The following is a 95,411-nucleotide window of genomic DNA, read 5'->3' on the forward strand; positions in this document are numbered from 1 at the left end:
TCAGGAACATTTGCCTGCTTGAGACAGCCGAATCGCTGGTCGCTAGATAACCGTGCTTGCGAGCTGCCTACGCCCTACTCCTTGGCTGCAATCGAGCCAGCTCGCGATTTGTTTTTTCAGGAGTCCCAACTTAGAAAACCTGCTCCAATGGGTAGGCTCCTACGAGAATCGCATGGACGAATATGGACTCTCAAGGCATCGGGAGCTCTACGAATCGTTTCATGGCAGGAAGCGTGAATTCAATGATCCAAGCGAGTATGGATCGGCATTACAAACAAGTCCTTCCAGTGGACCACAGGTCAGCACCAGTTCATTGCTCTCGCTCTACCCTGCCTGCATGCCACTCAGGTGCAATGGCCAGGCTTACGGCATCGCGGTCAATGCCGTAAGCCGAGCAGATCCGTGAGCCAGTTGCCCACCGCCCGCGAGGAGCTGGCAGCATCATGGCCGGCAATTGGCTACGGCCAGGAATGCAGCAGACATCCATCGATAGGAGTAGGACAGGATTGGTTCTCTTCCCTCTTCACCGTTCCCTGAGATCGACGAGCTGGCTTCTATCAGTGAGGTTGAGCCCACTCCATCGGCTAGGCGGAAGAAGACCCAAAAAGGCCATCCCGCAGCTGCGACTGCGGGATGGTCAAGGGACAACGTTAATGGACGAGAGATGCTCAAGGCTTGATCTCATCAGCCGATAAGTCCCGTCTGGGTTATACAGCCCAGTATTCGCACATCAATAACATCTAAGCAGCATATGGCTCATTCCTTCAGCTGAGGTGGCAACCGTGTGGTGCCACGTTGGGCCTGTTTCCAATCTCATCACCTCCATCTGCGCTGCCGGGCGACGTACCCGGATTGCGGTTGAGGAGAAAGCTCTTAAGGGGCCTCCCCTCAACTTCAATCTAAAGCTCCTGCGTTTTGATTGAGGCTCGAGGGGGTACCTGTTTCCGTACAGCTGAGTGCGCTCGCAACAGGGCCAGGACCTGTTCATCCCGAAGTTGCTCGAAGTGCTCATACCAGAGACCTACGGCCTGGAGATCGTTGACTTCAGCAAGGGCCACGAAACGATCCACCAGCAGGCTCAGTTCGGCGGTGATGTCGCGATCGACCACTGGCACTGCCAGGGCCAGCGAGGCCGGCTGAAACTTGCGCAGCGAGAGCAGGGCAGCCTTCACGGTCATGCCTGTAGCAATGCCGTCGTCCACCACGATCAGATGTCGGCCGAGAAGCTGCTCACCCGGTGGGTCCCCGAAGAGCAGTTGACGACGTCTCAGTTCCTGCTCCTGCGCCCGCAGCCAGCCATGCGCGGCGGCCGTGGTCGCCCTGCGGATGGCGCCCTCCCCGTTCCGCCAGACCACCACCCCACCGGCGGCCACTGCACCGATCGCCAGCTCCGGCCAGGCAGGATCGGCGACCTTGCGCACCGACCAGGTCGCCAGTGGCAGCCCCAGGCGGGAGGCCATCGCCGCCGCCACCGGCACTCCCCCCCTCGGCAGCGCCAGCAGAGTTGTGCTGTCGGCGAGGCCCCGGCAATCGGCGAAGGCTTCAGCAAGAGCGAGACCTGCCTGATGGCGGTCGCTCCAGAGAGGAGGTCGGTCAACCATGTCGTGAAGGGAGGAGTGAGGGATCAGGAATCATTCAGGGCCTGGCCCCTGAGAGATGCCTGAGAAACCAGTCGCGGGCAAGCTGGGCGGCCTGCTTCAGGGTGCCGGGCTCCTCAAACAGATGGGTGGCTCCCGGCACCACCTGCAGGGCGTGGGGGGCCATCAACCGCGCGGCGGCCTGCCGGTTGAGCTGGAGCACCTCGACGTCCTGAGCGCCGACGAGGAACAGCGTGGGACAGCGCACCAGCGGCAGGGCCTCCGCAGCGAGATCGGGACGGCCTCCACGGGACACCACGGCAACCACAGGATCGGGGCGTGCCGCAGCCGCCGCGATGGCCGCAGCCGCGCCGGTGCTGGCGCCGAACAGTCCGATCGGCAGACCGTTCAATTCCGGCTGGCTGCCCGCCCAGTCGATAGCGCCGATCAGGCGCCGTCTGAGCAGGGGGATATCGAAGCGCAGCGATCGGTCAAGTTCATCGATCCGCTCCTCCGCGGAGGTGAGCAGATCGAACAGGAGCGTGGCCAGCTGTGCCTCCACCAGCACGCTCGCCACGTAGCGGTTGCGGCGGCTGAAACGACTGCTGCCGCTGCCATGGGCGAACAGCACCAGCCCAGCTGCCGGATGCGGAAGCGTCAAACTGCCCGCCAGCTCCACACCAGCCGACTGGACGATCACCTCCCGTTCGGCGGTGGTGGAACGGCTCACAGCAACCCCTCGGGGCTTCCCTGTCATAGCCACAGAAGGCCAGGGGCGCCGCATCAGATCCGTACGAGGTCACGGCCTGGGAAGGCCAGCGTGGATACGGTTCAGATGGATCCCTCCGATCCCCCCTTCCTGCCGGTGCCTGCCATGAACTGGACGCCCACTCGACCCCTTGACGACGACCTGGACTCGCCTGATTCACCCGATCGCACACTCCAGGAGCTGAGTGAAGAACTCACCGGTGAACCTTCGCCGGCGGGGGATGCCGAGGAGGAGGAACTCTCCGAACTGACGGAGGCTGAACTCGAAGGGGCCTCCGGTGTCGAGTCCCCTCCCGGACGCATCGACTGACGGGGCCATGCAACTGGAAGGCCCCGGCTTTGGCGAAGAAGACAGCGAGCGCCCGCTGCTGTTTTGCAAGCGCAGGGGTTAGTCGTCGTCCAGCAGGCATGGGGATCCCCAGAGGCTGGCGGCTCTGGAGTCAGGATGAAGTGATGCCAGCAGGGGTTTGATCCGTGGCCGTCGCATCCCCATCCCTGCTCAGCACGCTCCTGATCCTGCTCATGGGCGTCCTACTGGCTCGTCTTTCAGCCGGATGGATGGCCCGATGGGCGGTGCCGGCGATTGTCCTTGAGCTGGCCATGGGTTTCATTCTCGGCAACACCGTGGTTCCGTTCCAGTCGATGGCGCCGCTGAGCGGTCTGACGGAACTGGGGGTGCTCACCCTCTTCTTCCAGGTGGGCCTGGAGGTGCGCGGCGATCTGATCTCCTCGCGTCGCGCCACGGTGCTGCGCATGGTGGCGCTGAGTTTCTTCACCCCCCTGCTGGCGTTCTGGCCCCTGAGGAGTTGGTTCGCGCTCTCCCTCCCCACCACCCTGCTCTGCCTGGCCGTGCTCAGCGCCACCGGCACCGGCGTCACGCTGCGGGTGCTGGCCCAACGCCGGGCCCTGCAGACCCCCTCCGCCAGGGTGCTGGTGGGGGTGTCGGTGCTCGACGATCTGCCGGCCATCGGTCTGCTGCTGATCGCTAGCGCCACCTCCGGCTTGCGGCTTGGGGGGCAGGGGGGCGGCTGGATCGGCCCGCTGGCGGGAGTGCTGATGGCGATCCTCAGCTGGGTGGCCGTGGATTACTGGGCCCGCAACCGTAGCGAGCGACCCACCAGTGCCCTGGCCATCCTGATGCTGCTGATCGGTTCGGCCTGGCTGGGGGAGTCGAGTGGTCTCACCAGCCTGCTCGGAGCCCTCTGGGGAGGGGTGCTGATGGCCCGGCTGGGGCCGGTGCACGGGGAGGTGCAGCGGGTGCTGACCGTGCTCTCGGAGGTGTTCCTGCCCCTCTACTTCATCAGCGTCGGCATGCGGGTCACTGCCGGCACGCTGCTGGAGCCACTGGCCTGGAGCCTGGGTGCGGTGTTGATCGTGATGGGTGTGCTCAGCAAACTCACCTGCGGCCTGGGCATCAGTCGCAGGGATCGTGAGGAGGGCGTCGACCGCTGGCTGGTGGTGACGGGTCTGATCCCCCGAGGCCTTCCCGGGCTGGTCTTTGCCACCACAGCCCTGAATCAGGGCCTGATCGACTCGGTCCAGTTCTCGGCACTGGTGCTGATGGTGACCGTCACCACGGTGCTGGGTCTGCTGCTGCTGGAGCGGCGACTGAGCCGCGTTGAACCCGCCCCAGCCTGAACTTGCGTGCGAACCGGAAGCAACGCCACAAATGACTAACGTTCGGGCCACCTGTGCTCCGTCGCGTTGAACCCTGCGGTTTCGGTGCATCCCTGGCACGCTCTGGCAGCTGCAGATTGCCTCCAGGCACTCGAGGCCAGCACAGACGGTCTGAGCACGGCCCAGTGCGCCCAGAGGCTGGCCCGTCTGGGCCCCAACCGGCTGGAGCTGAAGGCGGGGCGCAGCAATCTGCGCATCCTCTGGGACCAATTCAGCAACGTGATGCTGATCATGCTGCTGGCGGTGGCGGCGGTTTCGGCCGGAGTGGCCTACGCCGCCCAGCGCTTTCCCAAGGACGCGATCGCCATCGTGCTGATCGTCGGTCTCAACGCCCTGCTCGGCTACCTGCAGGAAAGCCGCGCCCAGCAGGCGCTGCAGGCCCTGCGCGACATGGCCCAACCCCTGGTGACCGTGCGCCGCGACGGGATCTGGGAGCGGCTCTCCAGCGAACAGCTGGTGCCCGGAGACCTGATCCGGGTGGAAGCCGGTGACCGGGTGCCAGCCGATGCCCGCCTGCTGGAGGTGGCCGAACTCGGACTGCGGGAGGCGGCCCTGACCGGCGAGGCGGAGGCGGTGACCAAGCAGGACGATCTGATGCTCGATCCAGCAACCCCCGTGCTCGAGCGCCTGAACTGTCTCTTTCAGGGCACTGAGGTGGTGCGTGGGCGGGGCACAGCGGTTGTCACGGCCACTGGGATGGAGACGGAGCTGGGCAAGATCGCCCAACTGATCAACACCGCTGGCGGCGAGACAACGCCGTTACAGGAACGGCTCGATGGCCTGGCCAATGTGCTGGTGGCCTCCTCCCTGGCCCTGGTGGCCGCAGTGGTGCTGTTGGGCTGGCTGATGGGCCAGAGATTGCTGGATCTGCTGGAGGTGGGCCTTTCGATGGCGGTGGCGATCGTGCCGGAGGGATTACCGGCGGTGATCACTGTCACCCTGGCGATCGGCACCCAGCGGATGGTGCAGCGTTCCGCCCTGATCCGCCGCCTGCCGGCGGTGGAGGCCCTCGGATCGGTCACGGTGATCTGCACCGACAAGACCGGCACCCTCACCCTCAATCGCCAGGTGGTGCAGGAACTGCGCAGTGGCACCGCCTCGGTGGCCGTCAGCGGCAACGGCTACACGCCCCATGGTGAATTCAGCTCCTGCGAACTCCCCCCACCCGCCGGCGCCAGAGCCGGCATGGCGCCAGGGGCCCGCAACCTGCTGCTCCAGGCCGGAGTGCTGTGCAGCGATGCCGAACTGAAGCAGGAGCCTGATGGACGCTGGGAAATCCTCGGAGATCCCACCGAAGGTGCCCTGGTGGTGGCCGCCGCCAAGGCCGATCTCGATGGCTTCCCCCTGCGCAGTCACTACAAGCGGGAGGCCGAGATTCCCTTCAGCTCGGAGCGTCAGCTGATGGCCGTCTGGGTTCAGGACCGGGACGGCAGCCTTCAGGCCCCCCTCGGCGAGTGCGCCGCCGGCTCCACCACTTTGATGATCAGTAAAGGAGCTCCTGAGGTGATCCTCGGCAGCTGTGATCGCTGGTTGGATGGCTCCGGTGTCGTCACGCTGAGCGAAGACCAGCGGCAGTGGTGGCTGGAGCAGGCACGCGAGCTGGCTGCCTCCGGCCTGCGGATGCTCGCCTTTGCCTGTGCCCCCCACCACGTCAGCCCTGAGCAGGAACTCGAGCACCAGGTGCTGCTGGGGTTGATGGCCCAGCTGGATCCCGCCCGCCCGGAGGTGGCGCTGGCGGTGTCCCGCTGCCGGGAGGCCGGCATCCGGCCGGTGATGATCTCCGGCGATCACCCCCTTACGGCCCGTGCCATCGGGGCGTCCATCAGCCTGGTGGAACCAGGCGCCGAAGTTGTGCTCGGCAGGCAGCTGGAAGAAGCCGACGACGCTGGCCTCGCCGCGATCGTCAGTCGCTGCAGCGTCTATGCCCGGGTACCACCCGAGCAGAAGCTGCGCATCGTCAAGGCTTTCCAGGGTCTGGGGCAGGTGGTGGCCATGACCGGTGATGGTGTCAACGATGCTCCGGCCCTCAAGCAGGCCCACATCGGTGTGGCCATGGGCATCACCGGCACGGAGGTCAGCAAGGAAGCCTCTGACATGGTGTTGCTAGACGACAACTTCGCCACGATTGTCAACGCGGTGGAGCAGGGCCGGCTGGTGTACGCCAACATCCGTCGCTTCATCAAGTACATCCTCGGCAGCAATGTGGGGGAACTGCTCACCATCGCCTCTGCGCCCCTGCTGGGCATGGTCGGTGTACCGATGACTCCCCTGCAGATCCTCTGGATGAATCTGGTCACCGACGGGGTGCCCGCCCTGGCCCTGGCCCTGGAGCCGGGAGAGGCCGGGCTGATGCAGCGCCCTCCGGCGGAACCGGGAGAATCGATCTTCGCCCGGGGCATCGGCAGCTACATCCTGCGCATTGGTGTGGTGTTCGCCGCCATCACAATCACGTTGATGCTGCTCGCTTCCCGCTCTGGCGCCCCCTGGAAGACGATGGTCTTCACCATGTTGTGTCTGGCCCAGATGGGCCATGCCCTGGCGGCCCGCAGCGACCGACCTCTGGTTCAGGTGGCTCCCTTCTCCAATCCCTGGTTGCTTGGAGCCGTCGTGTTCACCGCGCTCCTGCAGTTATCCCTGCTCTACGTTCCCGTGCTGGCGAAGTTCTTCGGAACCGTTCCTCTCACGGCCACCGATCTGGGGATCTGCGTGGGCTTCAGTTTGCTGTTCTTCCTTTACCTGGAACTGGAGAAGGTGTGGCGCCTCTGGCGCCGCAGCCTGCGTGCCGACACCTGAATGTTCTGAGCAAATTCTCCCCAACACTGCTGGCCTGGCCACGTAGCCACCCAATCATCAAGGAGTGATCGCCTCCAACCCAGGCGACGGGATCATCCATCGCCCAGCTCATATCAGCTCAGTCTTCTCCACCCTCACCACCCTGATCACCACCTTCCTCTCGGTCATCCCCTTCACCACCTTCACCGCCCTCTTTGTTCTTCTCGCTCTGGGCAGCGCCGGGAACGGTTTTCTCCATCTTTTCTCCATTGCCTTCCCCGCCCTCCTTGGTCTCGGGGGCACCTCCGCAACCCACGGTGCCGGCCACCAGTCCAGCAGTGGCCAGAAACAGGGCAATGCTGGAGCGGGCCATGGCAAAACTCAGAGGGTGTCTCGTTGTGAGGTCGCGGCTCCCGGCGGTCCGTGCTTTTGCCACAGCCTGTGGTGCCATTCGTCACAGTCCATGCGTTTCGCGCTTGAACCTCTGCTGGAGGCCCAGCAGGTGGCGGATCTGCGGATGGAACTGCTGGCTGAGGCCGATGCCTGGAGGCCTGGCGTGGAGACCGCCGGCTGGCATGCACGAACGGTCAAGAACAACCGCCAGCTGGATCGGAGTTCAGCTCTGCAGGGCCAGCTCACACCAAGCGTGGTGGAGCCCCTGTTGCGTCACCCCCTGGTGCAGTCGGCAGCTCTGCCTGTGAGGGTCCACGGGCTGCTGTTCAGCCGTTCCGGGCCCGGTGAAGGCTATGGCCGCCACGTGGACAACGCCTTCATGGCGGGGGGCCGTAGTGATCTCTCCTTCACCCTCTTCCTGAGCGATCCGTCCGAGTACGAGGGAGGCGCACTGGTGCTGGAATCGCCCTCCGTAGAGGAGGCGCTGCGGCTTCCGGCCGGACATGCGTTGGTGTATCCCAGCACCTTGTTGCATCGCGTCGAACCCGTGACCCAGGGGGAGCGTCTGGTGGCCGTGGGCTGGATTCAGAGCCGGGTTCGCGACGCCGAGCGGCGTGAACTGCTGTTCGAACTAGACACCGCCCGCCGCGCACTCTTCCGTCAGGAGGGCAAGAGCGAAGTGTTCGATCTGATCAGCCGCAGCTACACCAACCTGATGCGCCGCTGGGGGAAGTGATCCTGGCCGCAGCGAGATCCAGGCGTCCTTGGTGCCGCTGGATCTGTTGCGAGCTGGGTCTTGGCGGTGGCATCGCAGAGGCGATCAGTTCTGCTACTCGCCCGCTTCGTTATTGCCACCAGTGCCTTGGGTGTCGGTTGGCGCTTTGGGCTCCATCACCACCCCAAGGGCACGGCATTCAGCGATCGGATCCACTTCTGGCGCCAGACCCAGTGCCTTGCGCAGTGCATCGAGCTGGGCAACCGATTGCAGATCAATCGTGTTGACCGCCTTCTCGCAGGCCATCTTCTTGAGGGCCGGGAGATCGGGGCTGCCGCATCCAGCCAGCAGCCCAAGGGTGATGAAGGCACCGATCGGGACAACTCTGACCATGGTGGTGCAACCGAAGAAGTCGACAGATTAGAAGCGGCGAAGCGCCCCTCCCGCCGAGGGAATGCCATCGTCAGGACGGCCTCAGGAATCAATCTCTGGGACTGTTGCGGCTCAGTGTTCTCCTAACCGGAGCGGTGCTTCGTCGAGGCAGCACGCGGTGACCAGATCCTGATCAGCTCCTGCTCGGAGGCCAAAAGAACCAACCTGAACCTCGCTGCCCGCTTCCGTATCTGCCAGGAGGTCAGCCAGGCTCTGGGCTGCGACGGCCGGCCCGATCTCCGCCGGGATGGCCACACCAAAAAACCGATGCAGCTGCTCAACGCTGGTCGTCGCGTTGAAGGCCAGCACCAGTCCCGCCGGCAGCGACGCCTCGTCAGGGTCTGGGTCAAAAAGCCGATCTATCCAGGGCTGGAGCCGGCTGCGCAGGGCCACAAACACATGGTCGCCAGGCTCGAGAGTTGTACCACCGCGGGGCATCAGCACCTGTCTGCCGCGCAGGATCAGGGTCACCAGCACCCCGTCGGGCAGGGCCAGATCGCGCAGCTGCTGACCAGCCACCTGGGCCCTGGGTTTGACGGTGTAGTCGACGATCTCACCATCGACCCGGCGCAGGGCGTTGATCTCCACCGACAGCGCCGGCGTGGGATCAGCCGGGCGGCCAATGTGCAACCAGCGCGCCACCAGCGGCAGTGACCAGCCCTGCGTGATCGCCGAAATCAGCACCACGAAGAACACGGCGTTGAAAATCGTGTGGCTCTGGGGAACACCGGCCATCAGCGGAAAGGTGGCCAGGGTGATCGGCACCGCACCCTTGAGGCCCACCCAGGACAGAAACACGAGTTCACGGCGGCGGAAGCGGAACGGCAAGGCCGACACGGCCACGGCGATGGGCCGCGCCACCACGATCAGCACCAGGGCGATCAGCAGCCCCTCCCCGGCCACAGCCAGCAGGCGGCTGGGGAAGCTGAGCAGCCCGAGCATCACGAACAGCACGATCTGGCCCAGCCAGGCGGTGGCGTCGTGAAAGGAGAAGATCCCTCGGCGAAACACGATCGAACTGCTGCCGAGCACGATGCCGGCGATGTAGACCGCCAGAAAGCCGCTGCCGCCCAGCACGGCCGCCAGCCCGAAGGCCACCAGCCCAAAGGCCAGGGCCAGCAGAGGGTAGAGGCCCGGGTAGTCGAGGTTGATGCGATTCACGCCCCAGATCGCCAGGCGTCCCACCCCGAGGCCCACCAGGCTGCCGGCGCCGAACTGGGCCAGGAACAGCAGCAGCAGCGCCTGGGGTGAATCCGCACTGCCGCTGATCACGCCGATCAACCCCAGCGTGAGGAAGATCGCCATCGGATCGTTGGAGCCACTCTCCACTTCAAGGGTGGCCGTGAGCCGCTCGGGAAGCTTCAGGCCGCTGGTGCGCAGCACCGAGAACACGGCCGCCGCATCGGTGGAGCCGACGATGCTGCCCAGCAGCAACCCCTGCAGCAGCGGCATCTTCAACACCCAGGCCGCCGCCAGACCCGTGAGCAGCGAGGTGAGCAGAACGCCGATGGTCGAGAGCGACAGCGCCGGACGCCAGACCCGTTGCACGGAGGTCAAGGAGGTGCGCAGGCCACCGTCGAACAGGATCAGCGCCAGGGCGACACTGCCGACACTGTTGGCCAGGGAATAGTTCTCAAAGGGGATCCGCCCCAGACCTTCCGAGCCCGCCAGCATCCCGACCAGGAGAAACAGCACCAGAACGGGCATGCCCAGCCGGGCGGAGAACTTGCTGGAGGCAATGCCCAGCAGCAACAGCACGCCAGCCAGCAGCACGGCTGCGTTAATCGACACGATCCCCCCCCCGGACAGCCCCTACGAGGATGCCCCACAACATCAGGAATCCGGGCCACATGCATCACTCACCTGCCAAATCCGGCAGCTGTTTGTGGCCATGCCCGCCAGCTCAGTGAGGTCAGCCAGCCTGGCGGCTGTCCTGCAGGGGCGAGGAAGCGGATGTCAGGCTCCAATCGAGCCCGACCGCTGGGGGAAGGACACATCCAGCACCAGGCAGCCGACGTCGGTGCGGAACGGGCCATGCACCTCACCAGGCGGGCGGCTGGCGTAGTGGCCTGTTTCCAGCCACATCGCGAAGGCCCCATCCCAGAGGCGACCGCTCACGATCAGGATCTCCTCGGGATAAGCGTGCACCGTCGCCCCGAAGGCGGTGGTGTGGGCACCGGGTTGGAAGCGGGTGAGCCGGGTGAACTCGCCGCTGACCGGATCCGAACTAAGAAGAAGTTCCTCCACCTGCCCCTCGAGGCCCTCAAGCCAGTGCCAGCGGTGCTGCTGGTCCTGGGCCAGGGCATTCCAGTAGGTGCAGGTGGTTTTACTCACAGCGGTGCGCTCAGGTGCGATCGTTCAGTGGGGTAATGCATCGGGCCCAGACCGCAAGCGGCAGGTTGGGTGATCACTACACGCCGAATGATTCCCAGTTGCAGGGGATCCCCATAGTCTCTTCTTACAAGTCTTAAACCTTTGCTTGTTCATGGATGCCAACAATTCAGTTCCCCAGGCCATCAGCCACCGACAACTGATCACGCTGCTGCAAACTGCCACTCCCGATACCCCGATGGTCGAGAGTGGTGCCGAGGCGGACCGGAGTGATGAACTCGAGGGGCTGCTGCGCAGCTATGGACAGGTGAGCCAAAGGCTGCTTCAGGCCCTGCAGCAGAAGAATGGAGCCCTGGCCAAGGGACGCAACCCCAGGCAACTGATGGCGATCGGTGCTTTGCAGGCACATGTGACCATGGCTCTTCAGGCCCTGACTGCCAGCCAGGCCTGAGTTCGCCGGCTCCAGGATGGGCTACCAGGGCAACACCTCACCGTTGGCATGCCAGAAGGTGCCCGAATTCTCCAGGGTGAGGTCATCGATCCGATCCAGCAGACCTCGCACCGAAACCTCCGGCGCAATCCCCTGGGATGTGAACCCTGTCATCCCGGTACTCACCATGCCGGGATGGAGGATTCCAACCGCAATCTCGCGGGGCTTCAGGTCGATCGAGAGGGATTTACCGGCCATGCAGAGCGCCACCTTCGACATCCGGTAGCCATAGGAGTTGCCGGAGCTGTTGTCTTCGATCGACCCCATGCGACTGGTCATCATGATCACCTTGGAGCCCGGCTGGAGCTGGCCCAGAAATGCACGGGTGAAGCGCAACGGAGCGATCGCGTTCACCTCGAACTGACGGCGGAGGCTCTCGACATTGAGATCCTCCAGCGTGGTTCTCTCGAGGATCCCGGCATTATTGATCAGCACATCGATCGGCAGACCCTCCAACCGCTCCACCAGGGCAGTGATCGATGCCTCATCGGTGACATCCACTCCCGCCTCGATTCGCACGCCCAGATCCTGCAGATCAGAAGAAGGATGGCGGCAGACGGCCACCACAGAATCGCCACGGGAGGCGAACTGTTTGCAGTACTCGTAGCCGATGCCACGATTGGCGCCGGTGATCAGGACAGTGGCCATAAAAGGGTGAGTCTCCGCTCAGGTTGATCTTTACTCTGATCGTATGCCACGGGGTGCCCTCCAGCTAAGCAGGCATGAACGTACATGCAATCAGTCGTTCCATAAGCAATTGGATCGTTTATGGCATCATCACAAGCAATGTTGTAAACGATGCCGAAGCCATCGGATGACGGGTGAGCTGAAGCCGCCTGCCACATATCTGAATCTGGCATTCGTCCTGAACTCCCACTAATGTGCCGGCCAGGAGCAGAGTGATCAACCTGGATGACCTTGTTCTGAACTTAAACGGCAGCACTCATCACAACACAACTGAACTGGCCGCTCTTGAACAGTCATCGACAGGCATATGGAGGCAGGGCTGCATTCGTGCAGGAGATCGGACTCCGGACATCCGCCCATCATCACCACAGCAACCCCACCAAGAACGCCAGGCCTGCTCCCACCGGCCCATAGAAGAAGACACTCGTCATCGCCGCCTCCAGTTCCCGGTCATGTCTTGGCGAGTACTGCGCCACCAGCACGAGGCTGATCACCGTACTCAGTACAAACCCAACTAGCGCGCCCAGCAGCCCTCGTCCAAGTCGCTTCATGCTGGCTTCGGATCGACTTCGTCCCCATCCTCACTGAATTCTGCTTCAAAAGCCCTTCCCAGTGGTTCCGCCGCGATTCCCTCCACTTCCCGCAGATAGCGGGCCAGGCCGTCACTGTTGCCGTGGGTGACATACACCTGCCGGGCGCCGGTATCCCTCACGGTGCGCAGCAGTCCGTCCCAGTCGGCGTGATCGCTCATCACGAAGCCGCGCTCGAAGCCGCGCCGCCGCCTGGCGCCGCGCACCGCCATCCAGCCGCTCACGAAGGCGGTCTGAGGATCCTTGAACCGCTTCATCCACGCCGACCTGTATGCCGAGGGGGGCGCGATCACCAGCTTCCCCGCCAGGCTTTCACTGCGCGCCAGGTCACTCACCGGCCGGGTGGGCACCATGGCGACCCCCTGCTGCCGGTAGGCGGGCATCAACGCCTGTACGGCGCCGTGCAGCAGCACCTCCTGCTCCACTCCGATGGCGGCCAGTTCGGCGAGCAGGCGCTGGGCCTTGCCGAAGGCGTAGGCGAACAGCAGCGATGGCCTCTCCAGAGCCCCCTGCCACCAGTCGCGAATGGCGTTTGCAACCGCCGCGCCGCTCGACCAGCGATAGACAGGCAGGCCGAAGGTGGCCTCGGTGATGAACACATCGGCCTGCACTGGCTCGAAGGGGGCGCAGCTGGGGTCGGCGCAGCGCTTGTAGTCGCCACTCACCAGCCAGCTCTCGCCGCCGGCCTCCGAACGAATCTGGGCGCTGCCGAGCACATGGCCGGCGGAATGGAACGACACCCGGGCGCCGCCGAGGCGGTGCAGTTGCCCATAGTCGACGGGGATCAGGCTGATGCCCGCGCCGAGGCGCTGGCGCAGGATCGCCTCACTCGCGCCGATCGCCCAGTACTCACCGCAGCCCGACCGGGCGTGATCGGCGTGGGCATGGGTGATCAGAGCCCGCGCCACCGGCCGCCAGGGATCGATCCAGGCCTCGGCTGCAGGGCAGTACAGCCCCTGGGGAGTGAGCCGGAGCAGGCCGTCGGCGGGCAGGGACATGGTTGGGAGCGACCTACGCAAGCTTGTCGGTCCGCTGGCAGGTTGCGCGCCAGAACGGGCGGGGGCCGATCGATCTCTCGAGCCAGCGCAGCCGCTTCACGCCCGGGCTGTATGACCAGCTGAGCAAGGCCTGCCGGCTGGGGCATGCCGATGGCGGCTTAGTGGACTTCGATGTGTTCAGCGGCACCCAGGCAGCCATCTTCGGAGCCACGGTTGTGGGATGCGTCCCGGGGGAGCACGGGGGGGGCTGGGGTATCAGATGCGGCCAGGCCCGAGCACCGCGGCTTCCGCCTCTATTCCTTCCTGGCCGACCTGCTGGCCTCCCCCTACCGGCGGCGTTGACGGCAGCAGAGAACGCCCCTAGCCATGGGGTAGGCCCCGCACGTTTCATGACACTCGATACCCACCGCGAGGAGCTGGCAGCCACCGCCACCGCCCTGGCGCGGCCCGGCAGCGGACTGCTGGCAGCCGACGAATCCACCGGCACGATCGGCAAGCGCTTCGCGGCGATCGGGGTGGCGAACAGCGAGGAGCACCGCCGCGCCTACCGCACCCTGCTGGCCACCGCGCCCGGGCTGGGGGAGTCGATCAGCGGCGTGATCCTCTACGAGGAAACGCTCTTCCAGGACGCGGCTACTGCCAGCAGCGGTGGCCCACCGGCCGGATCGATCCTCGAGCACTTCCGCCAGCAGGGACTGGTGGTGGGCATCAAGGTGGATCAGGGCGTGGAGCACCTCGCCGGAGGCCTGCCGGGCGAGACCTGGTGCACCGGGCTCAAGGGGTTGCAGGAGCGGGCTGCCCGCTACTACGCGCGCGGTGCCCGTTTCGCCAAGTGGCGTGCGGTGCTGCGCATCACAGCCGATGGCTGCCCGTCGGAGCTGGCCGTGAGTGAGAACGCCTGGGGCCTGGCCCGTTACGCCCGCACTGTGCAGGAGGAGGGACTGGTTCCGATCGTTGAGCCGGAAATCCTGATGGACGGCGACCACGACATCCTCACCACCGCCGCGGTGCAGGAATGGGTGCTGCGCAGCGTCTACGACGCCCTCGGCCGCAACGGGGTGTTCCTGGAGGGCAGCCTGCTCAAGCCCTCGATGACCCTGCCTGGCGCCGAATGCCACCAGCGGCCCACACCCGAGCAGGCGGCGGCTTTCACGCTGCGCACCATGCGACGCTGCGTGCCCGCAGCCGTGCCGGCAATCCTGTTCCTCTCGGGCGGCCTGAGTGAGGAGGAGGCCAGCGTCTTCCTGAATGCCATCCACCAGACCACCGGCACTGCTCCCTGGCATCTGGGCTTCTCCTATGGACGCGCCATGCAGCAGTCGTGCCTGAAGCACTGGGCCGGCCACGACGTGTCCGCAGGGCAGCAGGCGCTGCTGGCGCGGGCCCGCGCCAATGGCCAGGCAGCCCGGGGGACCTATGCCGCCGGATCAGAGCCTTCGGATGGCAAGCCGTTGTATGAGGCCAACTACAGCTATTGAGACCTTCCACTTGAGGCCGTGATCACTTGCGAGCACGGCTTGTTGCTGGCCTTGAGAACTGGCAGCTGAGCAGGACTGATTCAGTCACCCTCAGTTGTCTTCATACACAGTCCCAAGAGAGGCACCGAAGGCCTTGAGGCTGAATGTCTGATCGTGCCTCAGGCTGCGCGCCAGTGGTGTGAGCTGAAAGGTTGTCGACTGGAAGGTTGTCGAAGTGAACCGCCTCGCATCCGGCATGCTTCCGGGTTTGCCGTCGCGGCCGACCCAGTCGAGAAGACCTTGGCGAACCAGGGCGCCGAACAACTCAGCGGTACGCCGATTGCCGAAGCCCAGCGCTGCGTCCACCTCGCTGGGTGTCGCGCCTGCGTCCTCGACCAAGGCGAGAACCTCAAGCGCGTCAAAGCTGAGGGTCTGGAAGAAGAGTCGGTCGGTCATCCAGATCGGCCAGCCCTGGGCTGGATGGAGTGCTGTGATCTCACCATCCAGCTGCTACATCGACGCGATGACAGTTAAGAACCTTGAGAAGGTGTTCAGCAACAGCGATCTTCCAGGCAACACCAGCCCAGCTGAAGTTGTGTAACAGAACGAACAGTCTTATGCGGATCCGCATAAGACTTCGGGGTTTGGAAGCGTCCATCTGAGAACCCTTGCCAGCACAGGTCTTCGCCAGTGCTGGTCTTAGGGCCCAGCGCTCTTATGCTGCTGATGGCAGAGGGAAGGGGATGTTATGCGGGTCCGCCCAATTAGCGTTCGAAGGATGTGTCGTCTTTGATGGGAGCCAGCAAGGCAGCGTAGCGTTGCCGTAGCCAAGCGGCTACAGTTGGCGTATGGTTGAAGTCCGCAAGACAGAGCGGTTCGTCAGATGGCTTGAGGGTCTGCGTGATCTGAAGGCTAGGGCAAAGGTTCAGGCCAGGATCGAACGCCTCATCGGCGGCAATCCTGGTGACGTCAAACCCGTTGGGGCCGGCGTGTCGGAGTTGCGGATCAACTACGGCCCTGGATACAGGGTCTACTACCTGCAGATAGGAGCCGCCCTGATCATCCTTGGCTGGCGGAGATAAAAGCTCACAAGCCAAGGACATTGATGAGGCCCTTCTGCTGGCAGACAACTTGACTGAGGAGATCTGATGAAAGTTACGACCAGCCCCTACGACGTTGCCGAGCATCTACGAACTACGGAGGAGATGGCGGCCTATCTGGAGGCCTGCATTGAGGAGGCTGATGGAGATGTGGCCTTCATTGCCAAGGCCCTAGGTGACATCGCACGCGCTCAAGGGATGACCAAGGTGGCCAGGGATTCAGGCCTTTCCAGAGAGAGTCTTTATAAGGCATTGTCGGGGGACCGAAGTCCGAGCTTTGACACCATCCTCAAGGTCGTGTCGGCCTTGGGGCTGAAGTTGAGCGCCAGTGTGAGAAGTGAAACTGAGGTGGCTTAAGCTCTGCGTGCGAGGCGAAGGTCCGCAGTCGCTGCCTGTTCAGACACGACACCTTCGAACAAGCCACTCGAGTGGCCAGGCCGCCGTCAAGCTGGTTTCGAAAGCGGTAGCGCCTTGCCTGCCACTCAGGGGCAGCGTTAGACATTCCAGAAGTGGCGAAGAAGCAGCCTGAAGCTGCTGGCTGATATCGCATTGGGCTCCTTCTGCAAGCCCAGACTGCTGATCATGCAGCTGAAGAATCTTCATCAACCAGCTCATTGGAATGGCCTCCCTGGCGAGCCAAGTCGTTATCGATTCCCTGATAAGAGCTGCGACGGCGATAAGCCCTCTCCCGCGATGGTTGATGACAAGCAGCCCAAGAATGTGGCGGATTTCCTGGCAGGCCTCGATCAGGTGATGATTCATTCCAACCTCCTCGACAGGTACTCAACAGAAATCCTGGATTCAGAACTAGACCATACAGCCGATCACTTCTTATTACTACTCTGCACAGATTCGCCTGGCAGAGCCATCATCTGCACTGCAAGAACTCTCGGCTTGCCAGGCTGAGACCAGCCCTGCTGAACGAGGGCCCAGAAGAAGTTCTCCTGCAAACAGTTAAAGTCGGAAACAGATGATTCACCCTCACGGTAGTCACTGCCATGGTCCAGGACAGCCCAGTTGCACAGAATCAAGCAAGGGGTCTTCAGGGAGAACAAGATCGCTGGTGGACCCTGGCGGCGGTCGAATGCGGCAACTTCGTGGTGTACATGGATGGCTTCATCGTCACCCTGGCCCTGCCGGCAATGGCGCGCCATTTTGGCGTCGGCCTCCCCGTCCTCAAGTGGGTGATCGTCGCCTACTTGCTCACCGTCACGGTCATCCTGTTGCCGGCGGGTCGGCTGGCCGACATCTGGGGACGACGGCGCATCGTCGTCACCGGCATGAGCGTTCTTGCGCTCAGTTCCGTCCTGTGCGCGTTGGCACCCACCGTCGGGAGCCTGATCGCCTTCCGAATCCTGCAAGGCATGGGCGGTGGCCTGGTGCTGGCCAACGTGATGGCCGAGATCACTTCCGTCTTCCCCAAGCAGGAGCGGCGAAAGGCCATGGCGGTCAATGCCTCGATCCTGGCGCTGGCCCAGGTCACGGGCCTGGTGCTCGGGGGGCTGCTGATCGGCCAGTTCGGCTGGCGCTCCCTCTTTCTCGTCATCCTGACGGTGAGCCTGGCCGGGCTGATCCTCAGCCTCCGTGATCTCAAGGCCCGCCCCCGCACCCAGGACCGTACCGCCATGGACTGGACGGGCGCGGTGCTCGCCATCGTGACCACCAGCGCTCCCTTCCTGGTGATCGAACGTCTTTCGATCGCTGGGCTGAACCTGGCCAACCTGGCGCTGCTCATCGGCGGCATAGCGGCGCTGGTGCTGTTCCTGATCGTGGAGCGGCGCCTGCCGAAACCGCTGCTGACCCTCAGCCTGTTCCGCTCGCGTGCCTTCCTGTGCGGCTCGGCGGCGGCCGCCTTCTACTTCATTGCCGCGGTGTCCTGCTATTTCCAGCTGCCCTTATACGCGCAGCTGGTGCTGGGACGCACGCCCGTGATGGCGGGTGTGCTGGTCGTGCCGCTCTCGCTGGTGCTCACGGCCACGAGTCTCACGGTCAGCAGCCTGGGCGACCGGGTAGGGGCGCGGACTCTCAGTACCGCCGGGATGCTCAGCATCAGCACCGGCCTGGTCGGCCTGTCCTGGCTAGGTCCCGACGCCTCCACCGCCACCATCGTGTGGCCCCTGGTGCTGCTGGGCATGGGCGGCGGGCTCTTTCATCCGCCCAACAACAGCGCCACCCTCAACACCATTCCTCCCGAGCACCTCAGTGTGGCCAACGGGTTCCTCTCGATGGCGCGCAACTTCGGTCAGGCGATCGGGGCGGCGTTGGCGGCCACGCTTCTCGCCCACGGCCTTGGAGCCGCAGGAGCTGATGGCGCCCTGGCCGGGGGAGTGGGCGCGCGCCTGAGCGGACAGCCCCTGGACGCCTTTCTGGGGGCCCAGCAGTTGGCCTATCGACTGGCGGCAGCCATGGGACTGGTGGGCGCGGTGGTGTCTGTTCTGCGCGGGGCGGAGCTGCCCGGGAGCGCGCCGATGGGACCCAAGCCTCTGGCAACGGTCAACGACGGCCGTCGGCGCTGAGGCCCCCACGCCTGCGGTGCGCCAACCTCCGCGGCGCCGCGTTGCTCAGCAATCTCCGGCTTACCAAGGGCACCGTCTTCAGCTGCGCGTAACGCCGGGCATTGGGCCTGGAGGCCATGCTGCCCTGAGAGATTATGCCCCAGATGCAAACCGCAGCCACTGCCTGGAATCTGGCCAATCATTTCATCATGAGTGAAGACATAGCTGCCGATTTAAAAGCTGCTCTAAAGGATGGAGATTCAAGGCTGGTAGCTGCTGCACGAGGTGATATCGCTCGTGCAAAAGGCATGACACAGATTGCACGGGAAGCTGGACTGGGTCGCGAACGTCTCTATAAGGCTCTCTCCTCTAGCGGTAATCCCGAACGTGGAACCGTCTTAAAGGTTATTTCTGCATTCGGGCTTCAACTGCATGCCAGTCCTGCTGTTGAAGCGGAGACGGCTGTCCAACAATGCCATTCACCTGGTCCGCCTCCACATGACTCTTTACCGACGCCCGAGATCACTGCGGCCAAGTGAAGGAAATCGTTCAGGTAAATGACGATTGGTTGTCATCTACCCTGATGGTGAGCTCATCATCAATGGGTACTCTGATGCTCTAGCCATCAAGCTTTCTGGCGTGCCTACGCCATCAATGAATCCATGCCAACTCACTCTGTGATTGTGGCTGCATCGATCGACGGCCTGGATACAAGGCAGCCATCACCCGTCTGCCATGCGTCAGCGCCTGCTGAATCAGAATGTCTGATCAATGAGTGCTGTCCCATGGCGGTGTCTTGACCTCATCAAGCCGACGTGGCTATGAAAGGTCAGCAGGGACTTTCCCAATGGCCAGAAAACTTGCGATCGTGATCAGCGGAGCGGTGTCACTGGGCAGTTATGAGGCCGGGGTGATGTATGAGCTGCTTGAAGCCATTGCCCTGCACAATGAGTCGCTCAAGGCGGACCATCCAGAACGCAAAGAGCAGGATCGGGTCATCATCGATGTGATCACAGGTGCCTCCGCTGGAGCGATGACAGCCGCGATCCTGAGCCAGCAGCTTTATTACGGTGGGGATCGACTGCGAGATCCGTACAACAATCCCTTGTTCAATGCCTGGGTAAAGAAGGTGAATATCGATGGTCTCCTGATGGTGGAGCGAAAGAATCACAAGTATTCCCTGCTCAGCTCCGCTGTCGTTGATGACATCGGGGCGGAGTACATTCCAGATGACCCCGGCGATACGCTGAGTTGCCATCCGGCAGCAGCGGATTCTCTGCGGATTGGCCTGGCCATGGCCAATCTCAATGGCTTCTCCCAGGAGATTGCCGGGGAAAGGGAATCGTTCGCCTATTCCAGCTACAAGGATCAGTTTGTCTGCCTGCTGCGGTGCGTGCTGCCTCAGGACGGGCAGTCAGCCAGTTCAGGGGAGGAGGTTGAGACGACCATTCAGCTCTCTGAGCTGGAACCTCGTCGGAAGGGACGACAGGTGGTGTGGCGTCCGATGCTGGGCACCTGTTCCTGGCCGATTCTGCGATTGATGGCCTTGTCCTCAGGAGCTTTTCCATTTGCGTTCCGCGCCCGTCGCATCGTCCGCACCGGAGGCTCTCCTGCCAGTCTGATGCGCACGAGAGACAGCAGTCGCAAGGCCACCGCCGGTGATCAGCTGTACGGCGGCAACTACCTATATACCGATGGCGGTGTCTTCGAGAACGAGCCGGTTGGTATGGCGGCCAGCCTGGCCAAGGAAATCGATGAGAAGGTAGGTTCTACGCAGCGCAACTATCTATTCGTTGCTCCCGGCAAACGCACGATTGATGCTGATCCCTTCTTCAATCGAGAAGACAACCTGTTGGCGATGGCGATTGGCCTTGCCAGTGCGGTCTTCGGACAGTCCCGCTTTCAGCAGTGGGTGACAGAGGGCCTGGAGGGCAAGCTGCTCACCGTCACCGCTTCCGATGCCTTGCTGATCGGGGATGTGTTCTCTGCCTTCGCAGGATTCCTGGAGTTTGAGTTCCGGGCCTATGACTACAACATCGGCAGGCGCAATGCACGTCAGCAGCTGAGGGAAGGACAATTCGCAGAACTGATCGGTGGTTTCCAGGACATCGATCAGAAGATGCCGTTGATCGACTGGTTGCCAGACTGGCCGACATCCGCGGACACCCAGGACGGCTCATCTGTGTCCGCTTCAGTCTGCGGTGCGAATCCCTTCGCCGATGAGCAGATCCGGGACGGTTATCTGGAGCATGAAACGGACTCCTGGAAACGGGTACGTGATCAACTTGTCAGCCTCGCTCAACCCTGCATGATCGAGGAGGACGGCGAGCGCAGGCGCGATCAGCTGCAGGAACTGCGTCAGCTCATGGGGAGGGTGGACCCCAGGCGTCGCCAGCTCATCGCTGAGCAGATCAGGGCTCGCGTCGACTCCCTGGTCGACTTCTTCAATGAGGATTATCTCGACAGGCTGGATGCGCGACGACGCTCCGGTCCATTTCGCTGGATGCTGCGTCAGATCATCGGCAAGCCCCTCACAAAGCTGATTCTGAGGCGACTGATCAAGCCCGTCCTCGACGTCAATGTCCTGCGGCCGGAGCCTTAGCGCCTCCTCTCCGGGCCCTGACGCTTGAGCAGGATTGACGCGCCGCGCGTCATCTTCGTGGTAGGCAATGTGGTGGGAGCGGTGGTCACCGCGATCCCCTACCGGCTCATCTCCAGCATCCGCTGGATCGGCGCCAGGGCTCTGAGCCTCAGATTCTCATCAAGTTCGATCGACGGGCTCATCGTGTCCAGGCACTGCCAGAGCTTTTCCAACGTGTTGAGACGCATGTAGGGGCAGGCGTTGCAGCTGCAGCCGTCCTGACCTGGCACCTCAACAAAGGTTTTGTGGGGCAGCTGACGGCGCATCTGGTGCAGGATGCCGGGCTCGGTGAGCACGATGAAGCTGGTGGCGTCGCTGCTGGCGGCGCGGGCCAGCAGTTTGCTGGTGGAGCCGATGAAGTCGGCCAGATCCAGCAGGTTGGGCAGACACTCCGGGTGGGCGATCACCTCGGCCTCTGGATGCTCCAGCTTCAGCCGGAGCAGGGCCTGCTCGCTGAAGGTTTCATGAACAATGCAGCCCCCTGGCCAGAGGGTGAGTTCCCTTCCGCTCTGGCGGGCCACCCAGCGGCCCAGGTTCTGATCCGGTGCGAACAGGATCGGCCGCTCGGGTGGCAGCTGCTGCACCAGACTTACGGCGTTGCTGCTGGTGCAGATCAGATCGCTCTGGGCCTTCACGGCCGCCGAGCAATTGATGTAACTCACCACCAGATGCTCCGGATGCTCGGCGCGGAAGGCGGCGAAGGCATCGGCAGGGCAGGCATCGGCCAGGGAGCAGCCAGCGGCGAGATCCGGCAGCAGAACGGTTTTGCCAGGGCTGAGAATCTTGGCAGTTTCGGCCATGAAATGAACGCCGCAGAAGACGATCACCTCGGCGTCGGTGGCGGCGGCCTTGCGGGAGAGCTCGAGCGAGTCGCCGATGAAATCGGCCACATCCTGGATTTCAGGACTCTGGTAGTAGTGAGCCAGGATCACGGCCTTGCGTTCCCGGCGAAGTAGGTCGATCGCGGCCGGGAGGTCGCGGGGAACGGCGGGGGCTTCAAGGGCGGCAAAAACCAACCTTGACCTCAACTGGGGCAGGATGAGCCCAGCCTAGGGAAGGGAGTCGTCGTCACGGCCCACATACGTCTTGCCATTGCCGGGGATCTGCACGGGCAATGGGACCGACGTGACGTGACCCTGCTCACCCAGCTCGCTCCCGATGCGCTGCTGGTTGTGGGCGATCTCAGCGATGGCCAGCAGCGCATCGCGGCCAGCCTTGCCGACCTGTCCCTGCCGGTGGCCTGCATCCTCGGCAACCACGACACCGGCAAGGATCACAGCGGCCGCAAGCTGCAGCGCCAGATCGACCGGCTCGGGGAGCGGCACTGTGGCTGGGCCCTGCGCCGGCTCGATCCCCCCGGCCTTTCCGTTGTGGGTGGACGGCCGGGCAGCGCCGGTGGCGGCCACCACCTCTCCAAAGCGGTACAGGCGCTCTGGGGTCCTGTCGAACTGGCTGAGTCGGCTGGGCGCATCGCTGCAGCGGCCCTTTCGGCCGACCCGCGTCTGCCCCTCGTTCTGCTTTCCCACTGCGGTCCGAGTGGCCTCGGCAGCGAGGCCAGCGATCCCTGCGGCCGCGACTGGAAATCGCCCGCCTGCGACTGGGGCGACCAGGACCTGGCCCAGGCGATCGAGCAGATCCGCACCGAGCGCCCCGTGCCGCTGGTGGTCTTCGGGCACATGCACCATGCCCTCAAGCGCGGCCGGGGGGAGCGCCGCAGCTTCCAGATCGATCGCCGCGGCACCGCCTATCTCAATGCCGCCTTCGTGCCGCGCCATGCCGTCGACGGAGAGGGGCGGCAGCTGTGCCACCTGTCCTGGGTGGAGATGGAGGAAGGCCGGCTGATCCATGCCAGCCATCGCTGGTACGACCCTGAAACCGGCAGGCTGCTCTATGAACAGCGTCTGCACCAGCAGCCCGTGGCACTGCCGTGCTGATCTACGCCGCCATCAGCGGTCATGGCTACGGCCACGGCTCCCGAAGCGGTGCCATCCTGCTGGCCCTGGCCCAGCTGCAGCCGGGCTGGCGGCTGGTGCTCTCCACTTCACTGCCCTCGGCGTTCCTGCGCACGGTTCTGGGAGCGGTGCCCTTTGAGCAGCGCCCCTGCTCCTGGGATGTGGGGGTGGTGCAGGCCGATGCCCTCGGCGCCGACCCCGCCGCCACCCTGGCGGCCCTCAACGATCTTGAGCGGCGCCTGCCTGATCAGATCGCCGCAGAGGCTTGCTGGCTCAGGGCCCAGGCCGGCCCCGTGCTGCTGCTGGGCGATGTGCCACCGGCACTGGCGCGACTGGCCCGCTCCGGAGCCTGGCCCCTGATCTGGGTTGGCAATTTCGGCTGGGATGCGATCTATGAGCCGATGGGCGGCTCTTTTCTGGTCTGGGCTGAGCGCTGCCGTGCGCTCTACCGAAAGGGCCAGGGGCTGATCCACTGCCCCTTCTCGATGTCAATGGACTGGGGACTGCCGGAGATTCGGGTGGGTCTCACCGTGGCGCCGCCCCGTGAGCGGGCGGAAGCCCTCAGGCAAAGGCTGGAGCTGCCTGAGCGCAGTCGCTGCGTGCTGGTGAGCTTCGGCGGGCTGGGGTTTGAGCTGGGGGAGGAGCCCTTCAACCGCTGGCCCGAGCTCACTTTCGTATGCACCGATGCTTCGGCCGCAGGGGCGCCCAATGTGAGGCTGTTGCCCCAGGGTCTGCGGCTGCTGGAGTTCATGCCGTTGGTGGAGCGCCTGATCACCAAGCCCGGCTACAGCAGCTTCTGTGAAGCCCTGGCCCACGACGTGGGCATTCACCTGGTGCACCGGGAGGGCTTTGCCGAGGCGCCGGTGCTGGAGGAGGCGCTGCGCCGCCATGGCCGCCACCGGTTGCTCAGCCAGGAGCAACTGCGCTCCGGTGAGTGGCAGCTGGATCAGCCCCTGCATCCAGCTGCGGTGGGCCCCCTGGCGCTGGACGGGGCCCAGCAGGCCGCCGCCTGGCTGGAGCAGCAGGCGCAGGCCTACAGCTGAAATCGCCGGGGAGCATTGCAGCGCAGCCGGACTGGTGTCCGTCGCTACCACGTCCAGGGCCACAATCAGCAGAACTGATGATCAACATGTCGAATGATTTCGCATCAATAAACCCTGTGCTGAACAGTGATGTGAACCTCTCGGCCAATTCTGATAGCGAGTGGACGGTTGTGTGACTGTCACTAATGCAATCCCTGCCCAACGGTTCGCTTGACACATTGGCCTGCAACCCAAGCCCGCCGAGATGTATTCTTCCATCGCTTCGACGGTTCCTTCCGAGTTGTCCTCTGATCACTAACCCTGACTGCGCTCATCAGCGTTCCTGATCATCATTAATCAGCATTCAGATTCCAGCAGTTCTTTTTCCGTTCAGAAGTCACGAACGGATTGCAACTGACTTCCAACTTTTTCTTCACTACTGCTGCGTTTCTCCAGGTCGATTCCTCTTGGGTCAACCAGTTCGAAACGATGCATCAATCATCCTTTCTCCCCCCAACTCTTTTGCTCTCCAACGCCTCCCGCTTCAGCCGCCTCTGCCTGCCGGCCTTGGTCGTCGCCATGGGCGCACCTGCCCACGCCACGGTCTGGCAGGAGATCCGTCTGCCCGGAGCGGCCCCGTCCAGCCAACCCCAGTCGCTGGCGATCGCAACTCCCCAGGAAATCCCTGGAATGCGCGCCGTCTTCGAGATCACCCCTGAGAGGCGGGCGCTCCTGAACACGATTCGTTATGCCGAGGGCACCTGGGCGAACGGCGAGGACGTGGGCTACCGGATCATGTTCGGCGGCAGCCTGATGGCGTCCCTGGATCGGCATCCCGATCGGGTAAACCGCACCGTGGGCTATGCCAGCGCGGCTGCTGGTGCTTACCAGTTCATGCCCTTCACCTGGTCAATGGCCACTCGTGCCCTGGGCATCACCGGCTTCGGACCCCAGGTCCAGGATCAGGCCGCCATCTTCCTGATCCAGCGTCGTGGGGCCCTGGCCCTGGCTGATCGCGGCACACTCACCCCTGAACTGGCTGCCAAGCTGGCGCCGGAGTGGGCCTCGTTCCCCACCCTGGCCGGTCGCAGTTTCTACGGCCAACCCGTGAAGCGCTACGCCCAACTGCGGGCCTTCTATGAGGCCAACCTGGCCACCCTGCGGGCCATCGACAATGTCCGGCCGGATATCGCCCAGGCAGCTCCTCCGGTGCAGCCCGCCTGCACCGGCGACAGCCTCGCCTGCGCTCTGCAGGAAACCAGCGCAGGGCGCTGACCCCCTGCTGAGCTGCATCAGCAGTCAGCCGCCGCTGCCTGAGTCATCCCTGACCGCGGGTGGTCCCATGGTTTTCTGGGCGATGAGATAGGCGGCAACAGCACCCCCCAGAAAGCCCAGTGCATTCCGCAGCACCGGCAGCAGGTCTGAGGTGCGGGTCACCACAGGGCCCAGACCGAAGACCACGAACAACATCACCCACAGCGGTGAGAGCAACAGCACCCAGCTCCAGGCCACCAGATCACCCTGTTTACGTGGGTAGCCGGCGAAGCCGACGATCAGGCCACCCAGCAGTGAGGTGCAGAAGGTGAGCAGCCACTGTTCCTGAGGCAGCCCCGGCACCACCTGGCAGCCGCCCCGCTCCAGGCAGGTCTCCACCGCGCTGAGCGCATCCACGATTGCGCCGTCCTCGCCGTGGTCGCGCACGTAGTACTGGTTGCCGAACCGGGTCTGCAGCTCCACCCAGAAGGTGCGCGGCATCAGGGCGAAGAGCGCGTCGCCAACGTTGAAATTGAGCAGGTTGCCGCCGCGGGGATCAGCCACCAGCAGCAGGCTGCGCTCATCCAGCCCCCAGAACTCCTTCACCGCCAGACCGGGCGTGCGCTCGTACTGGGTGAGAACCCGCAGTTTCCAGCCGCTGCTCTCTTCGAAGGCCTCCAGCTGCTCCTCCAGACTGGCCCGCTGGCCGTCGGTCAGGGCCCGGGCCAGATCGATCACGGGAGTTGGGTGATCCGGCAGGAGCGATGGATTGTCAGCGGCCTGAACCATCCCGCCTGGCGCTCCCCCGAGCGGCGCCAGCAACAGCACCAGGGCGGCCAGACAACCAAAGATTGAGCGGAGAAGAGATCTGGCGCCAGGGGCCATGCGGCTGCTTCAGTGGCCTTCCATTCTCTCCGAGGCGTACCCCGCCCGTGCCCCTGCCCGCCTGGCTGGACAAGCGCCTGCACCAGGCTGGGGGCAGCGTGCCCTTTCGCACCTATATGGAGTGGGTGCTCCACGACCCCGAGCACGGCGCCTACGGCGCCGGCCGCCTCAGCATCGGCCCACGGGGAGATTTCGTCACAGCCCCTTCGCTGGGCCCGGAGTTCGCGGCCCTGCTGGCCCCCCAGATCGCCCGTTGGCTGGAGGATCTCCCCAGCGGACGCCTGAGCCTGGTGGAGACCGGCCCCGGTGAAGGCAGCCTGGCGGCCCAGCTGGCCGAAGTGCTGGCAGCCGGCTGGCCCCAGCTGGCCAGGCGGCTGGAGCTGGTGCTGGTGGAGCCCAACGAAGGCATGGCGCCACGGCAGCGCCAGCGCCTGAAGGGCTGCCCTCTGCCGTTGCGCTGGAGCAGTTTTGCAGAGATGGCAGCCGCTCCGCTCACCGGTGTGGTGCTGGCCCACGAGGTGCTCGATGCCCTGGCGGTGGAGCGGATCGAGCGCAGCGGGGACCACTGGCGCCGGCAGCAGGTGACGCTCCAGGAGGGGACATTACGGCTTGTGCCCGGCGAACCCCTGGAGCCGGAAGATCAGGCGCGGCTGGAGCCCCTCGGGCTGCTGCCCCTTGATCCACGGCGTCCGCCGGGCTGGTGCAGCGAGCTCCACCCAGGGCTGGCCCCCTGGCTGGCTGCCTGCGCCGCCGCTCTTGCCCATGGCCGCCTGCTGGTGATCGACTACGCCCTCGAGGCCTGGCGCTATTACGCTCCCCAGCGCAGCAACGGCACTCTGATGGCCTATCGCGCCCAGCGAGCCAGCTCCGATCCCCTGCTGGAACCTGGCCAGTGGGACCTCACCGCCCACCTCTGCATCGAGAGCGTGCTGGAGGCAGCGGAGGCGGCCGGTTGGAGTTGCCTGGGCCAGCGGCGGCAGGGCGAAGCCCTGCTGGCCTTGGGACTGGCACAGTGCCTGCATGGGCTGCAACAGCCGCAGGCAGAGGCGGCCCAGGCCACCAGCCCACAGCGGAAGGAGGGATTGGCTGAGCTGCTGGCCCGGCGCGAGGCGCTGCTGCGTCTGGTGGATCCCACCGCCCTCGGCGACTTCCGCTGGCTGGCCTTCAGCCGCGGCGAGGTCTCGCCGGCGCCTGGCTCCAGCGCCGAGCTCTTCCTTCACGAGCCTGGCGATGGCACGTAGCTTGCCCTGATGGAGCCCACCATTCTCGATGTCGACCTGCTGGCCTTCGAGCGCGGTGATGGCAGACGCCGGCAGGCGGTGGTCGATGGGGTGAGACGCAGCCTGGCCACCGGCTTCATGTACACCAGCAGCGATCTGTCCAGCGATCTGCTCGACACCGCCTACGGCATGCTGGGCCGCTTCTTCGCCCTCGATGGGGCCAGCAAGGGTCGCTTCACAGCAGCCGGGGCCTCCGGTCAGACGGGCTACACCGGCCTGCTGGTGGAAACCGCTGCCGGCAGCGAGCGGGCCGACTGGAAGGAGATGCTCAACTGGTCGTCGCCGATCCCGGCCGCCCACCCGCTGCGCCGCCGCTATCCGCTGCTCTACCCGGAGCCGGTGCTGCCCGAAGCGGTGGTGCCCGGCATCACTGAGGTGCTGTTGCGCTTCCACGGGGCGCTCGCCGATCTGCAGCGGCGCGTCCTGCGGGTGATCGCCCTGGGCCTGGGCGCGGCCGAGTGCTTCTTCGAGGAGATGGTCAGCGAGGCCCCCACCCTCAGCCGCGCCATCCGCTACCCGCCCATGGCGGCCGCCCCCGCTCCAGGTCACCTCTGGGCCGCTGCCCACGGCGACATCAACCTGATCACCGCCCTGCCCCGGGCCAGCGGTGCCGGCCTGGAGGTGGAGGTGGCCGGCAGCTGGGTGCCGGCCTTGCCGCCCGAGGGGCAGGTGATCATCAACAGTGGTCTGATGCTGGAGCGGCTCAGCAACGGCCTGATCCCTGCCGGCCTGCACCGGGTGGTGGCGCCGCCAGATCCGAATCAGGAACGGCTCAGCGTGGTGCAGTTCTGCCACGCCCGGCCCTCCACCCTGCTGGCGCCCCTTGCCAGTTGCTGCACCCCGGACAATCCCCAGCGCCAGGCTGGAGTGCTGGCGGCCGATGCCCTCGAAGAGGTGCTCTACCGCATCAACCTCCTGTAGCGGCGGAGCGCCGCATCTGGGTGCGCCCGCGACTGTCGCTGAGGCGTGGCGGCAGCTGCCCCGGATCCAGAAGCTGGCGCGTGCGCATGTTGACGGTGCTGTCCCGGCGCAGGCCCCTGCTCCAGACGTAATCGAGCACGGTAAGGGTCTGGAACGGCGCCACGCTCTGACCCAGCAGCCTGCGGGGACCGCTGCCGAGGGCACCGAGCTGGATCAGGTCGAGCTGCCCAAGCCGGCCGGGATAGTAGGCGTGCTGATGACCGCTGATGTAGGCCTCCACTTGAGTGCGCTCCAGCAGCCGGCGCAGCTCCAGGCTCTGGGCAAGCACGTTTCCGGCCGTGTCCCGTCCCTGGGAAACCCCAAGCAGGGGCAGGTGCCCCATCACCAGGCGCCGCCTGGCCCCACGCGCCCCTGCACTCGTCAGGCTCCGCTCTGCCCAGCGCAGTTGTTCGGCAGGAATCTGGGCTGACGAGGCGTCAAGCACCAGCAGGAACAGCCCGCCCTGGAGCACTGAGTAGAAGAAAGGAAAGCCTGAGGCGTCTGCGTAGGTCAGACCGAGGTCCCCCTGCTGGCGGCGCCAGTAGCGGCTGGCCTCCTGGCGCTCCCGCTCGAAGACATAGCGGCCGCCCGCCAGGCTGCTGGAAGCATCGTGGTTGCCCATCGCCGGCACGAATGGCAGGCCTGCCCGGCGCAGGGGTCTGAGTACCTGGCGATCGAAGCCGGCCCACATCGCCTGCAGCTGGGTGGTGCCGAGACTCGCCTTCTGGCCGGCCACCATGTCGCCGGCGCACATCACCAGATCCGGGCGCAGGCTGGGGATGAGAGTGATGCCCTGGCCCACCTCGGGGATGTAGCTGGTGGAGCCGTAGCTGGCATTGAGATCACTGATCAGCACCAGCCGCCGGTCGCCGCGGGGAGGCAACCCAAGGCCAGCGGCGCCCGCCGCCAATGGGGCTGCCTGCGCCTGCCGCCAGGTGCTGAAGGCAGCCCCCCCCAGGGCCAGCCCCCCCAGGCCAAGAACCTGACGTCGGGTGAGGGATCGGGCCATGGTTGTCATTGTCACTGTCAGACCATGCTGCCGGGGCCGGCGCTTTCTGAGCCAGACCCCATAAGCTGCCCCGGACCGCAACCCTGGCGTGAACTCCCACCTTCAGGAAGCAACCGATGAGGCCCCAACGATGAGCAGCAACGACTTCCGCTACGAGCCGGTGGAGAAATTCGGCGAAGGGCTCACCACCAGCCGGCCATGGAACACCACCGCCCTGGCCGGGGTGGAGCTCCTCAATGGCCGGGTGGCCATGCTGGGCTTCAGCGCCGCCATCGTCGGCGAGTGGCTCACCGGCAAGGGCATCGTCGGCCAGCTGGGCGCCGTGCTGGCCTGGTACCTCGGCTGACTGACGGCTGCGGCAACTCGAGGTTCTTCAGCTGGAGGGCGCAGTCTGGCTCTCCTGTGGCTGGCCCTCAAGAAACCTGGCCATGGCTGGATCCCTGCCAATGAGTGCCTGGGCCTGCGCGCAGTCGGGTTGCAGAAGCTGAAAATCAGTGAATTCAAAGCCGGGAGCCACCGTGCAGCCCACAAGGACAGTCTCGCTGATCGGTTCAGCGGCCTGCCAGAAGCCCGCCGGAATCACCTGGCACCATGAGTTGGCCTCAGCTGAGAGCATCAGGCAGCTGGGGCAGTCACTGGTGCCATCCCAGCTGTAGAGCCGGAGTCCTCGGCCCTGATAAAGATTCCAGACCTCATCGGAGCCCACCCGGTGAAACAGGCTGCGCTCACCTGGTCTCAGCTGGAAATAGATGTGGGTGAGTGCGCAGCGTCTCTCACTGGTTGCGGTGATCACACGGCGCTTTGAACGGAACACCTCTCTGTAACGGCCGCCTTCAGGGTGATCCTTCAGCTGCAGAGGTTGCATGGGCAGAACGGCCATCGGGTTACTACAAGAGATGGATCACAGCAGAAAACTGGAGGCCATGTCTGGCCACAGCCAGGTTGCCTGATGATGGCGTACCAGCCTGGCGAGACGACACTGCGGTGTACGTCTGGTCGCTGGCGATGGCTCTGTTGGCAAACGTCAGCGCTCGTCGTTCGGCCTTCTCTGCTCTGCGCTGGCCGTGGTCATGGCCCTAGGGTTCAGGCCCCAGATACCTTTCTTGATGCAGAGCTCGATGCGGCCGGCCGGTGGCGATGGACCAGGAACCGGCTTTCAGCTGATCGCGGCCGCGGCGGTGGCGCTGCTTATCCTGCTCACCCAGACCATCTTCATCGTCCCGGCCGGGAACGTGGCTGTCGTGACCACCTTGGGACGCGTCACGGGGGGACAGCGCAGCCCAGGACCCAACGTCAAGGTGCCGCTGATTCAGGCCACATCCTTTTTCGATGTGCGCACTCAGGTGCGTCCGGAGCAGTTCTCCACCCTCACCAAGGATCTGCAGGTGATCGAGGCCACCGCCACGGTGAAGTACGCCATCAAACCGAAGGAAGCAGGACGGATCTACGAAACGATCGCCACAGACAACCAGCAGATCTATCCGCGCATCATTCAGCCATCATTGCTGAAGGCACTCAAGTCGGTGTTCTCCCAATATGAACTGGTGACAATCGCCACCGAATGGAACAGTATTTCGGAGCTCGTGCAAGACAAAGTGGCTCAGGAACTGATCAAGTTCGACTATGTGCAGGTTCAGGGACTTGATCTCACCGGACTGCAGATCGCCGAGGAATACCGCGCCGCGATCGAGCAGAAGCAGATCGCCGATCAGCGCCTGCTGCGGGCCCAGACGGAAGTGAAGATCGCCGAGCAGGAGGCCAAGCGCTACGAGATCCTCAACTCGAGCCTCGATGACCAGGTGCTCTACAAGCTGTTCCTCGACAAGTGGGATGGGCAGACATCAGTCGTCCCGGCCCTGCCCGGCACAGCCGGCGGTGGCACCCCAGTGATCGTGAACGGGCGCCGTTGATGCTCAGTCGTAGCGGCAGTCTGGGGTGAGGCCGGGCAAGGTGAACTCCTGGAACCAGAGAAAATCCCGACTTCTCCAGCCCAGATCGAAGGGGGCTGTGGAGTTCCATTCCCCTTCTTCCAGCTGGAACCGTGTCTTCAGATAGTCGGGCACCAGAGCTGCAACCTCCTGCTGCCCTTCGCTCTCTTCATTGGCAAAAAGCCGATCCAGGTAGAGCACTGCGAAGATCGCCGCTTCCTCATCCACCACCACCACCTCGAACGGTCCGTCCTCGGCAGGCAGGGGGGTGACCTCGAAGAACTCATCCCGCTCCAGAGGATCGGCCGGTGCCTTTTCCATCAGGGCCGCGAGGGCCTGCTTGAAGCGATCGAGGGTCATTGCGACGGCAGCGGCTGTTCCTGCATCCTCGCCCTGCCCCCCAGGCCCCAGAGCCAAAGCGTTACAGCCAGCCCATGCAGCAGCACCGGCGGCCAGAGGGAGCCCGTGACCCCGTAGATCAGCACGCAGGCGCCCCCCAGCAGGGCACACTGCGCCAGGAAGCGCCCGTCGCGGAACACACCTCGCCCCGGCGGGTACCAGCAGCGCGCCGCCACAGGGTGATACAGCACGAACAGACCCAGGCTCAGAGCCCCCCAGGCGGCAGAACTGGCAAGGGGTTCACCTTCAAGGGGATGGGGCAGCAGGGCCACGCGGAAGATCAACTCCTCCCCCAGGGCCGGCATCAGCAGCAGAGCCGGAATGGCCCGCAGCGCCGGACCAATCGCCTTCAGCCTCCAGGGGCTGAGAAAACCTGATCGCCAGCCGAGAGGCAGGGCAAGTGCCGCATAGGCCACCAGGATCGTCAGAGCACGGCCCAGGGCAGCTGGGCCCAGGGGCGCGAACAGGGCATCGCTGAAACGCCGCAGCAGGGTGGAGAGAATCGGGATCTGACCCAGCAGCAGGGTCGGTGCCAGGGGTTCGATTGAGCTGTCACCTCCCGCCAGTTGGTTGCTGCGCAGGAACCAGAGGCTGGCTCCATGCTGAAGGAACACCCGGGCCATATCGTCGTGGGCGCGGCGGGGAAGCATCGAGCGCCAGCTCATCAGAGCATCGATCCCCGTTTCGCCGCGCACGAACACATCACCAGAAACCACTGCTGCGTTGTGGCGCCAGTCGGACCGTGCCGTGCCGAAGGGGGTCAGAAGCTCGTCGAGGGAGGAGGTGAGCCGTGCCAATTGACGGAAGGCCTGGCTGGACTTTTCCTGCGGGTGGTCCTTGAGCCAACGCCGCAGCCTCGGTTCGTCCGCCACCCGGCGGCGCAGGCGATCGATGGCGATGTACAGAGCCTGGCTCGAATCCTGCACGCAGGAGGTGGACGGGGTCACCGTCGACACGCCGCTGCCGTCTCCGCTGCGGTAGCGGGCCATCAGCACCTCCGCCTGGATCGCCAGCTCCCGCAACAGCGAGAACCGTTGCCCATCCACTGTCAGGTCGTCGAAAGGCTGCAGCTTGATCAGCACATCAGAGATGGGCCTGGAGCCCAGCCAGCCCCGTTGCATATCTCCGCTGAAGGCGGTCCAGTCCTGGGTTCCCGAGACGATGCCATTGGGGTTGTTGGCATAGATCTGGTGGTAGCGCAGATCGAAGCGCGGCTCGCCGGTGATGGCATCGCTCACCACACGCGCTTCCCCGAAGGCGAAATGGCCAGTCACGGTGGCGCCGCTGATCTGCTCACCCCCCGACCCGCCGATGCCCCCGAAGCTGTGGATCAGCAGGGCCCTGTCTCCCGGCCGCCAGCTCTGGCCAACAGGCCCCGTTGGGGTACCAGCATTGGCGATGGCGGGATCAAGCATCACCCGCTTGATCCGGCCCCGTTGCCGGGGGGTATCGGCCCAGTTGCCACGCAGGATGTAGGGGATCCCCTGACGGGCCGCGGGCAGCACGGCATCTGGTTGGAGCAGGTGCAGGGCCCTTGGCTTGATGGCCTGCACGGTGAACAGCCCCTCGGCGTCAGGGGCGCCGTAGATGTACCACCCCTTGCCACCCACGGGATTGGAGCTGAGTCCCCGGGGAGTGGAGATCCAGCGGCCGAAACGATCCAGCGGCTGCTGGGGCACACGCACCACATCACGCGGGCCGCTGAAGTCGTCCCGGCCTGGGTTCCAGTGGCGCACCCGCAGGTGCTCCGGATCCCCGGCGACAGGGCCGAGGATTCGCACCAGGCCCACATAGCGGCCGCTGATCTGCAGCGGTGGCCGAGCGATGGTCAGCCGGGTGGATCCATCAGCTCCAGGCTCGAGCTCCACCTCCTCCAGCTGCACGATCAGATCGTCGTTGGGGCGGGCTCCTGCCAACGACTGCAGGGGGCCCACCCGCCTGCGCCCGTCCAGGCGCCGCGGCAGCAGATTTCCCTGGGACTCGATTTCCTGCGCCGCCGGAGCGAAGCGCACATCGGTGCTCACCCGCTCCACCAGCTCCCGCAGAGCCGGTCGCTCAGCCCAGGCCAGGCGCAGCACCTGTCCCACGAGCCCGGCCGAGGCCGGCGGGGCATGCTCGATTTCTACCCAGACCCAGTCGCCAGGCTCCCGGCTGGTCTCTTCTTCGCCCGGCAGGATCAGGCGCCCGATCCAGTCGGCATGGGGACGGTACAGCTGCGGATCGGGACGCTGGCTGAGCGGGTAGTGGCTGGGCCGGTTGAAGGGCGCGGCCTGGGCCAGGACATAGCTGCTGGTGGGGGCCGGCTCGCTCGCCTGCACCGGAGCCAGCAGGAGCGACACGAGGAGCGACACGGCGAGGGCCAGCAGCAGCAGGAGAGCCTGCAGGGGCCGGGGCCCCGCGCCTGAGCGCCGTTGTGGCGACTTGGGGGGTGCAGATGGGAATCCTGGCGGCATCGGCACTGCTCTAAGGCCAGAGGAGCAGGGTCGCAGGCACCGCGTCCAGACGCCAGAGCTGGGCCCGGTGGCGCAACAGCTCCTGGCCCACGATCGCCTCCACCCGCAGGCTCTCGAAGATCGGGTTGGCGGTGACGATGGCATCGACCGGATGGCTCGGATCGCCCCCGGGCAGCGCCAGGCCGGAGAAGGCCTGGCGGCGGGCACTCTGCTCGCCGCAGAACCCAGTGACTCGCAGAGCGCTGGCCGGTGCCAGCGGCCGCAGCCGCGCCGCCAGGCCCGCCGTGATGAACAGCCCTTCTGCGCCGGTGTCTGCCAGCGCGAGAGCCAGACCCATCGGTGTGCTGAGGGGGAGCAGCGGGACCCCTTCCCTCCAGACCAGATTCAGGCTGGTGGAAGCCCCGGCCTGGTCTCCCTGGGGAAAACGATCGGCGTCAGCGAGGGCCAGCGGTCCGAGGCTCAAGCGCTGGGCATGGGGATCGATCCAGAGCGGCTGCTGCCGCAGTTGCGGGGCTCCCAGGACACCGTCCACCCCCGGGGGCAGTCCCGCCACCGGCAGCACCAGCGCCTCCATGCCGCTGAGCTGGAGCCGTTCGCCAGCAGCGGCGAGCACGAGTTCGGGCAGCTTCACTCGCCGGGGCTTCAGGTCTGGGCAGGCCTCTCCGGCACCGGCAAGCGCGAAGGTCTTCGGATCCACAACGCGGCTCTCAAGGCCCAGCCGGCGCACCAGCTCGGGGGTCACCAGGGTGGTGGAGGCGCCGGTGTCGAGCAGCAACCGCACCGGCTCGCCGCCACTCTGCAGGCTGAGCACGGGGGTGTCCCCGCCAGTGGCCCGCTCCAAGGGGATGCTCACCTGGCCCCTGATCCGGCCAGGGGCGAGGGGCGGCCCCCCCAGCTGGATCAAAGCCGCCGTCGTGGTGGCTGGAGTGGTGACTGACGTGGAGCTGAGGACGGGGCCGGCGAACTGCAGGCCCGTCAGCACTAACCCATGCACCAGCGCCAGCGCGGCCGCATGTCTGCTCATCTGCCGTCTGCGCGGCGCAGGGTGACTGCCAGAGCCCCATCGGATCGCCGCAGCTCCAGCCGATTCGCTTCGATCTGCCATTGGCTGGCGGATTCAAGGGCGCGCAGAAACTGGATTTCCTGCTCCATCACTCCCTCGGGCCGTACGCAGATCCTGCGGGTCGCCGCCGGCGGCCCCACCTGAATCGTTCCCTGGCCAAGGACTGCCGCGGCGTTGTAGCGGTTGCATCCAGCCGTTCCCACCAGGCGGCCCCTGGCGCGAAGTTCCAGGCTCAGCGTGGTGCCGGTCAGGGTGCTGACGACCGCCTCCTTGCCGTTGTTGAGCCCGGTGACGATCCAGAGGGCGCCGGCGATCTCCTGGGGCTGGGGCCGGAAGCGGGCCAACGCCTTGCCATTGGAGGCCATCAGCTCCAGCTGGCCGTTGCGAAGGCTGTATCCCCTCGTCGCCGAAAGTGCCGCCCTGAACGACTGAGCCTGACGCATCTGGTCTTCGGGGCAAGCCATCTGGGTGGAGGGGCCCTGGTCGGTCACGCGGAACATGGAGTCCCTGACCAGCACGGCAGCGGAATAGCGGTTGCATCCGTCGCTGCCGCTGATACGGCCTTGTTCAAGACGCAGGGTCGGAGCTGGGGGCACCAACGTTTGTTGCCCCGGAATCGACTCCAGCAGCCAGGCACTCCCCTCAAGACTCTGGGTCTGCGCCTGCAGCGGACTGACCGTGATCGCCATCAGGGCCCCGAGGGCCAGGCTGAGCGAAGCCTTTGCCCCTGCTCTGCTTGTGATCACGTTGAGCTCCACCAACGGTGGCACCCATCCTGGTACCCAGCAGCACGAAAGACGTTATGGGCTCCGCTCAGCGGCGGCCGGCTCAAACTGGGTAACGGCCGATGACTTCCAGGTAGCGGTCCTCCACGGCTCCCACCAGCAGCTGCTCAAGTCCGGCCTGACGCAGCTGGTCCTCCACCTCATGAACCGTGAAGGCTGCCCGGAGAGAGTGGCGGTAGTCGTGCTGGAGCACGGGTGGGGCCCCGGCTGCATAGGTGGCCACCAGCCGATCAAGAGCTGCCTGATCGGCGGGCCGCCGTAGGTCCCTGATGTAGATCGCGGCCCCAGGGGCCGCCAGCTGCCGCACCGTGCTCCAGAGAACCTGTGGATCGTGCAGGTGATGCAGAAGGCTGTTGCTCACCACGGCGTCGTAACCCCCCTTCAACTGAAGAGAGGGGAGCAGGGCCTGCTCGAAGCTCACGACTCCGGAGAGAATGGAACCCTGCGGAGGCTGTTGCTGTTGCTGCTTTTGCTGCTCCTTGCGGGCGATGGCGATGGCCAGCATCGCGCCGGAGCCATCCACCCCCACCACCTGGCTGGAGGGGTAGCGGCTCGCCAGTCGGAAGGTGATGTTGCCGGGGCCACAGCCCAGATCGATGATTCGCTCCCCCAAATGGGAACCGAAACAGACGGCGATGCGCTCGACCATGGCCTGGTCGGTGGCACTGAAATCGGCATCGGCGTAGGCCTGGGCCTGCTCGGCGCCATCCATCAATTCAGGCTCACAGACGCGTTCGATCGAGCTGCTCCTGGAGTTATGTCGATTCTCCCATTGGTGCAACCCAGCCAATGGCTGTTTCAGGGGCTGGAGCTGCTCCTGGAGGTCTGACGTTCACCGCTACTGGTGAACTGATGCCAGCTGATCTGCTCGATCGTGCCCAGGGTCTGGGACTGTCCTGAGGCTGTGGTCACGGTGATCAGATCCGGGCGGCCCGCCAGCACCTCCAACCCTGCCCCCAGGGAAAAGGTTCCGGTGCCGGTGAACAGGCCGCGGAACAGCTCCTTGCCTTCGCCGTTTCGCACCTCAAGCCAGCTGGGTTCTCGGCTGCTGAGCAGAAGGCTCCCCAGGCTGGGCTTGACGGGGTCGGCAGGCTTGGCGGGCTTGGCAGGCTCGCTTGTTGTGCTCGCTGGCCTGGTTAGGTTGCTGGAGACGGTTTGGCTCTGCTTCGTGCCGATGGCCAGGGCCGCCACCAGGGCCAGCACGCCGGCACCCCCTGCCAGCAGCCAGGTCAGCCCAATCCGTCGTCGGGGCATGTGAGTTGACGGAAGATGGGCTTCACTGCTGGGATCCCTGGGTGCCATGGCGGGAGCCGCCAGGCTCACCCTGGCCACGGAGCCCGAAGGCTGACCCGCACTGGTTGGTCCTGGGGAGGGTGCGGAACGGCGGCTGACCCCTGGCAGGTGGATGTCCAGCAGAGACTCAGTCAGCTGATCGGCGTCGAGGCCAAGACTGGTGGCCACCCGCCTGGCCTGGGCGATCAGGTAGATCCGCTCCGGCAGCCGTGTGTGATCACCTGATTCAAGGGCGCTGAGCCTGTCAGCCGAGAGGTAGTTCTGCTCCGCCAGCACCGCCAGGGGGATGCCCTGAGCTTCACGGGCCTCGGCAAGTGTCTTGCCCAGACTCACCAGGGCGGGTAGACGCTCGGAGTAGGCGGACTCGGTTGTGGCAACCGGTTCGCCGGGCTCCGCGGGGTGGGACGCGCGCTCGCTCACGCTGGAGTTGCGTTCAAAGGATCGATCCATCATGAAGGGAAGCGCCGATGCCATCAGACATCTCTGATGCAAGCCGCTCTCAATGCCCGTGCAGATGTTGCTTGAAGAACAGGGCTGAGTGATACGGCGAGGCCCAAGCCGTTACCAGCAGACTGCAGTTCGTTGCATCGTCGTTGATGAGGAGTTCCCGGCCCCAGCTGCGCCTCTCCCGTTCTGGTCAACGCTCCCAGACCACGCTCTGGATTGGGGGGTTGGCCCGTGTACTCCTCGCCCTTGTGTTCGTTAATGCCCTGGTGGGCAAGCTCACGACCTTCACTGCGGTGGCCGACAAAATTTCTGCCAAGGGGCTACCCCTGGCCCCCCTGCTGCTTGTGCTGGCCATGGCGCTGTTGGCTGTGGGATCAGCCCTGCTGATCCTTGGCTGGCGTCAGCGCCTGGGCGCGGTGCTGCTGCTGATTTTCCTCGTGCCTACCAGCCTGATCTTCCACAGCGACCTGGGTGACAGTTCGGAGCGCATCCAACTGCTGAAGAACCTGGCGATCATGGCCGGTCTGCTGCTGGTAGCCAATCAGCCCAGTGAGCGGCGACCGAGACTTCGCCGTCAGTAGAGACGGCTGAGCACAAACTCGGGCAGGCTGAGCAGGGCTGTGCGCGAGTCGGAAGGACTGAGCCATTGCAGGGCATCACCGGCTTCCCGCGCGAACCCTTCGGCCAGGGCCCTTGAGCGGGGGATCGCCTCGCAGCCCCGTACCAGTGCCAGGGCCTGGGCGAGATCATCGGGCTCACAGAGTTCCCGCTCAATCAGTCCCGCCAGGGCCGGTCGTTCCTCGAGGGCATAGAGGACCGGGGCCGTGAGGTAGCCGGTGGCCAGATCACTGGCGGCAGGCTTGCCCAGCTGCTGGTCGCTGCCGGTGAAATCGAGGATGTCGTCTACAACCTGAAAAGCGAGACCGAGCTGACGTCCGAAGCGGTAAAGGTCTTCGAGGCGGTCGTTGCCGAGTCCGCTCAGCACGCCGGAGGCCTTGGCACTGTTTGCAATCAGGGAGGCAGTCTTGCAGTAGCTCTTATCGAGGTAGGTCTCGAAGCTCTGGCCCGTGTCGTATCGGTAGAGGCCCTGCCGCACCTCGCCATCGGCCAGGTCCATGATCACGCGGGAGAGCAGCTTGACCACCGCGAGGTCGTCGAGATTGGCCAGATGCCAGCTGGCCTGGGCAAACAGGAAATCGCCCGCCAGGACCGCCAGTCGGTTGTTGAAGCGGCTGTGCACCGTGTCCACCCCGCGCCGGGTGGAGGCCTCATCCACCACATCGTCATGAACAAGCGAAGCGGTGTGGATCATCTCGGTGATCTCCGCCAGTCGCCTGTGGCGACTGGACAGTTCGCCGTCGGCCGAGAGGGCACGAGAGAGGAGCAGCACGATGCCGGGGCGAATCCGCTTGCCTCCAGCGCTGAACAGGTGCTCGGCAGCTGCCTGAAGAATCGGGTGCCCCGCTCCGATCAGACTGCGCAGATCGCTCAGCAGGGTTTCCAGGTCGTTCTCGACCGGCTGGAGCAGCTCTGCAACGGTGGCCATGTCTCCCGCCAGGTGAGCTGATCCTAGAAGGCTCCCACCGATGACCGGAGGCAGACCTGCTCCACCTGGGGATGCCAGCCCAGCCAGGGGGCCGCAGCCAGGGCAAAGGCCTCGGCATCGCCCGTGACGCAGAACCGCCCCCGCTCCACCGGCACTTCACGGGGGTGCAGGCCGCAGGCGCGGGCCTGGAGCAGGGGTGTCTTGCCTAACAGTTGGCCCAGCTGAACCACCGCCGCCTGGGCCGGGTCCACCAGCACCACCTCGGGAGGAAGCAACTCACGCAGCAGCTCCTCCAGCAAGGGGTAGTGGGTGCAGCCCAGCACGATGGCTTCCACCCTCTCCTCCAGCAGCGGCTTGAGGTAGGCGATCGCCGCAGCGCGCAGGCGTGGATCGGCGAAATTTCCATCCTCGATCAGAGGCACGAAGGCCGGACAGCCGATTTCGACCACATGGCAGGAGGGATCGGCCTGACGCAGAGCCCGTCCGTAGGCACCGCTTGAGGCCGTGGCCGGGGTGGCGAGCACCCCAACCCGTCTGCAGTTCAGCTGGCTGGCCACACTGTCGATCAGTCCGAGCACCGGCAGATCGCATCCGGCCTCAGCCTCGGCGATGTCGAAGGCCAGGGCATTGGTGGTGTTGCAGGCCATCAACACCGCATCCACCTGTTGCCGCCGCAGCCAGCCCACCACCTCCGCTGCGATGTGGCGGATTTCGTTGGGGGAGCGCTGGCCGTAAGGAACCCGGGCGGTGTCGCCGAGATATACGAAGGGAAGGTCAGGATGATGCTCAAGCAGCCGCCGCAAGACCGTCAACCCGCCCAGTCCGCTGTCCAGCAGGCCGATCCGCTGATCCATCAGCCCCCTGCCAGAAAATTGAGAATACCGCTCGTGATCGCCTGAGCCAGACGCTGCCGGTGCGAGGCGGTGGCCAGGCGGCGGGAGTCGATGTCGCCGGTGACGAATCCTGTTTCCACCAGGGCGGCGGGCATCACGGTGCGACGGATCACAAAGAACCGCCCCGTGCGTACCCCTCGATCTGGACTGCCCGGTGACACCGCGACCACTTCCGACTGGATGGCCGCCGCCAGAGCCCTCGACAGAGAGCTCTGGAAATAGAAGGTTTCAATGCCGTTGACATCGGGCCTGGCCATGCTGAGGGCATTGGCGTGGATGCTCACGAAGGCATTGGCGCGACTGCTGTTGGCCAGGGACACCCGCGGCGGCAGGTCCACGTCGATTTCCGAGGTGCGGGTGAGCACCACCTGAACCCCCTTGGCCTGGAGAAGCCGTGCCACCTGGAGACTGATGTCGAGCACCACATCGGTTTCACGCAGCCCGCCGATACCGATCGCACCAGGATCGGGTCCACCGTGGCCCGGATCGATCACCACCCGGTAGCGCCCGCGGGGCACATCGGGAAGTCCGGCCGAGGAAAGGGGTGTCCGTCTGTAGCCGGGGGTGAAGCCTGGATTCGACCGCCATGGAACGGAGACGGCGGTCACATCCCCCTCGCCAATCGTGCGCAGGCTGCGATTGGGAAGGCCCTCGAATTCGAGCTTCCAGCGGTCCCGGGCCGTGCCCACCAACCTCAGCCGTCTGGGATCGAGCTGGGTGCCGGGCTGAAACTCGATCACCAGCCTGGTGGTTTCGGGATCGGGCTTGCCGATGCGCACCTCCCGCAGGACACCGTTGCCACGGATGCTGCGGGTGCGGATGGGGGCTCCCGGCAGATCCACCCACACCCTGGGCCCGGTATTGCCGCGTCCCGCCTCAAAGAAGGCCTGCAGGGAGATCGACGGGGAGGTGCGCAGCTCCAGCACCCCATCGCTGTTGATGCGCCAGGCCGCCAAAGCACTGGCAGCCCTTGCCGGCAAAGCTGCCAGCAGCAAGGCGGCCTGAAGAACTCCACCAAGGAGAACACCGCTCAGTGAGACGAAACGGAGTGGGCGTGGCTTCCTCAGGATCAGAACAGCGAAGGACGGCGGTGGTTGAGGCTCGGCATCTGGGCGCGGACCCGCTGGCCATGGTCGGGGTCGATGGGGGCCACGGCAAGCCCCACTCCGATGCCGGCATCGGCGAGCACCGTTCCCCAGGGATCGATGACCAGGGCATGGCCGTGGCTCTGGCGTCGCCCGTAGTGCAGGCCAGTTTGGGCCGGTGCCAGCACGTAAGCCGTGTTCTCGATCGCGCGGGCCTGCAGCAGCACTTGCCAGTGATCCTTGCCGGTGAAAGCGGTGAAGGCCGCCGGAATCATGATCAGCTCAGCTCCAGCGCCGGCCAGGTGGCGGTAGAGCTCGGGGAAGCGCACGTCGTAGCAGATCGAGAGTCCGATCCTGCATAGGCCTGGGGCATCTACAACGGGCGGCAGGGCGGTGCCGGATCGGACGGTTTCTGATTCCCGATAGGTGTTTCCATCAGGCAGATCCACATCGAAAAGGTGGATTTTGTCGTAGCGGGCCAACAGCTGGCCGTCGCGGCCCACCAGTTCCGCCCGGTTGTAGGTGGCTCGCTCGCCTGCGGGAACGGGGAAGCCACCACCTAGCAGGGTCACCTGATAGCGCCGCGCCATGGTTACCAGGAAGCGGCTGCACCGGTCCGCCAGGCTGGTGGCCAGCTCCAGCCGCCGCTCGTCGTCGCCCATGAATGCGAAGTTCTCGGGCAGGCCCACGAGCTCGGCGCCACGACGGGCAGCCAGGTCAATCTGCTCTTCGGCGGCGGCAAAGTTGGCGTCCGGATCGGGCGTGCTGGTGAGTTGCACAGCGGCAGCCAGAAAGCTCGTCACCAGGTGGAAGTGTCAGATCGGCCGAACTTTAGGGGGAGGTCCGTCAGGGCTCCGGTCTGTGCGGCCCACTCTTGGACTGGCCTCAGCTGGCCTTGAGCACGCCTGGTTCCGCCTGCATCGGCACGATCGTGAGGGTGTCGAGCGCGGCACAGCACTGGAAGTCGGCGTCGTGATTGCCCAGGCGGATCAAGCGCTGGCCGTGGCTGGCGGTGCGCAGGCAGCCCTCGGGGTTGTGTCGCCACTGCTGCCAGAGGGCCAGGGCAGCCACCATCTCATCGTTGCCGGCTGCCACGCTGATCCCCGCGGCAGGGGCCAGCTCGATCAAAGCGGCGCCCACGGCGCCCGCCGCCAGGCTGTCCTCCAGCGAATAGGCACCCTCCCAGCCGCTGCCTACGATCCAGACGTTCTCAACACCCCGCTCGATCAGCCGTTGGGCCACCGCTGTGCGGTTCGGCAGGCAGGCGGTGAGGAGCAGGGGCAGATCCCTCACCCGGTCGAGGGAGCGGGTGCCGTTGGTGGTGCTCATGAAGATGCGCTTGCCCGCGACCAGCTCCGGTGTCACTCCCAGGGGCGAGTTGCCCATGTCGAAGCCCTCCACCCGGGCACCGCCGCGCTCACCGGCGGTGAGACGGCGCTCGGCGGGCCAGGCGGCGGCACTGGTCTTGAGGTCTTCGAGATTGGCGAAGGCCTGGATCGCCTCGGCGCCGTTCTCCAGGGCCCAGGCCATCGTGGTGGTCGCCCGCAGCACATCGATCACCACTGCCGCGTCGGGGCTGCCGCCTTCGGCCGAACCCACAGCCGGTACGCACTCTGAGGTGTGGAAAGTGTGGATCAGCACGGCGCGGCGAGTGGTGAGGGTGCGTCACAGTAAGCAGCAACGGAACTGAACCGATGCAGGCAGTGTTGCCGCGAAGCACCACCCGAGACCTGCGGGGTTTTCTGGCGCTGCTGGAACAGCGCGGACAGTTGCGGCGGATCACCGCGCCGGTCGATGCCGATCTGGAGCTTGCCGCCATCGCCGACCGGGTGCTGGCCCGGGGTGGACCGGGCCTGTTGTTCGAGAACGTGATCGGCAGCCCCATGCCGGTGGCGGTCAACCTGCTGGGCACGGTGGAGCGGGTGGTCTGGAGCATGGGCCTGGAGCGAGCCGAGCAACTCGAAGACCTGGGAGAACGGCTGGCCCTGCTGCAGCAGCCCCGCCCCCCCAAGGGCCTGCGCGAGGCGGTTCGTTTCGGCGGCGTGCTCTGGGATGTGGTCAAGGCCCGCCCCGACCTGGATCTGCTTCCCCCCTGCCACCAACAGGTGTTCAAGGGCGATCAGGTGAATCTCGATGCCCTGCCGCTGCTGCGCCCCTGGCCAGGTGATGCCGGCGGTGTGGTCACCCTCGGTCTGGTGATCACAAAGGATCCGGAAACCGGCGTGCCCAACGTGGGCGTCTACCGCCTCCAGCGCCAGTCGATGAACACCATGACCGTGCACTGGCTGAGCGTGCGCGGGGGCGCCCGCCACCTGCGCAAGGCCATGGCCCTGGGCAAGCCCCTGGAGGTGGCCGTGGCGATCGGCGTGCACCCACTTCTGGTGATGGCCGCCGCCACCCCGATTCCGGTGCAACTCTCTGAGTGGCTGTTTGCCGGCATCTACGCCGGGGAAGGGGTGCGACTGGCGAAGTGCAAGACCCTCAATCTGGAGGTGCCGAGCCACAGCGAGGTGGTTCTGGAGGGCACGATCGCACCGGGGGAGGTGCTGCCCGATGGTCCGTTCGGCGATCACATGGGCTTTTACGGCGGGCTGGAGGATTCCCCCCTGGTGCGCTTCCATTGCGTCACCCAGCGACGCGATCCGGTCTTTCTCACCACCTTCAGCGGCCGTCCTCCCAAAGAGGAAGCGATGCTGGCGATCGCACTCAACCGGATGTACACGCCGATTCTTCGCCAGCAGGTGCCGGAGATCGTCGATTTCTTCCTGCCGATGGAAGGCCTCAGTTACAAACTGGCGGTGATAGCGATCGACAAGGCCTACCCAGGCCAGGCCAAGCGGGCAGCGATGGCTTTCTGGAGCGCTCTGCCCCAGTTCACATACACCAAGTTCGTGGTGGTGGTCGACAAGACGATCAGCATCCGTGATCCGCGCCAGGTGATCTGGGCAATCAGCGCCCAGGTGGATCCCCAGCGGGATCTGTTCGTGCTCGAGGACACCCCATTCGACAGCCTGGATTTCGCCAGCGAGCGGCTCGGGCTAGGCGGCCGTCTGGCCATCGATGCCACCACCAAGATCGGCCCGGAGAAACGCCACGACTGGGGCGAGCCGCTGCGTCGCACGGCTGAGCAGGAGGCCCGTGTGGATCAGCGCTGGGCCGAGCTGGGCCTCGCCGACATCGATGCCAGCGATCCCGATCCGGTGCTCTTCGGCTACACCCTCGAGCACGTGCTCGAGCGGCTCTCCGCCCGCGGCGTCTAGGCCGATGCCCTCTCCCAGGCGGTGATGCTCAAGCGCCGGGGCCTCCAAGCGATCCAGGCCTTGCTGGAGTTGGCACTGGAGCCAGAGCGCTGGCGCTCTGGGCCCGATCTCGCTGCCAGCCAGGCAATTCCCGAACCGATGTTGGAGCAGGTACTGCAGCAGTTGCGCCGCGCTGAGCTGGTGGAGGCCCGCAGAGGTCGCCATGGCGGCTACAGGCTTCAGCGTGCTGCCGCCGCCATTCCTCTGCTGGAGGTGCTGCGGGCGGTGGAAGCGGACCCGTCGCAGGAGCCGGCCACGTCGGCGGCCGCACAGCAGGCGGGGGAGCAGGTGGCCCTTGCCCTGGAGCGGCGCTTACAGCTGGCTCTGGAGCGGGAGCTGGCCCGGCTCAGCCTCGAGGAGCTGCTTTACGACCTGCGCAGTACCCAGGAGTGCCTGCGCCAGGAGGGAGGACTGATGCTGGGCTGAGCAGCCGCCCATGGATCAATTCAGCCATCACCGGGCTGCTCAGCTCCCAGATAGGTGGTCCTGAGATCCTCATGGGCCAGCAGCTCGGTGGCGCTGCCACTGAGGCTGACATTGCCGGACTGGAGCACCACCCCCCGGTCGGCGATGGCCAGGGCCGCCTGGGCGTTCTGCTCGACCAGCAGGATCGTGAGCCCTTCGCGATGAAGCTGCCGAAGAATCGCCATCACCTCGGCCACCAGCTTCGGCGCCAGCCCCAGACTGGGCTCGTCCAGCAGCAGCAGCCGCGGACGCCCCATCAGCGAGCGAGCGATCGCCAGCATCTGCTGCTCCCCGCCCGAGAGGCTGCCGGCCAGCTGCGAGCGGCGTTCGCGCAGGCGGGGGAAGCGCTCGTAGCAGCGCTGAAGATCCCGCTCGATTCCGCGCCGATCCCGGCGCAGATAGGCCCCGAGCTCCAGATTCACAGCCACGGTCTGGCGAGCCAGCACCCGCCGCCCCTCCGGGCAGTGACCGATCCCGAGCCGCACCGTTCCCTCGGTGGCGGTCCTGGCGAGGCAGCGGCCCTGCCATTCGATCCTGCCCGCCTGCGGCTTCACAAGCCGCGAAATCGCTCGCAGGGTGGTGCTCTTGCCAGCGCCATTGGAGCCCAGCAAGGCCACCAGTTCCCCCTCGTGGATGTGCAGGTCGACCGCGCTCAGAGCGTTGATCGCCCCGTAACGCACCGAGAGACCCCGGATGGCCAGCAACGGCGGGCCAGCGGCAGTGACGCTCATGCACTCACCCCCAGGTAGGCCTCGATCACTGCTGGGTCATGGCGCACGCTCTCAGGGGTGCCCAGGGCGATCCGCCGGCCGAAATTCAGCACCGCCAGGCGGTCGCAGAGGCTCATCATCAGCGGCACGTGGTGCTCAATCACGAGCACGGTGAGATCGAAGCGTGAGCGCAGGCGCCGGATCAGGGCCGAGAGCTCCTCCTTTTCGATCGGGTTCATGCCGGCGGCCGGTTCATCCAGCAGCAACAGGCGCGGGGCGGTGGCCAGGGCGCGGGCGATCTCCAGCCGCCGTTGTGACCCGTAGGGCAGGCTGCCCGCCGGCTGCCGGGCTGTGTCGGCCAGGTCCACCAGCTCCAGCAACTCCAATGCCCGTTGTCGCAACTCCCCCTGGCTCTGGCGGAAGGATCGCTGGCCCAGCAGGGCCGGGAGCAGGGGAGCGCGCGCACTGTGGTGCAGGCCGATCAGAACGTTCTCCAGGCAGCTCAACCGCTGGAACAGGCGCAGGTTCTGAAAAGTGCGGCCGATACCCAGGCGGTTGATCCGATCCGGGGGCAGGCCGTTGATCGCTCCATCACTCCAGCGGATCGACCCCGCCGTGGGGCGGCCTACGCCGGAAATCAGGTTGAACAGAGTGGTCTTGCCAGCTCCATTTGGGCCGATCAACCCGAAGATCTCCCCCGGCTGCACCTGCAGGGAGACGCGATCGAGAGCGAGCAGGCCACCGAAGCGGCAGCTCACCTCCTCCAGGGCCAACAGGGAGGCTGCAGCTGTTGCCTGGGCTGAGGGAACCTGCATCAGGGGCGTCGCAGGGTTTGCTGGAGCCTGGCCAGGCGCTCCGGGGTGATCAGGCCTTGGGGAAAGAGGATCGGCCCCAACAGGATCACCAGGCCGAAGAGAATCAGGCGCAGATCCCCCACCGGCCGCAGCAGTTCGGGCAGGGCCGTGATCACCAGCCCACCCAGCACAGGCCCCAGCCAGATCCGGGAGCCGCCGAAGACCACGAAGGCCAGGGTGGTGATGCTGGCGTCGAAGCCGCCCTGACGGGCATTCCAGGTGTTGAGGAAGTGAGCAGCCAGCACTCCGGTGAGAGCGGCAATCACGGCGCTGATCACGAAAGCGGTCAGCTTCACGTCAGCGCTGGGAATGCCCATGCAACGGGCGGCCAGCTCGTCATCGCGGATGGCCGCCATCGCCCGCCCCAGCCTCATGGCCTCCAGCCGGGCACACAACCAGCAGACCAGGGCCAGCAGCACCCAAGTGGCCAGGGCATAGCCACCGGGGCCGGCGAAAGGCTGGGGAATGCCGAAAATCCCCACTGCGCCACCGCTCCAGGCCAGGTTCAGGTTCAGCACTCTCAGGATCTCCACCAGGGCGATGGTGGCGATGGCCAGATAGATGCCGCGCAACTGCAGCACGGGTCTGCCGAGCACCAGGGCCACAGCTGCTGCCACCAGGGCCGCAACCACCAGCTCCAGGGCCAGGGAGGTCAGGGGGTAGCCGGTCCCAGCGCCCGAAAGGGCAGGCCAGCGGGTGGAGAGCAAGGCGGCCACATAGCCGCCGATCACATAGAAGCCCGGAGTGGCCAGTGAGAGCTGACCGCAGCGCAGGGGCAGGTAGACCGAGAGCGCCAGCAGGGCGCCGAAGCCCATCTGCACCAGCAGCGAGAGATCGCTCACACCTTGCTCGCCACGGGTTTGCCCAGCAGTCCCTGGGGACGCAACAGGAGGACCAGAAACAGGATCGCGAAGGCCACCCCGTCCTTGTAGCCGGAGAGCTCCGAGGGCACCAGCGCTTCTGCCAGTCCGACGATCAGGCCGCCAAGCACCGCTCCCGGCACGCTGCCCAGACCGCCCAGCACCAGCACCCCCAGCCCCTTGAGCCCGTAGCCGATGCCGAAGTAGGGCCCGGCAATGCTCACGCTCAGGCCCACCAGCCCGCCGGCCACCCCCGCAAGGAACCCGCTCAGCGCAAAGGCCAGGCGGATCATGGCGCCGGAGTCGATTCCGAGCAGACGGGCGGTGACCGGGTCCTCCGCCACCGCCTGCAGGGCCTTGCCGCCCCGGCTGCCCTCCAGCCAGAGCGTGAGCAGCGCCACCAGCAGGGCAGCCACCAGCAGCAGGAGCACCTGAACGGTGCGGATCTGGGCGCCGCCCAGGGCCAGTGCCGGCGGCAGGGCCGCCAGGGTGGAGGCGGGGATCGAGTAGCTCTCGGCTCCCATCAGCAGCTGCACCAGGTTCACCAGCACCACCCCTGCTCCCAGGCTGGAGATCAGGTAAAGCAAAGGCTCGGCGTTGCGTTGGCGAAGGGGGCGGAACGCCACCGCCTCCACCCCCAGGCCCACCAGGGCGGAGCCGACTCCAGCCAGGGCCAGGGCCAGCCAGAACGGCAGGGAAACAGGCAGTTGCCAACCAGCCAGCAACCCATTGGCGCCCACCGCACCACCGATCAGCAGATAAGTGAGGTAACCCCCAATCGTGAACATCGCTCCGTGGGCGAAGTTGATGACCCCCAGCACCGAAAACACCAGGGTGTAGCCGAGTGCGAAGAGGGCATAGACAGCCCCCGAAGCCAGGCCGTTGATCAGAATCTGCAGGAGATGAACCACGCCTGGCTCAGGGAAGCAGCAGGAAACGGCCGCTGCGGCCGTCTGGCTGCATCCGCACCTGGGCCACGTGGAAGCGTTGCTGCAAAACCTCACCATCGGGGCTGAAGCTGATCTCGCCCAGGGGAGTGTCGTATTGGCCGCCGAGCAGCTCGGCCAGCAGCGCCTTGCGCGCCTCCGCCAGGGACAACTGGGCCAGCGGTTGGCGTTGGTTCAGCCGCTGCAACGCTTCTGCCACAACCTGGTAGGCCGTGAAGGCCTGGGCCGTGAGCTGGGGTGGAATCGCACCACCTTTGGCCTCTTGATACAGAGCCACGAAGTCGCGGTTCACGGGCGTGTCGAGCTCGGGGCTGTATGCCTGGGCAATCAGAATGCCGTCGCAATAGCCCTGGCAGATCGGATAGATGTTCGGCGTGTTCATCCCGTTCCCCACCACGATTGCGCCCCTGTAGCCCAGCTCCCGCAACTGACGGATCAGGTTGCCCCCATCCACCGCCTGAGCCGAGATCACGATCAGATCAGGTGACTCGCGCAGGGCGGACGAGATCTGATTCTGGAAATCCTGGTCATTGAGCTGGGTGCGCTGCACCGTCACTGGTTTGAGCCCTTTGTCGGTGAGGGCCTTCTGGAAGATGACGGTCTCGGAGGTGCTGTAGGCGTCGTCCTGGGCGTAGAACACCGCCGCCCGACGGATCGAGGGTGTCAGCTGCAGGGCTTTGGCGATCGAAAGGGGCGCAATCTCGGTGCTGGGGGCCGACACCCGGCTGATGAAGCTGCCGATCTGGGGAATGCCGGTAGCGGTGTTGGAAGGCGCCACCACCGGCACACTGCGCCGCTGGGCGATCGGGTCGGCCGCGAAAGCCTGCTGGGAGAGGGTGGGACCGATCAGGGCTACCACCCCGGCATCGATCAACAGGTTGAAGGCCTGGCTGGCGGTGGCCTCATCGCCGCCTCCATCCTCCAGACGCAAGTTCAGTTCAAGCGCTTCCTGAGGGTTGGCATTCCGGCGTTGCTGGAACCAGGTCTGAGCCAGCTTGAGGCCGATCTGCTGATCCTGTCCGTAGGCATTGGCATTGCTGGTGAGCGAGAGCACCGCTCCGACGGGCACGCCGCCCTTGAGCTGCAGTGGCTGGTCTTCGGCGCGGGGGCCGCAGGCCGCCAGTCCGGCCGCCAGGGCCAGTGCAGCCCCCAGGGCGACAGCGATCCGGGAGAGTTGGCCCGCCTGCATCAGGCGATGGCGGCGAAGCTGTCGCGGAACGCCCGGAGGGTGGCTTCGATGTCGGCGTCGCTGTGGGCCAGGGAGGTGAAGCCGGCCTCGAAAGCGCTGGGGGCCAGGTAGACGCCGCGCTCGAGCATGGCCCGGTGCAGCCGGCCGAAGCGCTGACTGTCGGTGGCCTTGGCTTCCTCGAAATTACGCACGGGCCCCTCACAGAGAAAGAAGCCGAACATGGCGCTGATGGAGCCACCGCATATCGGCAGGCCGGCCTCGCGACCCGCCGCCAGGATGCCGTCACTGAGGCGCTTGGTGATCAGCTCCAGCCGCTCGTAACTGCCGGGCTGCTTCAACAGCTCCAAGGTCTTGATGCCAGCGGTCATGGCCAGGGGATTGCCGCTCAGGGTGCCTGCCTGATACATCGGCCCGGCGGGGGCCACCATCGACATGATCTCGGCCCTGCCGCCATAAGCCCCCACCGGCAGTCCACCTCCGATCACCTTGCCCAGGGTGGTGAGGTCGGGAGTGATGCCGAAGCGGGCCTGGGCGCCGCCGTAGCTGATGCGGAAGCCCGTCATCACCTCATCGAAGGTGAGCAGGGCGCCGTGCTCGGTGGTCAGTTCGCGCAGACCTTCAAGGAAGCCGGGCTCGGGAGTGATGAAGCCGGCATTACCCACCACGGGCTCGAGGATCACACCGGCGATTTCGCCGGGATTGTCTGCAAAGAGCTGCTTCACCGCTTCCAGATCGTTGTAGGGAGCGGTGAGGGTGTTGGTGGTGGTGCTGCGTGGCACACCGGGGGAATCCGGCAATCCGAGGGTGGCCACGCCCGAGCCGGCCTTCACCAGGAACATGTCGGCGTGGCCGTGATAACAGCCTTCGAACTTGATCAGCTTGTCGCGGCCGGTGAAGGCCCGCATCAGCCGCAGCACCGACATGCAGGCCTCGGTGCCGGAGTTCACGAAGCGGACCATCTCGACGCTGGGGACCGCTTCGATCACCATCTCCGCCAGGGTGTTCTCCAGGGCGCAGGGCGCGCCGAAGCTGGTGCCCTTGTCGAGGGCTTCATGCAGGGCGCCGATCACTTCGGGGCGGGCGTGACCGCAGATCGCCGGCCCCCAGCTACCGATGTAATCGATGTAGCGATTGCCGTCCACGTCCCAGGCGTAGGCCCCCTTGACCCGATCGAAGACGATCGGGTCACCGCCCACCGAGCGGAACGCCCGCACGGGCGAACTGACCCCACCGGGCATCAGGGTCTGGGCGGCACTGAAGAGTTCCTGGGAACGGGAGGTGTTCAGGGCAGGAACCGAAACAGGGGCCGAAGTCAAGGCGTGATCCGCGAACGTTGAAGAGGGTGGGGAGCATGAGCCGACCCTGAGGACTGCCCTGGCACCACCAGACCATGTTGCATTCTCGCCCAACGCGCTGCCGTTTCTGTAAGTGGGGCAGGAACCAAGGAACCAGCGGATCACCCCTCCAGACTCCAGCAGACCCCGCTTCTATATGACTTCGCGACGAGTTTTACCAGCCCTGGGCTCTGGGGGATTGACCACTCGCCATGCTCGCTATGGTCACAAGGCTGGAACCTGTTATTGGCTGACCCCTTGGCCGAGCCGCCTGCCCTGACCCTGCCCTGGAGGCGGATCGAGCGGCGCCTGCGCCAGCTGCTGCCCACCAGGGCGGTGGTTGCCCGTCGCGCGGAGCTGCTCACTTATGACAGTGATGGCCTGACCCTGCAGCGACATGAACCACCCCTGGTGGTGTTGCCCGAAACCACCGAGCAGGTGGCCGCGGTCCTGCGCCTCTGCCAGGAGGAGGGCGTGCCCTTTGTGGCCCGGGGCAGCGGCACTGGCCTCTCCGGTGGAGCCGTGGCGGAGCAGGAGTCGCTGTTGGTGGTGACCAGCCGTATGCGCTCGGTGCTGGCTCTGGATCTGGAAAACCAGCGCATCACCGTCCAGCCGGGGGTGATCAACAGCTGGGTAACCCGCGCCGTGGCCGGCGATGGCTTCTACTACGCACCCGACCCCTCCAGCCAGGTGGTCTGCAGCATCGGCGGAAACGTGGCCGAGAACGCCGGGGGGGTGCACTGCCTCAAGTACGGCGTCACCAGCAACCACGTCCTGGAGTTGGAGGTCGTGCTCCCCGATGGCCGCATCACCCGTCTGGGGGGAAGCCTGGCGGAAATGCCGGGCCTGGATCTGCGTGGCGTCTTCATCGGCAGTGAGGGCACCCTCGGCATTGCCACCGCCATCACCCTGCGGCTACTGCCTCAGCCCCAGACGGTGCAGGTGCTGCTGGCGGATTTCCCCTCGATGGAAGCGGCTGGTGAGGCCGTGCGCCTCGTCACCGAAGCGGGGGTGCTGCCGGCGGGGATGGAGATCATGGACAACTTCACGATCAACGCCGTCGACGACCTCTTCGGTTGCGATGAGTACCCCCGCGACGCCGCGGCGGTGCTGCTGATCGAGCTCGATGGCCGACTCGAGGAGGTGAGCGCCGCGGCGGAGCGGGCCATGGAGCTCTGCCGCCAGGCCGGAGCCCGCTCCCTGCGCCGGGCCGAATCAGAGACCGATCGAGCCATGCTCTGGAAGGGACGCAAATCGGCCTTCGCGGCCGTCGGCAGGATCACCCCCACCTATTACGTTCAGGACGGGGTCGTTCCCCGCAGCGCCCTGCCCCGAGTACTGGCGGCCATCGAGGTGCTCAGCCGCCGCTATGCCCTGCCGGTGGCCAACGTTTTCCATGCCGGCGACGGCAATCTGCACCCGCTGATCCTCTACGACGCCAACCAGAACAACGTGCAGGAAAGGGTTCAGGCCCTCGGCGCCGACATCCTGCGACTCTGCATCGATGCCGGCGGCAGCATCACCGGCGAACACGGGGTGGGAGCCGACAAGCGCTGCTACATGGATTGGATGTTCTCACCCGACGACCTGGGCACGATGCAACTGGTGCGCAACGCCTTCGATCCCGAGGGTCGAGCCAACCCCGGCAAGCTCTTCCCCACCCCCCGCAGCTGCGGTGAATCGGCTCGTCGTGCCCGCAGCGTGCGCGTTCAGGTGGACTCAGCTGAGCAGGCCGATCAGCCCCTGGCTGCCCCGATCGAGGTGTTCTGACGGCGCACCCTTTGCGGCCTAATCAGGTTGCTGCCCAATCTGCTTCAGGCGGCCACAGGCACCTGGTAACAAGCAATGCGCGCAAAGCCGGTGGGATCCAGTGAGGCTCCGCCCACCAGCACGCCATCGATGTCAGGTTGGGCCATCAGCAGGTCGATGTTCTCCGCCTTGACCGAGCCGCCGTACTGGATCACCACATCGTCGTAGCCAACCCAGCCACGGATAAGAGCGCAGAGGCGGTTGGCTTCTTCGGCACCGCAGGTCTTGCCGGTGCCGATCGCCCAGATCGGCTCGTAAGCCACCACCAGGCGAGTTGGGTCAAGGCCTTCGAGGCCCTGGTCCACCTGTCGGCGGATCACACGCTCGGCTTCGCCCGCCTCCCGCTGGGAATCGCTCTCGCCCACGCACAGAATCGGGATCATTCCGGACTTCTGGGCCGTGCGGGCCCGCAGATTGATCTGCTCGTCAGTTTCGCTGTAGTACTTGCGCGGCTCGCTGTGGCCGACGATCGCGTGGCTGACTCCATGCTCCAGCAGCATCGGGGCCGAGATCATGCCTGTGTAGGCCCCCACGTCATCCCAGTGCACATTCTGGGAGGCGATCTTCACAGGGCTGCCCTCGAGAGCTTCACTCAGGGCGGCAATGGCAGTGAAGGGAGGGGCCAGCACCACCTCCCGGTCACTGGGCAGGTCTCCCAGCAAAGGCAGGAAAGCGGCGGCATAGGCCCGCGCCTCGGCGCAGGTCATGTGCATCTTCCAGTTCCCTGCAATCACAGCCTTGCGCACAGGATTGTCCTCGCCCAGAAGTGCCCCACAACCTAGGTCTCGGCGGGGACCACCAGTTTCATGCGCGCGAGTTCCACCGTGTCCCCCGGCCGCAGCTGAAGGCCGCGTCGACGCTCCACCGCTCCGTTGACCCTGACCTCTCCGCCCTGCACCCGCAGCTTGGCTTCGCCACCGGTTGCCACCAGGGCATGAAACTTGAGGAATTGATCAAGCCGCAAAAGAATGGGGGCCGGATCGGCGCTGATAAGGTTCGCCGATGCTCGCACCCCCACCGGCCGGCTTTCGAGGGCTGCTGCCGCTGCTGAAGCCCCACCGCCGCAGGCTGGTGGCCGGTGGCCTGTGCATGCTCGTGTTCGTGGCCTGCTGGCCCTTGCTCGCCGCCCTGGCAGGCCAGCTGATTCCGGCTATCGGCGCGGGCGATTTCCCTCGGGTTCTGCGGGCGATCGCCCTGGCCCTGGCGGTGTTCCTGGTGCAGAAGCTGGCCCAGTTCGGTCAGGACACCCTGCTGGCCTCCCCGGCGCTGCAGGTGAGTCAGGCACTGCGCAGCCAGTTGTTCGCACGACTGCAACGGCTGGAGTTCTCGGCTCTGGAGAAACTCTCGGCCGGTGATCTCACCTACCGCCTCACCGAAGACGCCGACCGGGTCGGGGAGGTGATCTACAAAACGATCCAGGACACCACCCCGAGCCTGCTCCAGCTGGTGGTGGTCTTCGGCTACATGGTGTTTCTCGACTGGAAGCTGTCCCTGGCCACGCTGGTGCTGGCCCCGCTTGTGGCGGTGATGGTCAGCGGCTTTGGCGCTCGGGTGATGGGAGCCGCTGAGCGCAGCCAGAAACAGGTGAGCGAGCTGGCGGGCCTGCTGGCCGAAGCCATCGGTGGCCTGCCGCTGGTGCGGGCTTTCGCGGCCGAGGCCTGGCTGCAGAACCGCTTCGAGCAGGAAATCGATCTGCATCGGCGCGCTCGTTACCGCACCCTGCGCCTGCTGGCTCTGCAACATCCGGTGGTGGGCTTCATCGAAGCGGCAGGAATTCTCTCAGTGCTGCTGATCGGGGCGGCCCGCATCCAGGCCGGCGGGCTCGACAGTCAAGGGTTCAGCTCCTACGTGGCTGCCCTGCTGATGCTGATCGATCCGATCTCACACCTCACCACCAACTACAACGAGTTTCAGCAGGGTCAGGCATCCCTCAACCGTCTGCGCGAGATCGAGCGCGAGCCGATGGAGATCCCCGACCGCCCCGGCGCCAAGCCCCTGGGCCCGGTGCGCGGGGGCCTCAGGCTGGAGAACGTCTGGTTTGGCTACGACCCCGAGCAGCCCGTACTGCGGGATCTTGATCTGTGCGCCGAGCCCGGCCAGCTGGTGGCCCTCGTGGGTCCATCAGGTGCTGGCAAGAGCACCCTGTTTTCGTTGCTGTTGCGTTTCAACACCGCCCAGCGCGGGCGGGTGCTGCTTGACGGCCAGGACCTGGCGGGCCTGCGGGCCGCCGACCTGCGACGGGCTGTGGCCCTTGTGCCCCAGCAGAGCCGGGTGTTCTCCGGCAGCGTGGCCGAGGCGATCCGCTTCGGGCGCGCTGCCAGCGACGAGCAGGTGCAGAAGGCGGCCCACCTGGCCAACGCATCGGGTTTCATCGAGGCCCTTCCAGAGGGCTACCACTCCCGCATCGAAGAGCGGGGCAGCAATTTCTCCGGCGGCCAGCTCCAGCGCATCGCTATCGCCAGGGCAGTGCTCGGTGATCCCGCTGTGCTGTTGCTGGATGAGGCCACCAGCGCCCTCGACGCCGAGGCGGAGGAAGCGGTGCAGCAGGGTCTGAAGCAGGCGATGGCCGGTCGCACCGTTCTGGTGATTGCTCACCGCCTCTCCACAGTTCAGGGGGCCGACCAGATCCTGGTGCTCGAAGGAGGCGGCATCATCGAGCGCGGCAGCCATGATCAGCTCATGGCACGTCCCGGCCGCTACCGCGAGCTGTGCGACCGTCAGTTGATCCGGGTGGCGGCCTGAACCGCCACCATCGGTGATGCGCAGTCCAGTTCCACGCTCGAGCGACCATGGCTGAGATGCCCCAGTGGGAGTACCGGGTGATCCACATCAACGTGGAGAACAGCTCCCCACCCGCGCCCCCCGACCCCCAGGCCGCCAGCCAGAAGTTGCAGGGAATCCTCAGCCCGGAATTCATCGCCCGGGAGTTCCCCGAGTTCTATGGCGCCTCCCAGACGCCCCGCCACCCGGCCGAGCAACTGCAGTTCTTCATGAACCTGCTCGGCAAGGAGGGTTGGGAGATGGTGGAGGCGGCTCAGGTGGGCCCCCTGCTGATGTTCTTCTTCAAACGGATTCGCAGGCCAACCCCGGCCAAGCTGCCGCCCGCTGGCACCTCGCTTGCTGCCCCAGGCTTGGAAGGCCCGCCGGCAGCCGCTTAACCTGCCTCCGCGACGAAACAGTGGTGACCTTGACGGCCTCTTCCAACCAGCCACCCGTGCTCACCTTCGAGGGGAAGCGCTACGAGCTCAACGTCCTTCCTGACGACGTCAAGGAACTGGTGCGGGGCATGCAGGTGGCCGATGCCCAGCTTCGTCTCTACGAGGACACCCTCAAGGTGCTGGCAGTGGGCCGCCAGTCGATGGCATTTCAGCTGAACGAACGGCTCAAGAGCATCCCCGCCCTTCCGGACGGGGTCTGAACCTGAGCGAGTGGGTCAGCTAGTGATCTAGGCGGAGGGTTCAGCTGCAGCCTGGGGCAGCGGCTCAAGGGCCTCGAAGCGGAAGGTCTGCACGCTGCTTCCCCCCGGTGCTTCGGGATCGTCGCTGGTGATCACCCGCTCAGCGAGTACCCAGGGCCCGATGCCTGCCAGGGGAACGAAGGTGTCGCTGAACCGGCTCGTGCCACCGCGGGCTTCGCCCGTGGCCGGATCGCTGTAGCGGCTGCTGTAGGTGTGGCTGAGATAGCCGGCACCGGTGTCGGTGGTGCTGCCCGTGAAGATCGTCACCACGGTGCCGTGGATCTGGCGATGCACCATCGTGACCACAGAATCCTTGATGCGGTAGCGATCACCGGCGTTCTTGCCGCCCACGATCACCTCGAGGCCCACGGCATCGGTATCGCCGGCGCTGAAGGTGTTGGCGCCGTGGGTCTGCTCGAAGCTGCGGCGCACCCGGTGAATGCACACTTCCCAGAGCTGGGAGCCGATCGCCTTGGTGATCTCCTCGTCCTCGATGCCCTCAACGCTGGCCTTGAGGTCGGCGCCCACGCGGAACTGACCCTCCACCCGCTGCTCACCCTGCTCCCAGACGCAGCGGCCCCGGTAGCCGCCGAAGCCCGGTTCCCAGGTGTAGCGGTTCTCGTAGGCGGCACGGAACAGCTCGCGGATGTCGCTGCCAGGAGCGATCGTGGCACTGGCGGCTGGGTTGACGCTGGCGCTGATTGGAGTGGCGGTGCCGGTCAAGGATCCGAGGGCGAAGTTCCTCAACCCTAACGAGAGGGATCAGCGTGGATGTCCTGGAGCGCGGCCACGGTGAGCTCCTGGCTCTGCAGGGTGGCGATCGCCTCCACCGCCGCGCGGGCACCGGCCAGGGTGGTCACCGTGGGCACGGCGTAGTCGAGGGCTGCGCGGCGCAGATACTGGTCGTCGTGGGTGGCCTGGCGGCCGATAGGCGTGTTCACGATCAACTGGATGCGGCCGGAGCGGATCGCGTCCTCGATGTTGGGGCGGCCTTCATGCACCTTCAGGATCGACTCCACCTCCAGGCCCGCATCCCGCAGCACCGCTGCAGTGCCGGTGGTGGCGATCAGAGCGAGTCCTAACTCCGAGAGGCGCTTGGCGACGGGCACCAGCGAGGGTTTGTCGCGGTCGTGGGTGGAGAGGAAGACGGTGCCGCCCAGGGGCAGGGCTTCACCGGCGGCAATCTCGGCCTTGGCGTAGGCCATGCCGAAGCTGGCGCCGCTGCCCATCACTTCACCAGTGGAGCGCATTTCCGGCCCGAGCAGGGTGTCGGACCCGGGGAAGCGCTTGAAGGGCAACACCGCTTCCTTCACGTTCTGCAGAGGTGGTCTGGGCTCGCTGCTGAGGCCCAGCTCGCTGAGGCTGTGGCCCGCCATCAGCAGGCTGGCGATCTTTGCCAGGGGCACACCGGTGGCCTTGGCCACAAAAGGCACCGTGCGCGAGGCGCGGGGATTGGCCTCGATGATGAACACCCGCTCGGCCTGCACTGCAAACTGGAGATTGATCAGGCCACTCACATCGAGGGCCAGAGCCAGAGCTTCGGTCCACTGGTGGATCGTGGCCAGGGCCTGCTCCGAAAGCGACACCGCCGGCAGGGCGCAAGCCGAATCGCCCGAGTGGATGCCGGCTGGCTCGATGTGCTCCATCAGGCCGCCGATCACCACGGACCCCTGCCGATCGGCGAGGGCATCCACGTCCACCTCGATGGCGTTCTCGAGGTACTTGTCGATCAGGATGGGGTGATCGGGTTCCACCTGCACCGCCTCCACCATGTAGCGGTTGAGTTCCCCTTCATCGAAGACCACCTCCATTGCTCGTCCCCCGAGCACATAGCTGGGGCGCACCACCACCGGGTAGCCCACCCGATCGGCCACGGCGCGGGCCTCGACAGCGCTGCGGGCCAGTCCGTTACTGGGTTGGCGGATGTTCAGGCGGCGCAGAATCGCTTCGAACTGCTCCCGGTCTTCGGCCTGATCGATCGACTCCGGTGAGGTGCCCCAGAGGCGGGTGCCGGTGGCCTGGCCCTCCGGCCCTGCCAGCCAGCGCAGCAGGGGGAGCGCGAGCTTGAGCGGGGTCTGGCCACCGAACTGAACGATCACCCCCTCGGGTTTCTCAGCCTCGATCACGTTGAGCACATCTTCGAGGGTGAGCGGCTCGAAGTAGAGACGATCGCTGGTGTCGTAGTCGGTCGAGACCGTCTCCGGGTTGCTGTTCACCATCACGGTGGCGAAGCCATCGGCCCGCAGGGCGAAGGAGGCGTGGCAGCAGCAGTAGTCGAATTCGATGCCCTGGCCAATGCGGTTGGGACCGCCGCCGAGGATCATCACCTTGCGGCGTGACTCCGGTTGCACCTCATCCTGGGCTGCAAGGCGGATTGGAATGCCGACGTCGTCGAGGTGCTCGATTGGACGCTCGTAGGTGGAGTAGTGATATGGGGTGTTGGAGGCGAATTCCGCCGCGCAGGTGTCCACCGTCTTGAACAGGGCGTTCACACCGAGCCCCTGGCGTGTGCGGCGCACACTCAGCTCATCGCTGCCGCTGGCCCAGGCGATCTGGCGGTCGGAGAAGCCCAGCTGCTTCAGCTCCAGCAGATCCGCAGCCGAGAGCTGCTGGAGAGACCGTCCCCGCAACAGGCGGTCTTCGGCCTCGATCAGGCGCCGAAGCTTGGCGATGAACCAGGGATCGATGGCGCTGAGCTGATGGATCTCGGCGTCGCTGCGGCCGGCCACCATGGCGGCGCGCACCGCGAAGATGCGATCCGGCGAAGGGGTGCGCAGCATCCGCTCCAGGTCACTCGACTCCAGCGGCTGATCGGGGCGATCGCAGCCCCAGCCGGCATGGCCGGTTTCCAGGGAGCGCAGGGCCTTCTGGAACGACTCCTCGAAGCAGCGGCCGATCGCCATCGCCTCCCCCACCGATTTCATCGAGGTGGTGAGCACGGCCGGGCTGCCGCGAAACTTTTCGAAGGCGAAGCGGGGGATCTTGGTGACCACGTAATCGATCGTGGGCTCGAAGCAGGCCGGTGTGGCTCCGGTGATGTCGTTGAGGATCTCGTCGAGGGTGTACCCCACCGCCAGGCGGGCAGCGATCTTGGCGATCGGGAAGCCGGTGGCCTTCGAGGCCAGGGCCGAGGAGCGGCTCACCCGCGGGTTCATCTCGATCACCACCACGTCGCCGTTGGCGGGGTTGATGGCGAACTGGATGTTGCTGCCGCCGGTCTCCACGCCGATTTCACGGATGATCGCGATCGACTGGTCGCGCAGCCGCTGGTATTCGCGGTCGGTGAGTGTCTGGGCCGGCGCCACGGTGATCGAATCGCCCGTATGCACCCCCATCGGGTCGAGGTTCTCGATGCTGCAGATGATCACCACGTTGTCGGCCAGATCACGCATCACCTCCAGCTCAAATTCCTTCCAGCCGATCAGCGAACGCTCGATCAGGATCTGGGAGACCGGGCTGGCCACCAGTCCGCTCTTGCAGAAGGCCTGGAACTCCTCGGGGTTGTAGGCGATGCCGCCGCCGGAGCCGCCCAGGGTAAAAGCCGGCCGGATTATGAGTGGATAGGTGCCGATCTCTTCACCCACGCGCTCGGCTTCCTCCAGGGAGGAGGCGATGCCGGAGGGACACACCGCCACCCCGATCCGCTCCATGGCTTCCTTGAACAGGCGCCGGTCTTCGGCCTTCTGGATCGCTTCGAGGTTGGCCCCGATCAGCTCCACTCCGAACTGCTCGAGGGTGCCGTCCTCCGCCAGGGTGACGGCCAGGTTGAGAGCTGTCTGGCCGCCCATGGTGGGCAGCAGGGCATCGGGACGCTCCAGCTCGATCACCTGCCGCACCACGGCGGGGGTGAGCGGCTCGATGTACGTCCGATCCGCCATCTCCGGGTCGGTCATGATCGAGGCGGGGTTGGAGTTCACCAACACCACTTCGTAACCCTCGTCACGCAGGGCCTTGCAGGCCTGGGTGCCCGAGTAGTCAAATTCGCAGGCCTGGCCGATCACGATCGGTCCCGAGCCCAGCAGAAGGATGCGACGCAGATCCGACCGGCGGGGCATGGGCGGCGCTTGAACTGCCAAACGACGCCAGCCTCTCACGGCCCCACCACCAGGCTTGGCGGTTGGGCGCTGTGTCCTCGCTAACGTGAGCATCTTGTGATCAGCGAACGTGGCTCCATGAGCGAACTCCAGCGCCTGAAGGGGCTCCTCCCCCCGGAGATGCAGAGCTGGGTGTTCGTGGAAGCGGCCGCTTCCGCCGATCCCCCGCTGATCACGATTGAGGAGATCGGTCGCGACGAGGTGGAGGTTCAGGTGGATCTGCTCAAGTGGGAGCCTTTCGCCCTCGATCACCGCAACCTGCTCTTCTGGCATGAGGTGGGGCGCATCCAGAACGACGCCGTCCCCCGCGACGGCTGGGAGATGGCGGCCCTGGCCATCGGCCTGGGTGGCGCCATCGGCGAACTCTGGGTCCAGGACGGATTGCTGCTGATGATGGCTCTGGGGCTCTCCGGCTTCGCCGGCTACCGCCTCTATCTCAAGAACAACAACGAGAAGCGTCTGCAGGACGCCATCGCCGCCGACGAGCGAGCCATTTCCCTGGCCTGCCGTTTCGGCTACACCCTCCCCAACGCCTACAAGAGCCTGGGGGGAGCGCTAAAGGAACTGCTTGAGCAGACCCGCAAGAAACGCCGTCGCTCCTTTTACGAAGACCGCCTTGAGGCCCTGCGCAAGAGTGCTGGGCGAGCCCGCGCTGAAATGGCTCAACAGCAGGGAAGCCGCCAGTCCGTGACCAGCGAGAACGTATATGGCTGAATCATCTCCCAGCCCCACTGTGCTGGCATCCGGAGACAGCCGGGCGCTGGCCCTGCTTGCAGCCGAGGCCTGTGACGACCGCAAGGCCGTTGACATCTGTCTGATCCGGGTGGAGGAGGTCTCCTCCCTGGCCGACTGGTTCGTGATCTGCTCCGGCCTTTCAGAAGTGCAGGTGAGGGCCATTGCCCGCTCGGTGGAGGACCGGCTTGAGCTGGAGGCAGGTCGCCTGCCCCTGCGCAAGGAAGGTCAGAGCGAAGGCCGCTGGGTGCTGCTCGACTACGGCGAGCTGATCGTTCATGTGCTCACTCCAGCAGAGCGCCGCTACTACGACCTGGAATCCTTCTGGGGGCACGGTGAGCACGAGCCATTCCTAAGCTCCACTCAGCCCCTGTCCCAATGAATGGTCCCACTGGGCAGCTCGACAGCAGCCCAGAGACCTCCCGGTGACTTCCCTGTGACTGCCATGGATCAGGCCTGCTCGGAGAGTCCCTGCCCGGTACCGCCCGAGCAGCGTCCCCTCGAGGAATACCGCCAGCTTTGCGCCTCCTGGTTTTTCGCCTGGCCGTCTCTCACCAACGCAGGTCTGAGACGGCCCCTCCTGATCAGCTGGCTTCTGGCTCTGCCGCTCACCGCCTTGATCAGCTCAGGCAGCTGGCCCCTGCGCCATGCCCCCCTGCGGCTGGCGGCTGTGGCCGCCGTAGCGGCAGTGCTGCCTGCCCTGCTGCTGCTGACACGTCAGTGGCTGGGCTGGTCCTATGTCAACCGTCGCTTGCTCTCCGAGCGGGTGGAGTACGAGGAATCAGGGTGGTACGACGGCCAGGTGTGGGAGAAGCCCCTGGCCTGGCGCCAGCAGGATCTGCTGGTGGCCCGTCACCAGGTGCGGCCCGTGCTCTTGCGGCTGCGCCAGGCCCTCAGCCTCGCCATTCTGTTGCTCCTGGGGGGTTCAGGCCTCTGCCAGGCTCTCTGAGCGCTCCAACCGCGGTCCCTTTTCCTCCCCGATGACCCTGTCTTCCAGCTTCGGCAGCCCTCAGCGCCCCGGGGTTCCTCCCCTGGAGGTGCGTCTGCTGCGCAACGGCATCGCGGAGTCGCTCCATCGCGTCCACGCTGTGGTCTGCGACAAGCGCGGCCGGGTCCTGATGCGTGCCGGTGACCCCCAGCAGCTCAGCTTCGTGCGCTCGGCGCTGAAGCCGTTCCAGGCCATGGTCTTCGTGAGCAGCGGCGCCGCCGATCAGACCGGCAGTGGCGACCGCGGACTGGCCATTGCCTGTGCCTCCCATACCGGCACCGCCGCCCACGCCCGCGAGGCCTTCAAGATCCTCTGGAGCGCCGACATCGAAGCCGAACAGCTGCAGTGTCCGACCCCGGTGGGTGCCGACAGCCCGCTCCAGCACAACTGCTCCGGCAAACACGCGGCTTTCCTCACCACCTGCCGGCGTCTGCACTGGCCGCTGGAAAGCTATCTGCACGTGGACCATCCACTGCAGCAACAGATGCTGCGCCGGGTCGGGGAGCTGCTGGGGCTGCCAGGGGCCGAGCTGGTCACCGCTCGCGACGACTGCGGTGCACCGACACTGCAGCTGCCCCTGGCCCAGATGGCCCTGCTCTTCGCCCATCTCGGCTCCTCCGAGCATGCGGATCTGGAACGGCTCAGCAGGGCGATGCTCGCCTACCCGGAACTGGTGGCCGGTGAGGGCCGATTCGACACCGAGTTGATGGCCCGGGGTCACGGCATGGTGATCAGCAAGGGTGGTGCCGAGGGCATCCAATGCCTCAGCCGGGTGGGCGAGGGTCTTGGTCTGGCGATCAAGGTGGAAGACGGCGCCAGCCGGGCCAAGCACGCCGTGGCTCTGCACCTGCTTGAGCAGCTCGACTGGCTGACCCCGATCACCCTAGAAGACCTCAAGCGCCAGTTCCTGGTGCCAGGGGAGGGACTCGAACTGGCAGTGAGCGGAGAGTTGCGCTTCGACGCCGCTACCCCCTGAGGGCTTCGGTTTGCTGGCGGGCACCATGGGCTGGTACTCTCAATCCAGCGCCGCGGGGTAGAGCAGTCTGGTAGCTCGTCGGGCTCATAACCCGAAGGTCAGGAGTTCAAATCTCCTCCCCGCCACCAAATCACGGAGACCGGTCATCTTCAGATGGCCGGGCTTTTTGATGGCGGGTCGATGAAGCTCTGCCCTAACGTCGCCCCCTGCTGCCGGCTGAGAAGCCATCGGATGTCGTCTGGCCTTGCCACTTCCCCAAGCTTCGATCCATCCCTCACCTATGACGCCGTGGTGGTGGGCTCAGGAGCCACGGGCGGTGTGGCCGCGATGGTGCTGGCGGAGGCGGGCCTGGGGGTGCTGGTGCTGGAGGCTGGCCCCGATCTGAGCCCGGCAAGGGCCTTCGGTCGAGAGCCAGGCAACAGCCTTCGCCGGCTGGCCAACCTCAGCAGCGGACGCCAGAACCTGCAGAGTCAGCATCCGGGGTACTGGAAGACCAACCCCGATCTGTATGTCGATGAGATCGAGAACCCGTACACAACTCCCGAGCAGCGTCCATTCCTGTGGAGCCGCGGGCGGCAGGTGGGCGGCAGGAGTCTCACCTGGGGGGGCATCACGCTGCGCCTCTCCGACCACGAGTTCTGGGCGGCCGAACGTGATGGCCATGGCCTGTCCTGGCCGATTGCCGGGGAGGATCTCAACCCCTACTACGACCGGCTTGAGCGCATGCTCGGGGTGCACGGCCAGTGCGACGGGCTGCCCCAGCTTCCAGACGGCCAATACCTGCCTCCCCTGCCGTTCACTCCCGCCGAGGAGCACCTGGGTGGCGCGATCTCCCGCGAGCTGGGCCTGCCCCTGATCCACTCGCGCGGCTTCCGGCTGCAGCCACGTACGGCCAGCAGTCCATGGCCCCGTTCCTGCTCCCAGGGTGGTGCCCTGGCCCGTGCCCTGAAAATCGGCCGGGTCTGCCTGCGCAGCAATGCGGTGGTGAGCCATGTGGAGATCGGCAGCGGCGGGCTCGCAGATGGGGTCGTTTTTCTCGATCGGCTCAGCGGCGCTCGCCACCGCGCCCGGGCCCGACTGGTGGTGCTCTGTGCCTCCACTCTCGAGAGCGTGCGGATCCTGCTGCACTCCGGCGAACCGCACCAGAGCCGGGGCCTGCCTGATGGCTCGGGCTGCCTGGGGCGGTATCTGATGGATCACATCTCCAGCAGCCGCTTCTTTGCCCTGCCCGATCAGCCGCCACCAGCTGAGGTGGCGGAACTGTCAGGGGCTGGCAGCGCCTTCATTCCCAACACACTGAATCTCGATGGCCGCGGTGATCTGCCCTTCCTGCGCGGCTATGGCCTCTGGGTGGGGGTGCAGCGCTTTGATCCACCAGCGCCGTTCAAGCGCCACCCCCGCGAAGCGGTGGGTTTCCTGATCGGTCACGGCGAGGTGCTCCCCCAGGCCGGAAACCGGCTCACGCTCAGTACTTCCGTCAGCGACGCCTGGGGGCTGCCGGCCGCTCACATCGACTGCCACTGGGGGGAGAACGAGTTGAGCTTGGTGGCGCACATGCAGGAGCGGATGCAGCAGGTGGTGGCGGCCGGTGGCGGAGAGATCCACCCCCTCCAGGACCTGTTCCTGTTCCCCTTGGCTGAACCCCTGCTTTGCCGCAGCGTGGCCCTCGCCCCCACGGCCGCACCGCCCGGTTACTACGTCCACGAGCTGGGCGGCGCGCGCATGACTTCAAGCCGGGAGGACGGGGTGCTTGATCCGTGGAACCGCCACTGGCAAGCGCCGAACCTGCTGGTGACCGACGGGTCCTGTTGGCCCAGCGCCGGCTGGCAGAGCCCGACCCTGACGGAAATGGCGATCACCTGGCGAGCCTGCGAGAGAGCGGCGGCGGATCTGCGCCGCTCCGGGATGTGAGCGGCTGCACACCAGCGGGTGCAACTGGTGTCGATGACCACAACCCGGCTGGATCTCAGGCCGCACAATTCGCAGGCGACCTTTCAACGGGTCGGGCAAGGGAGAAACGGCGGGAGCGGCAGCTTCCGCTTTTTTTTGGCGTTTTTCCTCGCTGCCGGGCCTCAGCTGGAGCCGGCCTTCATGAACAGGCCATCTAGGTAGTGCTGGGTGACGCAGCGATCACTGCAGCCGTTCTGGAACAGGAAACCGGCCAGGGCGGAGGTGATCAGGCGGTACTGATCCCAATGGGGGTGGCTGCGCATGAACTCGTGCATGCCATTGAAGAGGTCTTCGGGGATCTCCGCTTCCAGGCTGATGTCAGCGCGGCCCCGGGGCTCTTGGCCATCGTGATGCATGGGCATGAATCCTCTTGGGTGCACCCAGAAAGCCACGGGGAGGGGGGTGACGTCAAAGCGGCCTGGCGGCGTCGAATCCACCTGGCCCAAGCCTGAGACAGCCAGCCCATGAGCGGCCTGGCGGGCCTTGGCGAGATCCCCGGCAGGGGGCGCAAAGGACTGGGGGCGGACTGTCAAGTTCTGGGCCTGGGGAAGGGCGGAATCCCCAGGCCCAACGCCGTGGCGGCCTGTTCGACCCCTCAACCTGTGGAAAAACCCCTCTTGACCTGGGGAAAACCCCCTTGACCTGGGGAAATCGTTGATGCATCAGCAGGGCTGATGCCTAACGTGTCTCCTGCGACTCGGCTGGGATCGAGACAGGTGAGCCAGCCACTCCCAGGCTGCGGGGGCCAAGCGGATGGTCCGCCTGGGGATAGGGCGCGTGGGTGTGGGCATGACCTGCTGGGCCATGGCTGTGGTCATGGCTGTGGTCATGGCTGTGGGCGTGGTCTTCGTGCCCGCTGCTGTGACTCAGGGGAATCGGCACCCCGTCGGGCTGGCAGGCGCCGGTGCACTCCCGCTCGCAGAGAGTGCAGCTCTCCACCAAGCCCTCCACGTGGTGGTGGTGGCTGCGCTGGGGAGCCCCCACCTCACTCTCGAAACCCAGCACCTGGGCCCGGTACTTGCACAGGGAACAGTTCATCTGCGTGTCCCCCCGGATCACCTCTTCCACCCGCTCACGGAAAGTGTCAAGCACCAGTGGGTGATCCCCCAGGTAACTGGCTGAAAGGAACTCGATCTCAGGGTGATCGGCCGCCACCCGTTGGCTGTGCTGCTGGATCCGGCTCACCAGCACCCCCGAGAAGAGGAAGTACGGAAAGACGACGATGCGTCGGAAGCCCAGCTTGATCGCATGGCGCAGGCCCGGCTCGACCAGCGGGAAGGTGACCCCGGAGTACAGCGTCTCCCCCCAGCCGAAGCCCATGCCCTCCACAAGCATCCGCGTCACCTTGCTGACGTTGGAGTTGGCATCGGGATCGGATGAACCGCGTCCAACCACCACCAGCAATGTGTCGTGCAGGGCTACGGAGGGGCCCGCCTGTTCCAGACAGGCGGAGATCCGGGCGGCCGCAGCCTGGATCATCTTGCGGTCGATCCCCAGCTCCCGTCCGTAATCGATGCGCAGGCCGGTTTCGGCCGCATAGGTGTTGAGCACCGAGGGGATGTCGTTCTTGGCATGACCGGCTGCGAACAGCATTCCCGGCACCGCCAGCACGTGCTCCACGCCTTGGGCCCGCAGATTGTCAAGGCCATCACGCAGGATCGGGCGGGCGAATTCCAGATAGCCGTAGTCGACTGGAACGCCCGGCAGAAGGGTGCGCAACCCCTCGGCCAGCTGAGCGAACTCGCCCACGGCAAGTCGATTGCGGCTGCCATGGCCGCAGACCATCACACCGAGTTTGCCGTGGGGGCCAAGGGCCGCCAGGGGTTGCGCTGGAGAAAAAACCATGGGCCGTCCTGCCTGGAGGGACCCTATCGCTCCCCCCGGGGCAGTTCAGGGGCCGCAGGCAGAGGGGAGAAATGCCTGGCGATATGGATTCCTGTTCGCCAGCTCAGGCGCTGTAGGCCTTGCGCGCCGGAATCGGGTAAGGAATGCGGCGGTGGCGCATACGCCGCCACACCTTCACGAAGGCGCGGATCACCAGCTCCAGTTCGCCACGGCTGATGCCGCTGTCTCGGAGCTGTCCATCGAGCCGCCGAGCATCGATCAGGCGCCGAACCATCGCCGCAGCCCCCTGCTCCGACGTGCCCGGAGGCAGAGAGCGCAGGGCGGCCTCGCAGCCGTCGGCAAGCATCAGGATCCCCGTTTCCCGGCTCTGGGGAGTGGGGCCGCGGTAGCGAAAAGCGGATTCCGGAGTGGAGGGATCGCGCTCGCGCGCCTGGTGAAAGAAATAGCCCATCCGCAGGGTGCCCTGGTGCTCGGGAATGAAGTCTTCGAGGGGGCGGGGCAGGCGGTACTTCCGCGCCAGCTTGAGGCCCTCATCCACGTGGGCCTGCAGAACCTTGGCACTGCCGAAGGGATCATCGAGCTGATCGTGGGGGTTGGGCCCCTCGGACTGGTTCTCGATGAACCACTGGGGCGCATGCAATTTGCCCACATCGTGATAGAGCGAACCTGTGCGGATCAGGTCCACGTCGGCACCGATAGCCCGGGCACCCTCCTCGGCCAGACCGCAGATCATCAGGGTGTGCTCGAAGGTACCCGGGGCCTCGGTGGAGAGGCGGCGCAACAGCGGACGTTCCAGATCGGCCATCTCCAGCAGGCAAGCCCGCGTCAGGAGCCCGAAGAAGCTCTCCACCAGAGGGCCAAGCAGCAGGACCCCCATCAGCAGCCCCCCCATCAGCAGGGCCTCGGCGGCCAGTTCAGTGCCGCTGGGGAGCACCTGGGTGCGTCCATGCCAGAGGGCCACGCTCTGCAGCACTAGCCACTGCAGCACAAGGGCACCGACCGGCAGCAGGGTTGCCAGCTGCACAAGCTGAGCCCGGCTGCGCTGGCGTCCGGCCAGCAGCGCTGCAGCCAGCGCCACCAGGGCCGCCACCAGCAGACGGATTTCGCTGAAATCATCCAGCGGCTGGGGCCAGAGCAGGCTGGCCACCGCCAGCCAGGCCAGGCCTGCCGGAGTTCCCATGGCCTGGGCCAACAGCAGAGTGGGGGGCACCAGCAGAGCCAGCGGGCTGGCGGCGTTTCCCAGCCAGAGCTTGAAACCCTGCACCACAGCCAGCATCGCCAGGGCCAGCAGGGCGTGGCGTGGCTCCAGGCTGCAGCGCCATCTCCGCATGATCAGCACCATCACGATGCAGCCGGCCAGGGCTTCGATCGAGTAGCCCATCCAGGCCCAGAGCAGCGGCCTGCGGTTCACCATCCCGAAATAATCGAGCACGTCGTAGGCCTGCGGACTGATCGGTTCCCCGCGGCGGGCAATCAGATCTCCCTTCTTGACCACGATCCTGGGAATGCCTTGCTGGCTGAGCAGCTCCTCGATCAGCTGCTGGCTCATCAGCGTGTCGGTGCGCAGATTGGTGCGCCCCTGCAGGTTCGTGGCCAACAGGCGCCCACCCAGGCTCAGTCCGGGTTCCTCCATCGGCGAAAGCTGAAGGCGGGCGGCCTGCTCCAGCTGGCGCTTGGCGAGGTTGCCCACGATCCCCTGGCTGAGCATGCGTTGCTGCGCCTTGCGCAGAGCCAGCTTCCAGCTGTTGAGATCCTTCGGGTCGCGGCCCACCAGCCAGGTCTGCTCCAGGGAGCTGAGGTTTAGGGGTCCAACACGGGTCTGGCTGCTGCGCGACACCTGATCCAGCTCCAGCAGCTGGCGCTCCAGCCGCTCCTGCAGCACCCTGTTTGCCTCCAGATCCACCACCTGCACTTGGGTCCGGGTCCCCAGCTGAGAGCGACGCTGCTCCAGGGCCTCGCTGTTGATGACGGTGGCGTCCTTGGGGGCACTGACGCTGATCGGTGCGGGAATGCCCGGCCGCAGGCTCGGCTCCACCAGCCAGGGCCAGCTGGAGATCAGGGCCACCAGCGCACAGGCCAGCAGGATCGCAGCCCAGTCGAGCCGACGCCAGGAGCAGAGGGCCTGGCAAGGGCTTTCCTGCCGCAACAGCTGCCGCCAGATGTTCTTGAGGCGACCCTGTCGCAGCACCTTCACCATTGCCTGAGACCAAACGCTAGCCAGGGCGCCTGCGCACGCTCCACTGCATGCTGGGACTGACTGCAAGCATGAACCGATGGCCCTTCGCCTCGATGGCCGCCAACTGGCGGCCGAGCTGGAGAATCGCCTGCGCGCAGTCATCTGCGACAGGCTTGAGCGGGCCAGCCGCGCACCCGGTCTGGCAGTGCTGCGGGTGGGAGATGATCCCGCCAGTGGCGTCTACGTGGCCAACAAGGTCAAGGCCTGTGCCCGGGTGGGCATCCACAGCGTGGTGGAGCACCTGGGCTCTGACATCGCTCCGGCAGAACTGCTGGCCGCGATCACGGCACTCAACAATGAACCGGCGGTGGATGGAATCCTGCTGCAACTGCCCCTGCCGGCAGGTATGGAGGAAGCACCCCTGCTGGCGGCGATCGATCCGGCCAAGGACGCCGATGGACTGCACACCCTCAACCTAGGCCGGCTGCTCAAGGGAGAGCCGGGCCCCCGGAGCTGCACACCGGCGGGTGTGATGGCCCTGCTGGCCCGCCATGGGATCGATCCCGCCGGCCGCCGGGCCGTGGTGGTGGGGCGCAGCATTCTGGTGGGTCAGCCGATGGCCCTGATGCTGCAGGCCGCTGATGCCACCGTGAGCGTGGCCCATTCCCGCACCACCGACCTGGCCGGTCTCACCCGCCAGGCAGAAATTCTGGTGGTAGCCGCCGGTCGGCCGCGCCTGGTGGGCGCCGAGCATGTGAGCCCCGGGGCGGTGGTGGTGGATGTGGGAATTCACCGCCTGGATGGGGGCCTCTGCGGTGATGTCCGTTTCGAGGAGGTGGAGCCGCTGGCCAGCGCCATCACACCCGTGCCGGGTGGTGTGGGGCCCATGACGGTGACGATGCTGCTGGTTAACACCGTGGTGAGCTGGTGGAGGCGGACGGAGGGGGGGGATCCGGGCCCAGGTTCTGCTGACAATCCTTTGGCGGATCTGCTGCCTTGAGCCACTGCCGGACCGGTGGCCTGAGAGAATCCCCGCCAGCGCGCTGGTATCCATGGCCGTGGCGGTGAGCACGGAATTTGATTTCGCCGCCTACCTGGAGTCGGCCCGGGGGCAGGTGGAACTGGCCCTTGAGGTGGCTCTGGGGCCGGAGCGGCCGGAGTCCCTCCGGGAAGCGATGCGCTATTCGCTGTTGGCCGGTGGCAAGCGCCTGCGTCCGATCCTTTGTCTGGCGGCCTGTGAGCTGGCCGGCGGCGAGGTGGCCCTGGCCCTGCCCACAGCTGTGGCGCTGGAGATGATCCACACCATGTCGTTGATCCACGACGATCTCCCCGCCATGGACAACGACGACCTGCGGCGGGGGCGTCCCACCAACCACAAGGTCTATGGCGAGGCCCAGGCGATCCTCGCCGGTGATGCCCTGCTGACCCGAGCCTTCGAGATGGTTGCCCTGCGCAGCCCAGGCGTGCCGGCGGAGCGTCTGCTGCAGGTGGTCGGTGAACTGTCCCTCTCCGCCGGAGCTCCGGGGCTGGTGGGCGGTCAGGTGGTCGACCTGGAATCGGAGGGCAAGGACGTGGACCTTGACACCCTGGAGTACATCCATCTGCACAAGACCGGCGCCCTGCTGCAGGCCTGCGTGCTCACCGGGGCCATGATCGCCGGGGCCTCAGAACCCCTGCTGCAGGGGCTGCGCACCTACTCCCGGGGCATTGGTCTGGCCTTTCAGATCATCGACGACATCCTTGATCTGACTGCCAGCAGCGAAGTGCTGGGCAAGACAGCAGGCAAGGACCTCACCGCCGATAAGACCACCTACCCCAAACTTCTTGGGCTGGAGGAATCGAGGCAACGGGCCGAAGCCCTGGTGGCAGAGGCAAAGGCTGCCCTCCAGCCCTGGCAGGCCAATGCCCAGCCTCTGCTCGCTCTGGCCGACTACATCACGAGCCGCGACCGATGATCGGTTCTCCCTTCTCGGCTGGTCCCCTGATTCAGTTGCTCGACAACGGAGTACTGGCCTGGGCTCTGATTGCCTGTGGTCTGGCCCAGCTCGGCAAGTTGCTGGTGGAACTGGTGGAGCATGGCCGTTGGCGGCCGGCTGTGCTGTTCGAAACCGGTGGCATGCCCTCCAGCCACTCGGCCCTGGTCACAGGAGCCTGCGCCGGCATCGGCTGGGAGCTGGGCTTCGCTGATCCTCTGTTCGCCTTCGCCTGCACCATCGCCTTCATCGTGATGTACGACGCCAGCGGCGTACGCCGGGCCGCGGGTCTGCAGGCCGCCCGCCTCAACTCCCTGCCAGCCTCCCTCTGGACGCCCGAGCCACGGCCACAGCCAGCGGCCGCCACGGCACCGCTCAACCGCCTCAAAGAAAGCCTCGGCCACACCCGCTTGGAGGTGCTGGCCGGCAGCCTGATCGGCCCGGCGATCGCCCTGACGGGGCTGGCCCTGGCCGGATCCCCGCTGCAGATCGCCCAGGGGTGGGGTTGGCTGCCCCTGGCCTGAACGACAGCGCACCCGCTGCCCCCCTGGAGCTCACCCTCTCCCAGAGCCGCGCCGTGGACACCTTCACGGCATGGCTGGCGCGACCAGCCCGGGATGAGCCCTTCGTGCTCAGCGGCTATGCCGGCACCGGCAAGACCTTCCTCTCAATGGTCTTCCTGGCCGCGGCAGAAGCCAGGGGTCTCTGCTGGACCGCGGTGGCCCCGACCCACAAGGCTGTCGGGGTGTTGCGGGGATATCTGGAGCGGGCGGGACTGCGCCCCACCTGGCACCCCTCCACCCTGCACCGGCTGCTGCGGTTGAAGCTGCGCCGCCAGGGGGGGCGCGAGGTCTGCGAGGAGACCGATCAGACCGCCCTGGCCCTGGAGCACCTGGGGCTGGTGCTGATCGATGAGGCCTCGATGGTGGACGGCAGCCTGCTGCGCTTCAGCCTGCAGGGGGCCCATCCCTACGGCACCCGCCTGGTGTTCGTGGGGGATCCGGCCCAGTTGCCGCCAGTGGGGGAAGCGAGCAGCCCGGTGTTCGCGCTGCAACGGGCCTGCCGCGCCGATCTCAGCGAGGTGGTGCGCCACCAGGGACCCGTGTTGCGCCTGGCCACCGCTCTGCGCCAGGAGCAGCTTCCTTGCCGATTACCGCCGGTGGGTCCCCGACGACAGACGGCCCAGGGGGATGTGGTGGTGCTGGAACGCAGCGCCTGGCTGGAGTCCGCCCAGGCGGCTCTGCGCAGGGCATCCGCAAGCGACGATCCCGACGAGGCACGTATCCTCTGCTACACAAATCGATCTCTGGAGCGGTTGGTGCCCCTGGCACGCCGCGCCATCCATGGCGCCATGGCCGACCAGCTGCCGGTGCTGCCCGGCGAAGTGCTGCTCAGCCGCATGGCGGTGATGGCGCCGGCCTGCCGCCAGGGGGCCGCAGAGGGAGAGGAGCCTGACATGGTGCTGGCCTCAAACCGGGAGCTGCTGGTGCGGGATGTGACCCCGGAGCGCTGCGACCTGGCCGAGTTCGGCGTGGCGGATGCCCCGGTGATCGACACCCAGCTGGTGGAAGTGGTCTTCGGGGAGAACCCCCTGAGTCTGCGCTTGCTGCCGCCGGTTGGAACCGCCGCCAGGCAGCAGCTGGAAACCGTGCTGGCGTCCTTGCGGCGGCAGGCCCGGGAGGCTGGCCAGGACCGGGGCCGCTCCCTCTGGCGCCGCTACTTCCTGGTGCGTGATGCCTTCGCCTCCCTTGGCCCTGCCGCTGTGCTCACCGTGCATCGCTCCCAGGGGAGTGGGTTCGGAGAGGTGTTCATCGATGGGGATGTCTTCTGGCCGTCCGACCTGCGCCTGCGTCGCCAGCTGGTTTATGTGGCCGTGACCAGGGCACGGCGCGGCGTATGGCTGGCAGGAGGACCCGGCGATGAGGCGGATCGCCGCCGCTGGCAGGAGGCTCTTGCTGAAGATCCCAGTGCTACCTAGGCCAGCTGGAGCCCCTCGATGCCCTGCCAGGCCAGATAGGCCGCCAGGGCCAGACTGATCGTGCCCATCACCAGCTCACCATTGGCGTAGAGGCTCTGCTTGCCCCGCTGCAGCAGTGGCAGCATCCGCTCACGGCCCAGGGCCACCCCAAGCAACGGCAACAGCAGCAGCAGACTGGCCGCCAGGCTGAAAAGGCCGGCCAAAAGCACCTCCTGGCCGCGACCCAGGCCGGCGGCCAGGAGGGCTGAGGCCCCCTTCGCCAGCAGGACCAGGTCGTCGGGGCTGACCACCTCGATCGCCACACTCACGCCGATCAGCAGCGGCAGTGGCAGGGCGCAGAAGCGATCAAGCTGGCGAATCCAACCAGCGGGTTCTTCTGCGCCGGCCTTGGTCGGCAGCAGATCCCTGATACCCAGGGCCAGCAGAGCCCCGGCGCCGATCAGATCCAGGCCGGTGCGGTGGTCGCTGCCCTGCTCCATGGTCAGCAGCAGGCCATGTCCAACCGACAGCAGCAAGGCCATCATCGTGGCGATGGTGAGGATCCAGCTCAGCAGAAACAGTCCGCCCCGGCGCAGGGGATCGGGCCCCAGCAGCAGCAACAGCAGCAGGCCGATGTGGATCGGACTGAGGCTGATGACGCTGCCGTAGGTCAGCAGCTCGGCCCAGAGTTTGGCATCGGTCATGGGGCTGGCGAGAGATCGGGGCTCAACGACGCACCTCAAACCAGTCGTGGCCATCGAGCGGAATCATGCACTCGCTGACGCTGCTCACCTGGGCACCGGCAGGGCCCGACTCACACCAGATCCTGAGCTGCTCAAGGTCGTGGCTGCATCCTTCCGCCTCCAGTTCCACCCGACCGTCGGAGCGGTTCCTCACCCAACCGCCCAGGCCAAGGGCCTGCGCACGTCTGCACAAGGCCTGCCGGTAGCCGACCCCCTGAACCCGGCCACTCACGATGAGGCGCCAGCGCTCAATGGAGGCACTGCCAGCGCTGCGTCCCCGGCTGCCACCGCTGCCTCGGGGAAAGGAGTCGCCTGGGCGGCCGCGTCGCGCAGGCGCCGGCAGATCTCCGGACATCCAGCCCAGTGGAGGTGCAGCCAGGTTGCGTGAATTGTTGGTGTCGTCCATCCTTCCAGCCGCGGTGCCCAACCCCAGCCTTCAAGCTGCCACAGCCGTTCGCTGCCGTCCATGACTGTGTCACTCAGTTCCCAGCGGTGAAATTCATGGCCAGCGAGCACCTCACCGCGGCGGGTCACCAGACCATCGCCGAGGGGAGTGGCCTGGCGATAGCCCAGTTGCAACGAACCGCGCCTGGCGCTGAACGGCAGCAGGCCGGCCATGGCGTGGGCCTCACCCAGGGGATCCTCCAGCATCTGGCCAAGCAGCAGCAGGCCGCCGCACTCGGCGTAGATCGGCAGGCCGGCGGCGGCGGCCCGCCTCAGGTCGCCCTGGCTGCGCTGGCTGGCGGCCAGCTCAGCGGCATGCAGCTCCGGGTACCCCCCCGGCAGGATCACCCCCCGACACCCCTGGGGCAGGGGCTGATCGGCCAGGGGTTGCCAGGGCAGAGCGTTCACACCCAGAGCCGTGAGCAGTTCCGTGGCTTCGGGATAGCGGAAGTGGAAGGCGGCGTCGCTGGCGATGGCGATCGGCAACTCCCCTCCGCGCTCGTTGCACTCCAGATCCGCTGGTGTCTGGGCTGAGCGCTCCAGGCACCAGCGGATCGGATCGCGGACGCTGCCCTCAGCGACCTTCAGGGGCGGCGGCGGCGCCAGAAGAGGCAGCAGGCGCTCCAGATCCAGGTGGCGCTCCGCCAGGGCGGCCCACTCCTCGCTTCTGGCCTGGAAATCCTGCAGCTCATCGGGAGGCAGCAGTCCCAGATGCCGGGAGGGCAGGCTCAGATCGGGGTGGCGTGGCAAGGCCCCCAGCAGGGGCATGGCGATTGAGGCGAGGGCCTCGCTCAACAGAGCCCGGTGGCGTTCGGTACTGACGCCGTTGAGCACCACTCCGGCCAGCTCAAGCCCCGGCTGGTGATCGCGAAAGCCCCGCACCATGGCCGCCAGGGAGCCCGCCTGCCGGCTGGCCTCAACCACCAGCACCACCGGCAGACCCAGCAGGCTGGCCACCTCGGCGGAGCTGCCATCGGCGCTGGCCCCCCGGCCATCGAAGAGGCCCATCACCCCCTCCACCAGGCAGTGGTCGGCCTGGCTGCCCCACCAATGGAAGGCCCGTTGCAGCCACTCCTGGCCGCAGAGCAGGCGGTCAAGGTTGCGGCAGGGCCGCCCGCTCACCCGCCCCAGCAGCTGGGGGTCGAGGTAATCAGGCCCCACCTTGAAGACCTGAACGCTGGCCCGGCTGCGGCGCAGCAGGGCGCTGAGGGCAAGGCTGAGCAGGGTCTTGCCGCTGCCGCTGCAGGGGGCGGCGATCAGGCAGGCCATGGCTTCGAACCCGCAGGCCGTCAGGCGTTGGGCAGGAGTTTGGCAGCCAGCGGCGCCGCGGCGGCCAGCAGGGGATTGGTGGAGTCGTGGCCACCCCCGAGCAGCCGGGCCATCTCCCACTCATCAGTGGCATGGGCCATCGGCACCACCTCCTCGGCCAGCTCCATCCGGGCCATGCCCCCGGCCTCGAGGCGCATGCAACCGCCCGATTCCGAACAGAGGATCACGCAGAGGGGCTGGCTGCCTGGCGGTTGGCAGATCAGGCGCAGACCGACCACGCTGCCCGGATGGCTGCTGGGCACACCCACAGGCACGGGTGTGAGATGGAATTGAACGGGTATCCCGTCGTTACGCTCGAATTCGGCGCGGATCTCCTCCTCGGCGGCGGCGTTGCTCTCCACCCAGTGCCAGCCCAGGCGATCAGCCAGCCAGGCGGCCAGTAACAGGCCCTGCACGGGATGGGTGCCTTCGACGTCGATGTCGAGCTGCACGACGTGATTGAGGGCGTCACGGCGGCTGGGGGGGTCAAAGACCATGGCCAGCGATTCCCGCCAGGCGCGCTGCCGCAGCCAGTTGAGGTCATTCACGGGCTGACCGCTGCCCACGCAGCTCTCCAGCAGGTCCAGGCAACGGCGCGGGGTGCCAAGGGCCGTGTCAATCACCAGGCGGCGACCAGGTTCAGCGAGAGCATCCAGCAATTCAGGCGCCTCGTCCAGGGATCCGTTCCACCAGACCCAGCAGGGCAGATCAGCGGGCACGAGAGGTTGCAGCAACTGCAGACCCTGCTGCAGTGCACCGAAGTCGCCCCGCAGCACCACCACATCGCCGCAGGCGGCGGTGGAGCCTTCGCCCGGCAGGGGGCAGTAGGCAGCAACCAGGGTTTCCAGTGGCTGGCCGTGGTTGAGGGTGGGCGCCAGAGTGATCAGCCGACGGGGCTGGAAGGCGCTGATCGCCGCGTCAATGTGCTGGCCGCGCAGATCTTCGATGGCATGGTCACCGCTCTGCTGACCCAGGGCCCAGGCGAGCTTGGGCGAGAGGGGGGAGATGCTCAGGGGCAGGTCAGAGGTGAGCACGGCCTCCCGCGCGGCCTCCAGAAGTTCAGTGCGGACCACACCGGTGACGGGGCCGTCGAGGCGGCCGGTACGCACCAGATGCTGCTCCACCCAGGCCGGTTGCCAGACCAGCAGGGTGAAGGTGGAGGCCCCGCTGGCGGATTCGAGGTCCTGGCTCCAGAGCTTCTCGAGGTAGTCGGTGAGCTCGGGCGGTGGCAGGGCCACGGGGGCCTGAAGGGTGAGCTGGGGGGACATGGGGTTGGCTCGTTAGGAGAGGGGCAATGCCGGGGGCAGCCATCGGAATTGGGCTCGGAGCGGGGCGCACCTCAGGGGCGGCGCCACATCAGGCCATCGCGGCCCAGAAGGTTGTCGGCAGCGGCGGGGCCCCAGGTGCGGGCTTCATAGGGGTGGACGGGCAGCTGCCAGGGGCTGTCCTCGATCAGCTCCAGCAATGGGGTATACAGCCGCCAGGCGGCCTCCACCTCATCGCCGCGGGTGAAGAGAGTGGGGTCTCCCAGCATGGCGTCAGCGAGCAAGCGAACGTAGCCCTCGTCGGAGGGTTCACCGAAGGATTCGTCGTAGGAGAAGTGCATGTCGACCGGACGGCTGCGCATCCCCGATCCCGGGGATTTCACCTCAAAGCGGAAACCGGCCCCTTCATCGGGCTGGATGCGCAGGATCAGCTGGTTGGCGGTGGGACTTCCGCCAGCAGCGTCGAACAGATGCACCGGTGCCTCCCGGAAGGTGAGCACGACCTCGCTCATGCGCTTGGGCAGGCGTTTGCCGGTGCGCAGGTAGAAGGGCACCCCCTGCCAGCGCCAGTTATCGATGAACAGCTTCATCGCCACATAGGTTTCCGTGGTGCTGTTGGGATTCACCCCAGGTTCCTGGCGGTAGCCGGTCAGGGGGCGCCTGGCGGTGCCACCGGGGCCGTACTGGCCGCGTACGCAGCAGTTCCAGGGTTCAAGCTCATCGGCCAGCCGCGCCGACTGAAGCACCTTGGCCTTCTCATTGCGGATCGCCTCCGCATCGAAGCGTCCCGGGGCCTCCATCGTTGTGAGCGCCAGCATCTGGGTGAGATGGTTCTGCACCATGTCCCTCAGGGCACCGGAACTTTCGTAGTAGCCCGCCCGCTCCTCCACACCCACGGTTTCAGCCGCGGTGATCTCGACACTGGCGATGTAGTTCCGGTTCCAGATCGGCTCGAAGATCGTGTTGGCGAAGCGGAGCACGAGGATGTTCTGGACCGTCTCCTTGCCGAGATAGTGGTCGATGCGGAAGACCTGGCTCTCCTTGGCGCTGGTCTGCACGATCCGGTTGAGCTCCTGCGCACTGCCGTAGTCGCGGCCGAATGGCTTCTCGATCACCACTCTGCTGCGCTCGGGGTCACTGAGCAGGCCAGCGGCGGCCAGGGCGCTGCAACCACTGCCGTAGAACTTCGGCGACACCGAGAGGTAGAAGGTGCGGTTATTGCGCGTCGCCCGGTGGCGGTCGATCACCTCGAGCCGCTGGGCCAGGCGCACCAGGTGCTCGGGTTGCTGCAGATCCACCGGCTCATAGAACAGACCGGCGGCGAACTGGTCCCAGGCTCCGCGGTGCTCATGGATCAGGTCGCCGAGGGCTTCGGCCATGTGGCTGCGGAACTCTTCGTCGCTCCAGGGGCGCCTGGCGCAGCCCAGCACGGCGAACTCGGTGGGGAGCCGCCGCTGGCGGAACAGCTCGAACAGGGCCGGCACCAGCTTGCGAGAGGTGAGGTCCCCGCTCGCCCCGAAAATCACCAGGCACTGGGGCGAGACCACACGCTCCTGGCGTAGCCCGACCCTCAGTGGATTGGTGAGCGTGACGGTCATGGAGTTGCAGCTGATGACACTGGTTTACCCACGAAAGCGGGGAACACCCAGCAAAGGGCATGGGCAGGCCCCCTCTGTGCTGATTTCGGCAAAAAAAAGCCCGCCGTGACGGCGGGCTGAAGCTGTACGGAAAGGGCTGTCCGCAGGGTGCCTGATCAGTAGGTTTCCACGTGCCAGCGATCGGCCTTCTTGAGCTGGGGACGAAGTTCTGACCAGTTGAGACCCTTGCTTTCGGCGGCCTTGCTCATCGCTTCATCGATGCCGGGTTCCATACCCCGCAGACCGCACATGTATACGTGGGTCTTGGGGTCTTCAATCATGGTGAAGATCTCATCGCCGTACTCAGCAACACGATCCTGGATGTACATCCGGCCACCGCTGGGATTCTGCTGTTCGCGGCTGATCGCCTTGGTGTAGCGGAAGTTGTCGGGGAATTCGGAAAGGTAGCTCTGCAGATCGTCTTCGTATAGCAGGTTCGGAGTAGTGGGAACACCCATGATCAGCCAGGCCTTGCCACGGAACTGATAGCCGGGGTTTTTAGCCCGCTCGCCCGGATCGAACATGCGGCGCAGGTAGGCCCGCATGGGGGCGATGCCGGTGCCGGTGGCCAGCATTATCACATTGGCGTCTTCGTCGGGGGGAAGCAGCATCTCCTTGCCCACTGGGCCGGTGATCTTGACCTTGGCGCCAGGTTCAATGTCACAGAGGAAGGTGGAGCAAACTCCATTTATCGTCTCGCCATCCTTTTCATACTGCAGTTGGCGGACGCAGAGAGAAACGGTCTTGCCTTCGAGGTTGTCACCGTGGCGGGTGCTGGCGATTGAGTAGAGGCGAAGCTTGTTGGGCTTGCCATTGCTGTCGACCCCATCGGGAATGATGCCGATACTCTGGCCCTCCACGTAGTGAAGGTTGCCCTCGGAGAGATCGAAGGTGATGTGATTGACCCTGCCGATCGCCCCTTCGGCCAGAAGCGAATAGTTTCCGAGAACGGTGCCGATGTATGGATCTTTCGGCTTGTAGAGATTGACGGGAACAGCTTCGTGCTTGACGGGGGTAGTCACGGGAGCAGGGGCAGCGTTGGCAACGGTCGAGGCGGGCTCGGGAGTGGCGGAGGCCTGATCAGCAGGGGTGACCGAGAGCAGGCGTCCGCCCTGCTGGTTGATCATGCGCAAAGTGGCCTGCATCTGAGAGAGAGGGATGGTGAAGCAGCGCTCGGCCGTGCGTGTGCCAGCCGCTTTGAGGCCCTCCACCACAAGGGTGAACATGCGGGCATCGGACTGACGAAGCGCTGCGGTCGAGATGCGCATGAACCCTCAAACTCCTGAAAATCGGCTCGATCATAGGCAACGCCAATGATCGCTCCCTCCCAGACCGTTGGCCTTTCCGCACCAGCTGCCGAGTGTTGCGGTTAGGTTTGGTGGCGGCTGGGTTGATCCGGCTTGCCACGAATCCGGCGTTCCCCTCACTTGGCGCAACTTTCGGTTCTGACAACTCCATCCATCCAGGGCCTGCTCAGCAGCCAGGAAGCCTGTTCACTGGACACGATCCAGCAGGACATGGAGAGACTGCCGCAGGGGGCCAGGCGTCTAGCGGTTCAGTTGCGCCTAGAGCTTCCTCCCCCGCAGATCTGGGCCGTTCTCACCGATTACGAGAACCTCAGCCGCTTCATCCCCAACCTCTCGACCTCCCGGTTGCTCTGGCGCCGGGGGAACACCGTCGGGCTGGAGCAGGTGGGCTGCCAGCAGTTCTGCGGCCTGCGGTTCAGCGCCCGCGTCGAGCTGGAACTGCAGGAGCATCACGACGACGGCCTGCTCAGTTTCAGCATGCGAGAGGGCGACTTCCGCCGCTTCGAGGGTGCTTGGCAGGTCAGCGGCGAACCCGGAGGATCACGGTTGCTCTACGAACTGACAGTGCAGGGTCGCCAAGGCATGCCGATAGGTCTGATCGAGCAGCGCCTGCGCGAAGACCTCGCTGCCAACCTGCGCGCCGTGCAACGGGAAGCCCTGAGCCGCGCCCGCAAATCCTGAGCGAATCACATCAAGCCGGGATCTTACTAGGGGCCTCCTGATTTCAGATGAGATCAATCTAAAGAATGCAGAACTGAGCTGTTACTCACTCACGTCTGCTCGCACTAAATCAAAGTTTCGTTTACAGCCTTTGACATTCTTATTCAGAAGATCTCTTCGGACAAGCATTGTCTGAATAAGATTAAAGTGAATGCTGCTGATTAACATGAATCAGAAGCGTTTCAGGAATCTCAGCAATCATCAGGGCCTCTGAAATGCCTGGCAGAGCAGACATGATCCAGAGTTTAAAACATTTGCGTGATCAACTGAGACTGCCCAAGTCTAAATACAAAGACGAGCGCAAGAAGAATGATCGTGATACCCCCAAGGGGATTCGAACCCCTGTCGCCTCCGTGAAAGGGAGGTGTCCTAGGCCTCTAGACGATGGGGGCGAGGCCACGGAGCAAGAGCGTTTTCAGGCGCCGTTTCCGTTATCTGGACGCTACGGGTCGGAGTGTCCCTTCGTCAAGGCAAGACCTGGCCGGGGGAGTTCTGCCCTGACCACACCGGAACGGTGAAATGGAAGCAGGCCCCTTCACCGGGCTCGGAAACCACCCAGATTCGCCCGCCATGCACTTCGACGATGCGGCGACAGACCGAGAGGCCCACCCCGAAGCCAGAGGTCGTTCCCGAGGTCTGCGGAAGCCGCACCCGCTCGAGGAAGATCCGCTCCTGCTCGCCGCGGGGAATTCCCGGACCGGTATCGCAGACACTCACCTGCACCCATTGGCTGGTGCGGTGCAGCAGCGAAAGGGTCACCTCGCCATCGTCGGGGGTGAATTTCAGCGCGTTCTCCAGCAAGTTCAGCAGCACCTGGCGCATGCGCCGCTGATCCGCGAACACATCCGGCAGGTCGGCGGGGATGTCGGTGGTCAGGCTCAGCGTCCTGCCCACCCACAATTTCTCCAGCTCCAGGATCGCCTCCGCGGCCACTGGCGCCAGGTCAAGCCGCTGGGGGTTGAACAGAGCCTCCCAGCGGGTGGTGCCTACCTCCAGCAGATCCTTGGAGAGATGCTCGATGTCATCGAGGCGGCGGTCGAGGACATCCCGGCAACGGGTGTTGTTGATGTGCCCGAGCTGCAGGCTTTGCAGAGCCAACTTGGCAACGGTGAGGGGGGTGCGCAGCTCATGGGCCACCATGCGCAGCAGCCGCTCCTGCACCCGCAGGCGTTCGATCAGGGTTTCGTTCTCCTGACGCAGCACCAGCACCTGATCCTCCAGCTGCAGCTCCCGCTGGGAGCGGCTGCCATCCATTTCGGCGGGCCGCAGACTCATGCCCAGATCGCTGACCACCTCCAGCTGCTGCCAGCGGGGCAGCCAGCCCTTCAGCTGCTCCAGAACCGCATTCCCGGCCAGCACCTGGCGAGGAGGCGGCTCCAGTTTCACCAGAGCCGGGGTGGCCACCAACCGATGCAGCTCCAGCAGCTCAGGACGCAGGGCCGGGTCGGCCAGCTCAAGGGCCACATCAAAACCACAGTCGCAGGTTTCGAGGTAATGCAGGACCCCGGTCAGATCGGCGGAAGCGAGATGGTGCGGGGCAGCCACCAACAGCAGCTTGAGCGGCCGCCGCTTCGCCGGGAGGCTGCCCTTGGCGTTGCCAGAGAGTGGGCCCGGGGCAGTCGTGCCGGAGTCAGCGTTTCCCGCTTCAGGCACCTTGGGGGCAGGCGAGATCGTGGAGATCACCTTATGGCTTCGAACGCTGGGCCGAGAGCTGGCTATGACGAACCTGTCAACCGTCCCTCTGAGATTCAGGCTCTTCATGACCCCATCCACGGAACGGGTGCCGCCGGACCCGTCCGGGCCTGCAAGGCGAACCCCCCAGGACAGCCGCATCCAGTTGGACAGCAGCCTGCGGCGGTGGTTTTCGCGCAACCTCGGCCTGTGGCGCTCCCGGCGCCTCTATTTCTTCCGTGACGAGGAGGAGCCCCTGCGCCTCGACCTCCTGCTGCGAATTGAAACGTTCGAGCAGCCGGTGGAGGGGGAGGCGGCTTACCGCTTCAGCTGGAAGCCGGAGCAGGATTTCGGCTTCTATGCCCGCAAGCCCCAGTATCAGCCAGAGGGGAGCCTTGACGCCTATCTCTGCGGACACCAGCTGCGGCGCAGCAGGGGGTATCTCGTGGAGCAGCCGATGCGCTCACAGATTCGCCAGGTGGATGAGCATCAACTGATCTTCGAGTCGCAGCATCAGAACTGGGACATCCAGCAGCACATCCGCCTGATCGATCAGGATCGCTTTCGGACCTGCTCGATTTTCTCCTGGCGGGACGGTGATCTCGATATCACCGAGACGCACCATGAGATCCGGCTGGAGGGTCCCGGAGATCCGCTCCCTGCCGATTGAAGTTCGCGCCCCTGTGCATCAGCATGGAGGTTGATGAACACGCTCTCCTTGCGCCTCACACGCCGCCTCCGCCGGTTCCTGTTGCTGGCTGCCGCCTTGATCATTCCAGCCGCTGCAGGAGCCGCCCCCGCCCAGGCGGCACCCGCCAGCGAAAGCGAGATGTCGCTGTACACCAGAATTGCGGCGGTCAATGTCTGCATTGCCCGTGGCGCCAAAGTCGAATTCGACAAGGCAGCCAGCATTGCCGGTGAAACCATCGCCCAGCTGATCATGGGCCAGCACAACGGTCAGATCCAGCAGGTAGGCACCAAAGCCCTCACGATTGAGGAGCTGCGGCGCGGCTCGGTGAACTCCGCGGTGATCGGTGCCGTTGAGCTCTGTCCCAAGGAGGTGCCGCCGGATGTGGTCAAGAAGGTGAACGATGCCCTCAAGCAGCAGGGCGGCAAGTAGTCCCAAGGGCCACCTGCGCTGACCCCTCAGCGGACGCATCCGGACACATCCGGCCCCAGCCAGAGTTGCAATTCAGACGGTCCTGTTGGCTTTGCTGATGGCATCCCCTCGGGGCTGTCCTCCAGCTTGATCACCATGACCGTCTTCATTCGCCGTCTTCCCATGCTGCTCGCTGCCGGGCTCTGTGGCCTCGGCGCTTCGCTGCCCACCTCAGTCTCAGCCCAGGAGTATGGATGGGGCTACCGGCTGCCTACGGATCGGTACCCGATCTCCCGCAACGCCGGTTATGGCGTGACTCCAGTCCGCAACTGGCCGCCGGCTCCCTACCAGGACTACGACAGCCGGGACTTCACCAGCCAGCTCCCCAACGGCAGCACCCCTTACAGACAGCCGGTGCCCACCACCTGGGAGGAAGCCCAGGCCCTGCAGCAGCGCTGCTCTATCGGCCGGCTGGTGGGTGGTGTCATCGGTGGTGGCCTCGGCTATGCCGCCTCCCGCGAAGACGGCCGCACCTGGGCGGTCCCCCTGGGAGCCCTGCTCGGATCCCAGGTGGGATGCAACGCCGGCCAGGGCCGTGGGCCTCTGCCCTGGTGAGCGGGGCGCCAGGATCAGGGGATCTTCTCCCCCTGGCCTGATGAGCGTCGTGCGGCTGGCCGACTATCGACCCTTCCCCTACCGGCTTGAGCGCACCGACCTGACGGTGCGCTTTCTCGGTGACGAGGCCCTGGTGGAATCCACCCTGTTGCTGGAGTCCCTTGCCGCAGATGGCGAAGCCAGAGATCCGCTGGTGCTGCGCGGTGAAGGGTTGGAGCTGCTCTCCATCAGCCTCGATGGCCGGCCCCTGCTGCTCGACGAGATCGGGCGCGACGGCGACGCCTACATCATCACGAGCACTCCTGCGGGGCCGTTTCGCCTGAGCAGCGAGGTGCGCCTGCACCCACGTGCCAACAGCAGCCTCGAGGGGCTCTACGCCAGCGGAGGCATGGTCACCACCCAGTGCGAAGCGGAGGGGTTCCGTCGCATCACCCTCCACCCCGATCGCCCCGATGTGCTCAGCCTGTTCCGGGTGCGCATCGAGGCCGAGCGCGGCACCTTTCCTGTTCTGCTCTCGAACGGCAACTGCATCGAACAGGGCAGCCTGCCGGCCCTGGCCGGAGAAGAGGAGCGTCACTATGTGGTCTGGGACGACCCGTTTCCCAAGCCCTCCTACCTGTTCGCCCTGGTGGCTGGGGTGCTGGAGGAGGTCCGCGACAGCTTCACCACCGCCAGTGGCCGCAAGGTGCAGCTGCGCCTGCACGTGGAGCCTGGCGATGAGCCCTACACAGGCCATGCCATGGCCTCCCTGAAGCGCTCGATGGCCTGGGATGAGCGCGTCTATGGGCTGGAATACGACCTCGACGAGTACAACATCGTGGCCGTCCGCCACTTCAACATGGGCGCGATGGAAAACAAGAGCCTCAACATTTTCAATTCCAAGCTGGTGCTCGCCGATGCAGCCACGGCCACCGATGCCGAACTGGAGAGGATCGAGAGCGTGATTGCCCATGAATATTTTCACAACTGGACGGGCAATCGCATAACTTGCCGCGACTGGTTCCAACTTTCACTCAAGGAGGGACTCACCGTCTTCAGAGATCAGTGCTTCACGGCGGATCTGCATGCCCCGTCGCTGAAACGGATCGAAGATGTGGCGATGCTGCGCAATACCCAGTTCCGCGAAGATGCAGGCCCCACTGCCCACCCGGTGCAACCGGATCATTACCAGGCGATCGACAACTTCTACACCACCACGATCTATGAAAAGGGTGCGGAGGTGATCCGCATGCTGCAGACCCTGCTCGGTCCGGACACCTTCATGCGCGGCATGGCCACCTATGTGCAGCGTCATGACGGCACCGCCGCCACCTGCGACGACTTCGTTCAGGCCATGCAGGATGCTGCCGAGACAGCAAGCGATGACACAAAGACCGCCGCCAGCAAGTTCTGCTTCGAACAGTTCCGCCGCTGGTACCACCAGGCGGGAACGCCGCGACTGGAGGTGCAGCGCCTCTGGGACGGGGATCAGGGCCGCCTGTCTCTGAGCATCCGCCAGTACACCCCGCCTTCCCCGGGCCAGCCCGAAAAGCTGCCACTGGTGATCCCGCTGGCGCTTGGGGCGGTGGACCAGGCCGGCGAACCCTTGCTGCTGCAACACCCAGGCGAAACCACCGCCACCGCTCAGGCCGTCAGCCTCGACCATGCCTGGGGGCCACTGACGCGGCTGCTCGTGATCGATCAAGCCGAGCAGACCGTGGTATTCGAGGGCTTCGAGCCCCACAGCCATCCGCCGGCCCTGTCCTTGTTGCGCTGCTTCTCCGCTCCGGTGCAGCTGGAGTTCGATCGCCCGCACGAGGAACTGCTGCATCTGCTCAGCAGTGATGGTGAACCGCTGGCCCGTTGGGATGCCGGCCAGATACTGCTGTCTCAGGCGCTGCTGCGCCGAGCGGCAGGAGCCTCAGATGAGGCCCTCGAAGATGGGCTGGTGGCGGCGTTCAAGCGGATACTGCTTGAGGGCACTCTCAGCGACGGCAACCGCTGTGCCCTGCTGACAATGCCGGGGCTGGCCGAACTGGAGGCAGCCACCGCTCAGCCGGATCCCCCAGCGCTGTACCTGGCGATCAGGGCACTGCAGACCCGCTTCGGCGAGGCCCTCGCCGATCCCCTCAGCGGTTGCCTCGAGCGCTGTCGCCCCCAGTGGCGGCTCCCCTGGCCCGAGGGTGTCGGCGATCGCCAGATCACAGGACTGGTCTGGTCCTGGCGTGCTGCCGCCGGCGATGGGGCGGTGATGGCCGAGGCCGCCGCTGCAGTGGAGGGTCCCTCGATGACCCTCGCGAGGGCCGGGCTGCGGGCGTTGCAACCCCTGCAAGGGCCCGAGCGGGAGCGGGCGATGGCGGCCTTCTACGAGCGCTGGCAGGCAAGACCGGTGATCCTTGATGCCTGGTTCAGCCTGGAGGCCTCCGCCCCCTTCCCTGATGGGCTCAAGCGGGTGGAGGCCCTGCTGGCGCATCCGCGCTACGACCCGGCAGCTCCGAACTCCGTGCGGGCCGTGCTTGGCGGCTTGGTGGCCAACACACCGGTGTTCCATGCCGCCGATGGCAGCGGTTACCGCTTCATGGCCGATCAGATCGCCCGGCTCGACCAGCGCAATCCGATCACCGCTTCGAGGATGACCAAGGTGTTCAGCCGCTGGCAGAGCTATGCGCCCGAGCGGGGGGAGCGGATGCGGGAGGCGATGGAGCAGCTCGCGGCCGTTGAGCTCTCGGCCAACACCCGGGAGGTGCTGGATCAGAGCCTGGGGCGGGAGCTGCGCGGGTAAGGATCCGGGTAGAGGGCCCCGTGCAGTCGCTGGAAGGAGGAACGACGCGCACTCGCCCCTTCCGGCCCCCCATAGGTTCCCCACAGCCCTTCCCAGTAGAAGTAGATCACTCCCAGGCCACGCCTGGCCACCTGCTCCACCTTCTTCTCCAGCACCGCTGAGGAGGTGGTACGGCCCCCAAAGCCCGCCAGCACGCCGATCTGCACAGGCATGCCCCAACGCCGGGCCTTAACCAGCGCGGCCTGGTCTAGGTCCTTGGTGAACCCGGCCACGGAGTGGGCGTAGTTCTGGACCACCAGTTCATCCACCAGCTCCCCCAGAGCCCAGATCTCCCAGTCCTGCAGCCAGTGGTTGTAGGCGAAACGGAAGGGTCCGGGGGAGTGGCTGATCACAGCGCTGCTGCGTTCCTTCTTCATCCTGGCGCGCAATTCGCGCAGCAATCCTGTGAGCTGCTGGCGCCGCCAGGTCATCCACTCCCGGTTGTTGTAGTCGCGGGGGGGTTCGCGACCCTTGTCCTGGCGGAACAGGGCGCGGGTATGGGCGTCGTAGCCGAGCTCCACCGGCCAGGCGAAGTGGTCATCGAGCTGGATCCCGTCGACACCGCAACGCTCGACGATCTCACCGATCAGCCCGATCACCCGCTCGCGCACGCCGGGATGGGCCGGATTCAGCCAGACCCGCAGATCCTTGAGCGGCGAAGTCTTGAGGTTGGCCCCATGCATGGCGTAGAGGGTGGAGCCGTCGCTGCGTTGCAGCACCCACTCGGGATGGCGGCGCACCACTTCGGCATCGGCCGGCTCCATCAGGCCGTACTCGAACCAGGGGATCACCTTCATGCCCCGTCTCTGACCGGCCTTTGTCAGACGGCAGATCGGATCAAGGGAGGCATTCACCTGCTTCAGTTTCGGCTCCATCGGCGCGTAGCGGCTGCGATGGAACGTGAACCCCCGGCTCCAGACGTTGGGGTAAAGGGTGTTGAAGCCGGCGGCATCGAGTTCGGCCACAGCCTTCTCGATCAGATTGGGGTCGTAATAGAGGGGGCTGGGGCTGTTGGTGAGCCAGACACCGACCCTCTGGCTGGCAGCCAGGGCCGGCAGGGCGCCCAGGGCCTGCAGGGAGGAGGTGAGCAGCACGGTGGCCAGGGCCGGCAGAGCCCTCTTCAGGCGGACCCTGCGGGGCATTGGCCCGCTCAGGCCAGGGGGAGTGGGGCGCGGCAACAGGTGTCGGAACAGGATGGGGGACGTGGGCGAAGGGACGGTGCCTGGCGGTGGGGCTGAGCGGAAAGGCCTCACGGAACGGCTTAACGGAACATCGAGCTAACGGAGCTCTCTTCGTGGATGCGCCAGATGGCCTCTCCGAGCATTTTGGCCACGGACAGCACCTTCAACTGGGGGAAGTTACGTTCGTCGCTGATCGGGATGCTGTTGGTGACCAGCACTTCCTCAAGCAGTCCCGACTCCGAGAGCCGCTCGATGGCAGGGGGTGAGAAGACCGCATGGGTGGCGCAGGCCAGCACGCGACGGGCCCCCTGGCGCCGCAGCAGACGGGCCCCCTGGCAGATCGTGCCGCCGGTGTCGATCATGTCGTCGATCAGAACCGCCGTCTTGCCGGCCACGTCGCCGATCACCGTGAGGCTTTCGGCCACGTTGTGGTCTGAGCGACGCTTGTCGATGATCGCCAGGGGCGCATCGTGCATCCGTTTGGCGAATGCCCGCGCCCGCGCCACACCACCGACATCGGGGGACACGACCACCATCTCGCCCAGGTCGCGGGCTGAGAGGTAGTCGACCAGAACCGGTGAGCCGTAGATGTGATCGCAGGGAATGTCGAAATATCCCTGGATCTGGGAGGAATGCAGGTCCATGGCCAGCACCCGGTCAACGCCGGACTGAGCCAGCAGGTTGGCCACCAGCTTGGCGGTGATCGATTCCCTACCCGCGGTCTTGCGGTCGGCACGGGCGTAGCCGTAGTAGGGGATGACGGCGGTGATCTGGCGGGCGGAAGCCCTGCGACAGGCGTCCACCATGATCAGCAGCTCCATCAGGTGATCGTTCACCGGGGCGCAGGTGGGCTGGATCAGGAAGACGTCGCAACCCCGGATTGATTCCTGGATCTGGATGTAGAGCTCACCGTCGGCAAAGCGCTTGATCACACGCGGACCATCCGGCACGCCCAGGTAGCTGGCGATCTCGTGGGCCAGGGCGGGGTTGGAGGTGCCGCTGAACAAGCGCAGACGGCGGGTGTCGTGGGGCTTGCTGTCCTGCTCCACCCGTTCAGCAGTCAAGAAACTGGTCACGGGGAGCGTGATCAAGCAGGGCTGGAGCCTGATGGTAGAAGCCTCCCGGCCCGGCGTAGGCAAACAATGATGAAGCCAGCGGGTTCGCCCCCCACCGCCACGGGCTCGATCCCCCCCCTGCGCGTGGTGCTGGCGGGTGCTGCGGCTGCAGGTGCCGCCGCTGGCATTGAGGAGGCCGCCGGCAGGTTGGCGGCCTTGGTCGGGGTGTGCTCCCTGCCGCCGCTGGTGGCGGCAAGCGATGAGGGCAGAGGAGGAACGACCTCAGACTGTCCGGACACGGATGTGAACGTGTTGATGACAGAGCTGAGCGGCCGCGGCGGCTCCTGGATCGTGCCGTTGCTCCAGGATCCAGGTCGCTTTCAGCCCTGGGGTGGGCGCTGGTCGGAGCTGCTGGGAGCCTGGCGCCAGCCGACCGTGCTGCTGATCGAGGCCCGCCAGGCGGATGGAGGCCTGCCCGCGGCCTGCATGGCCCTGATGCAGCGCTGTGGGGTCCCGCTCCTGGGCCTGATCCAGTGGGGCGGCCGCTTCGATCAGGAGGCCCGCCGTCGCGATGGACTCCCCTGGCTGGGGATGCTGGCTCAGGACGAAGCCGCTGACGATTGTGCGGTTCTGGTGTTGAACCTGAGTCGGCGCTGGAGCCAGATCGCCGCCGAGGCGATCTAGTCGGCTGCTCAGGGCTTCGCCGGCCAGAGAGGTGTGGGGGCCTTGGCGCTGATCTGGCGCAGGGTCTGACCTGGCTTCGACGGGGCTTCGAGCGGCACCTGGCTGTAGCGCACCGGCTTGTCCTGGCTCAGGCCGGCCGTGACCAGGCTCAGGGCTTCCTCCTGAGTGAGGTTGGTGTCGAGCTGGGAGGTGAGCCGCTGCCAGCGCTCCGGTAACTGGGCCCATTGGTCAGGGCGGGTGAGCTCGTTCACGAGCAGACCGACCACCTTCTCCTGCCGGTCCCGGCGGCCGGCCTCCCCCTGGTCCTTGTTGCGGTAGCGCACCAGTTGCTCCACCTGAGCACCCTTGAGCCGCTGCAACCCGCCCTGGAGATCAATGCTGAACGCCTGGCTTTTGTCTTTGTAACTGAGGGGCTGATCCAGGTTCGCTTCAAGTCCCCCCAGTCCGTCCACCAGCTCCCGCAGAGCCGAGCGCGGCAGCACCACGTAGCGCTCGGGCTGGCCGGAATCAAGTCCCACCAGCTCGGCCACCGCACCCGCACTCAGGGCAGCGCCCCCCTGCTTGTAGAGCGATCCCAGCGGCTGCACGTTCGTCTGCCCGGGCAGCTTCACGGCCAGCTCGGTGGGAATGGCGAGCACCTGCAGCGGGCCGGCGGGGTCCACCCGCAGCAGCATCAGGGTGTCGCTGTTGGCGGCCCCGGCCGGGGCTGCGCCGTTGCTGGCGGCCGCCAGGCGATCGGCGTCGCTGCCGATCAGCAGCACCGTGATCGGCCTGGAGGGGGGACTGGCCAGGGGGGCGGCCTCGCCGTTCTGCTCCTCACGACTCAGTCCCTGATCCTGCTGCGGCCAGAGCCGGTCGATCAGGCCAACCGAGGCCACCATCCCGAGGGCGCCCAGGCCCAGCCCCGCCAGCAGCTTCCATGGCCCGCCACGCCGTGGCCCCTCTGGAGATGCTGACTTGCCTGCCACGACTGAATTGACCTGAGGAATCCCCTCACTTTGACGCAGCTTGTTCAGGGTCGGTGCGGTGGCCGATAAGTTGAGGACCTCCACCATTCCCGTCGGGATTCAGCATTGAGCGCCGCTTCCCGTTCAGGTCCAGCCCAGGCCGCCGGTCCAGGTCGTGGCCAAGAGCTGGCTCCCCACGAGCGGGCCCGCCCCCTGGCCAAGGGCAGTATCAAACCGGCCCGGGATCTCTGCAGTGAGTGCGGGCTGTGCGACACGGGCTGGGTGGCCTACGTGCGCAGCGCCTGCGCCTTCCTCACCCAGGGCTTCGACCGGATGGAGGAGCGGGCCCACGGCCGCAGTCGCGATCTGGCCAACGAAGACGAGCTCTATTTCGGTGTGCATCAGCGCATGCTCACCGCTCGCCTGCAAGCTCCGATCGATGGCGCCCAATGGACCGGCATCGTCAGCCGAATCGGCGTACGTGCCCTGGAGAGCGGCCTGGTGGATGCGGTGCTGTGCGTGCAGCAAAGTCCCGACGATCGCTTCACGCCGGTGCCGGTGCTGGCGCGAACCCCCGAGGAGGTGTTGGCGGCACGGGTGAACAAGCCCACCCTCTCCCCCAATCTGGAGGTACTGCAGCAGCTGCCGGGCAGCGGCATCCGCCGCCTGCTGGCGATCGGGGTGGGCTGCCAGATCCAGGCTCTGCGGGCCGTGCAGGACACCCTGCCCCTGGAGCAGCTGTATGTGCTGGGCATGCCCTGCGTCGACAACGTCAGCCGCAGCGGTCTGCAGACCTTTCTGGAGAGCGCCAGCCGCTCACCGGACACGGTGGTGCACTACGAGTTCATGCAGGACTTCCGCATCCATTTCCGCCACAGCGACGGCAGCGAGGAAACCGTTCCGTTCTTCGGGCTCGACACCCCCAATCTCAAGGGCGTCTTTGCCCCCAGCTGCCTGAGCTGCTTCGATTACACCAACGCCGGCGCCGATCTGGTGGTGGGTTACATGGGATCGACCTTTGGCCGCCAGTGGCTGGTGGTGCGCAATCCGAAGGGTCAGCTGCTGCTCGATCTGGTGGAGGCCGAGCTCGACACCGCCCCGGTCACCAGCCAGGGGGACCGCCGCGCCGCGGTTCAGCAGGGGATCAAGGCCTATGACAAGGCCGTGAAGCTTCCCCTCTGGCTGGCGGAGCTGGTGGGCTTCTTCGTGAAGCGCTTCGGTCCGAAGGGATTGGAATACGGTCGCTTCTCGATCGATTCCCACTTCACGCGCAATGCCATCTGGGTGAGACGTAACCACCCGGACCAGGCGGACCGCCACATCCCTGCCTTCGCCAAGGCCATCATCAGCCGATATCGCCTGCCCGATTGATGCCCGTGCCCTCCGGCCCCGACCACGGGCCCTCCAGCCGGCTCTGCGGCGTGCTGCTCCATCCCACCGCCCTTCCAGGCACGCCTTGCTGTGGAACCTTCGGCATGGCGGCTCGCCAGTGGATCGACCAGCTGGCCGCGGCCGGCATCGCCGCCTGGCAGTTGTTGCCACTGGCCCCCACTGACGGCACCGGCTCCCCTTACAGCTCTCCCAGCGGTTTCGCTCTCAACCCCTGGTTCCTCGATGCCGACGAGCTGGTGGACGAGGGATTCCTTGAGCCCGTCGACCTCGAGACCCTGCCCAGCGGCAGCTTCGAGCGTCTTGACCTGGAGGCGTCACGGCTGCGGGCTGCTGCTCTGGGAGAGCGCTTGCTTAAACGCTGGTCTGCTCAGAGCCTGGAGCGCCAGCAGGCATTCGCCCGCTGGCGGCGCGAGGAGGATGGCTGGCTGCGCGACCATTGCCGCTTCATGGTCTTGCGAGAGCGCCAAGGCCAGCAGCCCTGGTGGACCTGGCCGAGGTCCCTGGCGCGGCGCGGGCGCCTGGCCCTCCGCCAGCTGGATCGGGAAGCCTGCGGCCTGCTGCTGCAGGAGGCCCTGATTCAGTGGCAGCTGCAGCGGCAGTGGCACCAGCTGCGCCAACACGCCAGCGCACGTGGCGTGCGCTTGATCGGTGATCTGCCCTTCTATGTCGCCCACGACAGCGCCGATGTCTGGGCAAACCGCCGCCTGTTCTCCGTGCGCGCCGATGGCTCACTCACTGAGCAAAGCGGCGTTCCCCCCGATTACTTCTCCGACACCGGCCAGCTGTGGGGCACGCCGGTCTACCGCTGGAACCTGCACAGGCTCACCGGGTTCCGTTGGTGGATGAGCCGGCTGGAGCGGCAGTTGCAGCTGCTCGACCTGCTGCGGCTCGACCACTTCCGCGCCCTGGAGTCGTACTGGAGCGTGGCCGGCCAGGCCGAGACGGCCCAGGAGGGCTGCTGGCGCCCGTCCCCTGGGGTGGCCCTGCTCGCCACTCTCAAGGCCCGCTGGCAGCGGCAGCAGGGCGGTGGCAGCAGCAGCTCAGCTTCAGGCTCTGCCTCAGCCCTGCCCCTGATCGCCGAAGACTTGGGTGTGATCACCCCGGAGGTGGAGGCCCTGCGAGATCGCTTCGCCCTGCCGGGTATGAAGATCCTGCAGTTCGCCTTCGATGGCAACGACGACAACCCTTACCTGCCGGCGAACTACCTGGGTGATCACTGGGTGGTCTACACCGGTACCCATGACAACGCCACTTGCCTGGGCTGGTGGCGGAATCTGGAGGAGGACCAGCGGCGCCAGGTGGGGGAGCTGGTGGGACACACCATCGACGCACCCGGCTGGCAGCTGCTGGAGCTGGCTCTGGGCTCCTCGGCCCAGTTGGCGGTGGTGCCCCTGCAGGATCTGCTCCACCTCGATGATCAGGCCCGCTTCAACACCCCCGGGACCGCCTCGGGCAACTGGACCTGGCGTCTGAGTCAACCGATCGCCAGCCTCAAGGACCCTCTTCATGGGCTCCAGGGGCTGGCACAGCGCTACGGGCGCACGGGGGGCCCTGCCGTCGCTGAGGCTGTGGCCGGAGGCAGCCGGTAACGGCCACCTCCGCCAGGCTCGGGTGCCAATGGCTGGCCGTCCCAGAGCACCGCGCCCTCTGACGGCACGGGTTGCAGGGTCAGGCGCAGGGGAGGCCTCAACTGCAGGACCAGCTCGCCTGTGGCTCCGTTGAGCTCGGTCTTCACCCCCGCATCACTGCCGAGGCTGATGCGGGTGGGTTGCCCCAGCTGCAACCGCAACACCCCGGCGGCGGGACGGCGCTCAATGCCACCCTCAAGCAAGCGTTGCCTGGCCACACCCTGGGCCGCCTGCTGCAGGGGCCTCAGGTCCGGATAGGCCTGCAGCAGCTCGGCGTTGGGGTCAGGGGCCCGTTGCTCCGCTGCCGGAAGAGGTGGGATCGGCTTCAGGGCCAGCAGGTTCTCAGCCGCCAACCGCCGCTGCTGCAGATTCACGCCGTAGATCAGCGCCAGGGTCAGCACCCCATAGAGCACGGTCCCCTGCCAGGTCGTGAAGACATCGATCGAGCCTGGAGTGAAGCGTGAGAGCAGGGCCTGACGCCCGGAAACGCCATGCATGGTCGCCTCGCCCCTGTCCGGCAGGGCCCCTTCGAGGGCGCCGGCGGGAAGATCCAGGTGCTGCTCCAGCAGCGGCAGCATTGTCCGGAGATAGGCCGGCTCAGGCAGCCGCTCGCGCCATCCCCGCTCCAGGGCTTCGAGGACAGGGGTGCTGACCCGGGTCACGATCGCCAACTCCCGCAGGCTCAGGCCCCTAGCTTCCCGCTGCTGCCGCAGCTGCCGGCCGGCATTGAGCAGGGGATCCTCCCTCGGCTCGACCGGGGGGCTGGGCAGGGCTTTCTGCCAGGGCCACCGACGCCTGAGGCGTGGTGCAGCCGCGGAAGTTCTGGATGACGGCATCGATCAGGGCAGTGGTTCGATCGGTCCGCGGCTCAATCCCGCGGGTCCAGATCCTTCCATTCTTGGGGGGCAAGGTGGCGCCAGCGTCCCTCAGGCAGATCGCCGAGGCGCAGCGGGCCGATCGCCACCCGCTGCAGATCGCGCACGGGGTGACCCAGCAGCTCGGCTGTGCGTCGGATCTGTCGGTTCCTGCCCTCACCCATCTCGAGCTCCAGCAGGGTTCCCCTTGGCCCTCGCGCAAGCTCCCGAACCACCACCGGCTGACTGGGCTGGCCATCGAGGGGCACACCCCGGCGCCACTGCTCCAGCACCTGAGGCCCGGGCTCACCGCTCACCCACACCCGGTAGTGCTTGCGGTGGCCGAAGCGGGGGTGGGTGAGGCGCAGGGTGAGCGCACCGTCATTGCTCAGCAGCAGCACACCCCGGCTGGCGGCATCAAGACGCCCCACGGGATGGAGGCCGGTCCCCATGCCGAGCTCCGGCGGCAACAGGTCAAGCACCGTGGTTCGCCCCTCCTGATCCTGGCAACTGCAGATCACGCCGCGGGGCTTGTTGAGCAGGACGGTGATGCTGCGGGCCGCCTCACCCACCGGCGCCCCATCGAGCTCCAGCCGATCAATGGAAAGATCCGCCTGGTCACCCAACCGCGCCACGGCCCCGTTCAGAGTCACCCGCCCCGCCAGGATCAGCTCCTCGGCCCGGCGGCGGGAGCAGAGTCCAGCACTGGCAAGCAATTTCTGGAGTCGTTGCGCCGTCATGCCTGGTTTCTGCGTCTGGTCTCGATGCGGGGATGGGGGGATGGGCGGGGCCGGATCACCACTCAGCATGCGGATGAGATGGCCTGAACCGGGGTGTTGATGGTAATTTACGAAACACAAAGGTTTCCTAACTCACCGATTCGGCCCCATGCCCTCCCTCCCCGTGGCCGCCGCAGCCTCCTCCTCGTCCATGGTCCCCACCGGCGACCTGGTGCGCTCCTACCTGCGCGACATCGGCCGCGTGCCGCTGCTGACCCATGAGCAGGAGATCACCCTGGGGCGTCAGGTGCAGGACCTGATGCGTCTGGAGGAAGCGGAGCAGGAACTGG

The 95,411-nt window shown here is 65.9% G+C and carries 94 protein-coding genes, 2 tRNA genes and 1 pseudogene; 46 read left to right on the forward strand and 51 right to left on the reverse strand.

Annotated elements, in window-relative coordinates:
* Nucleotides 1-899: 899 nt before the first annotated feature.
* Nucleotides 900-1,601, reverse strand: coding sequence for a phosphoribosyltransferase (locus KBY77_RS11825; protein WP_255104650.1), 702 nt, complete (start codon nt 1,599-1,601; stop codon nt 900-902).
* 34 nt (nt 1,602-1,635) lie between these two features.
* Complete coding sequence (locus KBY77_RS11830) at nt 1,636-2,307, reverse strand: dienelactone hydrolase family protein (RefSeq protein WP_255104652.1); 672 nt, start codon at nt 2,305-2,307, stop codon at nt 1,636-1,638.
* A gap of 90 nt (nt 2,308-2,397) precedes the next feature.
* Here KBY77_RS11830 and KBY77_RS11835 point away from each other — a divergent pair, with 90 nt between their 5' ends.
* The 3 genes from KBY77_RS11835 (at nt 2,398) to KBY77_RS11845 (ending at nt 6,815) form a co-directional block, all read left to right on the forward strand.
* Nucleotides 2,398-2,655 (forward strand): hypothetical protein, encoded by a 258-nt coding sequence (locus KBY77_RS11835; RefSeq protein ID WP_255104654.1) that lies wholly within the window; start codon nt 2,398-2,400, stop codon nt 2,653-2,655.
* A 164-nt stretch (nt 2,656-2,819) separates the two neighbouring features.
* Complete coding sequence (locus KBY77_RS11840; RefSeq protein WP_255104656.1) at nt 2,820-3,983, forward strand: cation:proton antiporter; 1,164 nt, start codon at nt 2,820-2,822, stop codon at nt 3,981-3,983.
* Between the two features lie 66 nt (nt 3,984-4,049).
* The gene (locus KBY77_RS11845) at nt 4,050-6,815 is read left to right on the forward strand and encodes a cation-translocating P-type ATPase (protein ID WP_255104659.1); all 2,766 of its coding nucleotides are present in this window, start codon (nt 4,050-4,052) and stop codon (nt 6,813-6,815) included.
* Between the two features lie 118 nt (nt 6,816-6,933).
* Here KBY77_RS11845 and KBY77_RS11850 read toward each other — a convergent pair whose 3' ends face one another.
* A complete protein-coding gene (locus KBY77_RS11850) occupies nt 6,934-7,167 on the reverse strand; it encodes a hypothetical protein (RefSeq protein WP_255104661.1) in 234 nt (77 codons plus the stop codon).
* Nucleotides 7,168-7,257: 90 nt separating this feature from the next.
* Between KBY77_RS11850 and KBY77_RS11855 the strand changes: the two genes are divergently transcribed.
* Nucleotides 7,258-7,923 (forward strand): Fe2+-dependent dioxygenase, encoded by a 666-nt coding sequence (locus tag KBY77_RS11855; protein ID WP_255104662.1) that lies wholly within the window; start codon nt 7,258-7,260, stop codon nt 7,921-7,923.
* 93 nt (nt 7,924-8,016) lie between these two features.
* Here KBY77_RS11855 and KBY77_RS11860 read toward each other — a convergent pair whose 3' ends face one another.
* From KBY77_RS11860 to KBY77_RS11870, 3 genes are all read right to left on the reverse strand, one after another.
* The gene (locus tag KBY77_RS11860; protein ID WP_255104664.1) at nt 8,017-8,295 is read right to left on the reverse strand and encodes a hypothetical protein; all 279 of its coding nucleotides are present in this window, start codon (nt 8,293-8,295) and stop codon (nt 8,017-8,019) included.
* A gap of 111 nt (nt 8,296-8,406) precedes the next feature.
* Nucleotides 8,407-10,125 (reverse strand): potassium/proton antiporter, encoded by a 1,719-nt coding sequence (locus KBY77_RS11865; RefSeq protein WP_255104666.1) that lies wholly within the window; start codon nt 10,123-10,125, stop codon nt 8,407-8,409.
* Between the two features lie 165 nt (nt 10,126-10,290).
* Complete coding sequence (locus KBY77_RS11870) at nt 10,291-10,668, reverse strand: cupin domain-containing protein (RefSeq protein ID WP_255104668.1); 378 nt, start codon at nt 10,666-10,668, stop codon at nt 10,291-10,293.
* Nucleotides 10,669-10,819: 151 nt separating this feature from the next.
* Between KBY77_RS11870 and KBY77_RS11875 the strand changes: the two genes are divergently transcribed.
* Nucleotides 10,820-11,116, forward strand: coding sequence for a hypothetical protein (locus KBY77_RS11875; RefSeq protein WP_255104671.1), 297 nt, complete (start codon nt 10,820-10,822; stop codon nt 11,114-11,116).
* Between the two features lie 21 nt (nt 11,117-11,137).
* On the opposite strand, the gene KBY77_RS11880 is transcribed toward KBY77_RS11875, so the two are convergent.
* The 3 genes from KBY77_RS11880 to KBY77_RS11890 form a co-directional block, all read right to left on the reverse strand.
* Nucleotides 11,138-11,803: an SDR family oxidoreductase gene (locus KBY77_RS11880; RefSeq protein ID WP_255104674.1), complete on the reverse strand. Its 666-nt coding sequence runs from the start codon at nt 11,801-11,803 to the stop codon at nt 11,138-11,140.
* 401 nt (nt 11,804-12,204) lie between these two features.
* Nucleotides 12,205-12,336: a hypothetical protein gene (locus tag KBY77_RS11885; RefSeq protein ID WP_255104676.1), complete on the reverse strand. Its 132-nt coding sequence runs from the start codon at nt 12,334-12,336 to the stop codon at nt 12,205-12,207.
* A 53-nt stretch (nt 12,337-12,389) separates the two neighbouring features.
* Nucleotides 12,390-13,430, reverse strand: coding sequence for a ligase-associated DNA damage response exonuclease (locus KBY77_RS11890; RefSeq protein ID WP_255104678.1), 1,041 nt, complete (start codon nt 13,428-13,430; stop codon nt 12,390-12,392).
* A 213-nt stretch (nt 13,431-13,643) separates the two neighbouring features.
* Here KBY77_RS11890 and KBY77_RS11895 point away from each other — a divergent pair, with 213 nt between their 5' ends.
* Nucleotides 13,644-13,772 carry a hypothetical protein gene (locus KBY77_RS11895; RefSeq protein ID WP_255104680.1) on the forward strand — a complete coding sequence of 43 codons (129 nt, stop codon included), beginning with the start codon at nt 13,644-13,646 and terminating at the stop codon, nt 13,770-13,772.
* A gap of 47 nt (nt 13,773-13,819) precedes the next feature.
* Nucleotides 13,820-14,908, forward strand: a complete 1,089-nt coding sequence (locus KBY77_RS11900; protein ID WP_255104682.1) for a class I fructose-bisphosphate aldolase — start codon at nt 13,820-13,822, stop codon at nt 14,906-14,908.
* A 90-nt stretch (nt 14,909-14,998) separates the two neighbouring features.
* Here the strand turns inward: KBY77_RS11900 and KBY77_RS11905 are convergent, their stop codons facing one another.
* A complete protein-coding gene (locus tag KBY77_RS11905) occupies nt 14,999-15,343 on the reverse strand; it encodes a hypothetical protein (RefSeq protein ID WP_255104684.1) in 345 nt (114 codons plus the stop codon).
* 392 nt (nt 15,344-15,735) lie between these two features.
* Here KBY77_RS11905 and KBY77_RS11910 point away from each other — a divergent pair.
* The 6 genes and pseudogenes from KBY77_RS11910 (at nt 15,736) to KBY77_RS11935 (ending at nt 21,084) form a co-directional block, all read left to right on the forward strand.
* Nucleotides 15,736-16,036 (forward strand): annotated as a pseudogene (locus KBY77_RS11910) (type II toxin-antitoxin system RelE/ParE family toxin).
* Nucleotides 16,036-16,344 (forward strand): addiction module antidote protein, encoded by a 309-nt coding sequence (locus KBY77_RS11915; RefSeq protein ID WP_255104688.1) that lies wholly within the window; start codon nt 16,036-16,038, stop codon nt 16,342-16,344. Before KBY77_RS11910 ends, KBY77_RS11915 begins: the two are co-directional and overlap by 1 nt.
* A 225-nt stretch (nt 16,345-16,569) precedes the next feature.
* Nucleotides 16,570-16,893: a hypothetical protein gene (locus KBY77_RS11920; RefSeq protein ID WP_255104690.1), complete on the forward strand. Its 324-nt coding sequence runs from the start codon at nt 16,570-16,572 to the stop codon at nt 16,891-16,893.
* Between the two features lie 92 nt (nt 16,894-16,985).
* Nucleotides 16,986-18,503 carry an MFS transporter gene (locus KBY77_RS11925; RefSeq protein WP_255104692.1) on the forward strand — a complete coding sequence of 506 codons (1,518 nt, stop codon included), beginning with the start codon at nt 16,986-16,988 and terminating at the stop codon, nt 18,501-18,503.
* Nucleotides 18,504-18,646: 143 nt separating this feature from the next.
* Nucleotides 18,647-19,021: an addiction module antidote protein gene (locus KBY77_RS11930; RefSeq protein WP_255104694.1), complete on the forward strand. Its 375-nt coding sequence runs from the start codon at nt 18,647-18,649 to the stop codon at nt 19,019-19,021.
* Between the two features lie 308 nt (nt 19,022-19,329).
* Nucleotides 19,330-21,084: a patatin-like phospholipase family protein gene (locus tag KBY77_RS11935; protein WP_255104696.1), complete on the forward strand. Its 1,755-nt coding sequence runs from the start codon at nt 19,330-19,332 to the stop codon at nt 21,082-21,084.
* A gap of 98 nt (nt 21,085-21,182) precedes the next feature.
* Here the strand turns inward: KBY77_RS11935 and nadA are convergent, their stop codons facing one another.
* Entirely contained in the window at nt 21,183-22,139 is a 957-nt protein-coding gene (gene nadA, locus KBY77_RS11940) for a quinolinate synthase NadA (RefSeq protein WP_255104698.1), read from the reverse strand.
* A 63-nt stretch (nt 22,140-22,202) separates the two neighbouring features.
* Between nadA and KBY77_RS11945 the strand changes: the two genes are divergently transcribed.
* The 3 genes from KBY77_RS11945 to KBY77_RS11955 all read left to right on the forward strand — a co-directional run bounded on the left by KBY77_RS11945 (nt 22,203) and on the right by KBY77_RS11955 (nt 25,372).
* Nucleotides 22,203-23,057, forward strand: a complete 855-nt coding sequence (locus KBY77_RS11945) for a TIGR04168 family protein (RefSeq protein WP_255104840.1) — start codon at nt 22,203-22,205, stop codon at nt 23,055-23,057.
* Nucleotides 23,051-24,118 (forward strand): hypothetical protein, encoded by a 1,068-nt coding sequence (locus tag KBY77_RS11950; protein WP_255104700.1) that lies wholly within the window; start codon nt 23,051-23,053, stop codon nt 24,116-24,118. Before KBY77_RS11945 ends, KBY77_RS11950 begins: the two co-directional genes overlap by 7 nt.
* A gap of 468 nt (nt 24,119-24,586) precedes the next feature.
* The gene (locus KBY77_RS11955; protein ID WP_255104702.1) at nt 24,587-25,372 is read left to right on the forward strand and encodes a glycoside hydrolase family 104 protein; all 786 of its coding nucleotides are present in this window, start codon (nt 24,587-24,589) and stop codon (nt 25,370-25,372) included.
* Nucleotides 25,373-25,396: 24 nt separating this feature from the next.
* On the opposite strand, the gene KBY77_RS11960 is transcribed toward KBY77_RS11955, so the two are convergent.
* Entirely contained in the window at nt 25,397-26,236 is an 840-nt protein-coding gene (locus KBY77_RS11960; protein WP_399212779.1) for a TPM domain-containing protein, read from the reverse strand.
* Between the two features lie 47 nt (nt 26,237-26,283).
* Between KBY77_RS11960 and KBY77_RS11965 the strand changes: the two genes are divergently transcribed.
* Complete coding sequence (locus tag KBY77_RS11965; protein ID WP_255104704.1) at nt 26,284-27,477, forward strand: SAM-dependent methyltransferase; 1,194 nt, start codon at nt 26,284-26,286, stop codon at nt 27,475-27,477.
* A gap of 9 nt (nt 27,478-27,486) precedes the next feature.
* A complete protein-coding gene (locus KBY77_RS11970) occupies nt 27,487-28,437 on the forward strand; it encodes an isopenicillin N synthase family oxygenase (protein ID WP_255104706.1) in 951 nt (316 codons plus the stop codon).
* Here KBY77_RS11970 and KBY77_RS11975 read toward each other — a convergent pair.
* On the reverse strand, nt 28,424-29,485 hold the full coding sequence (locus KBY77_RS11975; protein WP_255104708.1) for a metallophosphoesterase: 1,062 nt from the start codon (nt 29,483-29,485) through the stop codon (nt 28,424-28,426). The two genes, KBY77_RS11970 and KBY77_RS11975, sit on opposite strands and share 14 nt — an antisense overlap.
* A gap of 130 nt (nt 29,486-29,615) precedes the next feature.
* Here KBY77_RS11975 and KBY77_RS11980 point away from each other — a divergent pair, with 130 nt between their 5' ends.
* Entirely contained in the window at nt 29,616-29,831 is a 216-nt protein-coding gene (locus KBY77_RS11980; RefSeq protein WP_255104845.1) for a chlorophyll a/b-binding protein, read from the forward strand.
* Nucleotides 29,832-29,858: 27 nt separating this feature from the next.
* Here the strand turns inward: KBY77_RS11980 and KBY77_RS11985 are convergent, their stop codons facing one another.
* On the reverse strand, nt 29,859-30,365 hold the full coding sequence (locus KBY77_RS11985; protein WP_255104709.1) for a cupin domain-containing protein: 507 nt from the start codon (nt 30,363-30,365) through the stop codon (nt 29,859-29,861).
* A gap of 226 nt (nt 30,366-30,591) precedes the next feature.
* On the opposite strand from KBY77_RS11985, the gene KBY77_RS11990 reads away from it, so the two are divergent.
* Nucleotides 30,592-31,395 carry a prohibitin family protein gene (locus KBY77_RS11990; protein WP_094553815.1) on the forward strand — a complete coding sequence of 268 codons (804 nt, stop codon included), beginning with the start codon at nt 30,592-30,594 and terminating at the stop codon, nt 31,393-31,395.
* Nucleotides 31,396-31,398: 3 nt separating this feature from the next.
* Here KBY77_RS11990 and KBY77_RS11995 read toward each other — a convergent pair whose 3' ends face one another.
* The 6 genes from KBY77_RS11995 to KBY77_RS12020 all read right to left on the reverse strand — a co-directional run bounded on the left by KBY77_RS11995 (nt 31,399) and on the right by KBY77_RS12020 (nt 37,826).
* On the reverse strand, nt 31,399-31,773 hold the full coding sequence (locus KBY77_RS11995; RefSeq protein WP_255104711.1) for a hypothetical protein: 375 nt from the start codon (nt 31,771-31,773) through the stop codon (nt 31,399-31,401).
* On the reverse strand, nt 31,770-34,265 hold the full coding sequence (locus KBY77_RS12000; protein ID WP_255104713.1) for a type II CAAX prenyl endopeptidase Rce1 family protein: 2,496 nt from the start codon (nt 34,263-34,265) through the stop codon (nt 31,770-31,772). Before KBY77_RS12000 ends, KBY77_RS11995 begins: the two co-directional genes overlap by 4 nt.
* A 10-nt stretch (nt 34,266-34,275) precedes the next feature.
* Nucleotides 34,276-35,289, reverse strand: coding sequence for an aspartyl protease family protein (locus KBY77_RS12005; RefSeq protein ID WP_255104715.1), 1,014 nt, complete (start codon nt 35,287-35,289; stop codon nt 34,276-34,278).
* Nucleotides 35,286-36,098, reverse strand: coding sequence for an META domain-containing protein (locus KBY77_RS12010; protein WP_255104717.1), 813 nt, complete (start codon nt 36,096-36,098; stop codon nt 35,286-35,288). The genes KBY77_RS12005 and KBY77_RS12010 overlap by 4 nt, the downstream gene beginning before the upstream one ends.
* Before the next feature lie 58 nt (nt 36,099-36,156).
* The gene (locus KBY77_RS12015) at nt 36,157-36,825 is read right to left on the reverse strand and encodes a trans-aconitate 2-methyltransferase (RefSeq protein ID WP_255104719.1); all 669 of its coding nucleotides are present in this window, start codon (nt 36,823-36,825) and stop codon (nt 36,157-36,159) included.
* An 86-nt stretch (nt 36,826-36,911) separates the two neighbouring features.
* A complete protein-coding gene (locus KBY77_RS12020) occupies nt 36,912-37,826 on the reverse strand; it encodes a helix-turn-helix domain-containing protein (RefSeq protein WP_255104721.1) in 915 nt (304 codons plus the stop codon).
* Nucleotides 37,827-38,002: 176 nt separating this feature from the next.
* Between KBY77_RS12020 and KBY77_RS12025 the strand changes: the two genes are divergently transcribed.
* Complete coding sequence (locus KBY77_RS12025; RefSeq protein ID WP_255104723.1) at nt 38,003-38,434, forward strand: DoxX family protein; 432 nt, start codon at nt 38,003-38,005, stop codon at nt 38,432-38,434.
* On the opposite strand, the gene sds is transcribed toward KBY77_RS12025, so the two are convergent.
* The 5 genes from sds to KBY77_RS12050 all read right to left on the reverse strand — a co-directional run bounded on the left by sds (nt 38,428) and on the right by KBY77_RS12050 (nt 43,018).
* Entirely contained in the window at nt 38,428-39,399 is a 972-nt protein-coding gene (gene sds, locus KBY77_RS12030; RefSeq protein WP_255104725.1) for a solanesyl diphosphate synthase, read from the reverse strand. The two genes, KBY77_RS12025 and sds, sit on opposite strands and share 7 nt — an antisense overlap.
* Nucleotides 39,400-39,422: 23 nt before the next feature.
* Nucleotides 39,423-40,253 carry a glutamate racemase gene (gene murI / locus KBY77_RS12035; protein WP_255104727.1) on the reverse strand — a complete coding sequence of 277 codons (831 nt, stop codon included), beginning with the start codon at nt 40,251-40,253 and terminating at the stop codon, nt 39,423-39,425.
* Nucleotides 40,253-41,326 (reverse strand): N-acetylmuramoyl-L-alanine amidase, encoded by a 1,074-nt coding sequence (locus KBY77_RS12040; protein ID WP_399212805.1) that lies wholly within the window; start codon nt 41,324-41,326, stop codon nt 40,253-40,255. Before KBY77_RS12040 ends, murI begins: the two co-directional genes overlap by 1 nt.
* A gap of 35 nt (nt 41,327-41,361) precedes the next feature.
* Nucleotides 41,362-42,180, reverse strand: a complete 819-nt coding sequence (locus KBY77_RS12045; protein ID WP_255104731.1) for a carbon-nitrogen hydrolase family protein — start codon at nt 42,178-42,180, stop codon at nt 41,362-41,364.
* An 82-nt stretch (nt 42,181-42,262) separates the two neighbouring features.
* Nucleotides 42,263-43,018, reverse strand: a complete 756-nt coding sequence (locus tag KBY77_RS12050; RefSeq protein ID WP_255104733.1) for a 2-phosphosulfolactate phosphatase family protein — start codon at nt 43,016-43,018, stop codon at nt 42,263-42,265.
* A 53-nt stretch (nt 43,019-43,071) separates the two neighbouring features.
* Here KBY77_RS12050 and KBY77_RS12055 point away from each other — a divergent pair, with 53 nt between their 5' ends.
* Complete coding sequence (locus tag KBY77_RS12055; protein ID WP_255104735.1) at nt 43,072-44,637, forward strand: UbiD family decarboxylase; 1,566 nt, start codon at nt 43,072-43,074, stop codon at nt 44,635-44,637.
* Between the two features lie 24 nt (nt 44,638-44,661).
* Nucleotides 44,662-45,102 carry an Rrf2 family transcriptional regulator gene (locus KBY77_RS12060; RefSeq protein ID WP_255104738.1) on the forward strand — a complete coding sequence of 147 codons (441 nt, stop codon included), beginning with the start codon at nt 44,662-44,664 and terminating at the stop codon, nt 45,100-45,102.
* Nucleotides 45,103-45,122: 20 nt separating this feature from the next.
* Here KBY77_RS12060 and KBY77_RS12065 read toward each other — a convergent pair whose 3' ends face one another.
* From KBY77_RS12065 to hemL, 6 genes are read right to left on the reverse strand one after another with little or no spacing between them, the layout of a single operon-like run.
* Complete coding sequence (locus KBY77_RS12065) at nt 45,123-45,872, reverse strand: ABC transporter ATP-binding protein (protein ID WP_255104740.1); 750 nt, start codon at nt 45,870-45,872, stop codon at nt 45,123-45,125.
* Nucleotides 45,869-46,666, reverse strand: a complete 798-nt coding sequence (locus KBY77_RS12070) for an ABC transporter ATP-binding protein (protein WP_255104743.1) — start codon at nt 46,664-46,666, stop codon at nt 45,869-45,871. Before KBY77_RS12070 ends, KBY77_RS12065 begins: the two co-directional genes overlap by 4 nt.
* The gene (locus tag KBY77_RS12075; RefSeq protein ID WP_255104745.1) at nt 46,666-47,547 is read right to left on the reverse strand and encodes a branched-chain amino acid ABC transporter permease; all 882 of its coding nucleotides are present in this window, start codon (nt 47,545-47,547) and stop codon (nt 46,666-46,668) included. The genes KBY77_RS12070 and KBY77_RS12075 overlap by 1 nt, the downstream gene beginning before the upstream one ends.
* Nucleotides 47,544-48,476 carry a branched-chain amino acid ABC transporter permease gene (locus tag KBY77_RS12080; protein WP_255104747.1) on the reverse strand — a complete coding sequence of 311 codons (933 nt, stop codon included), beginning with the start codon at nt 48,474-48,476 and terminating at the stop codon, nt 47,544-47,546. Before KBY77_RS12080 ends, KBY77_RS12075 begins: the two co-directional genes overlap by 4 nt.
* A 7-nt stretch (nt 48,477-48,483) precedes the next feature.
* The gene (locus tag KBY77_RS12085) at nt 48,484-49,701 is read right to left on the reverse strand and encodes an ABC transporter substrate-binding protein (protein ID WP_255104749.1); all 1,218 of its coding nucleotides are present in this window, start codon (nt 49,699-49,701) and stop codon (nt 48,484-48,486) included.
* The gene (gene hemL / locus KBY77_RS12090) at nt 49,701-51,017 is read right to left on the reverse strand and encodes a glutamate-1-semialdehyde 2,1-aminomutase (protein ID WP_255104751.1); all 1,317 of its coding nucleotides are present in this window, start codon (nt 51,015-51,017) and stop codon (nt 49,701-49,703) included. Before hemL ends, KBY77_RS12085 begins: the two co-directional genes overlap by 1 nt.
* 276 nt (nt 51,018-51,293) lie before the next feature.
* Here hemL and KBY77_RS12095 point away from each other — a divergent pair, with 276 nt between their 5' ends.
* The gene (locus KBY77_RS12095) at nt 51,294-52,805 is read left to right on the forward strand and encodes an FAD-linked oxidase C-terminal domain-containing protein (RefSeq protein ID WP_255104761.1); all 1,512 of its coding nucleotides are present in this window, start codon (nt 51,294-51,296) and stop codon (nt 52,803-52,805) included.
* Between the two features lie 44 nt (nt 52,806-52,849).
* Here KBY77_RS12095 and tpiA read toward each other — a convergent pair whose 3' ends face one another.
* Together tpiA and KBY77_RS12105 are read right to left on the reverse strand one after the other, a co-directional pair.
* On the reverse strand, nt 52,850-53,590 hold the full coding sequence (gene tpiA, locus KBY77_RS12100; protein ID WP_255093487.1) for a triose-phosphate isomerase: 741 nt from the start codon (nt 53,588-53,590) through the stop codon (nt 52,850-52,852).
* 32 nt (nt 53,591-53,622) lie between these two features.
* Complete coding sequence (locus tag KBY77_RS12105; protein ID WP_399212790.1) at nt 53,623-53,856, reverse strand: RNA-binding S4 domain-containing protein; 234 nt, start codon at nt 53,854-53,856, stop codon at nt 53,623-53,625.
* On the opposite strand from KBY77_RS12105, the gene KBY77_RS12110 reads away from it, so the two are divergent.
* The 3 genes from KBY77_RS12110 to KBY77_RS12120 are packed head-to-tail and all read left to right on the forward strand — an operon-like array spanning nt 53,847 to nt 56,262.
* Nucleotides 53,847-55,586, forward strand: a complete 1,740-nt coding sequence (locus tag KBY77_RS12110; RefSeq protein WP_255104763.1) for an ABC transporter ATP-binding protein — start codon at nt 53,847-53,849, stop codon at nt 55,584-55,586. The genes KBY77_RS12105 and KBY77_RS12110 overlap by 10 nt on opposite strands.
* 47 nt (nt 55,587-55,633) lie before the next feature.
* On the forward strand, nt 55,634-56,002 hold the full coding sequence (locus KBY77_RS12115) for a hypothetical protein (protein WP_255104765.1): 369 nt from the start codon (nt 55,634-55,636) through the stop codon (nt 56,000-56,002).
* A 29-nt stretch (nt 56,003-56,031) separates the two neighbouring features.
* The gene (locus tag KBY77_RS12120) at nt 56,032-56,262 is read left to right on the forward strand and encodes a DUF6447 family protein (protein WP_094554089.1); all 231 of its coding nucleotides are present in this window, start codon (nt 56,032-56,034) and stop codon (nt 56,260-56,262) included.
* Nucleotides 56,263-56,289: 27 nt separating this feature from the next.
* Here KBY77_RS12120 and KBY77_RS12125 read toward each other — a convergent pair whose 3' ends face one another.
* Together KBY77_RS12125 and carB are read right to left on the reverse strand one after the other, a co-directional pair.
* On the reverse strand, nt 56,290-57,024 hold the full coding sequence (locus KBY77_RS12125; RefSeq protein ID WP_255104767.1) for a DUF3386 domain-containing protein: 735 nt from the start codon (nt 57,022-57,024) through the stop codon (nt 56,290-56,292).
* Nucleotides 57,025-57,050: 26 nt separating this feature from the next.
* Nucleotides 57,051-60,356 (reverse strand): carbamoyl-phosphate synthase large subunit, encoded by a 3,306-nt coding sequence (gene carB, locus KBY77_RS12130; RefSeq protein ID WP_255104769.1) that lies wholly within the window; start codon nt 60,354-60,356, stop codon nt 57,051-57,053.
* A 117-nt stretch (nt 60,357-60,473) separates the two neighbouring features.
* Here carB and KBY77_RS12135 point away from each other — a divergent pair, with 117 nt between their 5' ends.
* The 6 genes from KBY77_RS12135 (at nt 60,474) to KBY77_RS12160 (ending at nt 65,002) form a co-directional block, all read left to right on the forward strand.
* A complete protein-coding gene (locus KBY77_RS12135; protein WP_094553793.1) occupies nt 60,474-61,109 on the forward strand; it encodes a DUF3318 domain-containing protein in 636 nt (211 codons plus the stop codon).
* Nucleotides 61,102-61,509 (forward strand): ribosome silencing factor, encoded by a 408-nt coding sequence (gene rsfS, locus KBY77_RS12140; protein ID WP_255104771.1) that lies wholly within the window; start codon nt 61,102-61,104, stop codon nt 61,507-61,509. The genes KBY77_RS12135 and rsfS overlap by 8 nt, the downstream gene beginning before the upstream one ends.
* 63 nt (nt 61,510-61,572) lie before the next feature.
* Nucleotides 61,573-62,076 carry a CGLD27 family protein gene (locus KBY77_RS12145; RefSeq protein WP_255104773.1) on the forward strand — a complete coding sequence of 168 codons (504 nt, stop codon included), beginning with the start codon at nt 61,573-61,575 and terminating at the stop codon, nt 62,074-62,076.
* A 31-nt stretch (nt 62,077-62,107) separates the two neighbouring features.
* Nucleotides 62,108-63,091: an asparaginase gene (locus KBY77_RS12150; protein WP_255104776.1), complete on the forward strand. Its 984-nt coding sequence runs from the start codon at nt 62,108-62,110 to the stop codon at nt 63,089-63,091.
* 51 nt (nt 63,092-63,142) lie between these two features.
* Nucleotides 63,143-63,219: transfer RNA gene (locus tag KBY77_RS12155), tRNA-Met, on the forward strand.
* A 103-nt stretch (nt 63,220-63,322) separates the two neighbouring features.
* Nucleotides 63,323-65,002 (forward strand): GMC oxidoreductase, encoded by a 1,680-nt coding sequence (locus tag KBY77_RS12160; RefSeq protein ID WP_255104778.1) that lies wholly within the window; start codon nt 63,323-63,325, stop codon nt 65,000-65,002.
* Between the two features lie 161 nt (nt 65,003-65,163).
* Here the strand turns inward: KBY77_RS12160 and KBY77_RS12165 are convergent, their stop codons facing one another.
* The 3 genes from KBY77_RS12165 to KBY77_RS12175 all read right to left on the reverse strand — a co-directional run bounded on the left by KBY77_RS12165 (nt 65,164) and on the right by KBY77_RS12175 (nt 69,083).
* Entirely contained in the window at nt 65,164-65,397 is a 234-nt protein-coding gene (locus tag KBY77_RS12165) for a DUF2811 domain-containing protein (protein ID WP_255104850.1), read from the reverse strand.
* Between the two features lie 322 nt (nt 65,398-65,719).
* Nucleotides 65,720-66,886, reverse strand: coding sequence for a sirohydrochlorin chelatase (locus KBY77_RS12170; protein WP_255104781.1), 1,167 nt, complete (start codon nt 66,884-66,886; stop codon nt 65,720-65,722).
* 103 nt (nt 66,887-66,989) lie between these two features.
* Complete coding sequence (locus KBY77_RS12175; RefSeq protein ID WP_255104783.1) at nt 66,990-69,083, reverse strand: HDIG domain-containing metalloprotein; 2,094 nt, start codon at nt 69,081-69,083, stop codon at nt 66,990-66,992.
* Nucleotides 69,084-69,159: 76 nt separating this feature from the next.
* Between KBY77_RS12175 and folD the strand changes: the two genes are divergently transcribed.
* From folD to KBY77_RS12195, 4 genes are read left to right on the forward strand one after another with little or no spacing between them, the layout of a single operon-like run.
* Nucleotides 69,160-70,062 (forward strand): bifunctional methylenetetrahydrofolate dehydrogenase/methenyltetrahydrofolate cyclohydrolase FolD, encoded by a 903-nt coding sequence (gene folD / locus KBY77_RS12180; protein ID WP_255104785.1) that lies wholly within the window; start codon nt 69,160-69,162, stop codon nt 70,060-70,062.
* A gap of 52 nt (nt 70,063-70,114) precedes the next feature.
* Nucleotides 70,115-71,017 carry a geranylgeranyl diphosphate synthase CrtE gene (gene crtE, locus KBY77_RS12185; RefSeq protein ID WP_255104787.1) on the forward strand — a complete coding sequence of 301 codons (903 nt, stop codon included), beginning with the start codon at nt 70,115-70,117 and terminating at the stop codon, nt 71,015-71,017.
* Nucleotides 71,014-71,559: a divergent PAP2 family protein gene (locus KBY77_RS12190; RefSeq protein ID WP_255093469.1), complete on the forward strand. Its 546-nt coding sequence runs from the start codon at nt 71,014-71,016 to the stop codon at nt 71,557-71,559. The genes crtE and KBY77_RS12190 overlap by 4 nt, the downstream gene beginning before the upstream one ends.
* Nucleotides 71,541-73,013 (forward strand): AAA family ATPase, encoded by a 1,473-nt coding sequence (locus KBY77_RS12195; protein ID WP_255104789.1) that lies wholly within the window; start codon nt 71,541-71,543, stop codon nt 73,011-73,013. Before KBY77_RS12190 ends, KBY77_RS12195 begins: the two co-directional genes overlap by 19 nt.
* Here the strand turns inward: KBY77_RS12195 and KBY77_RS12200 are convergent.
* The 6 genes from KBY77_RS12200 to KBY77_RS12225 form a co-directional block, all read right to left on the reverse strand.
* Nucleotides 73,010-73,696, reverse strand: a complete 687-nt coding sequence (locus tag KBY77_RS12200; protein ID WP_255104792.1) for a GAP family protein — start codon at nt 73,694-73,696, stop codon at nt 73,010-73,012. The genes KBY77_RS12195 and KBY77_RS12200 overlap by 4 nt on opposite strands.
* A gap of 22 nt (nt 73,697-73,718) precedes the next feature.
* Nucleotides 73,719-73,967, reverse strand: coding sequence for an acylphosphatase (locus tag KBY77_RS12205; protein ID WP_255104795.1), 249 nt, complete (start codon nt 73,965-73,967; stop codon nt 73,719-73,721).
* Nucleotides 73,964-75,448, reverse strand: a complete 1,485-nt coding sequence (locus KBY77_RS12210; RefSeq protein WP_255104798.1) for a cobyrinate a,c-diamide synthase — start codon at nt 75,446-75,448, stop codon at nt 73,964-73,966. Before KBY77_RS12210 ends, KBY77_RS12205 begins: the two co-directional genes overlap by 4 nt.
* A 20-nt stretch (nt 75,449-75,468) precedes the next feature.
* Nucleotides 75,469-76,755: a glucose-6-phosphate dehydrogenase assembly protein OpcA gene (locus tag KBY77_RS12215; protein WP_255104800.1), complete on the reverse strand. Its 1,287-nt coding sequence runs from the start codon at nt 76,753-76,755 to the stop codon at nt 75,469-75,471.
* Between the two features lie 71 nt (nt 76,756-76,826).
* Nucleotides 76,827-78,350, reverse strand: a complete 1,524-nt coding sequence (zwf, locus tag KBY77_RS12220) for a glucose-6-phosphate dehydrogenase (RefSeq protein WP_255104802.1) — start codon at nt 78,348-78,350, stop codon at nt 76,827-76,829.
* Nucleotides 78,351-78,505: 155 nt separating this feature from the next.
* Entirely contained in the window at nt 78,506-79,657 is a 1,152-nt protein-coding gene (locus KBY77_RS12225; protein ID WP_255104805.1) for a phycobilisome linker polypeptide, read from the reverse strand.
* A 249-nt stretch (nt 79,658-79,906) separates the two neighbouring features.
* On the opposite strand from KBY77_RS12225, the gene KBY77_RS12230 reads away from it, so the two are divergent.
* Nucleotides 79,907-80,377: an SRPBCC family protein gene (locus KBY77_RS12230; RefSeq protein WP_255104808.1), complete on the forward strand. Its 471-nt coding sequence runs from the start codon at nt 79,907-79,909 to the stop codon at nt 80,375-80,377.
* Nucleotides 80,378-80,735: 358 nt separating this feature from the next.
* Here the strand turns inward: KBY77_RS12230 and KBY77_RS12235 are convergent.
* Together KBY77_RS12235 and KBY77_RS12240 are read right to left on the reverse strand one after the other, a co-directional pair.
* Nucleotides 80,736-80,808 (reverse strand) — tRNA-Glu (locus tag KBY77_RS12235).
* A gap of 73 nt (nt 80,809-80,881) precedes the next feature.
* On the reverse strand, nt 80,882-82,069 hold the full coding sequence (locus KBY77_RS12240; protein ID WP_399212798.1) for a histidine kinase: 1,188 nt from the start codon (nt 82,067-82,069) through the stop codon (nt 80,882-80,884).
* A gap of 106 nt (nt 82,070-82,175) precedes the next feature.
* Here KBY77_RS12240 and KBY77_RS12245 point away from each other — a divergent pair, with 106 nt between their 5' ends.
* The 4 genes from KBY77_RS12245 (at nt 82,176) to pepN (ending at nt 86,562) form a co-directional block, all read left to right on the forward strand.
* On the forward strand, nt 82,176-82,757 hold the full coding sequence (locus tag KBY77_RS12245; RefSeq protein WP_255104811.1) for a hypothetical protein: 582 nt from the start codon (nt 82,176-82,178) through the stop codon (nt 82,755-82,757).
* Between the two features lie 33 nt (nt 82,758-82,790).
* On the forward strand, nt 82,791-83,207 hold the full coding sequence (locus KBY77_RS12250; RefSeq protein WP_255104814.1) for a cAMP phosphodiesterase: 417 nt from the start codon (nt 82,791-82,793) through the stop codon (nt 83,205-83,207).
* A 135-nt stretch (nt 83,208-83,342) separates the two neighbouring features.
* Nucleotides 83,343-83,801, forward strand: coding sequence for a hypothetical protein (locus tag KBY77_RS12255; RefSeq protein ID WP_255104817.1), 459 nt, complete (start codon nt 83,343-83,345; stop codon nt 83,799-83,801).
* A 40-nt stretch (nt 83,802-83,841) separates the two neighbouring features.
* Complete coding sequence (gene pepN / locus KBY77_RS12260) at nt 83,842-86,562, forward strand: aminopeptidase N (protein WP_255104820.1); 2,721 nt, start codon at nt 83,842-83,844, stop codon at nt 86,560-86,562.
* Here the strand turns inward: pepN and KBY77_RS12265 are convergent.
* A complete protein-coding gene (locus tag KBY77_RS12265) occupies nt 86,532-87,743 on the reverse strand; it encodes a glycoside hydrolase family 10 protein (RefSeq protein WP_255104822.1) in 1,212 nt (403 codons plus the stop codon). The two genes, pepN and KBY77_RS12265, sit on opposite strands and share 31 nt — an antisense overlap.
* Nucleotides 87,744-87,862: 119 nt before the next feature.
* Complete coding sequence (locus KBY77_RS12270; protein ID WP_255104823.1) at nt 87,863-88,858, reverse strand: ribose-phosphate pyrophosphokinase; 996 nt, start codon at nt 88,856-88,858, stop codon at nt 87,863-87,865.
* Nucleotides 88,859-88,927: 69 nt separating this feature from the next.
* Here KBY77_RS12270 and KBY77_RS12275 point away from each other — a divergent pair, with 69 nt between their 5' ends.
* Nucleotides 88,928-89,521, forward strand: coding sequence for a hypothetical protein (locus KBY77_RS12275; protein ID WP_255104825.1), 594 nt, complete (start codon nt 88,928-88,930; stop codon nt 89,519-89,521).
* Between the two features lie 8 nt (nt 89,522-89,529).
* Here KBY77_RS12275 and KBY77_RS12280 read toward each other — a convergent pair whose 3' ends face one another.
* The gene (locus tag KBY77_RS12280) at nt 89,530-90,489 is read right to left on the reverse strand and encodes an LCP family protein (protein WP_255104828.1); all 960 of its coding nucleotides are present in this window, start codon (nt 90,487-90,489) and stop codon (nt 89,530-89,532) included.
* 165 nt (nt 90,490-90,654) lie between these two features.
* On the opposite strand from KBY77_RS12280, the gene KBY77_RS12285 reads away from it, so the two are divergent.
* Both KBY77_RS12285 and malQ read left to right on the forward strand, forming a co-directional pair.
* Nucleotides 90,655-91,839 (forward strand): Coenzyme F420 hydrogenase/dehydrogenase, beta subunit C-terminal domain, encoded by a 1,185-nt coding sequence (locus tag KBY77_RS12285; RefSeq protein WP_255104856.1) that lies wholly within the window; start codon nt 90,655-90,657, stop codon nt 91,837-91,839.
* Nucleotides 91,839-93,449 carry a 4-alpha-glucanotransferase gene (gene malQ / locus KBY77_RS12290; protein ID WP_255104831.1) on the forward strand — a complete coding sequence of 537 codons (1,611 nt, stop codon included), beginning with the start codon at nt 91,839-91,841 and terminating at the stop codon, nt 93,447-93,449. The genes KBY77_RS12285 and malQ overlap by 1 nt, the downstream gene beginning before the upstream one ends.
* Here malQ and KBY77_RS12295 read toward each other — a convergent pair.
* The gene (locus KBY77_RS12295; RefSeq protein WP_255104834.1) at nt 93,392-94,324 is read right to left on the reverse strand and encodes a RodZ family helix-turn-helix domain-containing protein; all 933 of its coding nucleotides are present in this window, start codon (nt 94,322-94,324) and stop codon (nt 93,392-93,394) included. The two genes, malQ and KBY77_RS12295, sit on opposite strands and share 58 nt — an antisense overlap.
* A 32-nt stretch (nt 94,325-94,356) precedes the next feature.
* Nucleotides 94,357-95,082, reverse strand: a complete 726-nt coding sequence (locus KBY77_RS12300; RefSeq protein WP_255104837.1) for a pseudouridine synthase — start codon at nt 95,080-95,082, stop codon at nt 94,357-94,359.
* 148 nt (nt 95,083-95,230) lie between these two features.
* Between KBY77_RS12300 and KBY77_RS12305 the strand changes: the two genes are divergently transcribed.
* On the forward strand, nt 95,231-95,411 hold a 181-nt coding region (locus KBY77_RS12305), incomplete at its 3' end, for a sigma-70 factor domain-containing protein (RefSeq protein ID WP_315856488.1).

This window comes from Synechococcus sp. Cruz-7E5 (assembly GCF_024345995.1).
Taxonomy (GTDB): Bacteria; Cyanobacteriota; Cyanobacteriia; order PCC-6307; family Cyanobiaceae; genus Regnicoccus_A.

Excerpts from the sequence above, each read along its gene's own strand:
- carB (WP_255104769.1), bottom strand. The coding sequence starts at position 60,356 with ATGCCCCGCCGGTCGGATCTGCGTCGCATCCTTCTGCTGGGCTCGGGA.
- KBY77_RS12065 (WP_255104740.1), bottom strand. The coding sequence starts at position 45,872 with ATGAGCGTCACTGCCGCTGGCCCGCCGTTGCTGGCCATCCGGGGTCTC.
- KBY77_RS11985 (WP_255104709.1), bottom strand. The coding sequence starts at position 30,365 with ATGGCCGTTCTGCCCATGCAACCTCTGCAGCTGAAGGATCACCCTGAA.
- KBY77_RS12215 (WP_255104800.1), bottom strand. The coding sequence starts at position 76,755 with ATGTCCCCCCAGCTCACCCTTCAGGCCCCCGTGGCCCTGCCACCGCCC.
- KBY77_RS11890 (WP_255104678.1), bottom strand. The coding sequence starts at position 13,430 with ATGTCCCTGCCCGCCGACGGCCTGCTCCGGCTCACTCCCCAGGGGCTG.
- KBY77_RS12055 (WP_255104735.1), top strand. The coding sequence starts at position 43,072 with ATGCAGGCAGTGTTGCCGCGAAGCACCACCCGAGACCTGCGGGGTTTT.
- KBY77_RS12165 (WP_255104850.1), bottom strand. The coding sequence starts at position 65,397 with ATGCATCACGATGGCCAAGAGCCCCGGGGCCGCGCTGACATCAGCCTG.
- KBY77_RS11915 (WP_255104688.1), top strand. The coding sequence starts at position 16,036 with ATGAAAGTTACGACCAGCCCCTACGACGTTGCCGAGCATCTACGAACT.
- KBY77_RS11975 (WP_255104708.1), bottom strand. The coding sequence starts at position 29,485 with ATGGCCCGATCCCTCACCCGACGTCAGGTTCTTGGCCTGGGGGGGCTG.
- KBY77_RS11935 (WP_255104696.1), top strand. The coding sequence starts at position 19,330 with ATGGCCAGAAAACTTGCGATCGTGATCAGCGGAGCGGTGTCACTGGGC.
- KBY77_RS12135 (WP_094553793.1), top strand. The coding sequence starts at position 60,474 with ATGAGCGAACTCCAGCGCCTGAAGGGGCTCCTCCCCCCGGAGATGCAG.
- KBY77_RS12275 (WP_255104825.1), top strand. The coding sequence starts at position 88,928 with ATGAAGCCAGCGGGTTCGCCCCCCACCGCCACGGGCTCGATCCCCCCC.
- KBY77_RS11905 (WP_255104684.1), bottom strand. The coding sequence starts at position 15,343 with ATGACCGACCGACTCTTCTTCCAGACCCTCAGCTTTGACGCGCTTGAG.
- sds (WP_255104725.1), bottom strand. The coding sequence starts at position 39,399 with ATGGCCACCGTTGCAGAGCTGCTCCAGCCGGTCGAGAACGACCTGGAA.
- KBY77_RS11980 (WP_255104845.1), top strand. The coding sequence starts at position 29,616 with ATGAGCAGCAACGACTTCCGCTACGAGCCGGTGGAGAAATTCGGCGAA.
- KBY77_RS12005 (WP_255104715.1), bottom strand. The coding sequence starts at position 35,289 with ATGAGCAGACATGCGGCCGCGCTGGCGCTGGTGCATGGGTTAGTGCTG.
- pepN (WP_255104820.1), top strand. The coding sequence starts at position 83,842 with ATGAGCGTCGTGCGGCTGGCCGACTATCGACCCTTCCCCTACCGGCTT.
- KBY77_RS12145 (WP_255104773.1), top strand. The coding sequence starts at position 61,573 with ATGGATCAGGCCTGCTCGGAGAGTCCCTGCCCGGTACCGCCCGAGCAG.
- KBY77_RS12025 (WP_255104723.1), top strand. The coding sequence starts at position 38,003 with ATGAGGAGTTCCCGGCCCCAGCTGCGCCTCTCCCGTTCTGGTCAACGC.
- KBY77_RS11995 (WP_255104711.1), bottom strand. The coding sequence starts at position 31,773 with ATGACCCTCGATCGCTTCAAGCAGGCCCTCGCGGCCCTGATGGAAAAG.
- murI (WP_255104727.1), bottom strand. The coding sequence starts at position 40,253 with ATGGATCAGCGGATCGGCCTGCTGGACAGCGGACTGGGCGGGTTGACG.
- KBY77_RS12070 (WP_255104743.1), bottom strand. The coding sequence starts at position 46,666 with ATGCAGGTTCCCTCAGCCCAGGCAACAGCTGCAGCCTCCCTGTTGGCC.
- rsfS (WP_255104771.1), top strand. The coding sequence starts at position 61,102 with ATGGCTGAATCATCTCCCAGCCCCACTGTGCTGGCATCCGGAGACAGC.
- KBY77_RS11900 (WP_255104682.1), top strand. The coding sequence starts at position 13,820 with ATGACACTCGATACCCACCGCGAGGAGCTGGCAGCCACCGCCACCGCC.
- KBY77_RS11880 (WP_255104674.1), bottom strand. The coding sequence starts at position 11,803 with ATGGCCACTGTCCTGATCACCGGCGCCAATCGTGGCATCGGCTACGAG.
- crtE (WP_255104787.1), top strand. The coding sequence starts at position 70,115 with ATGGCCGTGGCGGTGAGCACGGAATTTGATTTCGCCGCCTACCTGGAG.
- KBY77_RS12230 (WP_255104808.1), top strand. The coding sequence starts at position 79,907 with ATGGAGAGACTGCCGCAGGGGGCCAGGCGTCTAGCGGTTCAGTTGCGC.
- KBY77_RS12175 (WP_255104783.1), bottom strand. The coding sequence starts at position 69,083 with ATGGTGAAGGTGCTGCGACAGGGTCGCCTCAAGAACATCTGGCGGCAG.
- malQ (WP_255104831.1), top strand. The coding sequence starts at position 91,839 with ATGCCCGTGCCCTCCGGCCCCGACCACGGGCCCTCCAGCCGGCTCTGC.
- KBY77_RS12245 (WP_255104811.1), top strand. The coding sequence starts at position 82,176 with ATGACCCCATCCACGGAACGGGTGCCGCCGGACCCGTCCGGGCCTGCA.
- KBY77_RS11925 (WP_255104692.1), top strand. The coding sequence starts at position 16,986 with ATGGTCCAGGACAGCCCAGTTGCACAGAATCAAGCAAGGGGTCTTCAG.
- KBY77_RS12225 (WP_255104805.1), bottom strand. The coding sequence starts at position 79,657 with ATGCGCATCTCGACCGCAGCGCTTCGTCAGTCCGATGCCCGCATGTTC.
- KBY77_RS11855 (WP_255104662.1), top strand. The coding sequence starts at position 7,258 with ATGCGTTTCGCGCTTGAACCTCTGCTGGAGGCCCAGCAGGTGGCGGAT.
- KBY77_RS11970 (WP_255104706.1), top strand. The coding sequence starts at position 27,487 with ATGGAGCCCACCATTCTCGATGTCGACCTGCTGGCCTTCGAGCGCGGT.
- KBY77_RS12200 (WP_255104792.1), bottom strand. The coding sequence starts at position 73,696 with ATGACCGATGCCAAACTCTGGGCCGAGCTGCTGACCTACGGCAGCGTC.
- KBY77_RS12115 (WP_255104765.1), top strand. The coding sequence starts at position 55,634 with ATGGCTGAGATGCCCCAGTGGGAGTACCGGGTGATCCACATCAACGTG.
- KBY77_RS12110 (WP_255104763.1), top strand. The coding sequence starts at position 53,847 with ATGCTCGCACCCCCACCGGCCGGCTTTCGAGGGCTGCTGCCGCTGCTG.
- KBY77_RS12265 (WP_255104822.1), bottom strand. The coding sequence starts at position 87,743 with ATGCCCCGCAGGGTCCGCCTGAAGAGGGCTCTGCCGGCCCTGGCCACC.
- KBY77_RS11850 (WP_255104661.1), bottom strand. The coding sequence starts at position 7,167 with ATGGCCCGCTCCAGCATTGCCCTGTTTCTGGCCACTGCTGGACTGGTG.
- KBY77_RS12015 (WP_255104719.1), bottom strand. The coding sequence starts at position 36,825 with ATGGATGGCGCCGAGCAGGCCCAGGCCTACGCCGATGCCGATTTCAGT.
- KBY77_RS12170 (WP_255104781.1), bottom strand. The coding sequence starts at position 66,886 with ATGGTTTTTTCTCCAGCGCAACCCCTGGCGGCCCTTGGCCCCCACGGC.
- KBY77_RS12255 (WP_255104817.1), top strand. The coding sequence starts at position 83,343 with ATGACCGTCTTCATTCGCCGTCTTCCCATGCTGCTCGCTGCCGGGCTC.
- KBY77_RS11930 (WP_255104694.1), top strand. The coding sequence starts at position 18,647 with ATGCAAACCGCAGCCACTGCCTGGAATCTGGCCAATCATTTCATCATG.
- KBY77_RS11860 (WP_255104664.1), bottom strand. The coding sequence starts at position 8,295 with ATGGTCAGAGTTGTCCCGATCGGTGCCTTCATCACCCTTGGGCTGCTG.
- KBY77_RS11960 (WP_399212779.1), bottom strand. The coding sequence starts at position 26,236 with ATGGCCCCTGGCGCCAGATCTCTTCTCCGCTCAATCTTTGGTTGTCTG.
- KBY77_RS12150 (WP_255104776.1), top strand. The coding sequence starts at position 62,108 with ATGACCCTGTCTTCCAGCTTCGGCAGCCCTCAGCGCCCCGGGGTTCCT.
- KBY77_RS11825 (WP_255104650.1), bottom strand. The coding sequence starts at position 1,601 with ATGGTTGACCGACCTCCTCTCTGGAGCGACCGCCATCAGGCAGGTCTC.
- KBY77_RS11955 (WP_255104702.1), top strand. The coding sequence starts at position 24,587 with ATGCATCAATCATCCTTTCTCCCCCCAACTCTTTTGCTCTCCAACGCC.
- KBY77_RS12060 (WP_255104738.1), top strand. The coding sequence starts at position 44,662 with ATGCTCAAGCGCCGGGGCCTCCAAGCGATCCAGGCCTTGCTGGAGTTG.
- zwf (WP_255104802.1), bottom strand. The coding sequence starts at position 78,350 with ATGACCGTCACGCTCACCAATCCACTGAGGGTCGGGCTACGCCAGGAG.
- KBY77_RS11875 (WP_255104671.1), top strand. The coding sequence starts at position 10,820 with ATGGATGCCAACAATTCAGTTCCCCAGGCCATCAGCCACCGACAACTG.
- folD (WP_255104785.1), top strand. The coding sequence starts at position 69,160 with ATGGCCCTTCGCCTCGATGGCCGCCAACTGGCGGCCGAGCTGGAGAAT.
- KBY77_RS12000 (WP_255104713.1), bottom strand. The coding sequence starts at position 34,265 with ATGCCGCCAGGATTCCCATCTGCACCCCCCAAGTCGCCACAACGGCGC.
- KBY77_RS12210 (WP_255104798.1), bottom strand. The coding sequence starts at position 75,448 with ATGGCCTGCCTGATCGCCGCCCCCTGCAGCGGCAGCGGCAAGACCCTG.
- KBY77_RS12250 (WP_255104814.1), top strand. The coding sequence starts at position 82,791 with ATGAACACGCTCTCCTTGCGCCTCACACGCCGCCTCCGCCGGTTCCTG.
- KBY77_RS12160 (WP_255104778.1), top strand. The coding sequence starts at position 63,323 with ATGTCGTCTGGCCTTGCCACTTCCCCAAGCTTCGATCCATCCCTCACC.
- KBY77_RS12295 (WP_255104834.1), bottom strand. The coding sequence starts at position 94,324 with ATGCCGTCATCCAGAACTTCCGCGGCTGCACCACGCCTCAGGCGTCGG.
- KBY77_RS12085 (WP_255104749.1), bottom strand. The coding sequence starts at position 49,701 with ATGCAGGCGGGCCAACTCTCCCGGATCGCTGTCGCCCTGGGGGCTGCA.
- KBY77_RS12190 (WP_255093469.1), top strand. The coding sequence starts at position 71,014 with ATGATCGGTTCTCCCTTCTCGGCTGGTCCCCTGATTCAGTTGCTCGAC.
- KBY77_RS11990 (WP_094553815.1), top strand. The coding sequence starts at position 30,592 with ATGCAGAGCTCGATGCGGCCGGCCGGTGGCGATGGACCAGGAACCGGC.
- KBY77_RS11920 (WP_255104690.1), top strand. The coding sequence starts at position 16,570 with ATGCAGCTGAAGAATCTTCATCAACCAGCTCATTGGAATGGCCTCCCT.
- KBY77_RS12300 (WP_255104837.1), bottom strand. The coding sequence starts at position 95,082 with ATGACGGCGCAACGACTCCAGAAATTGCTTGCCAGTGCTGGACTCTGC.